Genomic DNA, 115,343 nt, shown 5'->3' with positions numbered 1-115,343 from the left:
GTGGTGCACACGTAGATGTAAATGAAGGGCCTCAGTTTCTGGTACATGGTGACAAAATATTCATCGTTTATTCTGCCAGTGGATGCTGGACGGATTTTTATGCCTTGGGCATGCTATCAGCATCGGTAAAAAGTAATTTGCTTGATCCAAAATCATGGACAAAATCCGAAAAGCCTGTTTTTCAACAATCGCCAAAGGAAGGAGTTTACGCTCCGGGGCATAATTCATTTTTTAAATCACCCGATGGTAAAGAAGATTGGATTTTATACCATGCCAATGATAAACCAGGGCAGGGCTGCGGTGGCTTCCGTTCGCCAAGGGCACAAAAATTTAGCTGGAATGCCGATGGAATACCCAATTTCGGTACACCCGTAAAACCTGGTGAAAGCTTAACCTCACCATCAAAAACAAAATAAAAACTAAACCAGATAAAACCGATATGAGTTTAAAAAATTATGTTCTCCTGGCTGCGCTGAGTTTGAGCGTAAGTTCAGGATTTGCACAAAAAGCCAAAAAAAACACAGAGCCCGCAAAAGTATGGCCGGTAGAAAAAGCCAATGCCTGGTATAAGGAAAACAAATGGCTAACCGGAGCAAACTATATCCCATCTAATGCCATTAATCAATTGGAAATGTGGCAGGCTGATACCTTCTCTCCCGATTTAATAGATAAAGAGCTCGGATGGGCAGAAGGGATTGGTTTTAATACGCTGCGTGTATTTTTGTTCAGTAAAGCCTGGAGCCAGGACCCTGAAGGTTTTAAAAAACGAATGGATCAGTTTTTAACCATTACCCAAAAACACGGCATTAAACCAATGTTTGTTTTCTTTGATGATTGCTGGAACAAAACTTCGGCTATCGGCAAACAGCCAGAGCCCAAAACAGGTATCCACAATTCGGGTTGGTTGCAAGATCCTGGCGACCCTGCTTTTAAAGAAGAAGCCAACTTTCCTGAACTCGAAAAATATGTAAAAGATGTGCTTGGCCATTTTGCGCATGATAAAAGAATCCTTCTTTGGGATTTGTACAATGAGCCGGGTAATAGTGGCAAACTTGATGCAACCATTCCTTTGTTAACTAAAACCATCAGTTGGGCACGTTCCGTAAATCCCGATCAGCCAATTTCTATCGGCTTGTGGAGCTGGGGTTTCGAAAAGCTTAATGAAATACAGTTGGCCAACTCTGATATTGTTACCTACCACAACTATGAAGCACCAGATTGGCACCAGCGTACGATAGATTTGTTAAAAGCCAGTGGAAGGCCATTAATCTGTACCGAATACATGGCGCGCTCACGCAATAGCCGCTTTGCCAACATTTTGCCAATGCTTAAAAATGAAAATGTTGGAGCCATTAACTGGGGCTTTGCTGCCGGTAAAACCAATACCAAATATGCCTGGGATACGCCATTGGCCGATGGTTCTGAACCAATCGAATGGTTTCATGAAATCTTCCAGCCAGATGGAACACCATACCGCCAGGATGAAGTTAACCTGATTAAAAAACTCAACAACAAATAAACCCGATTCCAGGTCGGCGTAAGCCGGCCTTTACACACAAATTTAAACCAATGAATAAAAAAGTATCCATCCTTTTCTCGCTGCTAGGGCTTTCGCTTACACTTTCCGCTCAGCAACAAGATAAATCATGGTCTATGGTCAAAGGCAAAATCTCTTCACCATGGGCGCAGGATGTAAATCCGAAAAATGTTCTTCCTGAGTATCCACGCCCTCAGCTCGAGCGCACTGGCAACTGGAAAAACCTAAACGGACTCTGGGATTATGCCATTTCTGAAAAATCGCAGAAACCAGCCATCAACCAGGGCAAAATTTTGGTTCCCTTTGCCGTAGAATCTTCACTCTCTGGAGTTGGTAAAACAGTAGGTAAAGACAGTTTGCTTTGGTATAAAACCAGCTTTACAGTACCATCTAACATGAAAGGCAAGGAAATTTTGCTTCATTTTGGCGCGGTAGACTGGAGAAGTACGGTAACCATAAATGGTAAAGAAGTGGGTAAACACGAGGGTGGTTTTGATCCTTTTAGTTTCAATATTACGCCGTTTTTAAATAAAAGCGGCAATCAAACGCTTACTGTCGAAGTTTGGGACCCTACAGATGATGGCCCGCAGCCAAGAGGTAAACAGGTTAAAAAGCCCGAAGGGATCTGGTACACGCCTGTTACAGGCATTTGGCAAACCGTGTGGATTGAGGCCGTAAATAAAGCGCACATCGATCACATTAGAATTACACCCGATATTGATCAGCAGTCGGTAGCCGTTACGCCTGTTTTAAGTGGCGCAGTTACAGGTGATCAGGTTAAAGTTTCTGCCTGGGATGGGACTACAAAAGTTGCAGAGCAAACCGGTAATGGAACAGATGCAATAAGTTTAAAAATTGCCAATCCTAAACTTTGGAACCCGAAAAGCCCATTCTTATACGACCTTAAGGTTGAGCTGATTGCTAAGAATAAAAAAGTGGATGAAGTTAAAAGTTACTTCGCCATGCGCAAAACCTCGATGGGTAAAGATGAAAAAGGCATTCAGCGGATGTTGTTAAACAATGAATTTGTTTTTCAATACGGCCCTTTGGATCAGGGATGGTGGCCCGATGGGCTTTATACCGCACCAACAGATGCTGCATTAAAATTTGATGTGGATAAAACCAAAAAAATGGGTTTCAACATGATCAGAAAGCACATTAAGGTAGAGCCTGCACGTTGGTATTACTATTGCGATAAAGCAGGGATGCTGGTTTGGCAGGATATGCCGAGTGGCGACCTAGGTAACGGTTGGGAAAACCGCCCTGGTGTTTTAGACCACGGATCGGACCAGAATAGAAGCGCAGCCTCTGAGGGGTATTATAAAAAAGAATGGAATGCCATTATTGATGCCCTTTACAATGTACCTTCTATTGTAGTTTGGACTCCTTTTAACGAAGCATGGGGTCAGTTCAAAACGGTAGAAATTGCAAAATGGACAAAAGAGAAAGATCCTTCAAGGTTGGTAAATACAGCCAGTGGAGGTAACTTCCATCCGGTAGGCGATATTATCGATTTACACAACTATCCACATCCGGCAATGCCTAGTCCAGATTATTTCGGAAAAGATTACGCACTTGTACTGGGTGAATTTGGAGGCCTGGGCCTACCAATTGATGGCCATGTGTGGCAACAAAAAAACAACTGGGGTTACCAGAGCTTTAAAAACAAAACCGATCTTTTTAATAAATATGCGGAGTTTACCAAACGTTTGGAACAATTAATTCCATTGGGGCTTTCGGCAGGTGTTTATACTCAAACTACCGATGTGGAAGTAGAAACAAATGGCTTGATGACTTATGACAGGAAAGACATCAAATTTTCAGAAACACAAATGAAAGCTTTGCACGATAAACTGTATCAGATCAGCGTACCTGTGAAAAAATAATTTCTCATCAAACTTTAAAAAAAGCCGGACTGGTGCAAACCATCCAGCTTTTTTTATTGAAATGGTTTAACTTCCTTTTGTATTCAGCAAATGGAAGTTAATCTTTCCAATCGATTACCTTTAATTCATCTCCAATGGAGATAATACCCGGGTTTTGGTGCAACAGGTTCTGCCCGAACATTATTTTTTTATTTATGGTGCGGTAGCCCGCCAATGTTCTAAGTGGTTCCTGCCCTTTCTCGCCTGTTTGCTGATCGATAGTAATAAGCACGCACCTTGCGCATGGTTTTACTGCAGAAAATAAAGTATCTCCAATATAAAATGTTTTAAAAGTATCTTCAATGTGCGGCCCACCACCGGTAAATACTAAATTTGGACGGAAACGGTCCATAAGAATAGGATCATCAAGTTTTTCATTCAAGCCATCGAGCGATGATTGTCCGATAAGCAGGCATGGATACCCATCTGCAAAGCTTACCACCTGGTTATCAGAAGCATATTTCGGGTCTACCAGTCGCTTTGCTCCCTGTGGCATTTTGACCAGCTTCACTTCGAATTTCAAGAAATCAGAAAACCATTTGCTTACAGCTTTGCTTACTTCGAGCCCTGTTGAGGCATCATCCCAGATAACCACCGAAATCTGTTCACCCATATCTTCATCCAAGGCAAAAGAAATCTCTTTTTCACTTAAAGTTTTATGCGATACAATTAACTTGTCATCAGTGATGTTTACTTTTAGCAGAGCCAGTTCAAAATGCTTGCGTTGGGTAATAAACATGCCTTCTTCATCAACCAGCATCCACCTTCTGTCGTATTGCAGGCCTTTGTCTTCCAGCTGTGCTTTTTTTAGGCTTATGCCTCCTAGTGATTTAATGGGATAAATGTTGATTTCGGAAAGCACAAAATGATTCATGCTTTAAATATAAAAAACACATGCCGAATTATCTGTCAAATGTTTGTGCTAACATTTTTAAAAAAAAGTTTAAGCGTAATTTTTTGTACAACGATATAATCCTTAAGCTATTTATGCGCCCGTTTAAGAAACAAGACCGTAGGCTTCGTTATTTCGGGCAGCGTGCACCGTAGCCGAAAAATCCCATGGTAATCGATCTATCTTTCATGCTAATGCTCGTTTCAAAAGAGCGCTTAATCGTAAATCGTTTAGAACGTTACGCTCACATAGTAGTGCCGACTAACGGCTTTACAAAATTTCTATACCCTTCTGTTCAAACGCTTCAAAAATCTGTTCATTTACCATACTTCGGGTTAAATCAGCTTTCGAAATATCCTTACACCAAAAATAAATATTAATGGTGCTATTCAGCTTACTTACCGGACTGATCATAATAATTGGTTCTTTGCTTATAAACACATTATTGTTTGCAGTAATGATCTCCCTAATTAAACCAACAACTTCTGTAGAGTTAAAAGGTTTAGCAATTAAAAGTGAAATATCTACACGCATCTGGTTGTTGCTCAGCGTCCAGTTGATGATGTTATTCGATAATATAGAGCCGTTGGGGATAATAATTTCTGCACCTTCATCGCTCAGGAGTGTACTTGCGCGTACACCGATTTCTTTTACCCTACCTTTTTTATTGCTCAATTCAACAATATCGCCGATACGTATCGTCTTATCAAAAATGAGGATAATGCCCGAAACGAAATTGCTCACAATGTTTTGCAAGCCTAATCCAATTCCCACACCCAGTGCACCAAGAATAACCGTTATTTTATCAATCGGTAAGCCCGATGCAGCAACCGCAATCATAAATCCGCCAATCAGCAATACCAAACGCGTAACCAATAGTTTTGAACGTTCACCTTTATTGTCATCAAAACTATCATCTCCGGTATCACCGAAAAAGTAGGCAATATATTTTTGCAAGAAGTTGGCAATCCAGATAATGCCCAGAAAAAGAACAATGCCGCCGAAGGTAAAAGAGAAACTTCCGATGACTCTTTTCTCCGTCAGGATTTCCATTACCGATTCGTAAAGTCCGTTAAAAATATTAAGGTTGGTAGTAAAAATTACAAACCAGATTATGGTGGCACCAATTCCTGTTAGTCTTTTAAGCCCGTTAATTACAGGCTGCCAGTCGAAGTGTTCCGGAAACCCTTTTCTAATCCTGCTGCTCTTCATTTGCAGTAAGAAAGCCTCTACCAATACTTTCGCCAGTATGGTGAGTGAAATGGCATTCAACAGCGAGCTTACGCCGGTAGAATAGAAAATTTGTGTAAGTGTAAAACGGCCGAAAAGGTTACAAAAGATAGCGATTATGGCAAAAGCGGTATAAATAAAGCCAGTGGTCAGAATCATTTTATACCTTTTGGTTTTCTCATCAAGCATTTTCCACACGTTTAAGCCATAAATAACTGAACTAATGGTTAAAAAAAGCAATAACCAGCGTTGGTATCTCGGTGGCATACCCAGTAAGCGCAGAAAAACCGGGGCAAGGAGCAATACCACAAATATGCACCAATAATAAAATAGCTTTGCGTCTAATTTTTTACGGAAAAATACCGTGAGCAATATGGCCAATATCACCTGTACCGCTTCTATGTAAAGCGCAGGGGCCCGCAGATCGAAAATGGGGGCCAGTGCAAAAAGCATAATAAAGGTAATGAGGTAGGGCTGCGGACTGATTAACGAAAAACCATCAAGGGTTTCTAAACGGCCGCGCTGTTTTACGCTTCTGAAATTAAAAAATACCCAAAAGAAAAATACCGCGCAGGTAAATAGCAGCAACGCTCTACTGCTCCTGGTGTATACAAAATAATAACCCGAAATTTCCTGTTCACCCTTAATAAACCTCCGGAAACCCATGCTTTTATTGGCCGGTCGGTTTACCGATTCCCAAAGGTAACGTCGTTCTTTGCCAAAAGCTTTTATACTCACAGCATCAAGCTGGTTATCGGTAAGGTACATCAACTCCTTAATGTTAATCAGGTTCGAAGATGTTCTGGCCTGTAAATTATTTATTGTTAAGGTGGTGGTTTTAAGTAAACTGTCCATCACAACACGTTTCTTCTTTAGCTCCGCAAACTGATCTTTAAACATGATGCGCATGGCAGGTTGCGTAAATACTTTAATCAGTACAGTATCCTTTCGCAGGTTAAGAATTTCAGTTTTAAGTGCCCGCAATTCCTTTTCATATTCATCAAGGTCTGCCAAGCAGTCTTTATTATTGCTTCTCAGCTCTTTTAGCAAGGTTTCGTCCATCTGCAAATTCTGCAGGTTCATTGTGCGATCGCTTTGCGTCAGTCTGCTTTTCAGCAAGGCAAGTGCAGCTTCATCCTGCGTTAAATGCGCTTCTATTGGTCTTAATTTTTTAAAGGAAGAAACCGTTACAGGTACTTTATTTACCACCTCGAAAACTTTTTCCAAATGGGCAAGGTAATCGCCTTTGGTAAGAGTAGCAGAATCTGAAAGGAGAGATACATCCTGACTCTTATCTACAGGTTTACCTTTTTGTGCAAATGTTTCGCCCGTAAAAAATAAGATGAAAAGTATAGGCAAAAAGTTTCGGATAGCTATGGAGAAAGAATTTCTTGTTATCATTGGGTTTTAAAAGTATTGAATATCTTTTTTTGCAGGAATGTAGGGTCAAAAATAACGATTTGAATTGATTTTATAGATAATGCCACTGGCTATAACAACGAATTGAATAATTGATAAAGTATTTAACAAACTAATGTTCATTTGAACAGAAATCGTATAATTTTAATCAACATTTATCGCCTTTGGTGGTTTAATCCTTATTGCCATTCAAAATTAGAAGATCGCTCATGAAAAAACAGACAAAAATTATCGTTGCCTTTATAGCCGTTATATTTTTACTTGCAGTGGTGTTTGTTTATAAATTACATTGGTTTGGTGCGGGCATGAAACCACAGCTGGCAGCAGCAACCAGTAATCCCGATAGTGCCGTACAGGCTGCTGCCGATACTCAAAAAGTAATTCTTCAGGCAAAAAATAGCGATGCAAAACCAATAGCAGATGTCGAATTTCCACAGCAGGGAAACACTGTTGAAGATTTTGTAACCGAACCGTACCAAATTGCGATGGATGCGAAAGGGCTACTCGATAACGATAACCTGGAAGATGTGGTTTTGGTGCTTCAGAACAAAACAGACAGTACCGATTTGCGTCCTACCCTAGTTTTGTTTAAGCAGCCCGCGGGCGGTTACCGTTTATATGCTGCTTCCTGGCAGGCCATTGGTGCCGAATACATCAACGGCGATTATCAGCAATATGATAGTGAAGACATCAAAATAGATGAACAAAGAAATTTAATCATTTCAACCTTTGGTAGTGGCCCCGTAGGCAACCGAGAAACCAGGTACCGCTTTATTGATAATGAGCTGGTATTTACCTATATGGAAACCTATAATGTAGGTGCCGGCCAACAAACAAGAGTAGAATATGATATACTAAACAGGAAGATAACCACTGAAGATATCAATACGATGAAAGAAAATATGCCCTCTGAATTGAGTTATGGCACAATGCGCAAACACAAACCCTACCTGTTTAAAGAAATAGACCCAATGACGGTTTTTACGGAGTAGCAGTCAATACGCTCAAACTGCACCCTTTTATAATCAAATTAATACATAGCTAACTTAAAGGCAAAACTGCGTTAATATTAAGCTAACGAAGGCAGACTAATTTTGCCTGCAAGATGAGGGATGTATATTTAAGCAAAAGTGATGAAGATTTAATGTCTTTATTAATGAATGAAGACCGCCTTGCACTCGAAATACTTTTTCACCGATATTATGCTCCCTTATGTAAGTTTAGTTCCATTTATGTTAAAGATTACAATAAGGCAGAAGAATTAATCGCCGATCTTTTTATGCGATTATGGGATAAACGGAACCATCTCGAGGTAAAGTCGGTTAAAAATTATCTGTTTACATCTGCCAAAAACCTGTCTTTTAATGCAATTCAGCGGGCAAAGCTAACGTTGCTAAGCTTAAACGATCATCAAAATACACTTGAGTATCCCGATAGCCATTTAAATCCGCAAGAATTGTTAACCAGTAGAGAATCCTATACCGAAATTATAGCCCTGATAGATCTTTTACCATCTAGGCAGCGTGAAGTACTTTTAATGAGCCGAATAGATCTGCTTGGAAAAGATACCATTGCCGATCTTTTAGGCATTTCAGTACGAACGGTAGAAACCTTGCTTTACCAGGCACTGAGAAATTTCCGTTCATATACCACCAACCGGCCCACCATTTAATCGCTCTATTCCATACTAAAGGTATATCCCGCCACTTAACATTTTGTTAATGGTAACTTAATATTTTTCGCTACGTATAATATCCGTTTATGCTGTCTTACCGGTAGAACAGCGATTAAATGAACGAACGTTACTATAAATTAATAGAAGATTACAGCAAAAAAACCATCCGTAGTGAAGATTTAACGGATTTACTAATATGGGTTGACAGCAGTTTGCAAAATCAGCAAATTTTTAGAGATACCCTACAGGCATTCGAAACCGCCGATTACTACTTAAATAAACCTGTAAACCAGCAAAAAAGCTGGTCGGCCATTCAGCAGCATATCGAAAAAACAAAAGAGGTTAATTTACCCCTTGCCAAAAAAATCAAACTGCTCAATTACCTTAAAATAGCAGCCGCTATAATTATTGTAGCCCTATTGCCTATCGTATATTTCAATAATTTCCATCCTGCAAAAAGCGCCGTTACCTATAATGAAATCTACAATCCAAGCGGCCAGAAAAGGCTGGTAACCATGCCCGATGGGTCGAATATTTACCTTAACGGCGACAGTAAAATCCGCTATGCTCAAAATTTTAATACCGGCAAAAGAATTGTTTATCTTGAGGGAGAAGCTTTTTTCGATGTTCAGCATCGCAGCAAGCAGCCTTTTATTGTATACACCGGAAAAGTAAGCACCACGGTTTTAGGCACATCCTTCAACATTAATGCCTATCAATCATTAAAAAATATCACCATTACCGTGCATAGTGGTAAGGTAGGCGTAGTAGTGAAGCGTAAAAATACAACAGCCCCGGCTCATTTTCTTTTACCAAATGAGCAGCTTACCGTGAATAAATTTACCGGAATGGCATCAAAACAAAATGTTAACGCCATCGACTTCGACAGTTGGAGAGAATATAAACTCTTTTTTTACGACAAACCCCTGAGTGAGATTGCTGAGGTAATTGGCCGCGAGTACGACCTTGATATTTCAATCAAGACAGAAGCCTTAAAAGAAATTAAGCTTACTGCAAAATTTGATAAATGCTCGGCAAAACAGATTATGGAAACCATAGCTAAACTGACCGGCTCAAAATACAAAATCTATGAAAACAAAGTAATCATTTATGAACAATAAACGATAAGATAGATATGAAGTAAAACTACTAAAAACGAAAAATGGCCCGAAATGCTGGACACATTCCGAGCCCTAAAAACTGTTTAAACTCATTTGACAAAGCAAAACTTAGTAAAGATATGAAAATTAATAACCGGTGGATGAAAAACATCCATCAGTATTCCTTAAAAGTTATGGCGTTAATGGCCATAATCATAACAACCCTGCTCGCTTTCCAGCAAGATGCAAATGCACAAAGTGAAAAGAAAATTTTATTCGAAGCCAACGGGGTAACCCTCAAAAAAGCTTTCGAAACTTTAGAAAAGCTCAGCGGGAACAATATCGCCTATAATAACAACCAGCTTGATGACCAAAGAAAGGTTTATGTATCCCGCGGACTCAGGCCCGTAAACGAAATACTGGATCTGCTTTTAAAAGGACTGCCATTTACTTATAAAGCAAATGGTACTGGCAATATCCTCATCATTGCAAAAAGCACATCAACAGGTAGACTAAAAGGAACCGTTTTGGATGAGAATAACCAGCCCATTCCAGCAGCAACCATTAAAATTGTAGAGCTGAACATTGTTGGGCAAACCAATAACAATGGCGAGTATAATTTTAACCTTGCACAGGGAACTTACACCGTTGAAGCCAGGTTTATTTCTTACCAGGTTGCAAAACGCCAACAGGTTAAAGTAAGCAATGCCGCTACAACAAGTGTTAATTTTAAACTCGTAGCAGCAGATAATTCGCTCGATGATGTAGTGGTAACAGCCCTGGGCATTAAAAGGCAGGAAAAAGCCCTTGGTTATGCGGTAACAAAGATTGATAGCAACCAGTTAACAGATGCGGTTTCTACCAACTGGACGGATGCACTTTCGGGTAAGGTAGCCGGGCTTAACCTGGTGAGATCAAACAGCGGACCAGCAGGTTCCAATAAAATTATCTTGCGCGGCGAAAATAACCTGACAGGCGATAACGAAGCACTGATTGTACTGGATGGAGTAGTAATTAACAACAGCGGCGGCAGAAGAACCGCAAATGGATCCGACGGTGTGTACGGAACAGGAAGCGACAACATGCCTGCCGATTACGGGAGTACCATCAACGACATCAACCCTGAAGATATTGAAAGTGTAACCGTGTTAAAAGGTCCTGGTGCAGCGGCGTTGTATGGGCAGCGAGGCGCAAACGGAGCTGTAATTGTAACCACTAAATCGGGAAATGCCAAACATAAAAAAGTAAATATAAGGTTCACTTCCAACGGATCATTCGAAGAGGTTAACCGCTGGCCAGATCTGCAATATGAGTATGGGCAGGGGTTAGATGGTGCATCTTATTATTCTTACGGCGCAAGTGCCGATGGGGCAAGTACCAGCGGAACCAGTTCTGCTTACGGACCCCGTTTTGACGGACAAATGTTCTTTCAATACGATCCGGTTACACAAGCCGCAGGTAAAACCCGAACACCATGGGTACCGTACAAAAATGAGATCAGGGATTTCTTCAGTACAGGCGAAAACTTAACCAACTCGTTGAGTTTGGATGGCAGGTATAAAAATACAACCGCCCGTTTTTCCGTAACCAATCAGAACAATACCTGGATCATCCCTAAAACAGGCGTAGAGCGCACCACAATTACCTTATCGACCAATACCGATGTTACAAAGAAGCTTAAAATAACAACAAAGGTTAATTACGGTAACAGGTACAGCGATAACCTGCCGGGCGCGGGTTATGGTAACCAATCGTTAATGTATTGGTTCATTTTTTGGCAGCCAAACGCCAGTCTGGATATGATCAGGAATTATTGGGCAATTGGAAAAGAAAACTTATCCATCAAGTACCCCTTCAGTTCTTTTCCCGAAAACCCTTATGCTGTGGTAAACGAATTTATCAATAAAACAGGCCGTAACAATGTAACTGCAAATATCCAGGCCAGCTATCAGTTTAATAAAGAATTAAGCCTTTTGCTGCGGTCGAGCATCGATTATTCAGAAGAACGCCGTGCGCAGGAACGCCCATATGATGCAGGAAGCCGTTTGCCACAAGGCTCAGTCCGTAAACAGCACATCAATGCACAAGAAACCAATATCGATTTCCTGTTAAGGTATGATAAAAAGATCAGTAAAAATTTCAGTATCAATGCCACATTGGGCGGAAGTGAATTAAGGAATAAATACAATAAATCCGATCTGCGGGCCGATGGTTTGGCAATTCCAAATGTGTACGAGCTAGAGAATAATTTATACCCGTTAATTTCCATTCCAGATACCAGTAGGTACCGCATCAACAGTTTTTACGGGGTTTTATCTACCAACTATAAAAATTATTTCTATGTAGAACTTACCGGACGTAAAGATTGGAGTAGCGTACTGGCAACCGCCACCAGAAAAGACAACGTGGGCTTTTTCTATCCCGCAATCAGTTCCAGTTTCGTATTGTCTGAGTTTTTTAAACTTCCAAAAGTAATCAGCTTTGCCAAACTCCGGGCTTCAGTTTCTCAGGTAGGCAGCGGTGGTACAACTCCTTATCGCACAGCATATACTTATTCATTGGCTGCAAACGGTACCTATCCCGATAGCTCATTGGTAAACCCTACCATTTTACCTAACGAAAACTTAAAACCACTCAAAACAACCACTTATGAGGTGGGTACAGAGATTAGCTTGTTTAAAGGAAGATTAGGACTTGATGTTGCCGTTTATGCCGGAAATACCAAAAACCAGATTTTAACGCGGATAGTAGACCGTTCTTCTGGTTATAACCAGGCACTGATTAATGCAGGGCAAGTAAACAATACAGGTGTCGAAATTGCACTGAACGGAACACCGGTTACTACCAAAGGTGGCTTTAAATGGACGGTTAATGCAACATTTGCATCCAACTCAAACGTAATTAAAGCATTAACGGATAGTTCCATCATCTTAAGAACAGGGCCCGTTGCAGGTGGCCAGATTGTGGCCAAGGTTGGCGGTAGTATGGGCGATTTATACGGCAGGGGCTATGTACGCGATCCGCAGGGAAATGTGGTTTACGATGCCACAACAGGTTTTGCAAAAATTACCAATGATGTGGTTTACCTGGGCAATACCATGGCAAAATACAAATTTAGCATCGGCAGTACTTTTGCCTATAAAAACCTGAGTTTAAACGTTCTTTTTGATGCACAGGTTGGCGCGGTTGCACATTCTTTATTGAACTACAAAATGGTAGAACAGGGCAAGCTTACCAGTACCTTGCCAGGCAGGTACAACGGCATTGTTGGCGAAGGCGTTGTGCAGCTGGCTGATGGATCTTATGTGAAAAATACCACTGTTGCCTATGATATAGATGAGTATTACCGCTCGCATATGGGCGCTGATAATGCAGAAGGAAGTACTTTTAGTACCGATTTTATCAAATTCAGAGAAGCCGCTTTAAATTATAAGTTCAATCCGCGTTTTGTTAAAAAACTAGGTCTATCGTCGGTAACCTTCGGGCTTTACGGCCGTAACCTGTTTATCTGGTCGCCCTGGCCAATGTTCGATCCCGAATTTGGTACACTCAGCGGTTCTGATATTGTTACCGGGTTTGAAATCGGTCAATTTCCTTCAACCAGAACCTATGGTTTCAATTTATCAATAGGCATATAATCTTTTAAAAAATGAAAAAGAACCTATATAAAACTATCGGCATTTTAATGCTGTCAGTTACAACGCTTTCATCATGCGATAAAAACTTTGAAGAGATCAATATCGATCCGATCAATATCCTCAATACAACACCAGATAAGTTACTGGCCCCCGCCCTGGTAAATACGCTTACAGCAGGGATGACCCGTAACCGCAACTTTAACAACGAACTGATGCAGGTTACCGTCAGTATCAGTGATGGCGATGGAACAGTTTTTAGATACGAATACAGAAGTACCTTTTCTGATTACCTGTGGAACGCCTGGTATGTACAGCTAACCAATTTTAAAGATATCTATAAACTTGCAGGCCAGCCAGCCATGGCCAATAAATCTTACCAGGGCATTTCCTTGGTCTGCCAATCGTGGGTTTATTCCATGTTATCTGATACCTATGGTGATATTCCTTATTTCAATTCCAACCAGGGCAGCACGGGTATTTTAGAAGCACATTTTGATAAACAGAAAGATATTTATCTGGATATATTTAAGCAGCTCGAAGAGGCCAATACACTCCTTAGTGCCGGCACGGCAATTACCCCCTCAAGCGATCCGGTATTTAAAGGCGACATCGCCAAATGGCGTAAGTTCTGCAATTCATTATACCTTAGGTTATTGTTAAGGGTGTCGGGCAAATCTGATATCTCTGCCCAGGTTATCGCAAAGATCAAAGAAATTGTAGATACCAATCCTACCGGTTATCCTACCATGAAAAATAACAGTGAGTCGGCTACTTTAAAGTGGACAGGTTTAACCGGAACTGATCCTTTTGTTAACCCATATGTAAATGGCGTAAGGGTGCAGGATTTCAGGGCACCGGCCATCGGGAGCTTTTTTATCGAACATTTAAGAGATTGGGCCGATCCCAGAATCGATGCCAATGCGCCCAATGGCGATGGAGGGGTAAACAGGCTGGGCATTGCCCAGGGATCGCAAGGTTATTCCGGCGTGCCAAGTGGTTATGCAATAGGTGCCGGCGTGGTAAAACAAGCTTATTTTTATTCTTACGATCAAGCGTTGGGAAGCAGTACTTACGGAGCCAAATCCCTGCAACAATCGGCCAAAACAGGTATCTTGATGAACTATGCAGAATTGCAGTTTATTTTGGCCGAAGCTGCGGTAAAAGGCTGGATTAATGGATCAGCAGCGAGTTATTACAATGCAGGGATTGCCAATGCCATTAATTACTGGGTTCCCGCATTTTCAACCACAACAACAGCCGCAGCTTTTACCAATTATGTTACAGCAGCCGATATAGATTGGGATAATACACAATCTACTGAAGGTAAAATGGAACAAATCCACCTGCAGAAGTATTTTTCGTTATTCCTTGTCGATATGCAGCAATGGTTCGAGTACCGCCGCACCGGTCATCCTGTTTTGCCAAAAGGTGCCGGTTTAAGAAATGGTGGCGTAATGCCGGCACGTATGACCTACCCGGTATATGTACAATCTGCAAACCCAACAAGTTATCAGCTCGCTGTGGCAGCACAGGGACCAGATGCAATCAATACAAACGTATGGTGGCAAAAACCCTAAATGTTCACCATTAAAATTATAAAAATGAAAAAGATAATATATTATAGCATAATTTTCCTTTGCATGTCTCTGGTGTGGATCGGGTGTAAAAAATCGAATTATCCGGGCGGAGTAATAGGCGATTATGTGCCTTTATATGATTTAAGAAATTTATATAAAGGTACCGATGTTACCCTTACTGATGAGAATATGTTCGGCTCAGGCAGCATAACCGGAGTGGTAATTTCAGATCATTCTGGTAATAACCTGCCCGCAGGTTTGCTTATCATTCAGGATAGACGCCGTTTGGGTTTAATCCGAGGTATCTCTATTCCAATCGGACCAGAAGCCGCCAAATATGTGCCGGGAGATTCAGTAGGCATAAAAGTAGCCGGAGCGGTGTTGAAAAGAGTAGATGGGATTTTGCAAATTACAGGCGTTTCGCCGAGTGCAGTTACCAAACTTGCATCTAAAGTGGCTATTCCGCCTAACCGCGTAGGAAGCAGTTTTATTTTAGCCAAGCCAAATGATTATGAAAGCACCTTGGTAGCCATTGTAAAAGCAGGCTTTGAGCCCGCACTTAGTTCAGATGCGACCTATGGCGGCGATAAAATAATAAACGATGGTTTCGATAATTTTACCTTGCATACCGAGAAAAATGCAACTTTCGCATCCAACGGAGGGCTTAACTTTAATGGCAATTATTACGGTATTATCTTTAACACGGTAGGTACAAATGGACAGTTGAAACCGCACCAGAGAATGCGTACCATTAAAGATGCAGTAGCTTTAAGTTCTGTACCTGATATTGCCTCGGCTATCATTACTGGTTATATGGCCGATGCAGAAGGAGGCGATGGAAACTATGAATACATGCAGTTTATGGCCACCAGGGATATCGATTTTGCCGTAACCCCATTTTCTGTCGTGGTAACCAATAATGCGGGTGCCTCTACGCCAACAGGGGTTTTTCCCATCAAAGGTTGGGCAACAGGTGCCGATGCATTAATTACTCCGGCCGGACTGGTAGCAAGAACTTACAAATTCAATTTAACCTCAGGCAAGGTTTTTAAAGGTGAGTTCTTTTATGTGGGAGGTTCCGCTAAAATGATTAATGGTTCAAAATCCAAATCCATAGCCTCATCAAAATGGATCAGATCAAAGGATTATACCGTTGCGATTCCTGCAGGTGCCCCGGCAGGAAACGGAGATGGTTTTGGTTTGTACACAACAGGATTATTTGCCAATAGTGGCAATGCTTCAGGTTTTGCCATTTTCGAGGGCACGACGATTGATGTAAACAGTGCACCAATTGATGTAATTTTTATCGGCAGTGGCGGAAGTTTGTACAATGCCCCTTCAGTTGGCTATAAGATTGCCAATACCGATTTTTATGATAAGATCAATCCGATCACGCTTGCACCGCAGCCCTATTACCGAAGCGGAGAAAATACCCTGAGCTTTAATTACCAGTTACCTGCCGATCAAGGTTTCTGGAACAAGCTAGGCGGAGTATACAATCCTGCTTTAGGAAAGTGGATGAAAGCAAGGAGCCAGTCGAATATTGATTTAAACACCTCATCAACCATAGAAGATATTGAAGGTACCTCTTTAATTAAAATTTTGAATGGCGTAACAGGAGAATATGTCCGTACCGATACCATTCCCTCAACAAGATTAAAGTAGGATCATCAAAAGAACCTTTAATCAGGTTAAACCCAAAACAAAGTTTTTGCTTTGTTCTGGGTTTTTTATTTAAATCTGTTATCAATGGCATTTAATCAGTATCGCCCAGTACTTCGTCTATAATCCCATGTTCTTTTGCTTCGGCCCCGTTCATCCAATAGTCCCTGTCTGATGCGCGATGTACCCAATCATAACTCTGGCCGCTGTGTTTCGCGATAATGGAATAAAGATCCTGCCTTACCTTCACCACCTGCTTTGCGGTAATCTCAATATCTGCCGAAACACCCTGCACCCCGCCCGAAGGTTGATGGATCATTACACGGGAATGTTGTAATGCAGCACGTTTTCCCGCCTTCCCTGCACAAAGCAATACCGCACTCATAGAAAAAGCCATACCAATACAAATGGTGCCCACATCGGGTGTAATCAATTGCATGGTGTCATAAATGCCCATGCCCGAATATACATCACCTCCAGGCGAGTTGATGTAAAGTTGAATGTCTTTTTTAGCATCCACTGATTGCAGAAAAAGTAATTGTGCCTGTATGATGTTGGCCATCCGATCTGCGACAGGCTCACCAAGAAATATAATCCGGTCCATCATAAGTCGCGAAAAAACATCCATTTGTGCCACGTTCAACTGCCGTTCTTCAGTGATATAGGGCGTCATGTTTTTGGGTAGGTTTATCGGTCGGTTGAGGTACCTATCCACGTATTGACTGCCTATACGCTGATGTTTAACTGCGTATTTTCTAAATTCGTTGCGGTTGATATTCATGATTAAAGCTTTTTAAATAGATTGGCAATGCGCCGTATAAGGTCCTGATATTCTGGTTCCGCGTTTAATTTTTCTTGTGCGGCAATAATTTCAGCCTTGATTTTTTTACGGCTATACTGTTTAATCAGTCCATAAGTATAATCCTGTTGGGCTACATCTTTTGCCAAGCTTGTATTTAATAACATATCCGCTTGAAACAAAAAAGTTTCTTCAGGAGCCATGCAACCTAAAAGATAATCATCTATTTTTTTGATATTATTCAATGAAGTCCGCATAGTTTAATAAGTTTTGTTTAACACTTTCCCTAACTTTCTCCAGACATTTGTATTTTGCCACTGTTGCCGAATGCACACCCGAGTAGCCAAATCGGCCAGCAAGTTTGGCTACTGGTAAATTATCGAAATAGAAAGCCTGTAGTAGATCCATACAACGTCTCCCCGCAGTTTCCAAATAATGCAGTATTTTATGGCTCGCATGCTGTACATCAGTGTCGGCCTGTATATCAAAATCGTTTAAGGGTTGGCTTAGCATCGATTTTTTATAATGTTGCAGCCAGAGTTTTTTGGCAATCCCCAACAAATACGCTTGCTCATTCACAATGGTTTCGGCGTTTGCAGATATGATTTTTTCATAATAAATGACCAATGTATCCTGGAAAATGTCCTGCGCTTCATCTAGGGTACCGCCCATTTTCGCCACGTAACGGGCTACAGACGAAAATGCCTTCTTGTAAAGCGCGATAAAAAATGCTTCACGCATTTCAACCGTTAAAAATGTCTTGTTGCTCTCTGCCATCATGCTGTTTATTGCTAGGTGTAGAATATTCACCAAATATCACCCGCGAAATCGATTTTTTTTAACTATAATTCGGAGGCAAAGCTGGACAGGCATCAAAAGAAGTCAGCTAGTGGGTAATAGAACAACTACACTAACGCCGGAAAAGGAAACGCAAGAGGGCTTTTAAGCCCAAACCTTACTCTTTACTCAAATAAATACTTAAAATACCGTAAGCGGCAGTTTTGTTATCCCCATAAGCCAACAGATTTTTATCAGTAATCCTTGAGGTAATCCGCATGTGTTTATCAGTCTGTTCCTCTATCCTCCAGTCGGCTTGTTTAACGGCTACGTCGGGGTTGCTGAATGAGAGAATCCTTGTATCCGCATTCCGTTTAAGGGTATAGTCCGAAACAATTACATTCATATTGATATCAGTTGAAATTTTCACCTGTTTGTTGTCAAATGTCCAGTATGTTTTTATTGCATCTGCAATAAGATGGCTAACTTCAACGCCCGATGAATTGTACAGTTGAAGATCATATCCGCCGGTCGTCCATTTTCCGCTCAAAGTTTCACTAGTGCTGTTATCTGCGTCTTTTTTGCAGCCCAATATACTGATTACCACAAACAAAAGAAATACTATACGTTTCATAGTTGATAGTTAGAGAGTTAAAGTTAATAAATGGAGATGATTAAACAAATGGGTTGTTAAAAAAAAGGCGCTTCCATTTTACCGGAAACACCTTTTAACTAACTAAACCAACTTAATGCCTAATTGTATCCAGGATTTTGCTTCAATTTCGAATTGGAATTCAGGATATCCCTTCCCAAAGGAAAGATTTCTGTATGGTTATCTGCATCAGGTTTTTTATCCCACCAGGATCCCTTGGTAAAAACGCCCCAGCGGATGAGGTCAGTTCTGCGCCGGTTTTCACCGATAAATTCCCTTCCCCATTCATCTAACATTTCCTGATCCGTAAGTTGTTCGCCACCAGGCGTGTATAAGCTTGGCGAACCGGCAGGATAGTTCCGTTGCCTTACCTGGTTTAAGTAACCTGCTGCGCCTGCTTTATCTCCAGTCCGGTAACGGCATTCTGCCAGGGTATAGTATACCTCGGTTAGGCGTATTTCTGCATAAGCAGAAGTAATGCGGTTAGGATCCGGAGTAGGGTAGAACGGATATTTTACCAAAAAAACCCCGGAGTTGTGATCTGCATGGTTCATATTTGATTCTTTATCTGCAATTTTGGTACCTGGTTTTGCATTTAAAAAAAAGCCAACCTGATCCCGGATAAACAGGGCATATGGACCTTTATTTCCCCTTACAGTATCTACTTTCGGATTGCCGTTAACTGTTGCTGTATAAGGGAGGTAACCGTATAAAAACATCCCTTCACGTTTACTGTCGCCAAGGTTCCTGTATTTTTTCAATCGCAGGTCATCAGGGTATTTCTGGAATTTTACAAAAGGTTTTCCTAAAGCATGCGCATATTCCACACTATCTACATCTCGCCCGGGTTGCAGCGCATAGCGGGGGTTGGATTGACCCAGATCGGTAAAACCGCAATAAAGCGGCGCTGCGTCATAAGTCATACCCCAAAAAAACATCCCGCCATCATATTGCCAGTGTGTTCTGGTAAGCGTGCCCGGAAATCCGTAAATCACCTCCGAATTTAATGTTTTATTGGTATAATCGAAAGGTGCATCCCACCGCGTATCCAAGGTATATGCACCATATTTGCCGGTAATAATATCGCGGCAAACTGTTTCACAGTCGCTGTATCTATCCGTGCCGATATATACTTTGGCATTCAGGTAAAGGCGCGAAAGTAAGGTAGCGGCGGCTGCTTTGGTCCACCTGCCTATACCATTTGCACCGAGTTGTTCCCTAGTAGGCAGAAAAGGAATTGCGGCTTTCAGTTCCGATTCGATGTAATTAAAGGTTTCTTGTGGCGAAGCCTGCACACCGCCTTGAGTAGTATTTTTTACATCGGTGACAATTTCAATATTCCGGTAAAAATCAAATGCACGGAGATAAAACCATGCCCTTAACGTTCGTAGTTCTGCCTTAAAATCATTCAGCTCTTCAACCGTTACGTTAAGTTTGGTAGGGTCGGCAATGCCTTCCATATCCTGTAGCGAGTTGGTGGAGAGTACGATGCCCTGATAAAAATTTCTCCACGCGCCGTTGGTAAAACCGTCTTGCGAGGTCCAGGTGTGGTAATGCATTCTTTGGTAATATCCACCGTCCTGCCAGTCGCCCTGGCGGTTATAGGTGCCGATTTCATCGGTAGAGTTTTCACCGACCGCATAAACATCATTCCCTTGAATGCTCCAGTATGCATGCTCAAACGGGCGCAGAAAATCCCTGATCACATCATCCCTTCGGGTAAGAAAATTTGCAGCATCAACCTTGTCATAAACCTGTTCGTCCAGTTTAGTACATCCCGCAACTACCATAAAACATGATAAAATGCCGGTGATAAATAATTTATAGTTTTTCATTTTTCCAGTTTTAAAATGTTACCTGTAAGCCAAAAATCAGCTGAAGTGTAGATGGATAATAGTTAAGGGAAGTGTTTACACCCGGTGTTAGTCCGTTTACCTGGACAAGATCAGGATCACCGCCTGTAAAGCTGGTAAAAGTATGCAGGTTCCTGCCGGTAGCATAAATTCTTAAAGAATTAAGGTATTTCGTTTTAATCGGCTGCCTGTAACCAAGCGATACATTATCGATTTTTAAGAAAGAGCCGTTTTCAAGAAAATAATCAGATGCAATTGAGGTTGTTGCGTTACTTTTTAACAGCGAATATTTGCTGCTGCTGTCATAAGCAGATTTTAACACATTGGCATCACTCTGGCTTGATGGCGTGCCGATATAAAATGCTGAGGTATTGAATATTTTGTATCCAAAGGTACCTCTGAGAAAAATACTAAGGTCGAAACGTTTATAATGGAAGGTGTTGCCCATTGAGGCAATAAATTTTGGTAATCCGTTGCCTACAAACTGCTTATCGTCATTGGAAGCGAGATTGGCCTGAACAGTGGATCCATCTTTTCTATACACCAACAATGCTCCGGCATCGTTGACCCCGGCAGCGCGGAGCATATAAAATTCGCCGATACTGTGGCCTTCCTGTATCCGTTGGATATTACCTGGAGAACCTGGTGCAGGGAGTCCGGCAACATCCTGAAAAGTACCGCCCTGGTAAATCTGGTTCGAAAAAGAAATGAATTTATTGCGGTTATAAGAAAAAGCAACACTAACATTGTAACCAAAATCATCCTTTTTAATCACCTCACCGCTCAGGGCAAGCTCAATACCATAGTTTTTCATTGTGCCTACATTGGCAAAAGTTATGCTCTGCGGATTTGGCGGTACAGGAACGTTATAATCGCCCAAAAGATCCTTATTGGTTCTGATGTAGTAATCCAATGAACCGCTGATCCGGTTTTTTAAGATTGAAAAATCCAGACCAACATTAAAATTTACCGATTTTTCCCAGCTTAAATCAGGGTTAACATTCGAAGAAGGGCCGTATACCTGGTAATATTGCCCGTTGTAAGGAAAATATCCGGCACCACCATATAACAAAAGAGATTTGTAGTTGTCAAAATCCTGATTTCCTGTAACACCATAATCCGCCCTGATTTTTAATTCATCAATCCAGGGAAGTTTGCCTTTGATAAAGGCTTCTTCGGATAAGCGCCACGCGGCAGAGGCTGCCGGGAAGTTTCCCCATTTATTGTTCGTTCCAAATTTAGATGATCCTTCTCGGCGCAAACTGGCTGTAAGGATGTAACGGCTGTTGAAATCGTAATTTACCCTGCCAAAAAAAGAAATTAATGTAGATCCGTTTTGTGTAGAGCCCACTGCCGATTGGCCCTGACCTGCAGCACCGCCATTATATAAGCCCGAACCCAGGTTGTTCCATTCATAGGTGTCAAATGGGAAATCGTAGTTCTGCGCAGAAAACTGCTTGTAATTGTAAAGCGAATAAGAATAACCTCCAAGTACCTTGAAATGATTTTTCCCGAAATCTAAATTATAATTTCCCGTCCATTCAATATTTTTCTGGTCGTTTTCCTGCTGTTCCTGCCTGGCAAAATTTGTTTGAGTAATCTTGTTGGCCTGTACCACCGATGACAGGGTAGAAGGAGTAAAATTCAAATTCTTGAGCGAGCGGCTGATTTCTGAAACCGTAACAGTGGTACTCAGGTTAGGAAGAATATTCATTCTTAACGATCCATTTACATCCAGTTCCTTTATCTCTGCTTCCGATTTGATCATATTGGCATTTTCAACCGGGTTATTGGAGAAAAAACCAGTGTTAATGTAATTGTATTTGCCAGCATTGTTAAAAATGGGATAAGTAGGATTAAGCGTAAGCGCATTGTTGAAATTTCCCTGATCGGCATTATTTGTTTTCATCATCCTTGGGGCCACACTAAGTGAGGCCACAAACATGTTGTTATCAGTGGTATGGTTTATTGTCAATCTGCCACCATATTCCCGTTTGTGTGCACGCAGGTCAATACCATCAGCTTCACGGTAATCGGCAGAAGCAAAATAATTTGTTTTGGCCGAACCACCCGAAAACTGAACGGTATGTTTTTGCGCAAAAGCAGGCGAATTGGTCACCTCATCAAGCCAATTGGTTTTTGCTTTATAATCCTGTCCTTGTTTGTTGGCCACGCGGTTTGCAATAAACTCATCAGCACTCAGGTTTTCCAAACGGTTGTTAAGGTAGTCGAAACTCGCATAACCATCGTAAAACATTCTCGATTGTGCACCCCCTCTTTTAGTAGTGATGATAATTACGCCGTTACTTCCCCTTGTACCATAAATTGCAGAAGCGGCACCGCCTTTTAAAACATCAATGCTTTCAATGTCGTTCTGGTTAATGTTATCAATGTTGCCACCAGGTACCCCATTGATCACATAAAGTGGACCTAACCCTGCATTACGTGAAGAAACGCCCCGCAGTTGAATGCTCGGGCTCGAATTGGGATCGGCGCCAGCCGTGTTGGTAATGTTTAAGCCAGGTACTTTGCCCTGTAGCGACATTAGCGGGTTATTTGAGGCTACTGCAAGCAGATCTTTTGAAGATATGTGGGTAATGGCACTGGAAACTTCCCGCTTATCGAGCGTGCCATATCCAACGCTCACCACCACCACTTCATCAAGGGTATTGGTTGCTGGACTTAAAGTTACGTTTAGCGTATTTTCTGCCGGAACCGGTAAGGTTTTGGCGGTATATCCAATAAAAGAGAAAGTAATGGTTTTTGCACCAGCAGGAACGGTGATGGTATATAGTCCCTTTGCATTTGTGGTTGCGGTTGATGATTTAGCATTATCAGTGATGTTCACCCCAGGGAGTGTAGAATTGTCGGTAATATCAGTTACCAACCCGGAGATGGTTCTGGTTTGTGCATTTGCTGAAAATGCGAGTACACACATAACTGAGCATACGCCAAGCAACAGTAAAAATTTCCTGTACATGTAATCAAATTTAATTCGGTTATTGTTAGTTTAGTTTTTCAAAAAGCGTGAACCCCGTTTGGCAAGCCCGGTTTGCCGATATTAGGCTAACTTCGATGAATTCGTTTTTATGGCTTACAAGGCCGCGATTCAGACTGGCAGGAGTTAACCTTACTGTTAAGGAGGTTTTTTCTTTCTCATAATAGGTCGATATTCCCGCCTGCAACGGTCTGAAATTTAAAAGCTAAATGGATTTAATGATGAAGCTCTTAAATAGCGCCTGGCCTTTGGGAATTTGATTAATTTGGTTAAATGCTTGTTCTGCTCATAACCGGACTGCGCCGGCAGATCAGAAGAACGAAATTATCAATTGCCTTGTATTGATGTATAGCCACAAGAGGGCCGCTATGAAATGTATAAGAAAAAAAGCGTGTTTAAATTGTTAAGTATTTGAAAAATAATGTTTTGTGATATATTATGTCTGGGAAAATATAAACTTAAATCCGCATACAGATGCAAAAATAGCATGATAAGAAAAGGATAAATCCCATATTCTGATGCTGTTTCGGTTTAAAATGGCCAATCCTGTTTTGCCTTGATAAAGAGCTTGCCTGGTACACTATAGTTGAAGCAACCTCAAATGATAATTCATTTTTTTAAACCTGAGATTATAAATTGTTATAATTTTGAGAAAAGCATTCCTTTAAAATGAAATTTTTAATAGTCAAGATATCCCTTTTAATTTTTTGTTTCAACGCCTATCCTTCCGCCAAGAAAGATAGTGTGCTGGCTAAATTAAAAATGGAAATATCAAAAAAGAAGCAATACGACCAGCACAAAATTTTAAGGATTCAAAAACTCAGGTCTGAGATCACCAGCAGGCCCAACACCATATTCGATACCTATTTGAAACTCTTTGAAGAATATGAATACAATAAGTTCGATTCTGCCTATTTCTATGGAAAGAAAATGCTTGATCTCAGTTATAAAGAGCATGACGTAATAAAGCAGAATGAAAGCAAAGTTAAACTGGCCTCTTTGCTGCTACATGCAGGTATGTTTAAAGAAACTTTTGATTACCTCAAGGAAATAAATCCGATACTGCTTGATAGGCAATATAAATACGAATATTATGCATTAAAATCCGGTGCTTATTCCAATCTGGCCATCTACAATAGTGATGAAAATTTTACCAAAACCTATAACGCTAAAGCCGTAAGCTACCTGGATTCTGCCATTGTGTTTTGCGAGCCAAAATCTTTCGATTTGCTTTTTACCTTAGGCAACAGGCAGGTAGTAGCTGGAGAAACAAACGGCCCGCCAAAGTATTTTCTCGAACTTTTAAAACATTATAAACTGACCGAACATAACCGTGCAAGGTTATTAACAGGATTGGCAGCTTTTTACCAGCAGGATGATCAGAATGACCAAAGAATCTGGTTGCTTGCCGAATCAGCAATCAGCGATATCAGGTCTTCCACAAAAGAAACGCTAGCAACATTACTCCTGGCTGAGGATCTGTTTAAACACGGCGATGTTGATAATGCTTATCTTTTTATCCAGCAATCAAGAGATGATGCCGGATTTTACGGAAACCGCCTGCGTAAACTTAAAATCGAATCTGTGCTGCCTGATATTGCGGCCCAGGTCAATATCGCCACCCAGCGGGAAAAGAATAAATTCCTGACCTATTTCCTTTCCATCTCGCTTGTCACTGCGGTGATTTCGCTCGTTTCATTTATGATATTTATCCAGTTTAGAAAACTTAAGATCCAGGATGAGGTAATTAAAGCAAAAAATATAGAATTAAACCAGGTTAATGATCAGCTTTTAATTACCAATGATAAATTGAGGGAGTTTGCCACGGTGAATGAAAAGTACATCGGCTATTTTTTCGCTGTAATTTCGGGATACATTTTAAAGTTGGACCGGCTAAAAAAAAATGTGGAACGCAAAATTCTTGCAAAACGGTTTGGGGAAATTCTGCCCGGCTTAAAAGACATTGATATTAAACAGGAGCGCGCAATCCTTTTCAATACGTTTGATCGGGTATTTATGAGTATCTTCCCTAATTTTGTAACCGTTTTCAACTCCCTGTTAAAGCAGGAAGATCAGATATGGCCTAAAGCACCTGAACTGCTAAATACTGACCTCCGGATCTTCGCCCTGATCAGGCTTGGAATTATTGATAATCAAGCCATTGCAACCATTTTGGAATATTCGGTTAATACCATTTATGTTTACAAAATGCGTATAAAGGCCAAAGCACTCGTTCCCGGCGATGAATTTGATAAAATTATTATGATGGTAAAAGCAGTGTAACCGGGCAATCTAAATTATAGTTATATCGTTCAAGACTTTCAATAGCTATACTGCAATAACAAACTATACACTTTTACTACCTGCGCACTATTATTGTTCAATATTAAGGATGGTTTTCGCTGCGGCAATCATATCCGCATTTCCTGTGTTTTTATCCGGATTGTCCGAGAGTTTAACCACGTGCATCCATTTGCCGTTTTCCTGCCTGGTTTGGGTCATTTTAATCACAATGTTCATCGCTTCCAACCCTACATCGTTGCTCAGGTTGGTGCCAATACCGAAAGAAAAGCCGATTTTCCCACGGCAATGATCAGTAATTCGGGCAACTTTTTCGTAATCAAGTCCATCAGAAAAAATGATGATTTTCGTTAACGGATCAATGCCTAGCTGGTTATAGTGCGCAATTATTTTATCTGCAAATTCAATGGGTTTGCCGCTGTCCTGGCGCACCCCATCAAAAAGTTTCGAAAACATTTTATCAAACTGTGAGAGAAAAACATCCGTTGTATAAGTATCTGACAGTGCTATACCCAAATCGCCACGGAAAACATCCACCCAGTGTTGTAAAGAAGTGGCATTTGCCTGCGGAAAACCATATACAGCCGCATGGTACATAAACCATTCGTGGGCATGGGTGCCTATAGGTTTGGTTTGGTGGAGCATGGCAAAATGGACATTGCTTGTGCCTACAAAGGTTTTTCTCCCTTCGCGGTTGAAAGTATCAATTACCAGTTTCTGTACATGGTAACTGTGGCGGCGGCGTGTGCCAAACTCGGCAATATTTACCCCAAGGGATTGAAACCGTTTTGCCTTTACCACCGTTTGGTCAATCAGCATCTCATCTGATATCCGCTTTCCGTCTGTCATTTCATAATAAAGTTCGCAGATCAAGGCCATAATCGGTACTTCCCAAAGGATGCTGCGGTACCAATGCCCCTCAATATGGAGATCAATGTCTGTTCCATTCTGTACGATATTCACCTCATTTGGATCGTAACGATAGCCCGCCAAAAAATCCAGGTAAAGCGGATCAAGGTAAGGGCAGTTTATCTTAAGAAAATTCTTCTCTTCATTGGTGAGCCGCAGTTTCGCCATTTCACTTATCCTTTCCTGCAGAGCACTGCCAAAACCCTCGGGAAAACGGTGTTTTCCACGGTTGATAAAACTATAGCGGGCCATTGCCGATGGAAAAAGACGTACCACCGCCTGCTGCATGGTAAACTTATAAAAATCATTGTCCAATATGGATGGGGCTGACTGAAGAAGATGCGTAATCATTTTTGTAGTAATTGGCTATGTTTAACAGGTCTTATTCTTTTAAGTTTGAAGCTATTGTATAGCTGGCTACATTCAGGTAGACGCCCCAATCTATATTTTCATTCTAAATAGCAGATGTTTCAGATATAAATAATCGTTGCTATAATTGTACAAGATATAAATTTGGATCTAAAAGATGACTGAGTAAGTTTTAGTTATTATTTTTAAATCTGCGATATACTTAAAAAAGTACCGAAAGCGACAGGACCCTTGAAACTTACACTTAGTTAGATGACGAGATAAAGTTTTACTTGTTGTTTGCAGGATTCAGCATACCTGAAAATCGATTAGAATGCGGTAATTCCTGTAGCTGCAACCGGGCCTGCAAAAAGCTTGTCTGCCAATTTTCATTGCTCGAACCTATGCACGACGCGGGCATGAACAACGCCGGCAAAGTGCTGTATTTCAATGTAGGCAAGATCACGTCGTTCAGCACAACGCAGGTATCGCTATCTTTGTAAGAAGCTAGCAAGCGTTATGCCGAATACACTTGCCCTTAGAATTGCAACTGTAATTTTCATATTTTTATCTTTTCCATGACGTCTGGTTTAATTTTTTTTTATTTGAATGATGACCATGTATTTTAAGCCATCACAAAGGACGTCGGTATGAATAAATAATTAGCTAACAATTCACGGCTGTACTTAGACTGTTCACGGACACCAAATGATACGGTAGAATAAAACTGAATTTTTATATGATTATGGGCTGGATAGATGTAGGTATCAAAGTTGCCTATTAGTTGATAGTCAAAAAGTTTTAAGTTGTTTTGAATATGTTTTTTCTTTAACATTTGCCTATCTGTATTTGGCAGTTTCAAAATAGGGTAAGTGGTCAACCTCCTGTAAAAGGTATTTTTAAGGTGAATGCAACTGAACTGATTGCTAAGCGAACGGCATTCCATTCCGCAATATAGATTGCCTGATTACATTTTAATTCGAAACTTCAGAATGTCTTCAGATTTGATCAATAATTTTGCTACATAGAACCGATCGATCTGAAGTGGCTATTGTAGCTAAAGAGAAGCTAATATGCTGTGTAACCTTCATAGTGTGCATGAATGCCACACATTCACTATTCGGTCTTAAAATGGTTTGGTAACAAATAGACCAGTATCCGTATCGTTAACGTTTTACAATACTTAGGTTATGCATTTAAAAGTTTATTTTTAAGATTATGAAATTACTTTTTGTTGCCCTTTTGGGCCTATTTATTATTCCTGTATCGTGGATGGGAGATTTTAACGAAGCGCAAAAACAAGCTAAGGCTACGCATAAACAGATCCTGATTAATTTTTCAGGCTCGGACTGGTGTGGTCCTTGTATCCGCCTGCGCAAGGAGCTACTAGAATCAGAAAGCTTTGAACAGTATGCCGCTACAAATCTTTTACTTGTGAGGGCAGATTTCCCCAGACAGAAAAAAAACCAGCTTGCAAAAGAGCAGATTAAGCTTAACGAGTCATTAGCAGAGGTATACAATAAGGATGGGAAATTTCCGTATACAATCCTTGTTGATGAAAATGGGAAGGTACTTAAAACCTGGGATGGTTTTCCTGAGGAAAGCGCTGTTGCTTTTGTTTCTGAACTCGACAAACTAAAAAAATAACCTTTAAAGGATGGCTAAGCCTGTTTCTGTAAACCGAATATTGAAGCTCATGGGAAACCGGTTTGAGTTTACTGTAATCGCTGTGAACGAGCAGGAGGGAAATGCTGCGATTGATGCAGGTATTGAAGAAGTAAAGCGCATAGAACACCTGCTCACAACTTTCAGTAATCTTAGCCAAACCAGCCTTATAAACGAAAATGCCGGTTTGCGACCTGTACATGTTGATGATGAGGTGATTTGCCTTATTGAGCGTTCTATCAGGATATCAGAAATTACTGATGGTGCCTTCGATATAACTTATGGGTCGATAGATAAACGGCTCTGGAACTTTGATCCGAAAATGACAAGCTTGCCTGATGAGCAAACTGCATTGGCATCTGTTGGACTTATTGATTATCGGAATGTAATAGTAGATAAAGAACGCTCAACCGTGCTACTCAAAAATAAGGGCATGCGGATTGGCTTCGGTGGAATAGGAAAGGGCTATGCAGCCGATAAGGCGAAATCGGTTCTACAACAATTGGGGATTAAAAGTGGAATAGTAAATGCTGCCGGTGATCTGGTTACCTGGGGTACTCAAATTGGCGGCCGTCCATGGACAGTTGGTATTGCCGATCCCGGACAAACGGACAGACCTTTTTCTTCCTTAAAAATCAGTCAAATGGCGATTGCAACTTCAGGCAGTTATGAAAAATATGTAACCATTGGCGGGAAGCGCTATTCGCATACCATCGACCCGAAAACTGGTCTTCCGGTAAGTGGTGTTAAAAGTGTTAGCATCATTTGTCCGAGTGCAGAGCTGGCTGATGCACTTGCTACACCAATTTTGGTGATGGGCGTAAAAATTGGGATAGAGCTCATTAACCAGATCAAACAAGTGTCCTGTATCGTTATCGATGATTATGATCAGGTTTTTACCTCAAATAATATTAATGTGATAATATGAAAATTTACAGAACAATTTTCCTTTCGATGGTTACTGCTGTATCAATAATCAGCATGTTCAGTGCCTGTAGTAGCGTAAAACCTTATCAGAAAAACAGGATCAATGATGCCGATATGATCCTTTCAGCACGAAAGTCACAGAAATTTGAACAGAGTTTTCAGCTTTACAGGGAAGGTGCATCGGGTGCCAACGGTGGTAAGAGCGGTGGAGGTTGCGGCTGTAATTGATAATATTAAAAAATGAGAAAAATATATCTCCATGTGCTTTTTATGTATTTCGGCATATTGAGCACGTATGCACAAACCAGACCAGAAACTGCAAAAATAGACAGTAGCAAATACCAGTCGCGGAAACTGAAAATTGATGAAATCAACCTGGTTTCAGCCTATTATAATCAGAATGGTAATAATTCCGCAGTAACAGGCGGTATCGGTACTGAGAAGCTGAGCGATTTTGCCAACACTATTGATCTCCAGATGTCCGGGTTTAATAAAAGAGGTAAAAAAAATACTTTCCTTTTTGAACTTGGTGTTGATCATTACACTTCTGCCTCTTCAGATAAGATTGATCCGAGTACTATTTCATCTGCTTCTTCAGCTGATACCCGTATTTATCCGTCATTAAACTGGATCCATTCAAATGAAAAAACGGGAAATTCTTTTGGCTTTACAGGATCATATTCAACTGAGTTCGATTACCAATCAATGGGAGCTGCTTTTAATTTAACCCGCTTATCTAAAGATAAAAATACCCAGTTTGATTTCAAGCTTCAGGCCTTTTTTGATAAATGGACGGTAATTTTGCCCGTAGAGCTTCGGACGGGAAATACTGATAGGGGCTACGAACAGTATGATAAAGCTCCAAGGAATTCTTTCAGTGCGTCCTTCTCGCTGTCTCAGGTCATTAGCCAGAAATTTCAGGCGGCGCTAATTTTGGAGCCATCATATCAAAAAGGATTACTTGCTACCAAATACCAGCGAGATTATTTTAAAGATGGTTCCTTACGTTCGGAGACATTACCAGATAAGCGTTATAAGTTTCCCATCGGGTTGCGTATGAACTATTTCCTGGATGATCATTTCGTAATCCGTACTTTTTATCGCTACTATATAGATAATTGGGGTATCAGGGCCCACACAGCTGAGCTTGAAATTCCAGTCAAGATCAATTCTTTTTTTTCAATAAGTCCTTTCTACCGGTATAATAATCAGATGGGAACCAAATACTTTGCGCCCTTTGGTGAGCATTCGCCAGCAGAACAATATTTTACCAGCGATTATGACCTGTCTACATTGACTAGTGATTTTTACGGTGCAGGGATTCGGTTTTCTCCACCCAAAGGCGTTTTCGGCTGGCAGCGATTGAACATGCTGGAATTGAGATATGGTCACTACTCACGTTCAACTAGCCTGGTTTCTAACATTGTTTCATTGAACCTTAAGTTTAAGTAGGCTTTTATCTAAACTGTCCTTTTTCTAGTAGTGAAATTGTACTGAGTTGAATCTTATTAAGCGTTTCCTGAAGTTCCAGGGCTTTGTTCTTCTCATTGAGCAAAGCCTTCAACCGACCAACTTCCTCTGTCAGCTTGTTTTTTTCATGCAATTCAATCTTTGAGAAAATCTTACCGGTTTCATAGTAGCTGAAAAAATTGTAGTTCAGGATTTCACTGATACGCACCAGAGTGAGTATGTCGATAGTCGCGGTATTCAACAACTCTTGTGCTTTTGTTTTACTGACCTTAAGATCAACAGCAATATCTGAAACGGAAATATCTTTCTGTTTCATCTCCTTCCAAATCATTAACCCTATATGGACACTCATCTTTTTATTAAAGGTTTTAAGCATTGAAATTACCTAAATCATTAATAAAATCGCTGTGTTTCTGTTAATGATATTTGGTCTAAATATGCATATTAGGGATTGAAAAGAATTTTTTAATTTATGTGATGATAATAATTTTTGAAGGACTGATCAAGGAATTGCAGGGAGAAAAGCTCCACTTCCAAGGCAGCTGTTCGACATGCCCTAATTTGGAATATAAGGTTAGCGCAATAATTATTATTATTATTTAAGTCTTTAAGATCGAGTTTCTCATGGTTCTCAGTATCTCTTCGAAATAATCCCCAGACGTTGCAGGGACATATTTTTAGCATTCTTTTTGATGATCCTTTCAGCACTATGCAATAGCGATTTGCCGTCTTCTGCTTCGCTTAAATTTTTCGAGCGTTTACGATTAGCTCTTTATTTATATTAAGTTTACTTATTCTGATAAAAGGTTTTCCGGGATGTAGTTAACCGGCATCAAATCTTATTGGATTTGAATCACCATTTTTATGCCCAATCTCTGACTCCAATTGGTAATTGGGTTGATGTCCCAGTACATCCTCAATACAACTTTCGGGATTACTCTTGCCCCTTAATCATGTGTGAAACTCTTACATGGTTATTCGATTCTGCTCACAGAACTGCCGAATTTGCGTACAAAAGTGACATTATCGACCCATCTCCTATGTATTAAAAACAATTTCTATAAGATTTGTCTTTTATAAATGAAATTAGCTTGAGTAAGGTAAGGAATTAGTTATATAATGGTCATGATTTCCTTATCCAGAAAATCGGAAACTCTCAAATTGTACACTTGGGTGAACCCACTTATGGCGAGGTAAATGTTTTTTCTGCCAAAATCCATCTTGTAAATTTTTAGTAAAAACGATGGGATTCAAGACTATAGCCTTTGAAAGTGGGTTTTGTGATGTTGACCAAGTTAGTAGACTTCAATTAATAGATTTGGAGAGGCGAAACTAGTACTGCCTTATGCAAAACACACCAAAACCCAGCTGACCCCCGGTTCTGAGGCTTCCCAGGAAAACTCTTAGCATAGTAAACCCCTGACTGGTAGGCGCCAATCAAAGTTTGTTTCATGTGATCAGCATGGACAAGTCGCCCTGACTTACCTGGGCGTACTTCCGCCTGGAGCTTCGCTTAAAATGTCGGCCTTGGTTGGCAAGCTTTCATTTCGTTGTATGCAGGTTGCAATTTATTTGCTATGTTTTTCGTGCTTATACCATGCAGCTAGCCCGAGCTTTTTGATATGGCGAGTTTACCTTGTGGCTTTACCTGCCATTCCTTTTTATGTACTACCTAATTGGCGTGAATTTGGTGTGAACATTTCCGAGGTGAATTTTTTAACACTGGTAAACATGGATGCAAGGAATAAAAGCCTGGTAATAAAAACGCTTAGGTACGAATGACTATCGAATAAGTAAACAAATTGCCTTTTTTATAAAAAAATACACCGATAGTCAGTTATATGGATTAATGCTACCGTTCAGCTCCTGACGAACCTATAAATTATGACGTAAATCTGAAACACTTGTTTCAGATTTGAGTACCTTTGTAACGTCATGGCCAGAAATGTAGAATTTAATGAAGCAGCAGCGATCCAGAAAGCAATGGAAGTATTCTGGAAGAAAGGCTATAATGCCACATCGCTGCGCGACCTTACCGATGCCATGCAGATTAATAGCAGCAGCCTGTATAACACGATCGGAGACAAACAGCAACTATTTCTCCGTTGTGTTCAGCATTATACTGATATAAGGAAACAGGATTGGGACAAGCGCTTATCAAGTAAAAGATCGGCATTGTCCGTGTTAGTAGATTACATCCACGAGGCAGTTAATATCATTATTAACGGTGAAGACAGCTGCATGGCGGTTAAAAGTGCGTTTGAGGTAGCCACGAATGACGAACGCGTAAAGCAGATATTGGTAGCTGATGACCAGCGTTCCTACCAGTTTTTACATGATCTCATCAAAAAAGCGATGGATAAAGGCGAGATCTGCAATGATGAAGATCCGGCTCTACTGGCAGATTATTTCAACAGCACCTGGACAGGCTGGTATGAATCCTACATCCTGCATAAGGACCCGGTCAAGATCAAACGCATGGCTGAATACTTTATTAAACAATTAACTAAATAAATTTTTTTTAAACAATTCTGAAACATTTGTTTCAGAATATCAAGTAACATGAACATGGAATTGAAAAATCTCAAGGGAAAAAGAGCACTGGTTACCGGTGGAACAAAAGGTATTGGTAAAGCTATTGCCGACGGGTTAGCACAAGCAGGTGCTACTGTGATCGTGAGTGCCAGGACAAAGCCTGAGGCTACACCTCATCATTTTATTGCGGCAGACCTGACCGATGCTGACCAGGTAGCAGGGCTTGCCCAGGAAATAGCCAATACTTTTGGCGGAATAGATATTTTGATCAATAACGTAGGCGGGCTTACCACACCGGGCGGTGGTCATAGCGCATTAACCGATGCACACTGGCAACAGGAGTTGAATTTGAACCTGATCTCTGCTATCCGGCTTGACAGAATACTACTGCCGCAAATGATCGAACAAAAAAGCGGGGTGATCATTCATATTTCTTCAGTTGCGGGTAAACAGGCATTATGGAATTTGAACATGGCATATGCAGTGTCCAAGGCGGCGCTGAACAGCTATAGTAAAGCCCTGGCCACCGAACTGGCTGACAAAGGGGTCCGTGTACTTACCGTAGCTCCAGGCGCCACTAAAACGGAACCAATGATCAAGTTCTTGAATGACTACGCAATTTCAGCTGGTATTACGCCAGAAGAAGGAATGAAACAACTGATGGCACAGACCGGCGGTATTCCGATGGGTCGCATGGCCGAGCCTGAAGAGGTGGCTCAGCTTGTGCACTTTTTGGTGTCACCATCTGCTGCTTACCTCACAGGTACTATATACGCTATTGATGGCGGTTCTTTACCTGTGGTGGCTTAACATCCCATATGCCTCATCTTTAATATCTATAAAATATTAAACGTTACATAAAAAGGTCCGGTCATGTTGACCGGATCTTTTTATTATTTATGCTGGTTGGTCTATGCCCCAAAGGATACTGATATATCCGCTACAATTAAGTTCACATGCTACGATTAAATTTCCAGCTGAAGCGATCATGTTACAAAAGTCTAAATCATCTTAAGCGGTACCGGATGGACGGTTTCGAAATTAATTTTACCCGGAATTACATTGCTATAAAGTACAGATAGTTTAAAGAGCAATAAATATCAACGTCAAATTGTGTTATATAACCTCGTTTTGTGTGTTCGCCGATCCCCACTTTTGTTGCGAATCCGGAAGTACCAGCGTTGTTGAATGAACATTGAAAATAAGTATATGATAGACCCAATTTATTATAAGGACTCCAGCAGCCTGGCTAAGCTGATCCGTAACGGTATGAGCAAAGTATTTGTTATAACCATCTTTATGTGGGGTATGGAGAGGGATGTGTTTAAACAAGCACTTATCCGAGCTAACAGCATTAAAAAAAACAACCCTTAAATAAAAGTAAAGAGATTCTAGTATAAGTTCAGCGTACCTATCCTTGTACCGAATTTACACAACTTCTCTCACCAACGATTCTGACCGAGTGTTTTATTTTTTAAACTACTTATCCAGTGGAGCAGCATTATGATTTCCCGTTTTAACTTTGCCGGTTCACCATTATGTGTTCATAGACGGTACCCAAATAGGCATTATCCTGGCCTTTGTGGATTGAGGAGCTTCCTATAAAATGGATAGAGCTGCTCGGCAAGTATTATATGATCTTCTACGCTGGGATGACCACTGCAACCGTGCGGTTCCATTTCCGGAAAGAAAAACATACTGATGTGATCTGATTTAGGATATATGGAATCGATACGCTGCTTTATCCGTAAAAGTGAAGCTTCAAGTAACTTCCGCTGTGCACCTTTGACCATCGGGCTGCTTAAAAGGGCGATTTTTGCAGAAGGATACCGGGATTTAATGCATTTTATAAACTCTACATATTTAACTACGAAGGTATCTGCAACAAATGGCTTTCTTGGAGCCTTCCCATCTCCTGTGCTGAGGTCGTTGGTACCTAAAGCAATACTTACAATTTTTGGTGAATATTTTTTGAAATCCCATTTTAATTCTGTGTCGTTTTTAAAGTCTATCTTCTCATAAACCTGGGGCATTGATGGCCCTTCGCTGTTCCAGGTTCTGTATATGCCTATCCCGCTGACACTGCTCATGATATAGTTGACCGCCAGTCTTCTGGAAACCCGTGGTCCATAAGCCATATAGGCATTGTGCTGATCTTGATATTCTCCGCTTCCGCAGGGATATTCGGATGGGTCTGAAGCCGCACCACAGGTAATGCTATTCCCTATAAATTCGATGATAGGTGCCTTGCCGGCACTTACTGCCGAAATCTTTTCCGCTATAATCTTTTCAATGATGATAGGGCCGGTGTGCGCTTCAGTGGCTTTATATATCCAGACTATATGTTCCCCAGGTCCACCCGTTCTGATGACAATCGGAACTTTTGAATTTCCGTTTATACGGATACGTTTTTGATATTTTCCGTCTATTTCGTACTGAATGTAATTGTGTTCCCATTCCTCTTTCAAAGATGCATATATGGTACAGCTTTCACCTCTGAACTTATAACCGAAATGCACAGCAGAACTGATCATTTCCAGCTTTTTGCTACCGTTAATGAGTGATCTCCCTATCGGTTTAAGCTGAGCTGCCAGCAATGTGTCAATATTGGCGTGCCCCTTTTTAACCAGAAAAATGGATACAATTAAGAAAATAAGCATTTTAAGTTTCATACCGTTTTCAGTTTCTGCAATTATATACAAAAGTGAAAGTGATAATTGCATTCCGATAAAAAACTATCACCAAATGGAGGAAAAGTATGCGTAATATAGCTTAAAAAGAAATGATTATTGGTCAATCCCACACTATCTTTAAGCTGTCAACAACGAAATTTATTTAATGCCCAGATGGCGGTTTTTAGTTATGAGAAAAATTTATGCTTTTTTAGGTACATCGTTATTTTTATCGGTCTTATCCTTATCCGCCTTCTCGCAGGATCTCCATTACCAAAAATCAGAGAACGGAATAATTGTACAGCCAAAGGTTAATGGTCTGAATATTGGGAAAAGAATAAAAATTGAGGTCATATCCGATAAGATAATCCATACAGTAATATCGCCTGAAAATGAATTTTCAGCAGAGCCCAGCCTGATGGTTATTCCTGTTAAGTCCAATCCAGGCTGGACAGTCAGTGAAACTCCCACTTTTGTTGAAGTCAAAACCCGGTCGCTTTTAGTGAAAGTTGATATTACCTCCGGTCAGATCCAATATCAGGACCTTAACGGTAAAAATATACTCGAAGAAAAGCGGCAAACAAGCAGGGTGTTTAAGCCTGTTTCCAATGATGGAGAACAGAGTTACGAAATAGAACAGGTTTTTAATTCGCCGGATGATGAGGCTATTTACGGTTTAGGACAGCATCAGGATGATATGATGAACTATAAAGGTCAACAGGTTCTGTTACTTCAGAACAATACCGATGTAGCCATTCCCTTTTTGTTGAGCAATAAAAATTATGGCATTCTTTGGGATAATTATTCCATTACCAAAGTGGGGGATGTTAGAACTTATCAGCCCTTATCAAGCTTGTGTTTATTTTCCAAAGAAGGATCTCGTGGTTGGTTGACAGCAACTTATGCTGATAAGAAAACCGGAACGAAATCTTTTGAAAGGCCTGAGTCAGATATCGATTATTCCTTTTTAAGTGATTTGAAAAAATTTCCAGATAGTTTTAAGATGTCGGATGGAACTGTAAAATGGGAAGGCAAAATTTCATCTGGATATAGTGGCCTGCAACATTTTAATATTAAATATGCAGGATATATCAAAATTTGGATAAATGGTGAACTGCTTGTTGATAAATGGAGACAGGCCTGGAACCCTGGGTCGGCAGTTGTAGAAACCGAAATGCAGAAGGATAAAAAGTATGATGTTAAAATTGAATGGATTCCGGATGGTACAGAATCTTATCTTTCCATTAAATGCTTAACCCCGATACCGGAAGAAGATCAAAATCAATATGCCTTTTTATCCGAGTCGGGTAATGAAATTAATTATTATTTTATATCGGGCAGAAATGCGGATGAGGTCATCAGCGGTTATAGAACCCTGACGGGTAAAGCGGTCTTAATGCCAAAATGGGCGATGGGTTTTTGGCAGAGCAGGGAAAGATATAAATCCCAGGAGGAACTTTTGGGTGTTGTCAAAGAATTTAGGGACCGCAAAATCCCTATTGACAACATTGTGCTGGATTGGCAGTATTGGAAACCGGATAGTTGGGGTACCCATGAGTTTGATAAAAGCCGCTTTCCAGATCCTGAAAAAATGATTAAAGCCCTGCACGACACCTACCACACCCGCTTAATGATATCAGTCTGGCCAAAATTTTATACCGGCAATTCAAATTATGATCTGATGAACAAAAATGGGTATCTATATAAACGGAATATTGCCGATGGAAGAAAGGATTGGTTAGGCTATCAATCTACTTTTTACGATGCTTTTAACCCGGGAGCCCGTGAAATGTTCTGGAGTCTGATGAATAAAACATTGTACACAAAGGGCATCGATGCCTGGTGGATGGATGCCACCGAACCCGATATCCATTCTAATCTGCCGATCTGGGAGCGGAAACAGAACATGACACCCACTTATCTTGGGTCGGCTGCAAAATACTTCAATGCCTTTCCACTGCAGAATTCAAAAGGAGTTTATGAAGGTCAGCGGAAAGCAAATCCGGATGATAGGGTCTTTATTTTAACCAGGTCAGCTTATGGCGGTTTGCAAAGGTATGCGGCCGCAACATGGAGCGGTGATATTGCCTCCCGTTGGGAAGATATGAAGTCGCAGATTTCTGCCGGAATTAATTTTTCCTTATCTGGTCTCCCTTATTGGACTATGGATATTGGAGGCTTCTCAGTGGAACGCAGGTATGAAAATCCCAATCCGGCCGATCTGGCGGAATGGCGTGAGCTGAACACCAGATGGTACCAGTTCGGAGTATTCGTTCCCTTGTTTAGAGGGCATGGACAGTTCCCCTTCCGAGAGGTATATAATATTGCTCCAGCCGACCATCCTGCTTATAAAAGTATTTTATATTACAATAAACTGCGTTACCGGTTAATGCCCTACATCTATTCCCTTGCCGGGCAAACCTATCAAAAAGATTATACCATTATGAGAGGCTTGGTTATGGACTACGGTGTAGATCCGAAAATAAAAAACATCTCCGACCAGTTCATGTTTGGCCCTTCATTGCTTGTAAACCCTGTTTATAAATATGGCGCCACGGAAAGGAAAGTTTATTTGCCGGAAGGGACCGGGTGGTACGATTTATACACAGGAAATTATCTTAAAGGCGGTCAGACCATTACCGCTAAAGCTCCATACGGTCAAATACCAGTTTATGTAAAAGAAGGTGCCATTATTCCATATGGCCCCGAAATTCAGTACACCTCGGAAAAACCTGCCGATCCGGTCCAGGTATATCTTTATGCCGGTAGGGATGGAGCATTTACGCTTTACGAAGATGAGGGCACAAATTATAACTATGAGAAGGGTGCATTCTCCACCATAGACTTTCAGTATACCGAAAGTACTAAAACCCTTATGGTTAGAGACCGGAAAGGAGCCTTCAAAGGGATGCTGGAAGACAGGACCTTTAAGATCATTTTTATAACGGCTAAAAAGGCAAAGACCTTAAATCTTAATCAGGCTCCGGATAAAACAGTAAGTTATACCGGGAAAAAAATCGTGATTAAACTGTAGTTGTTTAATGATGGCATTTGTCCAGGTTTATGAAATCGGAATGGCAAACTATATTTCAAAATAATACGCGCTATCGTTTTCAACAGTTTAGCGGCAGTTTCTTCAACGCCTGTATTTTATCAAACTTCTCATGGTTCTTTTGAAACATTGACAGCAGTTAATGTTATCCGTATGTTTTGTTAACATGCTACCTGTTGCGGCTTACAAAGATGGTTAATTATTTTACCAGCCATGGTAAAAAAGTATAATATTAAGTTTAGGCAGTTATTTAATAAAAAATGTTGATTATGATGGTTTTAATTCTCTTTTATTTATCCAACAGTTCTTTTAAGATTATCTTATGTTAAAATAATATTATAAATGTAGTCTGCCATGATGTTAAATTTGAATTAGTAAACAAATAACTAAATATAAACATTATGAGTAAAACCTTACGAGCAGCTATGCTGTTTGTTGTGTTTCTGGCACCGCTGTTTCCGGCGCTAGCCCAGAGTACAGCAAATAGACAGATTACAGGAACTGTTTCAGATGAAAAAGGTGTAACCTTGCCAGGAGCAGGGGTATCTATCAAAAATTCTCAAACTGCTGTTTCCACGAATTCTGACGGAAAATATGTGATTACCGTGCCAATAGGTTCAGCAACCACACTGGTCTTTTCTTTTATTGGCCTTGCGAGGCAGGAAATTACAGTAGGAGAAAGGAATGTGATAAATGTTGTTCTGAAACCTGCATCAACAGATCTTTCCGACGTGGTTGTGATAGGGTATGGTAACCAGAAAAGGGGAGATGTGAACGGCGCGATTTCGTCTGTTAAGGCCGCGGATATTGAAAATGTACCCCAGGTGAGTATCGATCAGATGCTCCAGGGCAAGGCTTCAGGACTTACCATTACACAAAATTCCGGTGCGCCCGGGAGTTCAACCTCTGTACGGGTACGTGGGGTAACCTCTTTGAGCCTGTCCAATGAGCCTTTGTATGTAGTTGATGGTGTTCCCATATCAGGAGATGCAACCAATCAATCAACCAGTGGCAGAACGGTCGGTCTATCGGCCAACAACGGCGAATCGGCAGTAAGCCCGCTTTCTGCGATCAACCCAAGCGATATCGAATCGATCGATGTTTTAAAAGATGCATCTGCAACTGCAATTTATGGTAGCCGAGCATCCAATGGTGTGATTATTATTACCACAAAGCGCGGTAAAAATGGCTCAGCAAGGGTTACATATGATGGATACGGCGCCATTTCACAGCAAGGAAAGTTCCTCGATGTAATGAACCTTCAGCAATATGCTGTCTTACAGAACGCGTTGGCAGATGTTACCGGTGTACAGAGGAGAGCGGAATTTGCCGACCCTGCCCTTTTAGGTAAAGGAACAGATTGGCAAGATGAGATCTTCAGAAACGCGGTAATGCAAAATCACCAGTTGGGTATTTCCGGAGGAAAAGACGGTGTGGATTATTATTTTTCCGGAGGATATCTAAAACAGGACGGTACAATTTTAGGAAGTAATTATAAAAGGTATACTTTTCGCTCAAACATCAACAGTCAGGTCAAAACATGGTTAAAAGTCGGCATGTCCCTATCGGGAAGCCGCTCAAATGAAAATCAGGGCCTGTCAAATAATACTGGCGTTGTTTATAACGCTTTGTTAAGTGCCCCGGATCAGGCTGTCAGAAACCCTGATGGTTCTTTTGCAGGTCCTATCCCCAATTCAAACCAACAGGGAGGGCAGATTAATCCTGTTGCCCAATCTTTGGATATTACCAATGTTTTAAGCAGGAGCAATCTTAATGGAGCGCTTTATGGTGACATTAAATTTTTCAAAGACCTGACACTTAGATCTGAAGTGAACGGCGATTTTAATTATTCTGCAGCAAGGGTATTCGTCCCAACTTATCAATATGGTATTTATGGAAATGCAACCGCCAGATTGCAGGAATATAATTCGAACACTACTTATTGGGGATGGAAAGAGTATCTCACTTATGCACATACCTTCAATAAGAAGCATAACTTAACAGCATTGTTAGGCTATGAGGTCAACCAATCTTCCTGGGGCGGAACTGATGCCTCAATCCAGAAGTTTTTGAGCAATGATCTCCAGACGCTGGGCTTAGGGGACCTCAAGACTGCCATCATTGGGGAATATAAAGATAGCCAGGCGCTTGAGTCTTTTTTTGCCAGGGGTATCTATACTTATGATAATAAGTACAGCATTACCGCGACCGTCCGTTCAGATAAGTCCTCCAAATTTGTTCAGGGCAAGCAAACAGGTTATTTCCCTGCCTTTGCGGTTTCCTGGCGCCTTTCGGATGAACCATTCATGGCCGGCATAAAAGATGTCGCTGACAACATTAAATTTAGGATAGGTTATGGGGAGGTAGGTAATCAGAATCTTCCAAACTACCAATATGGATCAGCATTGAATCCTGTGGTTACCGGTTTAGGTACCGGCTTTGCCATAGATAAAGTTGCCAACCCGAACCTTACCTGGGAAAGCGCTGTGCAGACAAATATTGGTGTCGATTTTAGCCTGATCAAAGGAAGAATTGATGCCTCGTTCGATTACTTCAACAAAACATCCAAAGACTTTCTTTTTCAAAAGCCACTTCCGGCATATCTTGTTGGGCAAACAGCCGCTTATTCAGGTACCGGTGTGATCAGTCCACCATATATCAACGGAGGTAAAGTAAGTAATAAAGGTTTTGATTTTACTTTAAACAGTAAAAACTTAACTGGCAAATTCAAATGGAATACGACAGTAATATTCTCGAAATATAAAAATGAGGTTTTATCTTTAGCAGACGGTGTGCCGTTTATCGACGGGAAAATCAACGTAAGTTTCCTTCAGATGACCGTTACCAGAACAAAGGTAGGCGGATCGATTGGTGAGTTTTATGGTTATAGAGTGAAGGATATTTTCCGTACCGATGGACAGTTAAGGGCTGCTCCGGTTCAGTTCGGCCGGCCTATTGCCAATAACAGTGCTGGCACCTGGCTAGGGGATATTCAGTTCGAGGATCTAAATGGTGATGGTAAAATTGATGAGTCAGATCAAACTTCATTGGGAAACCCCAACCCAAAATTCACATATGGGATTACAAATAATTTCTCTTATAAATCTTTTGACCTTTCGATCTTTTTAAATGGTTCTTATGGAGCCAAAATTTTAAATGCATTAAACTATCAGTTATCAGGGTTGTCCGGCCTTTATCAAAATCAATTGGCCTCTGCAATAGATTTCTGGAGCCCGACCAATACGGGCTCAAATATTCCATCACCCAGAGGTGGGGATAACCCGAACTTGAAAAATTCAGACCGTTTTATAGAATCTGGTTCTTTCCTGCGTGTTCAAAATGTAAACCTGGCCTACAGCCTGCCATTAGAGTTGATCCGTAAAGCCAAGCTAAACAGGTTAAAGGTATTTGCAAGCGTACAGAACCTATATGTGTTTACAAAATATAAAGGTTTGGATCCTGAGGTTGGTAACCAGAATTATAATGTGTTTCTGACCAATGTAGATAGTGGCAGATACCCTATTCCACGCACATTTACTTTTGGAATCAACGCAGAATTTTAATTATAAGAAAGAAATATGAAAACATATATAAAATATCAGCTTACAATAGCTGTACTAATTATGGGTACGGTGAGCGGTTGTAAAAAGGAATTTTTCGACCGTCCCCCTCAAAGCTCCATTACACTGGATAATTTTTATAAAACTGCAGAGCAGGTAAGTTCAAGTACCAATGTACTTTACAGCGCAGCCTGGTTTGGCTGGGTGACCAAAGGAGGATGGGCCATTACAGAAATGGCCGGTGGAAACGGACGCTCATATTCTTCAGATGTAGCAAATTTTGGAAATTTTTCCGTGACTGATGGGAACACAGAACTTGCAAATGCTTACAATTCTTTATGGATTGTGGTTGCGCAATCTAATGCAATCATTAATAACCTGCCGGAAAAGGTTCCTGCATCTGTAGACAGGAAGGTAGTTAACCAGGCTTTGGGAGAAGCCCATCTTTTTAGAGCACTGGCTTATTTTCATTTGGTTAGGCTGCTGGGGAATGTACCAATCATAGAAAATACATTGGATTATGTTGAAAATTTCCAGGTTAATACCAATCCGGTACCGGATGTTTATAAATTTATCCTGAATGATCTTAAGTTTGCCGAAGCAAACCTTATTCCACAGATCCGAAGTGGCAATTCTATAGCGCAAGGCCGAGTTTCCAGTGGATCGGCATCCGCACTGCTTGCCAAGGTTTATCTTTACATGCAAGACTATACCAATGCACGCCTTGAGGCAGAAAAGGTGATCAACAGCGGGGAGTTCAAACTTTATGGCATTGATGTTCCTGGAAAAGAATTTAAAGACCTGTTCCTTACAGCTAACAATAACAACGAAGAATCTGTGATCGCACTGCAATGGGCGGGTGCAGGAGGTTATGGCAAAGGGAATCCATTACAGGCTTCCTGGGCAGCCAATACCTCAATTACCGGGACGGGTGACGGATATGGCGTTTTAGGGGTTACTTTTGATGCGCTGTATAGCTTTCAGCAGGATGACAAACGCTTCAAACCGACTATAATGGTTACAGGAGCTGTCTATCCAGAGATTAACCAGGCCACAGGAGGGTATACCCAGGCAGCCAATCAAGGTCAGGGAACAAGTGCTTTTGTTAAAAAATATGTGGTAGGTACGCCGGCAGACAATGGAGGTATCGGCTCAGCCCAGTCTTCGGCAAACAATACGTATATGATGCGCTACGCCGAGGTGTACCTGATTTTGGCCGAGGCCATAATGGGAACTTCAAAAAACAGCACAGATGCACAAGCGCTGGCGGCTATCAACAAAATAAGAAACCGTGCAGGTCTTGGTAATTTAACACAGATCCGACGGGGCTATTTTACTGCAAACAACACACCCGGCAAACCTGCTAACGCACCAGCCCAATATTACCGAGATGACATTTTGGAAGAACGCAGGCGCGAGCTGATGTTCGAATTTGACTATTGGTTTGATCTGGCCCGTTTAGATGGCTATAATGTTTCCAGCCATCCAAACGCGATTACAATCATCAATCAACAGGATCGTGGAGCTGGCGATAACAGCGTACCTTCCAATAGCTATGGAAATGGATATTATTCAATGACAAACAGCAAATTCCTGTTTCCATACCCGGCAACCGAGGTTGCATCAAACCCTAAATTATTACAGCCACCGGTACCTTATGTTTTTAAATAAAATAAACATGAAAAAGATAAATAAACAAACAAAATTTACTGTGTTCTTCGTGTTCGTTGCCATGGTATTGGGTTTTGCTTCCTGTAAGAAAACCGACGAGGGTGCCGGCGGCGCACCAAAAATTACAAGGGTAAGGCTGATCAGCAAAACCGATACCCTTAAAAACGTTGTGCACAGGATCAATCTGGATTCCAATTCCATCTATGACGAGACCAGGCAGGTAAAATTTGACTCTACGATCGTTGCCGGAAGGTTGAATAACCAATACGCTATCATCGGAGAGAATCTACTGACAACCCTTTCGGTTTCTTTTAATGGACTACAGGTTAACTACAATCCAGCATTATTGACAGATAACAGCATTATTGTTTCTATACCTGCCATAACACCTTATGGGGGCGGTCAAAGTAATAAACTGATCGTAACAACCAAGTTTGGCTCCGCAAGTTTTGATTTCCCCATTCTGCAGCCCCCGCCGACAATTACAACCTTCAGTCCGGTTGCTGCAGGTGCAGGAGAAACGGTGACCATAACCGGAACGGTATTCGAGGGAGTGACCAAAGTTACTTTTGATTCCATTCCTGCCCAGATTGTCGGAACACCGACCAAGACCCAGATTCAGGTGAAAGTACCGGCAGGAGTTGTCCAGTCACGTATTTTAGTCACTACCCCTGGAGGAACCACCCGTTCTGCCGGTTCATTTGGATTTAAAGCCCTGCTTTATGATGATCTTTTCGCAACAGGATGGGGCTCTTATTTGGGTTACAACAGTACGATAAACCTGGCGAGTACCACCCGTGTTAAGCGGGGCACCTCTGCTATTGCTACAACCTTTACGGATGCCTATGGCGCATTACAGATCGGGTACAATGGATCGACGATCGATGTTGCAAAATCTGGTCTGACTGCCATAAAGTTCTCCATATACGGCGGAACTGGAATAGTGGCCGGAAGCAGGGTTCAATTGGTTATCAATGGTAATTACGGCAATGCGGTGGCCATAACGTTGGTGCCCGGTGTTTACACCGATTTTACCATTCAGTTAAAAGATGTGGGCAATCCCTCGGTTATTACCGAATTTGTACTGCAAAGTTTAGGCAATGCAGTGCCGAGTACAATCTATGTCGATGACATAGGGTTTATTTAGTGAGTTAGAAATTTATTGCCCTGGTCTTAAGCAGATCAGGGCTTTTTTAACAAAAATGGTGAAAAAAATATACCTGCTGATTGCATCCATGTTTTTTATCGGTATGGCAACCGCGCAACAGTCTTTCGTTAAGCAAAAAGGGCATCAGTTTCTGATCGGCGAAAAACCATACTATTATATCGGTACCAATTATTGGTATGGTGGACTGCTTGCTTTGGAAAAAGATCCGGCAAGGGGTAAACTGAGACTGATCAAAGAACTTGATTTCTTAAAGTCAAAAGGTATAAATAACCTCCGTGTATTGGTCAGCTCAGAGGGGGAAGGGAAAATAAATGGCGTGGTTCGGGTCAAGCCTGCCTTACAGACTCAGCATAACGTTTTTGATACCGCGCTTATGAAAGGGCTGGATTTTTTATTAATGGAAATGGGGAGGCGGAAGATGTATGCCGTTTTATATCTGAGCAATAATTGGGAGTGGAGTGGTGGCTTTATGCAATATTTAAACTGGAACGGAAAAATTGATAATGACACCTTAAAAAGAAAATTGACCTGGGACGAACAGCGTGATTATACCAGTAAATTCTACTCATGTGATGCCTGCAAGGCCGATTATCAAAAGCAGGTTTATTTTGTCCTTCAACATAAAAATGCCTATACCGGCAAAAAATATATAAATGAACCCGCCATTATGGCCTGGGAACTGGCTAATGAACCCCGTCCGATGCGGCTTGAAGCGATCGGAGCTTATAAAGCCTGGATCACCAATTCTGCATCTTATATTAAATCCATGGATAAAAATCATTTGGTTACAATAGGCACAGAAGGTTTTATGGGTACAGAAGAGAACCTGGATTTATTTAAAGAAATCCATGCAGGTGTAAATATCGATTACTTAACAATCCACATTTGGCCAAAAAATTGGGGATGGTTTAAAGAAGCGCCAACAAAGGAGAGCTTGCAGGGAGTTATCCACAAAACCTCGGACTACGTTAATGTACATGAAGTGGTTGCAATTCAATTAAATAAACCTTTGGTAATTGAAGAGTTCGGTCTGCCCAGAGATGGTCATGCCTTTGATCCTTCAGCTGCCACAGGCCTGCGCGATGAATATTTTGGAAATATTTTCTCGATATGGGCAAAAAGCCGGGCTAAGGGCGGTGCAATTTCCGGCTGTAATTTTTGGTCTTTCGCAGGTCTATCAAAACCCATCGACGGACAGTTGTTCTGGAAAGATGGCGATGATTTTTCCGGAGACCCTCCTCAGGAAGAACAGGGATTGAATTCAGTTTTCAATTCTGATTTCTCGACCTGGAAAATTATAGGGAAATACTTAAAAAAATAGTCCGCTGTTCTTATTGAGCAAAAACATTTAGTTTATAAGATTAAAATGAAAAATTATTTTTTTGTCGTTGCGATCATCGCATCATTCATAGACTTAAAGGCGCAAAAAGTAGAATCAAACCAAAAAAAGGTTGAGGCTATTTTAGCTAAAATGACGCTCGAGGAGAAAGTTGGTCAGATGACCCAGATTACCCTAGGGGTGATCGGTACGCAGACAGACGGAGAGCTCAATACAGAAGCCTTAAAAAATGCTGTAATAAAGCATAAAGTCGGTTCAATCTTAAATGTAACCAACCATGCGCTAACCGTAGGTCAGTGGAGTCAGCTGCTCACAGAAATTGCAGATGAAGCTAAAAATACAAGATTACAGATACCAATATTATATGGTTTAGATGGAATCCATGGCCAGACCTATACATTGGAATCAACACTTTTTCCCCAAAATATTGGAATGGCGGCCACAAGGAATTTAGATCTTGCCAGAGCCGTAACCAAAGTGGCCGCAAAAGAATTAAGGGCAAGCGGTGTCAGGTGGAATTTCGCAACGGTTCTGGATTGTGGCAGACAGCCCCTATGGTCACGTTTTCCGGAAACCTACGGTGAAGATGTTTATATCGGCAAAACAATGGGCGCTGCGGTAGTTAAGGCTTACGAAGAAGACGGATTGAACAGCACAACAGCCGTGGCAAGTTGCATGAAGCACTTTTTAGGTTATTCAGCCTCAAGAAACGGTAAAGACAGAACACCGATTTATCTGCCGGAAATAGAACTGAGAGAGTATTATCTCCCCCAGTTCAGAGAAGCAGTAAAAGCCGGTGCATCATCGGTAATGATAAATTCAAGTATTATAAATGGAATGCCGGTTCATGCAAGTAAATATCTGCTTACCGATATCTTAAGAAAAGAACTTGGGTTTAATGGGGTTGCTGTAAGTGACTGGGAAGATATAAAACGTGTCTATGCATGGCATCATGTTGCAAGTACACCAAGGCAGGCAGTTGCGATGTGCGTAAATGCCGGGGTAGATATGAGCATGGTACCAAGTGATTTTACCTTTTATGATCTGTTGATCGAAGCGGTTCAAAAGAACGAAGTTCCGATGGTCCGTATTGATGAAGCTGTTAAAAGAATTCTGATACTCAAGATGAATTTGGGCCTGTTTGATCATCCATATCCTGAAGAAGGTGCAAAGGCGAATTTTGGAAGACCGGAATATCAGACGCTTGCTCTGGATGCTGCCCATGAAGCCATGACTTTATTGAAAAATCAAGATGATGTTCTGCCCTTATTAAAAAGTAAAAGATATTTGGTTGCCGGTCCGGGCGCTCAAAGTATCAGTGCATTAAATGGTTGCTGGAGTTATACCTGGCAGGGAAAAGAGGAGCAGTGGTATCCTAAGGACAGTAAAACCATTTTGCAGACCATAAAAGAAAAAGTCGGCGAAAAAAATGTTTTGACCACAACAGTTAAAGGTTTCGAAAGCACCGAAAATTTTGATGCAGATGCGCTGACCAGGTCCGCTAAGAATGCCGATGCTATAATTTTATGTCTGGGCGAAAATGCTTACGCGGAGAGCCCCGGGAATATAGCTGACTTAGCCTTGGATGAAAATCAGCAGGCGCTAGCCAGGGCCGCAATAGCAACTGAGAAACCGGTTATTCTTGTTTTGACAGAAGGTAGACCAAGGTTCATTACCAATCTTGAGCCTAAAATCAGTGGGATTTTAATGGCTTATTGGAGTGGTAGAAAGGCTGCAGAAGCGGTTGCTGATGTGCTTTTTGGTGATTACAACCCAAACGGTAAACTTCCCTTTAGCTATCCAAGAAGCAGTGGAGAAATTGTTTTATATGACAGAAAGCCGGCGGAGGACATTCGAGAGGTCTTTAATGATGATGTGCATACCGGCTATAATCCCTTATTCGCATTTGGTACGGGTTTAAGTTATACCAGCTTTAGCTATACCGATCTGAAGTTGAGCACTAAAAAATTAAGCGGCGATAACAGCTTGCAGGTATCTGTTTTAGTGAGCAATACAGGTAAAGTGGATGGTAAACAGACTATAGAGTTGTACACAAGAGATATGTACGCCAGTATCAGTCCTGATATGAAAAGATTAAGGGCCTTCCAGAAAATAAACTTGAAAGCCGGAGAAAGTAAAACAGTGCACTTCTCGATAAATAAGAACGATCTGGCCTTTGTAAATACAGCCTTAAAAACAGTCACCGAAGCCGGCGCTTTTAAAGTAATGATCGGTAATCTGAGTGATGAATTTCAATACAAAAAGCTATGAAAAAGTATGTCTGTTCTTCGTTGATCATTTTTCTTTTCAGTATCTGGCATGTTTCCGCGCAGAAGAATTTAATTAGCAATGGTGGCTTTGAAGATGGCTTAAATAGCTGGGGGGCTGGTAATGCCAAAGTTTCTACAGTAATCAGAAAATCTGGCGAAGCCAGTCTGGCATTGGTTGCTTATGTAAAGGGAAAATGGGAAGGGATTGACCAAAAAGTAAAACTGCCCAAAAACTCCAAAGCTATTTTAGTGTCCGGTTTTTATAAAATGGATGATGTAGAGCAGGGCGCAAATGCCTGGAATACAGCTGTAATCATTTTAGAATTTACAGATGGTGATAAAACGTTGGGTGAAGGAATCCCGTTGGTAGAAAAAACAGGAACAGAAGGGTGGTCTGCTTTTAAGAAAAACTTGCGGGTGCCGGATCTGGCAACAGGTTTTAGGATCATGATCGCACTGAGCGAGGCTTCGGGAACTTTTTTTGTCGATGACCTGAATGTAAAGTCGATTTCGGTTGAAGATCTTGAGAAAGAGACCCCAGTTTCAAAAGCAAATTAATCATGGGACTAAAAAAGATATTGTCAGCAATTACGGCGTGCTCCCTTGTACTGTTCGCGTGTAAGAAAAATGCAGAGATCGTTGAGCATCAAATTCCGGCCGTAACATCTATCCTACCGATTGGTACTGTGCCAAATGTTGCGAAAGTTAAAACCTGGTTGGTAGATAAAAATGCGACAGATGAAACAGCGTCCCTGTTTTATAACCTGAAGCAAAGCGCAAAAACCAATGTGCTTTTTGGGCATCAGGATGATACCAAAAGGGGGGTGACAAATGCAGCAACACAATGGGCAAATGAACAGCAGTTTTCTGGTGTTCCCACAACGCAGAGCGATGTAAAAACGCTTACCGGTTCCTATCCCGCGGTCTATGGATATGATTTTCTCCATATGACAAATTTTTCTGCCGGCAATTGGTTCGATTATGAAAAATCTATTGCGCGGACCTTGACTATCGAGGCCTATAACCGGGGCGGGATAAATACCTATAGCTGGCACTACGCCAACCCGGTTTCAAAAGGTAGCTTTTACTGGGCTGACTCTCCTGTTAGTGCAGTTGATCAGGTTTTGCCCGGTGGAACAGCCAACGAACCCTTTAAAGCTTCTTTGAAAATCGTTGCTGATTATGCTAAAACACTGATCGGTGCAGATGGTAAATTAGTTCCAATCATCTTTCGTCCTTTCCATGAAATGGATGGCAGCTGGTTCTGGTGGGGAAGTGGCCATTGTACACCTGCACAGTATATTGCCATATACCAATACACAGTTAAATATCTCCGGGATGATCTGGGCGTAAGGAATTTCCTTTACGCATGGTCACCGGATCGGAATTTTAATTCCCAATCGCAGTATCTTAGTTACTACCCGGGAGATGACTATGTAGATTTAATCGGTACTGATAATTATGAAGATATGAAAGCTAACGTTTCTCCAGCAATTGCTGCTTCCAAATTTAAAATCGTTTCTGATTATGCAAAAGCACATAATAAACTGGCTGCATTAACCGAGACCGGCCTCCAGAATTTAACCAGAAGCGATTGGTTTACCCAGCAGCTGCTAAAATCTTTAAAGAATCAAAATCTCGAATTTGCTTACGCCCTGCTTTGGGCCAATACCAAGGATGCCTATTGGACACCCTATGCAGGCCATCCTGCTGCTAGCGATTTTATGAATTTTAAAAATGACGGCTTTGTGCTTTTTGGAGACAGAATGCCTTCAGTATATCAGATTAAATAGTCTTTATGAAAAAAGTTTTTTTATTAGTGATGGCCGGCTGTATGTTTGGTACCGGCTTTGCCCAAAAAATCAACTGGGCTAACCGCAATGGCGCATTGAAAGTCGTCGGCGGAAAGATTTTAAATGCCAATAATGCCGAGCCTCATCTCCGTGGTGTAAGTTTATCCTGGAGTGTCTGGGGAGGAAGGAAATACTACAATGCAAATGTTGTAAACTGGCTTCAATCTGATTTTAATATCAGCCTGTTGCGGGCTTCTATGGCGGTTCAGCCAGATAGCGGTTATCTGCAAAATCCTGTTGAGCAAACAGAAATGATCACCAGAACCATTGATGCCGCGGTGAATAGAGGTTTGTATGTTCTTATTGATTGGCATGATCATCATGCAAATGAACATGTAGAACAATCAAAACAGTTCTTTGCCAAAATGGCCAAAAAATATGCCGGTAAACCAAATATTATTTATGAAATATTTAACGAACCCGAGAAAATAGAATGGCAGACGGTTAAAGATTATGCTGTAGAAGTGATTAAGGAAATCAGGAAGTATGATTCCCAAAATATAATTATCGTGGGAAGTCCGCACTGGGACCAGGATGTTGATGTCGTTGCAAAAGATCCAATTAAAGGTTTCAGCAACATTGCGTACTCTTTTCATTTTTATGCCTCAGATCCTAACCATCAGGAGCTTTTAATGAAACGGGCCGATCAGGCAATTGCTGCGGGCCTGCCCATTTTAGTAACCGAATGGGGGGTTGGTGAGGCCAGCGGAGATGGGAAATTCGATGTGGAAAAAACTGAAAAGTGGTTTGCATGGCTGGAAAAAAATAAACTGAGCTGGGCAAATTGGAACCTTACTGATAAAAAGGAAACAACAGCACTGCTAAAACCCGGAGCATCCCCCTCAGGAAGATGGAAACTAAATATGCTTACGCCGGCAGGCCTTTATATCAGAACCCAGATTAAAAAATTAAATAAATAAACTCAGTTTATGAAGCTCAGATTTCTCTTGTTAATTACAGTTTTTACATGTTCATTGGCTTTCGGTCAAGGAAATAATTACGTTCAGAATTATAGTAAATTCGACGGCCTGGTATTAACACCGCCCATGGGCTGGAACAGCTGGAACAGGTTTGCCTGTAATGTAGATGAAAAGTTGATTAAGGAAACCGCAGATGCCATGATCAGTTCCGGAATGAAAAAAGTCGGCTATACCTACATCAATATCGATGATTGCTGGCATGGGGAACGGGATAGTTTGGGCTTTATTCATCCAGATATGAAAAGGTTTCCATCCGGGATGAAAGCCCTGGCAGATTACATTCATTCAAAGGGATTAAAGTTGGGCCTGTATTCTGATGCCGGTTCGCAAACCTGTGGTGGCAGGCCGGGAAGCAGGGGTTATGAATTTCAAGATGCACTGACTTATGCAGGTTGGGGTATCGATTATTTAAAATATGATTGGTGCAACACCGAAGGGCTAAAAGCTGAGGGGGCTTACAAAACCATCACTGCCGCTCTGCGTAAGGCCGGCAGGCCAATGGTACTCAGTATCTGCGAATGGGGAACAGATAAACCCTGGGTTTGGGGGCCGGCAGTTGGGCATCTGTGGCGTACCAGCGGAGATATTTTTAATTGTTTTGATTGCGTTGAAGATCATGGTACATGGAAGTCATGGGGGGTGATGCAGATTTTGGATAAACAGGATGGCCTGCGTCAATACGCTGGTCCCGGACATTGGAATGATCCCGATATGCTGGAGATCGGAAATGGAAAACTTACGCCGGGAGAAGACAGGGCGCATTTTTCCATGTGGGCAATGTTAGCTGCGCCATTGATTTCCGGAAATGATCTCAGGGACATGAACCAGGAAACCCTCGATGTGTTAACAAACAGAAATATCATTGCAATCAACCAGGATGTTTTGGGTATTCAGGGTTTTAGGTATTCAAAAATAAATGGATTTGAAATCTGGTTTAAGCCTTTAAACAATGGAAATTGGGCGGTATCGTTTTTAAACCGATCACCAGAAGCTAAAAAAATAGACTTTGACTGGCAGGCTGAAAAAGTTAAAGATGAGATTTTTCAGAAAGAACTGAACGCAAATACTATTGTATACAACATTAAAAATGCCTGGACGGGAAAAGCTTTGGGAACAACCAGAAAAAGTTTGAAAACAGAAGTTCCCTCCCATGATATTCTGACATTGATTTTGGAAAAGTAAGTTTATCCTGATCTGGTTTCCAGGTGGGTGGAACTTCGCCGATCGGGAGAAATAGAAATCTATATTTCCCGGTCGTTTAAATTTTTTACAAAAGCAGCTTACACCATCTCTGCTTTCCATCCGGTACAACTGAACGTAATTTTTTTCAGCTGTCAATGGGCCGGTCTCCCCGAGATATTTGAAATTTATCCCATTTTGGTTTGTTTGGGATGATCGAGCACTACCAAACTAAATAAATACCCTCGTTCCGGAGAAATTTTCCCGAAACTCTTTAGGTGTGCAATGTTTCTTTTTCTTGAACAGTCTGTTGAAGTTGGAAATGTTATTGAAACCGCACTTATAGGAAATTTCAGAAACGGAATGTGTGGTCTCAATAAGCATCCGGGTAGCGTGGCCCAAACGGATTTCATTCAAGCTATCTATAAACGTGTTTCCCGTACGTTTTTTAATAAACCTACTAAAGGAAACTTCTGTCATGCTCACCAGTTTTGATAAATCTTTTAAGGTGATCGGCTTGTTGAAATTTGCATTCATAAATTCAAAAGCCTTATCAATCCTTCTACTATTGTAATTTAAAACCTGGTCGTTGTTAAACGTCGCGTCAGATAAGACCCGCAGGCTTTTCGATGAGGAGAGATCGTGGAGAATACTCATTAATTCCAAAACAGAATCAAATCCCTGTAACTGATTAATATCCAATATCCGCTTATAAACCTTTTCAATGGTTTCTCTCGGAAATAGGATTCCCCTAACTGAGCGCTCGAACATTTTTCGGATGAAACTCAGTTGGTTTCTGCGCAACATTTTATCATCGAAAAGATCTTTGTGCCATTGTATGGTAACTTCCGTAATTTCTTCACTTTTGCAGTTATGGGTGGTCCAGACGTGAGATAAATTAGGTCCGACCAGCACCAGTTCCATATCGGTAATTTCTTCAATATTATCACCGACAATTCGTTTTGCGCCCGCAGCATTTAAAATCAGATTGAGTTCAAACTCTTCGTGGAAATGAAGCGGGAAATCGAAGTCCTGTTTTACCCTCGAAAAAATGGTGAAACAGTCATTTTGAGTAAGCGGGGTGATCTCTTTAATGATGTTATTCATAACTTAATGGTTCAAAAAAAAATATCTTTAAGATAAAAGAACATTAATGCAATGTAACGAAAATATATTTGTTTAATAATATTATGAGGGGCTAATAGCATTTAAATTATGGTTATTGTATAGTATTTGGTTAAAATAGTATTATCTTAAGTTCAATTCATGGGCTATTTTAGGGTATTGTTAAATGAGCCAGAATACTGACCAATGCCTTCTGAAATGATAAAAATTAAACTTCTGTTTTTTACGCTTTTTTCCCTTTTGTTCATTCCTGTTTTTGGTCAGTTAACCGATACTAAGGCATCGATAAAAACCAAGAATCTGTATAGAAATCTGCTCAGGTTATCCGGTAAAAAAGTTTTGTTTGGACATCAGGATGATCTGGCTTATGGAGTGGGCTGGAAAAATCAAAACGGAAGAAGTGATATCATGGAATTAACCGGAGAATATCCGGCTGTTTTTGGTTGGGATGTTTCTGGTTTAGAAACCGGCCATGCGCAGAATATAGATGGCGTTCCGTTCGAGAAAATGAAGCAGTATATTAAAAAGGCTTACAGTTTAGGTATGGTAAATACATTGAGCTGGCACATGGATAATCCGGTAAACGGAAAAAATTCCTGGGACACCAGTTCAATAGCAGTTAAATCTATTCTTCCCAGGGGTTCAGCACACTTGCTGTATAAAGGCTGGCTGGATAAGTTTTCTGTATTTGTCAGATCATTAAAAGGTACTGATGGAAAAGCGATACCGATATTGTTCAGGCCTTTTCATGAAAACGGTGGAGGTTGGTTCTGGTGGGGTGCAAAATCTTGCACTGCTCAGGAATACAAAGATTTATGGCGGTTCACTTTCACATATTTAAGAGATAAAAAACAGTTGCACAATTTGATTTATGTTTTTAACCCGTGTGATTTTAAAACTGAAGAAGAATACCTAGAGCGTTACCCCGGAGATAGCTTTGTGGATGTTTTAAGTTTTGACTCTTACCAGTATAGCGGACCGGGAAAAGGGGAATCGTTTGCACAGGATATTGCTCATAGCTTATCTATTCAGAATAAAATTGCCAAAAGGAGCAGAAAATTAAGTGCGATTGCAGAAACTGGGTTTGTTGAAATTCCCGATGCCAACTGGTGGACCAATGTTTTTGCAAAGGCAATCCGGGAAAATAAGCCTTCGTATGTCCTGTTCTGGCGCAATGCCGGCTATCGTGAAAAAGAAAAGGACAACCATTATTATGCACCATATCCCGGACAGGTTTCGGCTTCGGACTTTCTGGAATTTATCAGGAACAATGAGATCCTGCTGCAAAAGGGCTTAAAAAAGTATGCTGTCTATAATTAATAAAGCATGAAAAAACCGGTATCCTTCTTATTTTCTATATTTATTGCCATGCTTTCTGTCGTATACGGACAAAAATCTGTTGTCGAGGATAATATGGCTGATGCCAAAGCCACCGCCGAAACAAAAGCATTATTTTATAATCTCAAAAATCTTTCTGGAAAGGGAGCGCTTTTCGGTCAGCAAGATGCTTTGATGTATGGTGTTGGGTGGAAGGGTGAATATGACATGAGCGATGTCAAGCTTATAACCGGTTCTCATCCTGCAATGTTCGGATGGGATCTGGAATCCATTGCGAAGGACGGTACGGAAGAAAATCAAATTCAAAATGCCGAAAAACTTAAAGGCTATTGTTTGCAGGCTTTTAAAATGGGAGGTGTAAACACACTGAGCTGGCATGTTCAGAATTTTGTTACCGGGAAGAATTTTTATGATACCACCAAATGTGTTTCCCTTATTCTCCCCGGGGGCGAAAAACACAGGGAGTTTACCAGATCTTTAGATAAAGTTGCTTTACTGATTAAATCTTTGAAAACAGAGAAAGGAGTTGCCGTCCCGGTTATTTTCCGGCCGTTTCATGAAAATACAGGTAACTGGTTTTGGTGGGGGAAACCCTTCTGTACTGCTCAGGAATATAAAACGCTATGGCAGTTTACCGTTCAGTACCTTCGGGATAAAAAGCAGGTGCACAATATTATTTACGCATATTCTCCAGATAGAATTTCAGGGAATTTTGCAAATTATATGGAACGTTATCCAGGCGACGGCTTTGTAGATGTACTTGGTTTTGATGACTATTACGATTTTAAAGATCTGCATGATGAGCAGTCAATTGATCTGGCCGTAAAATCGATCGGACAGATCTGCGCCTATGCAATCTCTAAAAATAAAGTCGCGGCGCTTACAGAAACCGGTCAGGAGAAACTTGTTCAACCCAAATGGTTTACAACTGTGTTCAATAAAATCATGAACGACGCCGAAGCCTCAAAAATTTCATATCTGATGGTCTGGCGGAATGCTCATACCGGTCATTTTTATTCGCCATACCCCGGTCAGCAAAGTGAAGATGATTTCAAAGATTTCTATAACGACCCCAAAACAATTTTTTTAAAGGATCTCGGCAATATCTATAGTTTGAAACAATTGGGCTTATTACCTAACTAAATAACTTACAGTACAATAAACCAAATATGAAGTTACAATTATTAGACGTTTTAATCATCATCCTATACCTTGCCACAATGATTTTCATTGGCTTTTGGTACCGGAAAAAGGCCAAGCAGAACAAGGAAAGTTATATGATGGGTGGCAAATCCCTGCCTTGGTATAAGCTGGGCTTAAGTGACGCCTCAGACATGTTCGACATAAGTGGAACCATGTGGATGGTTGCTTTATGCTTCGTTTATGGCTTGAAAAGCATCTGGATCCCCTGGCTCTGGCCAGTATTCAACCAGGTATTTATGATGATGTTCCTGAGTAAATGGTTGCGCCGAAGTAATGCCAATACAGGGGCAGAATGGTTGCAGACCAGGTTTGGTGCAGTTGGAAAAGGAGTAAAAGGCTCTCACGTGGTAGTAATTGCATTTGCATTGATCAGTTGCTTCGGGTTTTTGGCCTACGGTTTCATCGGCCTTGGCAAATTTATGGAGATATTCATCCCTTGGGATTATGTAAAAGCTTATGTACCTTTTGATGTTCCCGCCAAATACGTTCCTCATTTCTATGGAATAGTATTTACATTGTTCGCCATGTTTTATTCCATTTTAGGGGGTATGCACAGTATTGTGCTTGGCGATATGATCAAATATGCCTTTATGACGATCGGTTGTGTGGCGATCGCGGTTATCGCGATGAACCACCTTCAAGGGCATACGTTAAATGTTCCAAAAGGCTGGGATGACCCGTTCTTCAGCTGGAAGCTGGATCTGGACTGGAGTAAAATTGCAGCAGATGCCAATAAGAAAATTGCGGATGACGGCTTCAGTTTATTCGGTATCTTTTTTGGAATGATGCTGCTGAAAGGTGTTTTGGTTCACTGGCAGGACCAGCGCCAAATTACGATATGCAAAAGGTACTCAGTACCAGAAGCCCGAAAGATGCCAGTAAAATGACAGGCTTTGTAAGCATCATCTTATTGCCGATCCGTTATTCAATGGTTATCGGCTTAACCGTTTTGGCGCTATTGTATTACAATCAGATTTATTTGAAAGGGCCGGACGGTGTTACTGATTTTGAAAGGATCCTACCCGCTACCATTAACAATTTTCTTCCCGTTGGAATCTTGGGAATTGTACTCACAGGTTTGTTGGGTGCATTTATGGGAACATTTAGCGGTACACTCAATGCAGCACAGGCTTACATTGTAAACGATATTTATTTAAAATACATTAACCCTTCTGCCGGTACCAAAAAGGTCATCAACATGAATTATATTGTTGGTGTCGTGGTGGTTGCTATAGGGGTAATCCTTGGTTTTTTCGCCAATAACGTAAACGACATCCTGCAATGGATTGTCGGTGGCCTTTATGGTGGTTACGTAGCCGCAAACTGTCTAAAATGGTACTGGTGGCGCTTTAATGCCAACGGTTTTTTCTGGGGAATGGCCGTGGGTATTGCAGCTGCATTGGTTATGCCTTACGTAACCCATGGTCTGCCCCTTTATTGGTGGCCACTGTTATTTGTACTTTCTATGATCGGTTGTATTGTGGGTACTTATGCCGCGCCTCCAACTGAAGAGGTTACATTGAAATCGTTTTATAGCACGGTAAGGCCATGGGGGTTTTGGAAACCAATCCACGCCCTTGTCCTTGCAGATAATCCAACTTTTCAGGCGAATAAAAGATTTAAGTTGGACATGTTCAATGTTGTGCTCGGAATTATCGCTCAACTTTGCCTGACCATCTTGCCGATGTATTTCATACTCAGTATGCACACACCACTTTTGATTACGGTTGCTGTTTTAGCGGCCATAGTATTTATCCTGAAAAGAACATGGTGGAATAAATTAGAAGATTAGAAAAGATAATAAATAGTTTTATGATAGATTTTGAAAAAAGAAGACAGCAATTAGAAGAAGCTCACCGTAATTTGGTTGCCTTAGAAAATAAAAAAGCAGGATTGGGAAATGGGGTTTTCGACAGATATGAAAACCCGGTTTTAACCGCTGCACATGCGCCGTTAAACTGGAAGTATGATTTCAATCCTCAAACAAATCCATATCTGTTAGAGCGGATCGGTATCAACGCAGCCTTCAACGCTGGCGCGATAAAGTTTGAAGGTAAATATATTTTAATTGTCAGGGTGGAGGGAACGGACCGTAAGTCGTTTTTTGCCGTGGCGGAAAGCGACAACGGGATAGATAACTTTAATTTTTGGGAGGAACCTATAGTGCTTCCCGAGACAAGCGAGCCTGATACCAATGTTTATGATATGCGTATTGTAGCCCACCAGGACGGCTGGATGTACGGTCTGTTCTGTACCGAACGTAAAGATCCAAGTGCGCCTGCACACGATCAATCAATGGCGGTTGCCCAGTGTGGAATTGTACGCACAAAAGACTTAAAAACCTGGGAACGCCTGGCTGATTTAAAAACCCCATCGCCACAGCAACGGAATGTAGTTCTCCATCCAGAGTTCGTTGATGGTAAATATGCTTTCTATACCCGTCCACAGGATGGTTTTATTGAAAGTGGAACCGGTGGTGGAATTGGGTTCGGGTTGAGTGGGTCCATAGAAAATGCAGTGATTGAAAAGGAGTCAATCGTTGATAATAAAAACTACCATACGGTTTACGAGGCGAAAAACGGAATGGGCCCGGAGCCGATCAAAACCGCTCATGGATGGCTTTTTCTGGCCCATGGGGTGAGAAATACCGCTGCAGGTTTACGCTATGTGTTATACATGTTTATGACCGATCTGAATGATCTAACCAAAGTGATATACAAACCTGCCGGATACCTTTTGGCTCCAGAAGGAGAAGAACGTACCGGAGATGTTTCAAACGTGGTTTTTAGCAATGGGTGGATTTTGGACAAAGACGGTAAGATGTTTATTTATTACGCCTCATCCGATACAAGGATGCACGTCGCAACAACTACACTTGATATACTGCTGGATTACGTAATGAATACACCAGCAGATGAATTGCGCTCAGCTGCCACTGTCAATAGGATTTTGGGCAACATTCAAAAAAATAAAGTTGCTTCTGAAATTTAGCGATAAGGTGAGATCGGATTTAATAAAGTATAAAGAAGAACTAAGTCTGGAACTGACTAATATTCTGAGCTATTGGAAGAACTTTACTATCGATGAAGTAAACGGAGGCTTTGCCGGTAAGATCGATAATGACAACAATATCGACGGTTCCGCTCCAAAAGGGAGTGTTTTAAATGCGAGGATTCTGTGGTCATTTTCTGCTGCTTATAATCTAAAGGCAGATCCTGGATATATGGAGATGGCAGATAGGGCCTTTCGATATATAAATGACAATTTTATCGATAAAGAATTCGGGGGTGTTTATTGGTTGCTCAATGCTGAAGGAACACCAATTGACACAAAAAAGCAGGTTTATGCTCTCGCATTTAACATTTATGCATTTAGCGAGTATCATAGTGCAAGCAATAATTTATCTGCGAAACATAAAGCCATCGAGTTATACAATGACCTGATCAAACATAGTTATGATACTGATAAAGGTGGATATTTCGAGGCCTTTGACCGGGAATGGAATCCTCTGGAGGATCTGAGGCTGAGCGAGAAGGACGCGAACGAAAAGAAGACGATGAATACTCATCTCCATATTCTGGAGGCTTTTACAGCGCTTTACCGGATCTGGCCGGATGAACACTTAAAAAGTAAAATTATTGAACTTGTTCAATACTTTACAACGCGGATAATCAATAAGGAAACCTGGAGCCTGATTTTGTTTTTTGATGAGAACTGGGAAGCCAAATCAGATATTGTTTCTTATGGACACGATATAGAAGCAGCCTGGTTATTGCTGGAAGCCGCAGAAGCAGTTCATGATGAAGGCATAATTGATCTTGTAAAATCAACTTCAGTTAAATTGGCTGAAGCTGCCAGGAACGGCCTTGATGCAGATGGAAGTCTATGGTACGAATACGAACCTTCCAAAAATCATATTGTTAGGGAAAAACACTGGTGGGTACAGGCTGAGGCCATGGTAGGTTTTTTTAATGCATGGCAGGTATCAACTGATGAGCGCTTCCTTGAGATCAGTCTGAAAAACTGGGAGTTCGTGAAGCGTAAAATTATCAATTATCCAAAAGGAGAGTGGTTCTGGGGAATTGGTGAACAGAATGAAGTAATGCCGGGCGAGGATAAAGTTGGTGTCTGGAAGTGCCCCTATCATAACAGCAGGGCCTGTATAGAAATCATCAGGAGGATCGGTCAGTCAGTTCCGCCAAAAGCTTCTTCCCGATAAAGCAACATTCTTTAGGTATGATAAGCTGAGAATAGTGGTGAAGTGGTCTGGGGAAGTTGTTGGGGGGAACCTGTGCTACAATCTACAGAAAAAACTGTGTAAGAACTTTATTCCTGAGATCTTCTCAGGATAATTAAGTGATATGTGTATAGCCTTGGAGCTAATACGCCCTGTCTTTTTCCATTAAAAAAATATGTCTACCTTATCAGAGAATCAAAAACGGTAACCTATGAGAACCAACAATTACATTTTTGTTTTCGTTTTTTTAATGATGGGGTGTTATCAGGATTTGAAAGCACAGCGTTCAGGTAAAAACTGGATAAGGCCGAAAAGTGCAAAAAGTGAAGCCATGTGGGGCATCCGTAATGGCATTGTATTCAGTATATGGCCTGCAGGGGTAGAAAACGACAGAGATAATACGGGTGGGCCCCGTGGGTTGATCAGGGTGGGCTATGAAAATAAAGGTACGGTCTATCTAATCAACTTTTTGGCAATAGAGCCGGTAGTGGGAGGTACAATTGAATACAGCGAGATTTCACCCTCACTGATTGATAATCAATGGGGCAAGTTGATGTGGGCCGGTGAAAGCAAAACCGATACAGCTTACTTTGGGGGAGCGAAAACGCGAGGTGCTATCCTGCACCCCGATAGCCGGCATCCTGAGGTTGAAGAATTGTCTGTATATATATTTATGGAACGATTTAACAATGGTGCGCATCCGTATTTCAGGCTTTTCATACGGAGCGATAATCCCGAAGAACTTGGTATAGAAGTTTTCAATCATAGTAGCAGTGCGCCAATGGAGCGTTGCGTCGTAACCGCCACTATGGGAAACTATTCACGCCTGCGTAATCTGCATTTAATTGACAAGGTGATAAAGTCAACTGAGCTTTACAAAGGGTATGAGGGAATTGGTTTCACTGAAAAGGAAAGTTATCCACTTTCGAAGTTGTGGAAGGCTAGCAATGGCGATGTTCTGGTGGTTGCTGAATCTGACGAAGATGTTAACAGCCTTAACGCTTGGCCACAGGAAAAGAATTACCTTGACAGAGCCGGTTGGCGTTACCGGCCAAATATCAAACTAAGCCAGTATTGGCGTAAAGCGGCATCGGACTATGATTCTTCGCTCATGTTGCGTGTAAACGGGAGGGCAAAATATTGGAGTGGAGGAAGTATTAACAAGGAGGATTATATCGATATACCCGGCGGACCCTCATTTGAAAATTTTGAGTTAAGGGAGCGGTACCATTTTGCCGAGAAAGTCTATTTCGGCATTACAAAAAAGAGTGCAAGGCAATTTCTTTAGTCTGATTTTTAACTCATTATAGCATCGATTAAGGATCTTTTTTGTTGGAAAACTTCCCTTAGACTTCTGCAATGAGAAGAAGGCTTGGGCATCTGAGGAATACAATGTTTGACAAGTACAGTAAACTTCACTGGTTTCCACTGGCGTCGTATAAACGAATAGACCGATAAGATTTAGAAATCACATCTGAATTGATGCCGTCGTTGGTAGGGATCAACTTATTGTGGGCTTAAGCTAAGCCTTTAAGTCAGTCACGTATTGTATGGCCTTTATGGTTTTTGGTTGGCCACTCATAACCAATCGCAAGTGGCAGAATAGAGCAAATGGAGCTTCTCGCTACCGTCTTTGTTTTAAGGGTAGGAAGAATTACTGACACTAATTCATATCTTATTGATGTTCATGGTGTAAACGCAATTTTATTCTGGAGAATATTGGACTATAACTTCAAACTGCTTTGTTCACATAAGGCTATCATCCCAGAGTATAATCATTTGACAAAAGCTAAGTCGTGGTATTCAAAAAATCAAGTCTGTTTAGCCGGAAATATGCCTCGGGCAGAAATCATTTGATGCACATTGATGTCTATATTATAAATGTTCAAAATATCTTCATTCTTACTAAAGAAAGTTGAATTCGCGATGTTCTGTAGAGTAGAAAGCGGGTTCTTTCAATTCATGGATGTAGTAGCTCCACCAATTGTGACTGTAATTTTAAGGTTATTTGTAGCATACAATGCTCAATACCCTGACGGGGGTATACGATCTATCCGGTTTTTACACTTAAGATACACACATTTGGTAGGCCGGTATATCATGATCACGTGTGAAAAGGATGGAAAGCGTGTAATGATACGGCTTAAGGAAGCAGAATATTTACTTGAAATATAGATTCCACAGAGCGAATTGTCTTGAGAGCCTTTTATAACGGGGTTGAAAGTTTTGAGATTTAAATTCTTGAATTTTCGGTGAGTGAACGCTGTCAGCTGGAAAAAATTCATCACGTACAGCTTAGGCAATGTGCTGATCCGATGTCACCAGTATTTGTACGTGTTTTTATTAAATATTGTGAGTGTAAATAAATTGTACTTATTTTAGTTGAATAATAGCATATACTTGTCGTCCCTAATATTTTTTTTGATTTACTGTGTCCGTTGATAAAACCCCTTATCCTTGGTCTGGAAGGAATTATAAAATAATCAAGTGGTTGGAAGCTTCCAACAATAAGTTTATTTATGTTATTATATCCATTTTCCTGGTAGCACTGGTTCATCTGCTGCTGATTTTTTTCAGGTCAGGGTTACCAATAGCAATTCTATATGGCCCATTGGCATATGCTGCTTACCTCAGCTTACAACGCAAGCCAATACTTACTGCCTGTTTTATATTGAACATCGTTTTATTTGTGTTGATGAGTATAGTCTACACATATCTAAAGATTTCATGGGGAATGCAACATTTAAAAAGAGAATATCTTGATTACTACTATGTATCCTATTTTTTAATGATGATTATTTCGACAGCTGCACATAGTATTTTGCCACTGATCACGCTGATAAAAAAGGAAAAGATTGCCAGAGATGAAATGTTTTTGTTGAACTTTTCTTATTTCAGCATTTTTATTTCCATACTGAGTATCTTTATTTTAACCCGTCAGTTTATATTTCCAGGAATATTGAACGGATTCGATGTTAACATGCTCATCAATCTATTGCTGTTCGTTGTTTGGGTTATGACCGGTAATTTTATCCGGATGTACATCAGGGATGAAGGTTTACATTTGAACTTGTATGATATCGTGTCACCTGTTAAAATTGTGGGTGAAGACTTGGTCCGACAAAATATGCACTTCCAAAATGTTGAAGCTGTGCTATCAGATCCCGATATTTTTTGCGATCCGGAGTTTTCAGTTTCAGTACTTGCCAATAAAACAGGAATTCCACGATTTCAGCTGACCAATGCGTTGAAGGTTTTTTATGATAATAATTTTTATCAAGTATTGGCTGAGCGGCGTATTCAGCATGCAAAAGCAATACTTGAGTCAGATGTCGATTTTAAAATTGAAGTACTCAGCCAGGAATGTGGATTTAAGTCAAAGAGCGCTTTCAACAGATACTTTAAGGAGATAGTAGGAGTAACACCAAAGGAATATAAAGGTATTTTAAGACAAAATGTGCTGTTAGCTCTCCAATGAAATCATGAACATCCTTTTATTGTTTATATTTTCCCTTGCAGCTACCGCAATAATACTGATCTCCAGAATTGCTGGGAAGCAAAGTTTTCTTAAGGTGCTGAAGGTTTACCAGATCTATACTATCTGTCATGTCTGCTACACGGCGGTAGCCATAAATTTTTATTCTGAAATCCGCTTTGTGGATGCAGGTGCCCCATTTGCTCTTGGCTAACGGCCCGCTTTTGTATTACGGGACTCTTACTTCGGTAAGGGAACTGGACAGCCCTCTGCGCAGCCGTATCCCTTTGCATTTTTTACCCATACCGTTTTTTTGGATCGCATTTGCTGTCCTGCTGTCGAGGCCTGATCTAAGAGAGTTCTTCAAGTGGAAGTATTATACCGTCCTTGGGATAGGACAGGCGCTCTCACTTCTTGGGTATGGAGCCTGGACGGTTTATGCAACAGGCTCAAAAAATCTGGTAGCTCAGCTTGGCGACAAAACCAAACTGATTAATGTCGCATCAATTCTTATACTGTTTATGGCTTCTTTTGGTGTGGCGGTCATGTTCTCAAGGGTGTTCCCCCATAAATCCATGCCCCCTACCATCGGTCTTTACATCATTTATGGGTTCTTGCTTTGTGCGCAACTATCTGTTGCCAAATATCTTTACAGACGAACCAAAGCAGTTTCCATACTTAAAAGCGGTTCAACTCATGAAATTATAACACATAAGCCTGAACCGGCATATGAAAAATCGGGTATTCCAACAGCGTTATTGGCTCAATACAATCTGCGTTTGCAAAAAATGATTTCCGAAAATCAAATCCACCTTGATAGTTCAATCTCAATTGATAAAGTAGCAAACTTACTGGGGATTTCCGCCCACTATACAAGCCAACTTTTCAGCAGGATCCATAATGAAAGTTTTATCAATTTCATTAACAGGTTGCGGATTGATCATGCATGTTCTTTACTTACCAATAGTAAAGATAAAACCATTGATGAGATTATTTTCATGTGTGGTTTTGGTTCGAAAGCTACATTTAACCGGGTTTTTAAAAATTTGAAAGGATCTACCCCTTCTCAATTTCGGGATCGGTCAAATGCAACAAAACTTTAAGCTTCCTGAACTGGTATTTAAGGTACATATTTTGAAAATTTAGTGCATCCCAACGATTTGATACGTGTTTTGCGCCATCTCAGTGCATCTTTGCGGCCACTTATAGGCGAGATAAGATAAATATTTGTTGGAAATGTAGCCATTAAAGTTAACGGCAATCTGGATGTTCTCTGAAAAATTGGTGATTTCAGACCTCCATTGTTGTTCGTTCGGATAAACGAAATATTAATTATATGAATACACAGTTACCAATGAGAACATTTTTTCCAGTGAATCCAGTAGATAAAGACCAAAAAGAACAACTTATAAAAAAGATCAAATCAGTTCGAAAGTATAAAGGGTTCACCCAAAGTCAAATGTCTGATCATCTTAAAATAAGCCAGAATGCTTACAGTAAAATTGAGTTAGGTGTTACTAAGCTATCGATGAAACACCTCTCTCAAATTGCTGAAATCTTTGGCTTGGACACTGTTAAACTCCTGACGCTTGACACTAAAGAACTTGGTTCACATCTGATAAACACAGATTATTTTCCGGAAAAAAAAATGTGATTCATTTGGTTTATTCTTTTTGCATGACGTTTTCGTGTTTTGATAGGTTAAATAGTTGCCGGTCATTTTTTATCGTAAGCATGATGAGGTGCATCATGACGGAGGTGGTCTGGCATTTTACAAGTCTTAAGGGATTTGTAGTAGCAACCATTAAAATTTAATACCCGGGTTTAATTGTTAAAGTAACCTTTTTAGCTTTGCGGTTATTTAGAAAATACCAAGGGCAATAACTTCAGTATTGCAAGATAAGACAGATTTTATCTGTAAAAGTTTCTGAAGAAAAAATGACCACATTCGGAATAGCGATTGGAAGTTGGCGCAGCTGGCATTGACAGTAATGGTATCCGAGATTGGGTGGATAATTTCCATTGATTTTGATTCAACAAATATTTAATATATGCCTACAAAGGTGATTACACTACACCAGGATTTAAGAGACCACAAAGTTTTTGACGCAATAAGGGAAGGTGACATCGTGATGGACGCAGAAGGAATTAGGGATGAGGTAACCGCGGTCGATAAACATATGCGCAGTAGGGAGATGCATTATTATATCAGCCGTAGAAAGTATAAAACCTTACTTTTCATTCTACCGTTATGACAATATAGTTGTTGATTATCTAAAGTATTCATTATTTAAAAATTTCATTCATGACTCATATTGTATGGAAGTTTGGGATATATGAAATATCCCTATAAAAAACCATAATAATGATATTCGGTAGTGTTCTGAAGGGAAGAAGGCAATGATGGAATGAGGAAATATGAGATAATGGTATTGCACCACTTTCTGCGCAGAGACGTTTACGGAGTCAGGGGAGTGATTGTCTTTGATCTACTGATTTTCCATATTTTCTAAGAAAGCTTTATTTTTGTTTTTAAATTAAAGCCATGATTTTCAGAGAGGCAAAATTAGAAGATATTAAAGAGATCCAAGTTGTAAGAAACTCGGTCAAAGAAAATCCGCTATCTGACCCGAATCTGGTCACTGATCAGGATTGTGAAGAGTTTATGTTTGTAAGAGGTAGAGGTTGGGTATGTGAAATTGAGGATGCCATTGTTGGATTCGCCATTGCTGATTTGGTTGAAAATAACATTTGGGCACTGTTCGTGCATCCCGATCATGAGAAAAAAGGTATCGGAAGAAAGCTGCATAACATGATGCTCGACTGGTATTTTTCAAAACGGGATCAAGTGTGGCTTGGTACAGCGCCGGGAACAAGAGCTGAAATTTTCTATGAAAAATCTGGATGGTTTAGAGCGGGTATCTACGGTAAGGAATTAAAGTTTGAAATGACTGCTGAGCAATGGAGAGTAAAGAGGCATTAAAAAAACAATTAGAATAACATGATCATCTATATACGGGATATAGGAAATATCCTCATAAAAATCTGCAATGGTATTCGGTAGTTTCCGAAAGTGAAGAATGCAATGATGAGATAAGGAAATATTGGCGAACGGTATTGCTCCGCTTTCTGCATAAAGACGTTCACGGAGGCAGGGGAGTGATTGTCTTTGGGCTATTCATTTTCTTCATCATACACTCAGATGATATTTAATATTATTAATTTAGTCGTTTAAGTTTCTATCTTATGAGTATCGACAAAGTCTTTCCACTTTTTGAAAATATCAGGACGCTTAATCACCGATACTCAACGCCATATTGTCAGAAGTGTAAACAGTGCGATGATCACTGTTTACTTTCAGATCGGTAAAATGATTGTTGAAGATGAGCAAGACGGCAGGCAGCGTGCAGGCTATGCAAAGGAAACAATTTTAAGGTTGAGTACAGCTTTAAAACGAGAATTTGGTAAAGGCTATTCTGTGTCCTACGTTGAATATATGCGGAGCTTTTATCTTAATTATCAAGAGCGAATTTCCCAATCAGTGATTGGGAAATCTCACTTACACCAGAGTACATATCCCAGTTGTATTTAGCTGTTTAATAATGTTCCTCCATATTATTTTTTTCAGATATCAGAGATAAGTCTATTAAAATGATTTTCCAAATGATTTCTCATCGCATTACGGAAAAGTTCTGGAGATCCGTTTTCTAGAATATCAACCAAACCCTTGTGCGATACAAATTTGTGAAGCTGTCCCTGTTTTTTCAGCAGACCACTGTTGTGCACAAAATCAAATATGGGTAACAACATGCTCTGAAATTTTCTCAAAGTCTCGTTTCCCGTGATGTCGTAAAGTTTTCCATGGAAGGCGATTTCATGTTCGATATTAAATAGGTGATCTTGTGAGGCCTCCGGTTCATTGTTTACGATGTTGCGGAGTTCTTCAAGATCTTCACTTGTAATGCGCTGAAACAAAAAATCAGCCATCCCAATTTCTAGCACTAATCTGATTTCAAAAATTTCCTTTAGTGTTCCCTGGTCTAAAATATGTGGATTCATACTTTTAGAAAGAATACCAAATAAATCAGGACTGGTAATTACTGCACCTTTCTTCTTTTTTGATTCAATCAGACCCATCATGCGTAATCTCAGCATCGCCTCCCGCACTACGGTTCTGCTAACCCCTAAGGCAGTGCAAAGTTCCAGTTCAGTAGGAATGCTGTCGCCAACTTTTAACTTGCGCTCCTGCAAAAGTTGAACAAGCTTATCTTCGACGCGATCTACCAATGAGCTAGTATCCAATTGTTTAAAATTACTGATGGGTTCCATTATTATGTATTATCTATTATAGGCAATTATACCTTTATATGCTCTTAAAACAAATATAATAACTAAGCACTTAATTTTCTCGTTTAAATTATCTGTTAAATATTTGCAAATAAATAAATAAAATCTTTACTTAGTATTATTATGTATAACATAATACAAATTTATAACCAAATTATGAAAGAAATTTACTTCAAAGTCACTAAGTATTGTTTGCTCTTTGTGCTGATAATGGCAAACACTTCTACATTTGCGCAACAAACCATTACCGGCAAGGTTACCGATGCAACCGGACAAGGAATTCCAAGCACCACCGTTTTAGTTAAGGGCACAAAAAACGGAACGTCAACCAATCCGTCTGGAACTTACAGCATAAAGATTAATAAAGGCGAAGTTCTACTCTTTAGCTTAATCGGTTATCTGTCTCAGGAAATAACGATTCAAGATCAGACAACTGTTAACGTTAAACTCTTAGAAGACAGTAAAGGATTGGATGAGGTGGTTGTGGTGGGGTATGGCACACAAAACAGGCGAAGTGTAACTAGCTCCATCTCCAAGCTTGATAAAGAAGTATTGGCAAATACACCCAGATCTAATGCGGCATCTGCATTACAGGGTACAGTACCCGGTTTACAGGTAGTTACCGCATCAGGCCAGCCAGGGGCGGCACCATCTATACTGCTCCGCGGTGGAGCTTCAATAAATAGTCCTGGTGCACCCCTGGTGATAGTTGATGGGGTGATCAGGTCATTAAGCGATATCTCTTCTGAAAATATAGAATCGATTGAAACCTTAAAAGATGCCTCGGCAACTGCTATTTATGGCGCAAGAGCAAACAACGGAGTGATATTGGTAACGACCAAAACCGGTAAAGCGGGCAGTGCGCAGATTTCTTACAAATTTACCGGTGGATACAATCAGGAACGTAAAGGGTACCAGTATATGGGAGCAGGCGACTATATTTATTATACCCGTTTGGGCTATTTAAATGCAGGAAGAACTTTAGCACAGGTAAATGGGGCACGGGGTTTAGGGCTTTCTACCAATGCTGCAGATCTGGCCAGTTTCGATATTAAAACCTACATTCCAGGTACAACTGTTTTGCCTAGTGGCTGGCAATTGGTTAACGATCCTTACGGTGGTCAGATCATGTATAAAGATCATGGCGGGGAAATTGAAGACCTTGTTTTCCAGAATACTTATACCAAAGATCATTATGTAAGTGCCAGTGGAGGAAACGACAAGGGGAAATATTTTGCTGCCTTTGATGCTTACAATGAAAATGGCGTAATTGTAGGTTCAAAGTATAAAAGATATACCGGAGATATCAACGGATCGTACAAAATTAAGCCGAATGTAGAAATTAGCTCGGGTGTAACATTATCCACTTCTTCTCAATTGGGAACAATCGGTGGCGAGGTAAATACCCTTTACAGAAGTTTAGCCATCTGGCCAACTTTTAATCCGTGGATTGATGAGGCAAAAACAGTGGCCAATCCAGGTAACAGTACCAGTGACGGCAACCCTTTATACTGGTTGGGCCGACTCGATAGATCAAATGAAATAAACAGGATTGTAGCCAATGCTGCTGTAAAATGGGACATTATCCCCGGACTTTATTTTAAGGCTACAGGAAACGCTTATCTATATGAAACATTGGATCAGTCTTTTCAAAAATCAACGCAAACTTATGCGCAGATTTTTGCCAATTCTGGTAGCAGTACCACCAGAAGCTCTTCAAGCGCATTTGGTAGGGATTTCCAAACTCAATTTAATGGAATTTTAAACTACACCAAAAGTTTTGGTAAGCACAATTTAAATTTGATGGGGGGTGCCGAGTATTTCGACGTTAAATCCTATGCGTCTCAGATATTGGGTCAGAATGCACCAACAGATGATATTCCTACAGCAAATGCTTCGACCACATTCGCTGCTGGTTCTAATTTTACAACCCGTACGGAATATAAAATTTTGTCGGCTTTCAGTCGGTTTGCTTATGATTTCGATCAGAAATATCTTTTTACAGCCGTTTTTAGATTGGATGGCGCATCTAGTTTAGCCAGCGAAAATAGAAATGGAATTTTTCCTGGTGTTTCAGCCGGATGGAATGTTCACCGCGAAGAATTTTTCAAAAACTCAAAAGTCAGCCAAATTATTTCCAGTTTAAAACCAAGGGTTAGTTATGGCCAGAATGGAAATATCGCTGGTTTAGGCCGGTATGAAACTCAGGGTGTTTACAGCTTACAGGGAAATTATAACGGTAGTGCTGGTTTCTTAAATACAGGGATCATAAACAAGGATTTAAGATGGGAAAAAAGCAAAACCACAGATTTAGGCTTGGACATGGGGTTATTAAAAGACCGCATCACTGTTATTTTTGATTATTACGACCGTAAAACAAGCGATCTCTTGACCAATCTTGATCTGCCAAGTTATACAGGTTTTTCAAGTTTTAGAACCAATTTGGGCACATTTCAAAATAAGGGTGTCGAAATAGGTGTTGATGCAAAGATTATTGATAACGGTGGTTTCAAATTCAATGTTGGGGCCAATGCTTCATTTGTAAAAAACAAAATTCTGAAATTACCTTTCAACGGAAATGAGAATAACAGACAAGGAGGCTTGCAGATTTATGATCCCGCATATGGTAAGGTGATCTGGGTTGGAGGTTTGCAGGAAGGGCAGCCTTTGGGCAACATGTATGGTTATAAACAGGTATCTATTTTTAAAGATGCTGCCGAAGTTGCGGCAGTGGCAGGCAATAGAACAGACGCCATTGCAGGTATCACGGGACCGAATTTACCAGCAGGGGCAAATGGAAGAATTACCCCTGGAGATGTAAACTGGGAGGATGTAAACGAAGATAACATCATAGATACAAGGGATCAGGTTTATTTGGGCAATATTTATCCGAAATGGACAGGTGGCTTTAATCTTAATGCAAGTTACAAAGGCTTTGGTTTTTACAACAGATGGGATTTTGCCTTGGGGCATACCATTTACAATGATTTAGTTGCCCGTACATTAGGTAACTATCAGGGTACTTTTAATTATATCGATCTACAGGCGCAGGCATGGTCGCCAACCAATACCGATACCGATATTCCTAAAGTTTACTATGCCGATCAGGTTGCAGGCTCTAAGCAAAATTACACCCGCGCCAATAATGGCAATGTGGTATTAAATGGAAACAATTCACGTCTCTATGAAAAGGGTGACTACCTGTGTTTAAGAGAGATCACACTTTCTTACAATCTCCCCAAAGAACTGTTGCAGCAATCGAAATTTTTGAATAATGCACGGATTTACGTAACAGGAAGCAATTTATTATATATCACAAAATTCTCTGGTCCATCACCCGAGCCGCCAGTTTCAGGAACTACCATTACGGGGATTTATTCTGGAACCTACCCAACTCCACGTACATTCATTATGGGAATCCAGGTAGGTTTTTAACAACAAAATGATTAAAGATGAAAACGATATTTAGAAATATAGTAGTAATGTTAGGCCTTTTTGGTGTAATTTTTACCGGATGTAAAAATGAGCTGGACTTGAATCCGGTGAGTAGTCTGAGCGATGCCAGTTATTGGCAGACTGCAGATCAATTTGATGCTTTTGTGAATGGAGTATATACCCGTCTCAGAAGTCATAATTCCAGCTTTCAGTATTTGGGGGAGTTACGGTCAGATATTTTTGGTACCGATCCCGGCTCTACGGCTAGTTTTACCGGCGAGGCAACCCAGGGTTTGGAGCGGATGTGGTTACAAACCCTCGATGCCGATAATTCGGGTGTAAGCGGTTTCGGTGGCTTCTACACCAACATTAATCAGATCAATTTGCTGATTCAAAAATTAAGTGAAAGCAACATTTTACCAGATGTCAAAAAGAAAAATTATCTTGGTATGGCATACGGTTTACGGGCGTTTTATTATTTCCAGATGTATAGAACCTGGGGCAAAACCATTATCCAAACCGAGCCAACCACTGCCGTTGATGTTTCAAATCTTGCTAAAGCGGCTTCGAGTGAAGCTGATGTAATGGCATTGATTAAAGCCGATATTGATCTTTCTAACTTAAATTTTGGAACAAGTTATGCCTTTGATGCTAAAAATAAGAAAGGATTTTGGTCTAAGGCGGCAACTCAGATGTTAAAAGCAGAAGTTTATTTGTGGAACGCACACAGGAATGGCGGTATTGCGGATGCCACAACTGCTAAAACAGCTTTAACCGACATCCAGACAAATGTTACCTTGGCATTATTGCCCAATTTTGCTGATGTCTTCTCAACCACAAATAAAGACAATAATGAAATTATTTTTTCGTCGAAAAATAAATTAGACGAGGCAAACTTGGGCTTTATTAGTAATTACGTACCTCAAACAGGCTTAGTTGTTAATTTTTACGATTCAGTCGGCAACCGTAAATTCGATGTGGCAACCGATAACTACGGCGGGTTGTTAAGAGCACCTACGAAAATTGCCACCTATCGCAAATTTAATAACCTTGATATCAGAAAGAACTTAACCATTCAAGCTGCCTATACAAAAAATTCTGCTGGTGCTTATTTAATCGCAGGAGCTTTCTTAAAGAAATATCAGGGAGAGCAAAATGCAGGTAACAGGGTTTACACCAATGATTTCATTATATACAGATATGCAGACTTGCTGCTTTTATTGGCTGAGGCAAAGGTAATATTAGGCGAGAGTCCGGGGACAGAAATTAACCTGGTTAGGGCAAGGGCTTATGGAGCAAGCTACAATCTGGCCACTTTAGGCTTTCCAAATCAGGCTGTTGATGCAAATCCCAATGAAGCAATTTTAAAAGAGCGTTTTTTAGAATTCATAGGGGAAGGGAAACGATGGTATGATTTACGGCGCATGGGCGATAGTTATGTTTATGAATATACCACTATTAATGCTGCAACCGCTTATAAGCTTTTATGGCCTTTGGATAGAAGTACTTTAACCAATAACAGGGCATTGGGACAAAATCCGGGTTATCCAGCTTTTTAAACTAAAAGATCATCATAAATTGTAATTCCATTCAATTTGGCAGATTGAGCTTGTCGAAACGCTTTCATACTTTGATCGGTACTTCGGCAAGCTCAGGATGACATTCTATTAGGATTTGTACCGTCCTCAATTACTACTATGTTAAATTATCCAGATACAGAATATGTTAAATACTAAATTACAGGGGCTTATTGCCGCACCATTTACACCGTTTAATCAAGATGGTGCCTTAAACCTTGAGCTGATTCCAGAATATTACTCCTTTCTAAAGCAGAACGGTGTTATTGGGGCTTTTATCTGTGGCTCAACCGGCGAGGGCGTTTCACTTACCCGTGAAGAAAAAATGGAAGTTGCCGAAGCCTGGGCAGAAGCATGCAAAAACGATAACGATTTTAAAGTGATGACCTTGCTTGGCGGTACCTGCCTGGCTGATTGTAAGGAGCTGGCGAAACATGCAGCGAAAATTGGTTTATATGGCGTTTCTTTTACAGCACCGTCTTATTTTAAACCCTCAAATGTTTCAGTTTTAGCAGAAATGTGTGCCGAAATTGCAGCTGTAGTACCCGAAATGCCATTTTATTACTATCATATTCCAGTTTTAACGGGTACTCACCTCAATATGATCGATCTACTGGAAGCTGTTGATGGTAATGTACCAAATTTTGCCGGAGTGAAATACACGCATGAAGATTTTATGGATTTTCTTTCCTGCATGAGTTTCAAAAACAATAAATACGACATGCTTTGGGGGCGGGATGAAAATATGCTTTCGGCGCTGGTTTTAGGTTCTAAAGGTGCTGTTGGCAGCACATTTAACTACCTTACGCCATTGTATAAAAAGTTGATTGAAGCCTTTGAAGACAATGATTTGAAAACAGCAACGGCATTGCAGCAAAAATCAATTGATTTTATCCGTTTATTAGGTAAATACGGGGGCATTGCATCTGGTAAAGCTTATATGAAACTGGTCGGGTTAGATTGTGGTGAGTTTAGGCTTCCTGTTAAAAATATGGAAAAAGCTGCCTTTATGCACTTTAAAACTGATGTGGAGAAGCTGGATTTCCAGGTTTATAAAGCTATCGGTTCTTTAACCCCGAATGAACACGGATAAAAAAGGATTTTTATCCGTGTGTATCATTATATCCGTGGTAAAACGATGTTTATCCGGGCAGAGTAACTTGATGAATTGAAAGCACAAGTAATGGTTACCTTTATTTGTGCTCAAATTAATATTAATGAAAAACTTTATCTTATACCTTACTTTTTTGCTTACATCTATTATATCTTCAGAATTACTGGCTCAGAACCAGTTTGTTAAAAATATCGACTGGAATATCGCAGGCACCATACCACCGGCGCCAGGAGAAGTAGTAGCCAAAGGCTTGGCTGGTGCAATTTCTGGCAGTGATCATAACATTTTACTTGTTGCCGGTGGTACGAATTTTCCATATGAAATGCCTTGGAACGGTGGTAAAAAGAAATATTACGACGATGTTTTTCTATACCGGAAAACCAAGAGCGGTTTGCTCTTAGTATCTGCGGAACATGCGTTAAAATTACCTTTTAAACTTGCTTATAGTGCTGTTTGCAGCACAACTTACGGAATTGTGGCTGCTGGAGGCGAGAACGAAAACGGGCTGAATAAAAAGGTTTTAATCTTAAATATGAGGGGAGATGAACTGCAAGTTGATTTTCTTCCTGATTTGCCAAGCGGCGTAACCAATGCATCTTTAACTGTATTGGGTGATGTTATTTATCTGGCAGGGGGCGAATTGGCAAATGGGGCCTCGGACCAGTTTTTAAAATTGGATTTACAAAAACAGCAGGAGGGATGGAAAAAAATGATCAATCTGCCTCACGCTGTTTCACATACCATATTGTTAAATCCTGAAAATACGCATGAAATTTTCCTGGTGGGTGGTAGAAAAAGCAATTATGGTGATAAGAGTACGATTTATAGAAATGTTTATGCGTTTGACCTGGAAAGCGAAACTTGGGCAGCAAAAGCATCTTTGCCCTATACATTGTCAGCTGCTTCAGGAATTACAATTGCAAAGGATCTTTTTGTTTTTAGTGGCGATTTGGGCGAAACCTTTCATCGGGCAGAAAAATTGATCGCAGCAATGGAAAAAGAGCAAGACCCTGTTAAGAAAGAGCGGTTAAATCAACAGAAAATAAAAGTCCAGTTCAATCACCCAGGCTTCAGCAGGTCTGTATTGAAATACAATTATGAGAAAAACACTTGGTCAACCCTAAAAGCTTCGATGCCTTATGGTACAGTTACCACTCATGCGGTTTTATTTGACGATGAGATCATTATTGTTGGTGGAGAGATTAAAGCAGGGGTAAGAACACCAAATATTTTAATTGGACAAAAAAAATAAATAGATGAGAGAAAATAGATATGCATGGGTAGTTGTTGGCCTGCTTTGGTTTGTGGCGCTGTTGAACTATATGGACCGCCAAATGCTTTCGACTATGAAACCGGCCATGCAGATGGATATTGCAGAGCTGAAATCGGCCACGAACTTCGGTTACTTAATGGCTATTTTTTTATGGATATACGGTCTAATGAGCCCTGTATCTGGCATTATTGCCGATAAGATAAACAGAAAATGGCTAATTGTTGGCAGTTTGCTTGTATGGTCACTGGTAACGTTTTTAATGGGCTATGCCACTACTTTTAGTCAAATTTACTGGTTAAGGGCGTTAATGGGCGTGAGTGAGGCATTGTACATTCCTGCCGGATTATCGCTTATTGCCGATTACCATAGTTCGAAAACCAGATCAATTGCAATCGGTATCCACATGACCGGGCTTTACATGGGCCAGGCTTTAGGCGGTTTTGGCGCAACCATTGCTTCCAAATTCTCCTGGCAGGCTACCTTTCATTCTTTTGGTTTTGTAGGCATTATTTATGCGGTTATACTGGTATTCTTTTTAAAAGAGAAAAAACAATTAGTTGTGCCAGAAAGTGAAAATATCCTGCTTAAGCCATCTTTATTTAAAGGATTGGCACTGTTGTTCAGCAATATATCTTTCTGGATAATCCTAATTTATTTTGCCATTCCGAGTTTACCTGGCTGGGCAACAAAAAACTGGCTTCCCACATTATTCGCCGATAATTTAGGTATCGATATGGCAAAGGCAGGGCCTATTTCGACCATTACAATTGCAGCCTCTTCATTTTTAGGAGTTATTTTTGGTGGTATTTTATCCGATAAATGGGTACAAAAAAATATTAAAGGCCGTATTTATACCAGCGCCATAGGTTTGGCCTTAACCATTCCATCACTGCTGCTTATCGGTTTTGGGCATTCGTTATTCAATATAATTGGCGCTGCTTTTTGCTTCGGGTTTGGTTACGGGATGTTCGATGCCAATAATATGCCCATACTCTGCCAGTTTGTTTCTTCAAAATACAGGGCCACGGCATATGGTGTGATGAATATGACGGGTGTTTTTGCAGGGGCCTTTATTACCGACTTATTAGGTAAATCAACTGATTCAGGGAGCTTGGGTAAAGATTTTGCCATGTTATCCATTATCGTCTTTATCGCACTAATGATTCAACTTTATTTCCTGCGTCCCAAATTCAATGATTTTGAAGATGCTTAACACAACAGAAAAAATGAAAAATATTAAAAGAAAAGCTGGCTTAAGTTTATTGCTCATGCTTGCCTCATTTACATTAAAAGCGCTTCCATTAAAAGGAATAACTATTACCGCATCATCTCCGGTTGTCCCGGTTTTAAAAGGATTGGAATCGAACCCGCTTTTGAGCGTACGGATTTATATCCCGGCAGGGGAAAAAGAAATTTCTTTCAAAACGATCACCGCCAATCTTAACCCGGTTGCACTTCGATCGATAGAAAAAATTGATGTGTATTTTACAGATCAGGAACCACTTTTTGCAGCTAAAAACAAACTGACTACAGTTAACCCCTCAACGGGGAGTTTAAGTTTTGATCTCAATCTAAAACTTAAGCCTGGTATGCATTACATCTGGTTTAGTGCTAAACTAAAAGAAGAGGCAGATATCGATTCAAAAATTGAATTTCATGCCAGTCAGATTCTCTCTGATAATGCAAAAAAATATGTAATTAAAGAAGAAGGGCAAGGTTTTGTTAAAAGACTGGGCGTTGCTGTAAAAAAAGCTGGAGAAAACGGGATCAACACTTTCAGGATACCGGGAATAGCAATCACTGATAAAGGTTCGCTGATTACGGTTTATGATATCCGTTATAGAAACTCGGGCGATTTGCCGGGAAATATCGATGTGGGCATGAGCAGAAGTACAGATGGAGGCAAAAGCTGGCAACCCATGAAAGTGATTATGGATATGGGACAGCCGAATGAAAATAATGGTGTTGGCGATCCGGCGGTGCTTTTTGATCCTGTTAGCAAAAAAATCTGGGTAGCTGCATTATGGAGTAAAGGAAACCGTTCTATTGCAGGCTCCAAACCAGGGCTATCGGAAGATGTAACCGGCCAATTGGTTATGGTGAGCAGCGATGATGATGGATTGACCTGGTCGGTACCAAGAAGTATTACTAAAGGTACGAAAGATCCTGAATGGAACCTGTTTTTTAACGGACCGGGCAGTGGTATAGCCATGGCTGATGGGAAACTGGTTTTTGCCGCTCAATACTGGGATGAAAACGCAATGCCATATTCCACGCTGGTATACAGTCCGGACCATGGTTTAACTTGGAAAACAGAAGACGGGCCGAAACCAAATACCACAGAAAGCCAGATCATCGAAACCACGCCGGGGGTTTTAATGGTGAACATGCGCGATAACCGCGGAAGTTTTAGAAGCGTGGCAACTACTGATAACCTGGGGAAAACCTGGACAGAGCACCATACCTCTTACAACGCGCTTCCAGATCCGATTTGTATGGCCAGTTTTATTAAGGCGAATGTGCTGTTAAAAGGCAAACCAACTGAAGTGGTATTTTTCGGAAATAATAACACGCAGGCCAACCGGTATAACCTGACTGTTAAAGCAAGTTTAGATCTAGGGGAAACCTGGAACAGCAAAAATGAAATTTTGGTGGATGATAGAAAGTTTTTTGGTTATTCTTCACTGACTAAAATTGATGACAATACCATTGGCTTCTTTTATGAGGGCTGGAAAGATTTATATTTTGTGCGTATTCCAGTAAAAGAAATTATAAAATAAACCTACATGAAAGCTTTTTTAGGGATAGTTTCAATGCTGTTTTTTCTGATCAGCACCAATGGCTACGCGCAAAAAATAAAAGTGGCCTGTATCGGAAACTCAGTTACCGCAGGTTATCTACTGGCCAATCCCAAACAAGAATCTTACCCCGCACAATTGCAGCAGCTATTGGGCAATAACTATCTGGTGGGCAATTTTGGGCATAGTGGAGCAACGCTTTTAAAAAAAGGTCACAATCCTTACTATAAAACCAAGGAATTTGATGAGGCATTAAAATTTCGTGCTGATGTAGCCATAGTTCACCTTGGTTTAAATGATACCGATCCACGGAACTGGCCAAATTATAAAGACGAATTTCAAGCAGATTATCAATGGCTCATTGAGCAATTAAAACAAGGTAACCCAAAGCTTAAAATTTATATCTGCAAGCTCAGTCCAATTTTTAGTGGGCATCCAAGGTTTAAATCAGGTACAAGGGACTGGTATTGGCAGGTCCAGAAGAAGATTGAACAAATTGCAGGGATAAATCAATTTGAACTTTTAGACCTCAACGCGGCTTTGAGTAACCGCCCCGATCTATTTGCTGATGATCTGCATCCTGATATTACAGGGGCAGGAATAATAGCCAAAACTGTTTACAGCCATATCATAGGTGATTTTGGCGGTTTTAAACTGGATGCAATTTTTTCCGATCATATGGTTTTGCAACGCGATCAGCCAATTCCTGTTTACGGTACGGGCAATGCCGGCGAAAAGGTAACAGTTGAACTTAATCACATCATTAAACATGTCATTACCAATAAAAATGGCAGCTGGAAAGTGTTTTTTCCGCCCACGAAATTTGGCGGGCCGTATACAATGAGGGTAATCTCCAAACAGCATGATATCTTCATTAATGATGTAATGATCGGAGATTTATGGCTATGCTCAGGTCAGTCTAATATGGCCTTCCCCTTGAAATCTTCGGCCACTGCACAGGCTACTTTGAGCCATTTAAATAAAAATCCCAGCATCAGGTTGTTAAAGTATAATTTATTGGCCGAAACCGATAACATCAGCTGGGATGAAAAAACATTGGGCCAAATTAACGCACTCCATTATTTTTCTGGTAGCTGGGCAAAAGCAGATGTAGATCAGGTAGGTAATTTTTCAGCGGTTGCTTATTATTTCGGAGAAAAACTTTCTGCAGTTTCACAAGTTCCCATAGGATTGATTCAAATGGCCGTTGGTGGTTCAACAATGGAATCGTGGATCGACCGCAAAACTCTGGAGCATGATGACCTGTTGGTTGATTTATTGGCTAACTGGCGGAAATCTGATTTTATGCAGGATTGGGTGCGGAGCAGGGCAGATTTAAATCTTAAGAATGCCATAAACACAAAACAGCGGCATCCTTATGAACCGGCCTATAATTACGAAGCCGGGATTTCAAATTTAGTCGGCTTCCCGATAAAAGGTGTAATCTGGTATCAGGGAGAAAGCAATGCGCACAATGTTGAACTTTTTACTCATGAATTTCCGTTGTTGGTAAAAAGCTGGCGAAAAAAATGGCAGCGCAATTTTCCTTTTTATTATGTTCAGCTTTCTGCTATTGATCGTCCTTCATGGCCTTATTTCAGAGATGCCCAGCGAAAACTGCAGGCAGTTATCCCCAATTCGGGGATGGCGGTAAGTTCTGATCTGGGCGATTCGGTTAATGTACATCCAGCACATAAAAAAGAGATTGGCGAACGCCTGGCCTTGCTTGCCCTTAAAAATACCTATCATCACAATGTTCTTTCCAGCGGCCCTGTAGCTATAAAAGCAGTAAAGATGCGAAATACCATAGTGATAACCTTTAATCAAGCCAAAAAGCTTATGACGGCTAATGATGAAATACTAAAAGGTTTCGAAGTAGAGGATGATCACGGAAATCACCTCAAAGTGAAATCTGCTTTTTTTAATAACAAAGTGCATCTAACGGTCCCAAAGGAATTAAAAGTTATCCGGGTATTATACGCCTGGCAACCCTTTACGAGAGCCAATTTAATCAACGAAGCAAAATTGCCGGCTTCCACATTTTCCATTCCCATAAATTAAACCCATATGAGCTATACCAATGAAGAACTGAAATCACTCGCATCGTTTTATAAAAGCCAATTGTTAAACAATACGGTTCCGTTTTGGTTCCCCAGATCGGTTGATCAGGAATATGGCGGATATTTGTTAATGCGTGATCATGACGGAACCCTGATTGATGATGATAAGGCCGTATGGATCCAGGGCCGTGCTGCCTGGTTATTGTCTACACTTTTTAATACCATTGAACCCAAACAGGAGTGGCTTGACGGGGCAAAATCGGGAATCGACTTTTTAAACCGGTTTTGTTTCGATGCCGACGGACAAATGTTTTTTCATGTTACCCGCAATGGCCAACCGATCCGTAAAAGGCGTTATTACTTTTCGGAAACGTTCGCTGTAATTGCCAATGCGGCCTATGCAAAAGCAAGTGGAGATAAAGCTGCGGCCGAAAAGGCCAGGCATCTTTTTGGAAAATGCATTGAATATTCCACTACGCCAGGATTGCTGCCTGCAAAGTTCACCGATACACGTCCATCAAAAGGTATCGGTGTTCCAATGATTATGATGAATACTGCACAGCAATTGAGAGAAACCATTGGCGATCCACGTTGCGATGAATGGATTTTGACCTGGATTGACGAGATCAAAAATGATTTTGTCAAAGATGATATTCAGTGCGTGATGGAGCAAGTGGCTCCAGATGGTTCTATAATTGATCATATTGATGGAAGAACGTTAAATCCTGGCCATGCCATTGAAGGTGCCTGGTTTATCCTGCATGAAGCAAAATACCGGAACAACGATCCGGAATTGATTAAACTCGGATGTAAGATACTCGATTATATGTGGGAGCGGGGCTGGGATAAGGAATATGGAGGAATTCTATATTTCAAAGATGTGTACAACAAACCTGTTCAGGAATATTGGCAGGATATGAAATTCTGGTGGCCACAAAACGAAACCATCATTGCAACATTACTGGCTTATACATTAACCGGAAATGAAAAATACGCACGCTGGCACAAAATGGTCCACGATTATGCTTACGATAAATTTCATGATCAGCAAAGTGGTGAATGGTTTGGATACCTGCACCGGGATGGTACAGTAGCACAAACGGCAAAGGGTAATTTATTTAAAGGTCCTTTCCACTTACCGAGGCAGGAATGGTACTGTACGCAGTTGTTGAAAAGCTTAGGTTATTAATTGGTGACTTCGATAAATTATCAATTAACGATTTCAGTTTTGCCCTACTTAAAATAATGAGTTAAAAAAATATGTCCGGATTAAAATTTTTAAATTAATGAAAACCTTTAAATTGAATTTATTAGTAATTGCCATCCTTTGCAATGTCTCATTTTGCTCATTTGCACAAAAACAGCCGCCTACTGCTAAAAGACCTAATATTATTATCATTGTTTCTGATGATCATGCTTACCAGGCGATAAGTGCTTATGGAAGTAAACTTATGCAAACGCCAAATATCGATCGGATTGCCAAAGAAGGCGTAAGGTTTAATAAGGCCTATGTTACAAATTCAATATGCGGTCCGAGCAGAGCAGTAATCCTGACAGGTAAATACAGCCATAAAAATGGTTTTAAAGATAATGAAAGCTCTGTATTCAATGGCGATCAGGATTCGTTCATAAAACAGCTTCAAAGTGGGGGCTACCAAACTGCCTGGATAGGCAAGTGGCATCTTGAAAGCAAACCTCAGGGATTTAATTTCTGGCAGATCCTACCCGAACAGGGACAATACTACAATCCGGATTTTAATATGATGGATGGCACAAAAAGACGCGTTAACGGTTATGTGTCGAATGTGATAGAAGACGTTACCGAACAATGGTTGGATAAAAGAGATGTAAGCAAACCATTTTGTTTGGTAATTGGTCACAAAGCGACCCACAGGGTCTGGCTTCCTGATACTGCCGATCTGGGTAGCTATGACAAAGTTAATTTTCCTTTGCCAGCTAATTTTTATGATACCTTTAAAGGGCGGGAAGCGGCTAAAATTCAGGACATGTCAATAGAGAAGACTATGACCATGGGATATGATCTTAAAATGTTTGGAAGTGACGGAGCGGAAGCGGCAGACGGAAATTTTAAAAGAATGGATGCGACGCAAAAAGCAGCTATTGATGCCTATTACAAACCCATCCAAAATGATCTCAATGCTCAAAAACTAACAGGTAAAGCTTTAACAGAATGGAAGTTTCAGAGGTATATGCGCGATTATTTAAGTACTGCTAAATCTCTCGACCGAAATATAGGCAGAACACTTGATTACCTGGAGAAAAACAAATTGAAAGACAATACGATAGTTATTTATTTATCAGATCAAGGTTTTTACCTCGGAGAGCATGGGTGGTTCGACAAGAGATGGATTTACGAAGAATCCTTCCGTACGCCAATGGTAATGAGATATCCTGGTGTAGTTAAACCAGGTTCCATATCTGAAAATTTTGTAATGAATCTTGATATTGCACCTACCGTACTTGATATTGCAAAAATCAATATCCCAAGGGATATACAGGGTGAATCAATGTTGCCCGCACTAAAAGACCGTACCAGGCGAAGAAAAGTTTTATATTATCACTATTATGAAAATGGAGAACATTCAGTTTCCCCCCATTTTGGCATACGTACCGAAAGATATAAACTAATCCGTTTTTATAAACGTGTTAACGGATGGGAACTTTATGATTTAAAAAGTGATCCGCATGAAATTCAAAATAAATATGGTGCAAAGGGATTCGAAAAGATTACCGCCAACTTAAAAAAGCAGCTTAATACTCAGATTGCCAAATATGAAGATTTGGATGCAAAGGAAACCTTAAAAAAACAATAACTTTTGGCAGATCTAAAAAAAACAATTACAGATCAAAGCTGAATCGTAGTTCAGGTTGAGAGGAAAGGAAAGATGTTTCCTCTCAATAGCCAGATGCTGTTTCTCATGTTTTAAACGAACAGGTTTGCGCTAAAACCTTGCATTATATCCCTTGACCCTTTACGAACTACACTATCCTTAAATAAGGCTAGGCTTTTGGAATCATCACTGTTCCAATAAACGTTTCCATCGATTATGACGTATTTGGATAGATACAATGGGTTTATTTTTTCATGTATAACATAATAATTTTACATCTAGTGGCTACTGTCTTATTTCTTTATACAATGATAAGTCTATAGGCCTTAAGTTAACACATGTAATAAATCCCACAGGGGTGCTCCCCGTTTATAGAAATAAAGCATTAAAAATTGATGGTTTAGTCACACACCTTAAAAAGAATATAAAACACTTAAATGGCTATATATCAATCCATGACGGATCTGGAATTATTGGATTTACTTGGTAAAAGTGATGAAAACGCCTTTAGGGAAATTTATTATCGATATTGGAAAGTTGTGTTTACAAATGCCAAAAAAAAGCTCGATGATTTTCAGGATGCAGAGGATTTGGTAAACGAACTTTTTGTTTCAATCTGGAAACGCCGGACTCATATGCCCGAAATCCAGTCTTTAACGAATTACTTTAAGGGGGCTGTAAGAAACCAGGTCTTAAAATACTGGGGGATGAAATATAAAGCTGAATCTTATATTTTGGAACAGCAAAACAAATTTTATGTACAGGAAAGCGTTCTTCAAAACGATTTGGAATATAAAGAGTTGGAGCTGGAGGTCAATAAAGCCATATCATCATTGCCAGAAAAATGCAGATTGGTTTTTGAACTCAGCAGGGTAGAAGGATTATCTCAACAGCAGATCGCAGCTAAGCTTGGTATATCTTTAAAAACTGTAGAAGCACATATAAGCAAGGCACTAAAGATCCTCAAAATTAAACTTGGTAAATACTTTTTGATTTTTTTTTTGTAAGCCGCTAAGGGTAAGCAAACAAAAACAGTACTATGTATATAGCAACCAAATATGGAAAACAATATACAAAGAAAAAAGTACATGCAACTGGCAGCTAAATGGCTGGATGGCAGATGTACTGATGCTGAAGAGATAGAACTATTTAACTATTATGAACAATATGGTGAGGATAATTTCCAGTTGCTGCCAACCCATAATGGTGATGAAGCATTTTACAGGGATATTCTTCTTGATAAAATTAATAAAAAAATAAAGAGGAAGCCTGTCTTTTCAATGCATTTGATAAAATGGGCGAGTGCTGCTGCAATCATACTTGTTATTGGCACATTATTAATCAACAGATACAAAACGCATTCGGTACAGCATGTTAAATTGGTTGCTCAAAATTTTAAACATAAGACACTCATACAGAATGAAGCCGTTCTTATTCAAAATGATGGAAAGATAATCAAGCTCGGAGAAGCAGGAAAGCTGCATTTGCCCAGCGATTTAAATATACATCATGATAGCAGTGGAACACTTGTTTATAGGATAGCCAAACAAGCTGAAGCAACCGATCCGAAATTAATAAACGAAATACGTACGCCGGCAGGCCAAACCTTAATTGTTTACCTTTCAGATGGAACCAAGGTACATCTAAATGCTGCTTCTTCACTTAAATTTCCTGGTACGTTCACTTCAGCAAGTAGAAAGGTTTTCCTATCTGGAGAGGCCTATTTTGAAGTAACTAAAAATAAAACCAAGCCTTTCATAGTTTCAACTGCAAATCAGGAAGTTGAAGTTTTGGGTACGCACTTTAATGTTAATGCTTATGATAATGAAGCCGATAGCAGAACCACATTAATTGAGGGGAGTGTGAAAATTCATCCTAAACACTTTGCTAAATCAAGTATACTTATTCCGGGGCAACAAGCTGTACTTGGAAAACAGATTTTAAGTGTTACTGATGTTGATCCCAACGGGGTGCTTGCCTGGCGTGGAGGATACTTTCTTTTTAATAATGAAGATCTTGAAAGTATTATGAGAAAACTCGAAAGGGTTTATGGTATCGAGGTGATTTATAAAACCAAAAAGAATCCAGAATTAACATTTGCAGGCAGAATTTCCCAGCAAAGGAGTTTAACAAGCATTTTGAAAATTCTATCAGAAACTGGCGATGTAAGCTTTAGTGTTTCAGGAAGGAAGGTAGTTGTTTTAAAATAATTAGGAATTCCAGCTAGGATTATGTCCTAAACAAAGTTAACCAGCCAGCTAAATCAAACAATAAACTAATCCTCAACTATCCAAATGTATAAATTTTACAAGATACTCATGCGTGGTGAATACTTCTGCGCACCAAAATTTTTCCGGGTAATTAAACTGATTGCCACAACACTCTTTATTGGGATAATCCCGGTGAGTGCTACAAGCTTCGCACAAAAAATTACCCTTAATGTTAAAAATGCACCACTAGAAAAAATATTTTCCCAGATACAGAGCCAAACGGGGTATGACTTTTTTTATAATTCAAACCTCATCCGAAAAGCGAAGCCGGTAAGCCTTGATATAAGCAATAGTGACTTATTAACTGCACTGGATAAGTGTTTTACCAATCAGCCATTTACATACTCGGTTACTGAAAGAGCGGTAATCATTAAAGAAAAGCCTTTGCTCGGAGAGCTGCAACAAGACAAAGTAATTGACCTTGTAGGGAAAATCATTGACGATACAGGTCAGGGAATACCGGGAGCTTCAATAAAAGTATTAGGAACAGCTAAAGGGACAATGAGTGATGCCGATGGCATGTTCCGGATTGCAGGTGTGGAGAAAGGGCAGGTGCTGGTAATAAGCAGTATCGGATTTGAATCCAAAGAGATCAAAGTTTCGGATTCGAAGGAAATCGTTGTAAAACTTTTAAGCGCATCAAGTGCGTTAAACGATGTCGTAGTTGTTGGCTACGGCACACAGAAGAAAGTAAATTTAACCGGTGCAGTATCCGTGATCAAAAGTCAGGACTTGGAAAACCGCCCGGTTATAAACGCTACGCAGAGATTGGCAGGCCTTGTTCCAGGATTGAATGTTAATGCCACAGGAAATGCAAAACCCGGCCAGAGTTATGGATTGAACATCAGGGGTGTCGGAAATTTAAGCGGCACAGACAATCCCTTTGTATTGGTTGATGGTACACCGATGCCTTTGGATAGGGTGAACCCAGACGATATTGAATCTATTTCTGTACTAAAGGATGCATCTGCGTCAGCGATATACGGTGCAAGAGCTGCCTATGGGGTGATTTTGGTAACAACAAAAAAAGGTGTGGAAGGGAAAACCAATGTTAGTTATTCCAATAGTATTGGTTTAACCTCACCTATCCAGTTGCCGGATGTTGTAGATGCCTATAATTTTGCACAGTATTTTAATGCTGCTACATTTAATGCAACAGGTACAAAACAATATTCAGAAGAAAAACTGTCTCAGCTTCAACAATACATACAGAATCCTTCAGGGTTTCCGGTTTTGCCCGAAGCAAATGATAATTACCTGAGCAATTGGGAAAACACAGCTAACGGCGTGGCCAATACCAACTGGCTTGATTTTAACTATAAACCTTTTGCCCTCAGACAGACCCATAACCTAAATGTAAGTGGTGGTTCCAAAGATATCCAATATTATATTTCAGGAGGTTATAACAACGAAGACGGCTCATTGCGATATGCTGAGATCAATTTTCAGCGTTACAACTTCAACACTTCAATCAGCGCACATATCACCAAATGGATGAAAGCGTCGGTAAACTCCAAGTTTTCTCAAAGCCGTTATTCAAGTCCGTTTTCCGGAGCATTTGAAAACCTCTTTTTTCACAATATGTTAAGGATGCGTCCGAATGTTTCACCATATGATCTAAGCGGAAATTTCAATGAAATATCAGGGGTTCCGTATCTCCGGTCCGGATCAGAAAATATAAACAGGGAGAACGCAATCAGTATATCTCCCAGCCTCAGAATTACACCTTTAAAAAACTGGAATATAAATGTTGATTTCAATATCCTGCGGACAAATACCGACGATGCAGCATTGTTGATACCGGGAATCGTTTATGGAATTGATGGTACGCCAAAATTTGTGAACAGATCTGAATACGGCATAGTGCTTACAGGCGGTTATTCACGTGGAAGCGCAACAAATACTTATATATCTCCAAATATTTATACCGCCTACGAAATCAAACTGGATAGCGGGCACCAGTTTAATTTTTTGGGTGGCTATCAGCAGGAATTGAACCAGTTCGAATCGCTGTCTTCAGGTGCTCAGGATCTGATCAGTTTTGCTACACCAGGATTGATACTGACTACATCTCCTGCGGTATCAGGTGAGGCAAGGAATGAGTGGGCAACTAAAGGATTTTTTGGTAGGATAAATTACAATTACAAAAATAAGTATTTGTTGGAAGCCAATGCAAGGTACGACGGCTCATCCAGGTTTGCACCAGGCAAAAGGTGGGGTTTCTTCCCATCGGTATCATTAGGTTATAACATTGCCGAAGAAGAGTTTATAAAAAATGGAAGTAAATTCATCAACGTATTAAAACTGCGAGGCTCATATGGAACGCTCGGCAACCAGGCTGGTGCACCGATATATTCTTACGCTCAAACGATGAGAACATCTGTGCCCGGAGCCAGTGGTGCAGGGCCACAATGGTATTTTCAGAATGGTCGGGAAGCGAATATTTTTGCTCCCGCACCATACAACCCGGCATTGACCTGGGAAAAGGTACTAAGTGGAAATCTAGGTCTGGATTTTGAGCTGCTAAGCAATAGGTTAACCGGAAGCTTGGATATTTATCAAAGAAATACCAAAAACATGCTTGGGCCTTCATTTGATATTGCAGATATGTTTGGAGGGGTCGTACCATCCAGCAACAATGCTGATCTGCGTACCCGCGGATGGGAACTCAGCTTAAACTGGAAAGGTAAAATAGGTCAGGAAATTGCATATAGGTTGGGTGGAACACTTTCAGATTATAAATCTGTGGTGACCCGGTATCAAAACCCTACGTTCAACAATCCTGCTGGTTCTTTTTATGAGGGTAAGGATATTGGAGAAATTTGGGGATACAGGAGTGATGGGCTGATACAGAATGCTGCTGAAGCCGCTGAATATAATAAATTGAACAGAAGCTTCATTTCCCCGCTAGACTGGAAGCCTGGAGATGTAAGGTATCTTGATCTCAATAATGATGGGAAAATAAGCAATGGGAGTAATAAGCTCGGTGATATGGGCGATTTGACCGTGATAGGAAATACAAATCCGCGTTACACTTATTCCCTTAATGGCAGCATGAGCTGGAAAGGATTAACACTTTCGGTTCTTTTACAGGGCATAGGTAAAAAGAATTATGCTCCGGGAATAGGAGATGTGTATTTCTGGGGGGCAGGAGCTTTGGCACAGGTAACCGTATTTGAACAGCACCTTGATTTTTGGACGCCTCAAAATGCCGGTGCCTATTACCCTAACCCATATGCAGCCCCTGCTGGCTCACAGAACTCGTTTTCAAACAAAACACAACAGGTAACCGATCGGTATCTTCAAAGCGCCTCTTATTTGAGGTTAAAAAATGCAACCCTCAATTATTCGCTGCCTAAGCAATGGGTAAACAAAATAAAATTAAGCAAGGTAAATCTTTTTGTATCCGGTGAAAATCTTTTTGTCATTACAAACCTGGCAAAAATGTTCGATCCCGAAGGACTCACTGGTTCAGTTGGTACAGGGAAGGCTTATCCGTTGAGTAAAGTATATGCATTCGGCCTTAACGTATCACTATAACTTAAGTAAAATGAAACAAGATAATAAACTAAAATACCTATCCGTTATCTGGATACTATTGGCATTGGTTTCGTGTAAAAAGGATTTCCTCGAACGCAAACCTTTGGATGCATTAAGCACAGCCAATCCTTTGGCTACCCCTAATGAATTGAGGCTTTACCTTAACCAGTTCTACAATGCCTTTCCGGTACATCCGGTAAATGTTGGTGGCACAGGTATTGCTTTTGACGACGCCGGTACTGATAACATGATATTCTCATCGGTAAATACGAGGCTGACAGGACAGCTTGCGCTGAGCAATGCCTCAAGTTTAAGTGCTTATACTACTATAAGAAGCCTAAACTATTTTTTGGCCAATTATAAGAATGCTAAAGGAGATCAGAACTTAATTAACCAATACGTTGGAGAAGCCAGGTTTTTCAGAGCCTTGAATTATTTTAATCTTGTAAAGGGTTATGGTGATGTAACATGGGTAAACCAGGTATTGCCGGAAGATCCCGAAGTGATGAAAGTTGCCAGAGATCCCAGGACTTTGGTTATTGACTCTGTTCTGAAAGACCTCGATGTGGCCATTGGCCTATTGCCGGCCGCTTCTTCAAGCGCAAGCATGCGCGTGCATAAAGATGTTGCATTGGCATATAAATCCAGGATTGCCTTGTATGAAGGTACCTGGCAAAAGTATCATCAACAAAAAGCCGATCCATTTTTTACAAACGGAATATCGGATGATAAAATCCGCAATTATTTAAGCCAGGCCAGAGACGCAGCTTTAATAGTGATCAGTAGCGGGCGATGGTCTATTTATAATACGGGCAAACCACTTCAGGATTACTCGGATCTTTTTATATCACCTGATCTTTCAAATAATAAAGAGGTAATGCTCTGGCGAAAATATAATGCAGGTGACAATATAGGACATAGCGTTTCAAAATATATTTCCTCAGATGGTGGGGATCTGGGGCTCACGCTTTCTTTAGTGGATGATTATCTCACCATCAACGGAACACCATTTACGGGTGCTGAGCGTTTAAATGCTCAACGCAAATATGCCCAGGAACTTTTACCAACCCTCCGTGATCCACGTTTATCACAAACTGCAGGGGTGCCCGGGCAGCCCATGAAACCTGTGAATGTTCTGGTTCCCAGCTTTCCACCAATAGACCAGACTGGTTTCAATAAAAATACCACTGGTTATCCAATGCATAAATTTTTAGAATATGGTAATTCGTCAGCAACTACGGATGACTTTAAAAGTATGGCACCTGGCATTGCCATCCGTTATGCTGAAGTATTATTAAATTATGCCGAGGCTATTGCTGAACTGGGAGGAGATCAATCACAGATTGTAAATGCACTAAAGCCTTTGCGGGATAGGGCTGGGATGCCGCAGGTAGATGTTATAAAAGAATTTAATACAGCCGCTGATTATCCTTTTAAAAACTTATCTCCTGCTGTTCAGGCAGTACGGAGAGAAAGGCGTGTTGAGCTTGCATGTGAAGGTTTCCGAACTGATGACATTTTAAGATGGGCAGCGGCAGATCTTATTCTCGTAAACAAAAGACAGCTGGGAACACTTTTTACAGGGAGCGATTTAGCCGAACAAAATGCACCCTCTGGTTTTTATAAAGGGGCTATTTATTATGATACTGCTCCGCAGGGAAAATCAGTTAACTTATTTCTTACCGGAAATCCGGGCGACCAAATCAGGTACATTGATCCGCATAAAAATGTGCTGCCAACCGGTTACCGGTTTAACCTACAGAGAGATTATCTTTTGCCCATTCAACAAAGAATGCTGCAATTAACAGATGGAAAGTGGAAACAAAACCCAGGCTGGTAATTATTAAAAAATAAATCAAATGAAGAAAAAGATAAATCCTATTATAACATTCGTTATTGTAATCTCACTGTTGAGCTGCAAAAAGCAAAACATACCATTAACGCCAGTGCAAAGTGATACATTTTCTGCAACCATCGAAGATAAACTGGTAATATTCCCGGCAACAAAAAATACTGCATCAATAAATATTATTGCAGGTACCAATGGTTGGTCACTCACCCAAAATACGGGCAACTCGTGGCTTGTTGCTGATAAAAATTTCGGTGCAGGCGATTATAAACTTCGTGTAACCCTTAATGCCAATGCAACCGGTGCCCAGCGTACAACCGTGCTCAGGCTGGTTTCAACCAATAGTAATCTGCCTGCAGTTTTATTAAATATTACTCAAGATAAATGATAAGTTACACTTAACCTAAGCAAGCGGTAAACAACAGATATCTACGATCTGTGTTCTGCTGGAGTAATATGATCTTGTTGTTGATAAAGGATTAAGGGCTTATTAAATTCAAGCACCTAATAGCATATCCGCCAGATTGCTCATTAAATCAAATGAGGTTATAAATACAGCTATTGCTGTTTTTACAACCTTAATGTGATCCTTTGGAAAAATTAGAGCCGCATCTTCAAATAAATTATGCTTAAAGCGTAATGATAAATTCCTAACCAAAATAAATATAAACCATTATGAAAAGAAAAATTGAAAAAACTTTAAAATCGATCAGGTTTTTAGCTATCTGTGCTGCAATATCTGCATGTAGCAAAGATGAAATGAAATCTGCTAATGCGCAAACATTTAATAAACCTGAAGCAGGCGAAAATTTGAGTATTGCTTCTGCCCAGTTTGTAGCAACTCCCGGTTATCAGTTAGTTTGGTCGGATGAATTTAATTCTACGGGATCTTTTGATGCTGATAAATGGGAATACGCTCCCCGCGGAACAGTTGCCTGGAATAAGTACCTCACCTCATCTACCAGTTATGTGTCTCAGGATGGCAGTAACATGCAGTTTAGGATGGATAATGCTACGATTGCAGGAGACCCGGTGCCTTATCATTCAGGAGGGGTCCGCTCTTTAGGTAAATTTAGTATTGCTTATGGAAAAATTGAGGTAAGGGCTAAGTTTACCCAAGGGCAGGGATCATGGCCGGCTATATGGATGATGCCCGAACCCGCAACAGCGCATTCGGGGAGTTGGCCTGCCTGTGGCGAAATAGACATTATGGAGCATGTAAACAACGAAGCAAATATTCATCACACCATACACAACAGCGTGGTTACAAATGCAAATGGTTCAAGTACCGCAACAAAAGCAGCCCCATATAACACGACTGAATTTAATACTTATGCAATCGAATGGGATCCATCAGCTATTAAGTTTTATGTAAACGGTACCCTTCAATATACCTACAGTAAGTCAACCTCGGGAGGGTGGCAGCAGTATCCTTTTGATGTTCCATTTTATGTAATCCTGAATCAGGCAGGTGGGGCAGGATGGCCGGGCGCCATTACCAATTCAAATCTTCCTTTCAGTATGCAGGTAGATTATGTGAGGGTTTATAAACTTTCGCTCTTGGGCAATGGAGGGTTTGAAGGTACATCTATCGCTCCCTGGACAAGTTGGGGAGGTACGGTTTCGGTTGTAACGGGTAATGCGAGAACAGGCTCAAAATCTTTAAAAGAAACTGGTGCAGAAAGTTCTTTGGAACAGGTAATCACGGGATTGACGCCTAATACCACTTATAAATTCGCAGGTTATGCAAAAGTTTCTGCTGCCGGGGAAAGTGTTTCAATTGGTGTAAAAAATTATGGAGGTTCTGCCATTGCAATTCCGATCAGTACAACTTCTTATTCCCTTGGATCAGTAAGTTTTACAACTGGCGCCAGCAACACGAGTGCAACGCTGTATTTCTATAAACCCGCAACAGGTACCGTATATGGTGATGATTTCTATTTAGAAAAACAGTAAAATCTATCAGGAGACTACATTAACAGTTTTACTTTCTGATCATTTATCATTTTTAACCGGTAAAGTTCTTGCAGTAGAAAATGACAAACGCAGTAAATACAATTAATTAAGGTGGTCTCCTGTTAACTTTACCCATAACATCTATTAGGGTTAAAAGCGATCTTCCAATGTAGGTATATTGGAATAAAAACCGGTTGCGTTATTTTTACGGAAACAGTCTGACAGGGTGGATGTAAAGATGAATTCTCTTCGCATGGCCTAAACCCGATCCGTTATTAGCGATAGACATGGAAGGTGCTGGATTCAGGAGATAGAATGGATTTTATTAATGGCACTCAAATTGGCAGGTAAATTTAGACGGTCACATGTTGCTTCACAAAGAGTAGATAGATCGGTCGATTAATTGTTGGCAACGTCTTTACCGGGGTTTCTTCGAGCGCGTTGTGAAGCAGCTTAGCCGGCATATGATGGTGCCTGTGGTCGTTTGCAGGGGTTCCATGACCCGGATGTGGCCGGACAGAGGGTAGATCCTTAGTTTTTTTAGGTTATTCTACGCATTGATACAATTTATCAATTGCGAATAAATTGATGCCTGACGACCCAATGACGGCGGTGATAAACTTTCTTTTTGGTCGAAAGTGATGACAAAAGTTTCATACCTCCAATTATTTTCCTCCACCAACATCCGGTAACTGAGGTACATCTTCTTCCTTATCTTTTTTGAACTGAAGTTTGCCAAATTTATATGAGAGACTTAAACCAAACGATTGAACAGGGACAAGTCTCAAGTTCGTTTGTTCGAAGTTGGGACCAAAGCTTGTCTGTCTTTGTGTTAAATAACGGTTAAAAGGATTGGCTGCGGTGAGGCCGATACTTCCGTTTTTATTCCAGAATTGCTTTCTTATCGCTAAACTATAATTAAATACCGATGGTCTGGCACTCCTGAAGTTCCGCTGCTGAGAATTGTAGTTCCCAAAAACTTCAGCAAGTAAATTTCCACCAAATTGGTAGCTGGCATTCAAATTTGCTCTATAGGCAAAAGCGCTTACGCTTGCCAGTCCGGGCGAAATGTTACTTCTGTTGCCGGCTTGAAGATTGGTCCGCAAGTTAAGCTTTTCAGTCACCGGCACTGAGGCGAAAAGGCTTGCGCCAATACTGGTTTGAGAACCAAGATTCATCCTCTGCGTCAAGGCTACCGCAGAATAATCGACGCCGTTGATGGAAATTACATCATAAAACGTGGTCAACTGTTGCATGTCGTCGGTGTTGCGGCGATAATATCCTGCAAAATAAATATTAGCACCTTTCTCGAAAGTTTTGCTGTAACCTAATTCTAAGTTATTGCCAATTTCAGGCTTCAAAAGCGGGTTCCCGGTACTGATATTGTGCGGGTCGCTTATATTGTAAAATGGATTCAAATCACCATAATCCGGTCTTTCTATCCGGTAATTATAGGAAAATTTGACCGATTGGGTCTCATCAAGCTTATGCTGTAAGGTAAATGAAGGTGCAAATGTGTTATAAGCGGCGATTGCAGCTCCTGAGAAATCGGCTACTTTTCCTGTTCTTTCATATCTCAGGCCTGCTTTTCCGGTAATGAAATCTTTAAAAAGTGAAAACGATGCCGAAAGATAAGCGGTATACACATTTCGTTTGTAGTTAAAGCCATAGGTTTGGTTTGTATTATTGATGTAAGCTCCATTTGTAAGCAGCGTGTCGGTCAGTACATTATTGTTTAGGTTGTCAATCAATATTTTTGAACCACCCTCAATGGTCAATTTCTTGGTTACAGGAAGCGTGTAATTCATCGAAATTTCTGTTTCGTTCTCCTTTCCGGGATTGCTGCTATTCAATCCTGTATTTGGAAAACCTCCGCCTTGATAAGTTGAAATCTGTGAAGCTTTTACCAGATTATTGCCAAAACTTGCATTGTATAGAAAGTCCATTTCATGGCCCTCTTTTTTGAAAGTCTTTTTGTAAGCCAGGCTCACATCGGTGGAGTTGGCACTAAAATTACTGGTTGAATTTCTCAAACTCCTCAAATCAGAAATGTTGTTTCCCGATGTCGCCAGCAGGTATTGCTGAATCTGGTTAGTTGTTCCATTCGTATTATTGTTGAAATGATTGTATCCTAAAGTGGCTGTAAGCTCATCTTTTGGAGTAATATTCCAGTTTAAATTTAAGCCTGTTTGGTAACTACCCCTTTTCTGCGAACTACTGCCGTCCTGAAAGAAATTTTTAATGGTGTCCCTGGTTGTATTGTAGGATGTTCTTCTGGAAGAACTTTTAGCAACAGTGTTAAACTGCTGGTTGCCACTAAAGAAGATACCAACTCCAAAATTTCCTTTTTTAACATTCAAGTTTGCTGAACCATTCTGAAGTCTGGAACCAATAGAATAATTCACAGTACCGTTTATTCCTTGAAGTTTATTGTCTTTTAAAACAATATTGATTATGCCACCTGTACCGGTGGCATCGTATTTTGCGCCCGGACTGGTAATGACCTCCACGCTTTTAATCTGGCTAGCAGGGATAGACTGTAATGCATCGGCCAGGCTTGCACCAAATATACTTGATGGCTTGCCGTTAATTAAAAACCGGACACTTCCGCTACCTTGCAATTCTACATTTCCATCAGTATCTACACTCACCATAGGAACTTTTTTCAAAACATCTAACGCAATGCCATTCTGCGCTGTAAGGTCGTTTGCTGTATTGTATACTGTTTTATCTATTCTGTTCTCAATAATTGGTGTCTTAGCCATTACGGTAACCGATTGCAGTTGGTCTATCGTTGAGGCTAATAAAATAGTTCCCAAGGAAATGGTGGAGGATGTTGGGCTCACAGTTACAGGAAAGTTCTGAGCCTTATAGCCAAGGAAATCAACAGAAACGTTATAAGTGCCACCTGGGAGCCCTGAGACAGTAAAGTTTCCTTTAGCATCAGAACTTATTCCATTGACTATGGTTTTTGTACCTGTTTTAAACACTGTAATTGTCGCAAAATCGATAGCTTCTTTTGTAGTCGCATCTAATACCGTTCCGGTTACCTTTGCCTTTCCTGTATTGCTTTGGCCAGATGAAGAGGTATGAATAGATAAAAATAATAGTAAAAATAAAAGATATCGCATGTCTAGTATTAAAAAGATCGTGGCAAGTATCAGCTTAGATTCTGTTGAAAATCTGAAGAAGGTATTCAGTATCGAATTTAATTTGAACTGTACCGGACTATTTACAAACCAATGTCCCCATTTCCTTTGATTTTATTGAAATCATTAACAAAAAATATGTTTCCATTTGCAATGTGGTTAACTTTGCGGCATGAAAATCACACATATTCGTAATATCTTAAACATTTTGAGTTTGATGTTTCTGCCCTTTTTGGTTCAAGGAAGTGCTTATTGGATGGAAATCAAAGGGAATAAAAAAATAAATGAAAAGGTAAACATTCAACTCATTTACGGAAATATAGATGAAAATGGGGTTCGACATCGGCAAAGCGGAAAAGAGCTCAATTTGGCAGGTGAATTTAAGTTTTCTCTTATTACCCCAAATGGAAAAAAAGAAATACTTCAGCTTGTAAAAAAAGAAAATTGTTGGGAAACAGATTTTACACCATCACAACAAGGTTTATATCGCATACTTGGCCTCAATAACACACATCCGGTAGTAGATCGATCGGCTATTGGAGGAGAGAACATATTACCTGTCGATTATCTTTGCGGAGCATATTTGATAGGTGATCAAAAAGATAAATACTTAAAGCCACAACAGTTTTTGGACATTAATTTACTAAAAGAGGGAAATAAAATTTTATTTACAGCATTTAGAAATGGAGAAAGCGAAAAAGCTGGTACGAAAATTAGAATCTTCAATCCGGAAAATTGGGAGAAAGAACTAACGCTCAGTGATAAAGGCGAAGCGAGTTTTAACGTAAATCAACTCAAGGGAATGTATAATATCCGCCTCGATTGGGTAGATAAAAGATCTGGAAACTATCAAGGTACAAGCTATACTAGTATTAGGCACAGGTGTAATTACTGCTTGTTTATTGATTGATAAATGTTAAAATTTTATTAAGCTATACTTACTTAGACTAATTATAAATAATGTTTTTATCTTTGCGACTTTATTGCACAAATCTTAAAAATATCATTTGATGAAATCTTTACATTTATTGTTCACCACCTGTTTATTGCTAATATGGATATCGACTTTTGCCCAAGGTCCAGGTAAAATAGCTGGAAAGGTTACTTTGGTAGATGGCCAACCATATGCATCGGCTTCTGTTTCTTTATTAGAAACTGGAAAATCGACGCTAACTGATGAGGATGGGAATTATACTTTCAATAACGTTGCCCCAGGTAAATATACAGTTCGCTTTCAGTTGCTTGGTAATCCACAAAAGGATTTACAGATTACTGTATTACAAGGGGAGACCGCAAAACTGGATTATAAGCTTGAAAAAGAAAACGTTCAGGCACTTCAAGAGATTACTGTAGCGGGCGCTACCAACAAGTTCACGCAGAAAGAAAGCGTTTACATTGCCCGTTTGCCGTTAAAAAACCTCGAAAATCCTCAGGTTTATAATTCGGTACCAAAAGCTTTGTTTCAAGAACAAATGGCTGTAGATCTTGGGAGTATTGCCAAGAATGTACCTGGTGCTGGTATTCCTATGATTGCGAACCAAGGCAGGGTTACGTTTCGTTCACGAGGTTTTGATACCGAGCCGAACGCAAGAAATGGTGTAGCAGGTGCTGCATTTTCTTTTATCGATCCGGCAAACCTGGAGCGTATCGAAGCGATTAAGGGCCCATCTGCAACGCTGTTCGGTAACAGCATTGCCAGTAGTTATGGTGGTTTATATAATCGTGTTACCAAAAAACCATATAATGACTTTGGTGGCGAAGTGGGTTACACTACGGGTAGCTGGAACTTTAACAGGTTAACTGTTGATGTAAATACGCCGATTAATGAAGATAGAACAGCACTTTTCCGCTTAAATGGTGCCACAACTTGGGAACATAGTTTCCAGGATTTAGGTTATACGAATAGTGTAAGTGCAGCACCGAGTTTCTCCTATCAAATTACAGATCGTTTATCATTATTATTGGATGTAGAATTTGGCCAGGCCAAAGGAACTTCAGTAGTGAGGTTAAACCCATATGTTGCAGTACCAGCTGGTCAAACTAGCGTAGAACGTTCAATTGCAGATATTGGATTCCCTTACAATAAAACTTTTTTAAGTAATGATTTGACGTATAAAACGCAAATGATGAACATTTTCGGACAAATCAATTACAAGATTTCAGATGAATGGACTTCTCAAACCATTCTTTCGAGAGCACGTTCATCTATCAGTGGAGATATTACGGCATTAAACGGAAGAACTGAAACAACCATCCGCCCTAACGTAATTGTTGGTTACACCCAATTTATAGCAACAGACTTTCAACAAAATTTTATTGGTGATTTTAAAATAGCTGGACACCGCAACAGGATAGTTGTTGGGGTTGATTATTACAATAACTATAATGATTTTGACCGTGTAACGGTAAACCTGCCGGATGTTGATTTTATTAATACACCTGCAACTTACCGCGTTAGTCAGTTCAAGGTCGATTCACTAACTTCTAGAGGTACTTTGCGTAAGGAAACTAATCGGGATAATACTTATGCGGCATATGCTTCAAACGTATTTAGCATTACAGATAAGTTAAATGCGATGGTAAGTTTAAGGGTAAATCGTTATCAGTACAAAGGGGTTTATAATATTTCTACCGGATTAACCTCAGGTGGTTTAGGTGTTGGTGGTGTTCAGGCAGGGCCATACAATCAAACCAGCCTTTCTCCAAAATTTGGATTGGTATACGAAGTATTAAAAGATCGTGTTTCACTTTTTGGTAACTACATGAATGGCTTTTTTAATAAGAGTGGTATTGCAAGAGATGGAAGCGGCTTTAAAGCAGAATACGCAGATCAGTTAGAATTCGGTGTAAAAGCAGATTTATTCGACCACAAACTAGTAGGTACAATTAGTTATTACGATATCAAAGTGCAAAATATATTACGTCCTGATCCAATAGATGCCAATTACAGTGTTCAGGATGGTTCGCAATTAAGCCGAGGTTTAGAGGTGGAGTTAACTGCTAACCCGATAGCTGGCTTAAACATTGTTGCCGGTTATGCGTATAACGATAGTAAGGTAATTGATGCAAGTGATATCAGAAACAATGGACTTCGTCCAGGGCAATCAGGCCCTCCAAATACGATTAACTTCTGGGTAAGCTACCGTTTCCCTGAAGGTAAATTGAGAGGTTTGGGTGCCGGTTTTGGTGGAAACACAGGTGATAAATCTTATTACACAAACACTTATAATTCTAAATTCATTATTCCTGAATATCAAATCTTCGATGCCAGTATTTTTTATGATCACTCGAAGTTTAGAATCGGTTTTAAAGTGGACAATTTAACGAGTGAAAAAGCATGGTCGGTACGACTAACGCCACAAGCACCAGCTAGATTTACTGGGAACTTTATTCTTAAATTCTAAAATTTGTCACGTTGAGCTTGTCGAAACGCCTTATTCTTCTTGAACGAGTCTTTCGATAAGCGCAGCATGATAAACGGCTTAAATAAATAGTGCATTTAAAAAGAAAATGTTGCTCATTAAGCTTTTTTGGCCTTTTTACCTTTTCCGAGATAGATCAGTAAACCTGTTATTGGAAGCGATGCGGTAAGCAAAGCGACAATAAACATGATTAATTTTGTAGGCCAACCCAAAATACTTCCGGTATGAATCGCCTTATTTAACTTCCTTATTTGATTACCAGTGCTGAGCCCAGAAAATGGGCGTTCAACAATAAGCTTTCCATTTCTACTGTCGAAATATACTTGGCTAACCGTGTTAATTAATTTAGATTCATTTTCTTTAGAAACCAATACGGGCTTATCTTTTTTATCAGGAAAGTTGATGGTTAAATTTCCTTGATAAGGATAAATGCTATCCGTTTTTGCTACAATGCCGGCATACAAACCCTTAATTTTCTTAGTTTTTTCTACGCTTTGTTTCACTACTTCTGGCTTAGCTACTTTCCCATCAACCGCTGTTAACATCAGATTTCAAAGATATTTTGAAGGTTATAAATATGATAAGATAGCCAAAGATCTCAATGTTCCATTAGGCACTGTCAAAACATACATACATCAGGCGCGCTTAGAGCTTAAAAACTATCTAAAGATGTACAGATAGTAACTTTTTTACATATCCTTACTCAGTATTCCCATTTGTGAAACCTTGAAAAATGTAAAAAGATTTTAGATGTTATATTGTTTTTTATAAAGTTAGGTATAGATGTCAAAAAACATTTATGTGCTCGAAGATGATCAAGACATTAGGGAATTATACTGCAAATTGAAAAACATGAAGTTTTAAAATTTTCCAGTATCAACGACTTTATAATAAAAGATAAACATGATCAAGCAGATTGTTTCCTGCTAGATATTAGATTACCAAATGGGAATAGAATAGGCGTTTGTGAATGCTGAAGAAAAAATAATACAACAAACAAGATTCTTGTTATCATGATGAGTGCGCACTCGAACAGGAGAAAGGTACAACTTTCACGTAAGACACAACGATTTATCTCCAAATCCTTTGATATTATTAGTTTAATTAAACAGATTTCCGACTGGATATTCCGACCCATAATGATTCTTCGTCACTTTTGGTGAAAATTTGTGGGCTCAGTTTTTTAAGTATGATCCAATAGCAGAATCAAACCACCTTTAAGAGTTTAATCTCCTTCGAATCATAATTAACTTTTTTCGTTTCACCAAAAGTGAAGAAGAGTCACTTTTAGCGAAATCCCAGCTAGGCCCCAAATCAAAAAACGTAATCAAACTGCATGCCCAGGTTGCTATCCGCTAATTTTCCCCGAAAGATAGGCTCTCAGATAGGGGGCGGTTCGGCTTGTAGCATTTCTGCTTACCTCGGCAGGGCTCCCGGTGGCTACAATCTTTCCTCCCTGGGATCCCGCGCCCGGGCCGATATCGATGATATGATCGCTTCCTGCCACCACGTGCATATCGTGCTCCACCAGCACAACCGTATTGCCGGCATCAACCAGGCGATTAAGTTGGGCCATCAGCCGCGAAACATCGCTCGGGTGAAGGCCCGTCGTTGGCTCATCGAGGATATAAAGCGTGCTTCCGTTCTGCGCGCGCTGGAGTTCAGTGGCCAGTTTAATCCGCTGCGCCTCGCCCCCGGAGAGTTCTGTGGCAGATTGTCCAAGCCTAAGGTAGCCAAGGCCAACCTCCCTTACCGTTTCAAGCGCCCTTGAAATGCCAGGTTCTTCATCAAAGAAATCGGCGGCCTCATCCACGGTGAGCTGCAGCACATCGGCAATATTTTTATCCTTATAGACGATCTTCAGCGTATCCGCGTTGTAGCGTGTTCCCATGCAGACAGGGCAGGGGGTGTACACGCTGGGAAGGAACAGGAGCTCTACCATTACCTGTCCTTCGCCTTGGCAGTTGGCGCACCTGCCCTTGGCCACGTTAAAAGAGAACCGCCCTGCATCATAGCGCTTTTTCCTGGCCCCAGGCGTGCTGGCGAACAGCTTCCTCACCGGATCGAAAAGACCTGTATAAGTGGCCAAATTGCTCCTCGGCGTTCGGCCGATGGGTTTCTGGTCTACCACGACCAGACGGCGGATCCCCTTGAGCCCTCCGGCAATCGCGCCCTTTACCATGTCCTCAGGCTGCTGCTCCAAAAGGTCCGTTCCGCTTTCCGCTTCAGCAGCTTCTGGCTTTTGCCCAAGCGCAGCCCCCACCAGTTCAACCAAAACCTGGGAGATCAAACTACTCTTACCCGATCCCGAAATGCCCGTTACGCTGGTCATTATCCCAATCGGGATGGCAACATCTAAATCCTTTAGGTTATTCTTGTGTACCCCTTCTAGTTCCAGCCACTGTTCCGGTTTCCTTTCTGCCTGTGCATTGGCTTTAGCAGATGGTGTTTTAGGATAGAGATAACCCGCCGTGATGGACGCTTTGCAGTCCTTGATCTTTGCCGCAGGGCCGTTATAGATCACCCTGCCACCGTTTTCGCCCGCACCGGGACCAATGTCTACGATCCAGTCGGCATGGCGGATGACCTCAATCTCGTGCTCGACAACAAAGATTGAGTTGCCATCCTGTTTTAACCGGTCAAGGATATTGAGAAGCGCCCGGGTATCCGCAGGATGCAGTCCTGCCGATGGTTCGTCCAATACGTAAACAACCCCGAAAAGATTAGAGTGTACCTGAGTAGCAAGCCTAAGCCGCTGCAGCTCTCCCGGAGACAGCGTCGGCGTACTCCGTTCCAGACTGAGATAACCCAGCCCTAGATCCAGCATCACCGCTATGCGTGAATACAGGTCAGCTGCGATCCGCTGGGTAACCAGTTTTTTTTCCAGATGATGCCTATTTGAATTATCCCCCTTAGTCGATTGCCGTGCATAAGGACCGAAAAGATCTTGCAGCACCTGGAGCGGTTGTCGGCTCATCTGGGCAATATCCAATCCCTCAAATTTTACCGACAGCGCCTGTTTTTTCAACCTCTTTCCCCCGCAGACCGGGCATTCCTTTCCGGTCATAAACGAAAGCGCGCGTTTTTTCATCAACTGACTCTGACTGGTCGCAAAAGTCTGCAGTACATACCGCCGTGCGCCAATAAAGGTACCCATATAATCGAACTGTTTTTTTGACCTGATTGCCCTTTGCACTTCTTGCAGGGTATACCCTGGGTAGACTGGAACCGAAGGCGATTCTTCACTATATAAGATAAAGTCACGGTCCTTTTTAGAAAGCTGTTTCCAGGGAATGTCAACATCAATACCCATAGAGGTTAAGATATCCCGCAGGTTCTGGCCCTGCCACGCAGTGGGCCAACTGGCAACCGCGCGCTCGCGGATAGTTTTTGTTTCGTCGGGAACCATGCTCCTTTCGCTCACCTCATATACTTTACCCAGTCCATGGCAGTGCCCACAAGCACCTTCCGGTGTATTGGGCGAAAAGCCTTCTGCATAGATGATACCCTGTCCGCCCGGATAATCCCCGGCCCTGGAATAGAGCATTCGCAGCAAGTTGGAAAGGGTCGTCACGCTCCCCACTGTAGAGCGCGTCGAGGCTGCTCCGCGCTGCTGCTGCAGCGCAACCGCCGGAGGAAGTCCGGTGATGCTGTCTACCTCAGGGATCGACATCTGATTAAAAAGCCGCCTCGCATAAGGAGATACGGATTCCAGATACCTGCGCTGTGCCTCTGCGTAAAGGGTACCAAAGGCTAGCGAAGATTTTCCAGATCCAGAGACCCCGGTGAATACTACCAACTGGTCCCTTGGTATTTCCAAATCGATATTCTTTAGGTTATGTTCCCTGGCACCCCTGATAACGATGCTGGGCAATTTTTTTTGTGAAGGCATATCTTGTCAAACAAAGCAAAGGGGATGCTAGTTTTCTTTGATTTCATCTATGGCAGAAATGTAAACATAAATTTAACTGAAAGAAGATCCCCTGATGTTATCCATAGGGGATCTAGCCTTTTTATTTTTCACTTATTTAACTGCCAGCAAGGCAACCTTTTCGATTACCGGCGGCGTAGCCAGCAGTTCATCCGCATGGGCCATCAAAGCCTTGGCAATTTCTCCACCCAGATGTGCATCCCGCCCAGCTTCATCCGCAAAGGTATCGAATATACCGAAAGTAGACGGCGAGATCTGTAGCGCATACCAACGGATAGTTCCGGTTTCAGCTTCGGCCAAAGGCAGGGCACTTTTGATAAAATCTGCAACTTGTTGCTCTTTACCAGCTTTGGCCTCGAGGCGGGCCAGTAATGCTAATTTTTCCATTTCGTTTATAATTAAGTAGGATTATCGGCGGCAAAAATTCCACCGCCAAGAAAGCCACACGAATAGTGCCATGTTATAATATTAACTATCAAATAATCAGATTTTTAAGATTAAAATAATAAAGTGCCCTAAAAAAGCTGAAAGGGTTAAACCTTTAAAGAAAAGAAACATTTAATTTCATACCGGGCGCCCTAGTTCGGGTGGGATGATCCCAAAAGCGGCCCCTTGGTACCCTCCAAACCGGACATCCTTTTCTGAAAGCCTACAACCAGCTAAAAGAAAAGCAACATGATCATACTTTATTTGCCCGTGATTTCCTTCCGGTGCTGCCTGCCCCAATCTGCAAGATTATCTATGATAGTTTTTAAAGTAAGTCCATATTCAGTAAGTTGATACAAAACGGTTACCGGTTGGGTACTTAAAACAGTTCTTTTAATCAGTTTATTTATTTCAAGATCCTTAAGTTCCTTACTTAGCATCTTGTTTGAAATACCACTCACGTCATTTAAAATGTCAGAAAATCTACGTTGGTTGAAATAACAGACAGAGGAAATTATAGATATTTTCCATTTTCCACTTAATACATCCATAGCATCATGGACAGCGAGGATCTGTTTTTTATTGTGCTCATTATCCGCCGGACAACAAATATTTTCCATAATTATTTACCTAGTTACCCAAAAGTTACTGTTACTTTTAGTTACAAAGTTACAATAATATATAAAGCTATTCTAAATTTGCATCATAAATTAAATCTATTAAAAATGAATTTTACAGGAAAAAACATAGTAATTACCGGAGGGACAACAGGAATAGGATTTGCAACCGCAACTGCCTTCATTGAAGCGGGCGCAAATGTATGGATTACAGGAAGAAACATCGAAAACCTCGACAAAGCCGCCGCTTTACTCAAAAGCGATCACCTTAAGACCGTTAAATCAGATACCTCAAACCTCGCTGGCATTGAAACTTTGGCCACAGCTATAGCAGAAAGCGGTCAAAAACTAGATGTAATATTCTTAAATGCAGGAATAGCCACTTTTGCACCCATCGCCGAGGCTACCGAAGCCGATTTCGACGCACAGTTCAATACAAACGTAAAAGGACCTTATTTCACCTTACAGAAACTGCTTCCATATATAAATGACGGTGGTGCAGTAGTCTTCAATTCATCGACGGTGGCAACCGCGGCCCAAATGTACGGTAGTGTCTATTCCGCAACCAAAGGAGCGCTCAACAAGATTGCCCAAATTGCAGCAAATGAACTTGCCGGAAGAAACATCAGGGTAAACATGATCAGTCCTGGTCCCACACAGACAGAAGGTTTCGACAAGGCTGTGCCAGATGAGACCGTAAAAAAACAGTTTGCTTCAACAACAGCCCTGCAAAGAATGGGTAAACCTTCAGAAATTGCCAAAGCCGTTTTATTTCTAGCTTCTCAGGACGCAAGTTTTATTACAGGCGCTGAGCTATTGGCCGATGGTGGGTATATCGGATATGCACTGAAATAAAACCGATCTTTAAATAAATATATTCAACAAAAGCTACTCTGGGTTAATCTTAGAACGGTCAGCCTTATTTCGGAGCAAAACGGCCGCATCGACTTTAATAATAATTAGATTCTCCAGGGGTAGCTTTTGCCTGTGACTTCAATACTGAAAACACCAGTTCTCCACTTATAAATCTCAAGCCGTTTTAGCAGTTCTCTAGCCATAGAGATACGCCTCTTTGTAGTACCAATTGGAATCCGGAGTTCCACCGCAATCTCTTGATATTTGTAGCGGTGGAAATTTTCCAAACCACATCATATTTTCGAAGTGATCTGCCTACAAAACTTGTCAGACTCGGGGTTTTTGTTCCAGTTTGTCCCTAGAAAGCATTGAAAGATGCCGCTATGATTGGCGTGGGTTATTACAGTAATCCTAAATGTCTTACTATTTTGATAGTTAATAAAACATTATTTTTATTTGGTAGCGAAGTTAGCTGGCGTTTCAGATTAGCACCTCATAAATTTGAAGATCATGGGAAACACTTCCATTAAGCTGAATTAAAAGGCCGGGAATTAATTTAGTTATGAAGAGCTACCGATCCGTTCCTATCCCAGCAAATAAAAGAAAGTTCCGGTTTTCAAAAGCTTTGTTTTATGCTTGCACTGGATTGATTTTTTGAACCATTTTTTTGTACGACCAATAAAATACAATTGGATAAACGAAAAGGTTGAATATTGTATTCGTAATCAAGCCTCCAATAACCACTATCGCCAAAGGTTTTGATGCTTCTGAACCGATTCCGGTTGATAATGCTGCTGGCATTAGACCAATTGCGGCCATTAATGCGGTCATTAAAACGGGTCTGAATCGGCTTGAAATTCCATCACGAATGGCATCGGTATATGTCCACGTTTCTTGGTTTTTTAATTCTGAAATGTTTGTTTTAAATTTGGTAATCAGAATTACACCGTTTTGAACACAGATTCCAAACAGTGCAATAAAGCCAATTCCCGCCGAGATGTTAAAGTTTACACCAGCAACAAGCAAGGCTAAAATTCCACCAATCATTGCAAATGGCACATTGTTTAATACCAATAAAGCATCTCTGATATTTCCAAAAAGCACAAACAGGATGAAGAAGATTAACAACAAACTCACTGGAACGGCTTGTGATAACCTGGAAATGGCTCGTTGTTGATTTTCGAAATCTCCCGCCCATTCTAATTTGTACTCTTTTGAAAGTTTTATTTGTGCATCTACCTTTTTCTGGGCTTCTGCAATTACGCTACCCATATCTCTACCCCGAATGGAGAATTTAATAGCACCATAACGTTGATGTTTGTCTCGGTATATCATACTCGGACCAGTAATTTTTCTGATGCTTGAAATTTCGCCTAGCTGTACGTTCGACCCTGATAAAGTGGGTATGCGGAGTTTGCTGATGGAACTTTCATCATTTCTAAAATCCTCAGGATAACGAATGATGAGATCAAACTTTCTTTCGCCCTCATAAATTTGCGTTGCGGCTTTTCCACCAATGGCCATTTCAATTACGGCATTAGCATCAGCTGTGCTTACACCATAGAGTGCCATTTTTTTCTGATCGAGGTTAATTTGCAGTTCCGGCTGACCGAGATTCCTTAAAATTCCAAGATCTTCAATTCCCTCAACAGTTTTTAAAATCTTCTCAATTTTTTTTTCTTCTTGTTCAATTACTTCGAAGTTTTCGCCAAACATCTTAACTACGATAGATCCCTTGACCCCAGAAACGGCTTCTTCTACATTATCGGAGATCGGTTGAGAGAAATTGAGGCTAATTCCAGGAAAACTTTTTAGCTTTTCCTGCATGCGTTCAATTAATTGCTCTTTGCTTTGCTTACACTTCCATTCGTTGCGTGGGTAAATATCCACATGGAATTCCATATTATAAAAACCAGTTGCATCGGTTCCATCATTTGGGCGGCCAGTTTGCGACATGACTTGTTTCACTTCATCAAAACTCAAAAAGATCTTGCGCATATCGCTCGAAAGTCTTTTGGTTTCATTTAAAGATATACTGAGCGGACCCGTTGCCCTCACATAAATGGAGCCTTCATCCAAACTCGGTAAAAATTCTGTACCTAAAAATTTAAAACTGAAAGCGCCTAAGACCAATACGGTAATCGATATAAAAAAAACAAGCCTTTTTTTGCTGAAACAGATGTCGTAGAACTTCAAAGTAACTTTTGTCATCCATTCTAAAAAGACATTGTGTTTCTCTTTTACATTCTTTTTTAACAGAACACTCGCCATTGCGGGTACGAATGTAAAAGTTAATATTAATGCCCCTAACAGTGCAAAACTTAATGTCCAGGCGAGGGGCGAAAACATTTTTCCTTCTACCTTTTCGAAGGTAAAAATGGGCAACAAACCTGTGATGATAATTAGTTTGGCAAAAAGAATGCCCTTACCATTTTCCATGGAGGCCTTTTTTATGAAGCCCAGCTTATTCATCTTATTAAAACGGTCCATACCCAATTTCCTGGCTTTCATATCCAGGGTCACAAAGATTCCTTCCACCATCACGACCGCTCCATCAATGATAATTCCGAAATCTATCGCACCCATGGAAAGTAGATTTGCGGGCATTCCTTTTAATTTCAAACAAATGAATGCAAACAAAAGTGCCAGTGGAATAATGATCGACACAATTAATGTGGTACGCCAATCCGCCATAAAAAGAAATACAATCAGGGTTACAAATAAAATCCCTTCAAGCATATTTCCCATCACCGTATGAACCGAATAATTCACTAAATCTTCGCGATTGTAAAAGGCCTTAATCTTTACATCATCGGACAAAATACTGCTATTGATGACTTCGATTTTTTCTTTTAAACGGGCTATTACCTCACTAGGATTTCCACCTTTCCTCATCACTACTATACCTTCTACTACATCCGGATCCTGATCTCTGCCGACCTGACCCAACCTTGGTAGAGCCGATTCAGCAACTTCAGCAATGGTTTTGACGTAAATTGGTGTGCCATTTATATTATCGACTACGACATTTCTAATTTCATCGATGTTATTTAAAACGCCAATCCCACGTACCACATATGCCTGACCGTTTTGAACAATCACATCGCCGCCCACATTAATATTGCTTTTCGATACGGCCTCGAAAAGTTCTGTTGCCGTTACTCCATATTGAATTGATTTCTGGGGATCGACAGTAATTTGATAAGTTTTGACTTCGCCACCGAAACTAACTACATCGGCAATGCCCGAAACAGAAAGTAATTCTCTTTGAATAACCCAATCCTGCAATGTTTTTAGCTCACGAACCGATTTGTTATCACTTACTAAAGTGTAGCGAAAAACTTCTCCCGTTGGTCCGTAAGGTGGCTGCACTTCGGGTTGAATGCCTTCGGGTAAATCGGCTTCTTCAAGGTGGTTATTTATCTGGACCCGAGCTTCCGCGTAATCAACGTCATCCTCGAAACTTACTTTGACAATCGAGAGTCCGAATAGGGAAGAAGAACGAATGCTAGTTCGCTTTTCAGTGGGGTTCATGGCAATTTCCAGCGGACGGCTGACAAATTTTTCTACCTCTTCGGCACTTCTACCCGGCCATTGCGTAATGATAGTAATATTGGTATTGGTCACATCAGGAAACGCATCAATGGTTGTATTTTTAAAACTTAAATAACCAGTTAAAATGAGGATAAAAGTGGTGAAAAAGATGAAGTATTTATTTTTTAGCGCAAAGCCGATAATGCTTTTGATAAATTTATTCATGATTTAAAATCTAATGGATGAAAGGAATTTTACTGCGTTTTTAAGTTTTCAAATAAGAAAACCTGTTTAGACGCAATCACTCGATCGCCAGCCTGAACACCTTTGCTTACAAAAATCCGATCGGCCGTTTTACGGCCTATTTCTATTTCTTGAATGCGAACCTTATTATCGCTTTTCAATACAATTACGTAGTTTTTATTTTCATCAAAAATTACGGCTCTAGCATTTACCACGGGCAAATTAATTTTTGAGTTTGCAGACACTTTTACCGTTCCAAGCATACCAGGTTTTAAAAGAAAATTAGGATTTTTAATCACAACTCTAGCGTTCATCACCCTGCTGTCTTTGTCAATCAGATTATATATTTTATCTATTTTACCTTTGAAAATTTTTTCAGGATAAGATAATGTTGACAAATTTACTTCAGCGCCAGGCATGACACGGGAAATATCCGACTCATAAATACTGATCATCGCCCAAACATTGGAAAGATCTGCAACCGTAAATAGGCTCTTATCATTATCACTTCGCAGTTGCATGTTCTCGTTTACATTTTTCTCAATTACTAAACCCCTCAAAGGCGACCTTATAGAATATATTCCAGTGCTGCTGCCTCCGTTTATTTTCAATACGGAGTTAGCTCTTCGGAATTCTGCTTTTTTCGTTTGATAATCATTTTTAGCTTCTTCAAGTTCTTTGGCCGATGACAGACCACTTTCATAAAGTTGCTCCGCTTGTTTCAAAGCTCTATCAGCTGTTTTAAGTTCAGAATTTGCAGCAATCACTTCTTTATCAAATCCAGCCATTTCAGCACTATTTACAGTTGCTAAGGTTTGTCCAGCGTTTACCTGATCTCCTAAACGCACATTTACGCGGTTAACAGAGCCGCTCACCATCGGAAAAAGCTCGGATTTCCTATCTTCATTAGCAGTTATCTTAGCAGAGAAAATAATGTCGGCTTTCCCGTTCGCCTGCATCACGGTATCGATGAGGAGCCTGCTTAAAAATGAATCAGTAATCACAAATTTTTTATGGGAAGTTTCTGTTTTGTTATCGCCACAGCCGAAACCTAGCGAAGTGAAAATTAACCCTTTTATAATGTTTTTATAGATGGTTTGCATAATGCTTAATTAAAAATGTTCGTACCGGTAACGTAGTTTAGTTCCTCTCTTGAGCTCATTCTTTCGAACTGGAGTTGATTTATTTGAAGGACGTTAGCCTTATAAGATTCATATAGATCGATAAATTCGATCAGGTTGATATTTCGCTCCCTTAAGTTTTTAATTAAACCGCTGGCAATTTTATTGTAGTCGTTACTAAAAGAGGAATCGATTTCTGCCAGGAGTTTCTCATTTCTGATGGCTGTTCGATAGCTATTAAAGACCTCATTTGATAAGATTAGTTCTTGCTTTTGAAGGTTTGAAGCAGCGATATCGATTCCTACTCTGGCCTTTTTAATTTCGCCCTGGTTTCTGTCAAAAAGCGGAAGGGGAATTTTTAAACCGATACCAGTATATTTTTCAGGATAATTTCCTTTTAAATCGTACGCCAGGGAGATTTCGACATCAGGTATTGCCATTGCTTTTTGCAATTTTAAGTTGAGTTCGTTGTACTCTAAATAAGTTTTTGCCAGTGTCAAATCTGCCCGGTTTGTTCTTGCGGAATCAAGTAGATTTGCATAGGGAATTTCATCTATCGAAATATTTTTCATTTCATTTAACCGAATCGCTAGAAGTAAATTTGAGTTAGGATTCAGCCCACATAATAATCTTAAATCACGGTACTGATCTTCTAATTCATTTAAAAGATTTGCCTGTTCAGCTTTTAAACCGATCAATAAAGATTTAATCCTGGTCACATCTTTTAAGGCTATATTTCCGGCTTTCAATTGAATTTCATAAGCACTTAGCAAACCTTCGGTTGACTTAATCTGATCTTCGTAAACCTTAACTGATTGAGCGGCGAAGTAGGTTTTATAGAAGGTGTTGCGTAATTCGAATTTCAGGGTTCGCACCAAATCAAAGTATTCCAGTTCGGCCAGTTTTATACCTGTTTGTGCTAGTTTGATTTTTTTATTACGCTTGCCAGCGAGCTTAATAAGTTGTGAAATTGAACCTGCATACTGACCAAACGCATAAGAAGTTTGAAGAAATTTTTTGGTTTGGTGGTTGTAGAAAAGATTTTCGTATTCGAATTCTGGATTATCGAAAAGCTTAGCGGTAATCACCTGGGCTTTCGCCTGATTAATTTGGTAATTGCTGGCCAATAGATCGAAATTATTTTTTAAAAAAAGAATTTCAGCTTGTTTTAAATTAAGGCTCAAGGAATCGCTTTGTGCAAAACTTGATTTAGTGGTAGTGGCTAATGCAATAATTAGAAAAGCACTTATTCTTATCATACGGCAAAACTATTCCTGCCGGGTTAAACACGAATTAAATCGGAATTAAAAGCAGATTAAAATTCGGGGATTGATACGATAAATGTGTTTGGAGCTTCGATTGATGACGCTATTTCTATTTTTCCATTAAATAAACTGATTATTTTATGGGCCATATATAGCCCCATTCCTTCGCCAGAATGGCCAGCCTCGGCAGATCGGCTGTAGAAAGGTTTGAAGACTTCATCATGCGCTGACAATGGAATTCCAGGACCTTGATCTGTTATATTAATTAAAAAGTTTTCGTCTGATTTCGCTAATCTGCAGATTACTATTTGATTATTTGAAAATTTAAAAGCATTGGAGAAAATATTATCTAGTGCAATTTGTAGCAAAGTTTCGTTGGCAAAAACAAACAGATCATTTTGCCCTAAATCATTCAAAATTTCAATACCTAAATTTTTGTGTTGTTTCCAGTCTGCCTGGATTTTACGCAAAATTTGATACAAGTTGATAGAGGAAAGTTGGGAGTTGATCAATTCCATATCCATTTTTGCCATCGCCAGCAGTCCAGTTATGATGCTATCCATCTTTTCTGCGTCTTCGATAACTGAATGAATTACTTCTTTATAAGTATTTACATCACGATCTTTTGATAAGGCCAGCTCTGATGCCATCATCATCCTGGTAACTGGCGTTCTAAGCTCATGTGAGGCATTGGCAACGAAGGTTTTTTGAAGAACAAAAGCTTGTTCTAATTCATTCATTAACTGATTAAAACTCTTTGCAATGAGACTGATTTCATCTTTTGCACTGCTTTCCTCCACCCTGAATTCCATGTTTTTATGCCCAATTTGTTGCACTCCTATCATAAATTTGTTCAATGGCTTTAGCATCTCTGCTGCAATCCACCTGCTTAATAGTAATACTGCGAACGAAATTGCCACGAAAACGAAGATCATAATCTTCAATAATTTCGATAACCTGTTTTGCGAACCCTGATCAATTGCGGATGCAAGTATGACAAAATCGCCTTGGTTATCCTTATAATAAATGCCTACAACCTGCCTTTCGCCATCGCTAAATTGAAGGTGTTTTTGTTTTCTAACGTGTTCTATTGTCATTCTAGTCCAATATCGGGAAGAATCGTCAATGAAAGTCGCCTGGTCTTTATAGTCGTAAATTCTGGTTACTTCTCCACTAAGCTTTTGCAAATACTCATGGCGAACATCGGTTAAAGCTTCTATGCTAATTTCGTCAGCCTCTAGGTAAAGTTTAGCAGTTACCATACTTCTATCCGTTAAGCGCTCAAAAAAATCAGCTTTTAAAAATTCCATGAAGGTTAAGTAGACCATGCAAAGGACAAAAAGCAGCATAGATGTACTAATCAACGTAAAATAAAGCGCTATGCGGTCTTTTATTTTCATTATTTAAGGATGTAGCCCATATTAATTTTTGTATGAATGAGCTTCCGTTCAAATCCTTTTTCAATCTTTTTACGAAGAAAATTAATGTAAACATCAATAACATTGGTTCCGGTCTCGAAGTTGATATCCCAGGCCTGTTCTGCTATATACTGCCGGGGCAATAAACGATTGGGGTTTTTTAAGAACAGCTCAAGCAAAACAAATTCTTTTGCGCTTAGTTCAATGGTTTGCCCTGCTCTTGTAACCTCTTTACTACTCATATTCATTACTAAATCTTCAAAGATAAGTTCTTGTTTGTTAGTGAATACAACAGGGTTTTGCCGCCTTAAAAGCGCTGAAACTCGAGCTAGAAGTTCTTTTAAGTGAAATGGCTTAACCAGGTAATCATCAGCACCTGCATCTAAACCAGCTACTTTGTCATCAATAGTACCCATAGCTGTTAGCATTAAAATGGGCGTTTGATTATCAGTTTCACGTAGCCTTTTGCAAATCTGAATACCACTTAAACCAGGCATCATAATGTCGATAATCAGGAGATTATAAGCGTTTTCTGAAAAAACAGTAAGCGCATCGATTCCATTTGAAACGTTTTGAACCTGATAGCCATTTTCTTCCAGTGCAGATTTCAATAAACCGGCAATTTTCTGATCGTCTTCAGCAATTCCTATTTTAAGCATTTACAAAAATAGGCATCTCATCTTAAATTGAGATTAAAATTAGCCCACCCTTAACAATCTTATATTAAAAGTAAGCATATTTGTTCGCTAACTATTTTCGAAGAAAATTGAGCACTATATTTCAAATGCATGTCCGACGGTCAGTATTGATTGTCTCGTCCTGCTATAGCTTGTCATTAAAAACTGAAAAATTGCAACAAAAAGCAAAGACAAAACAAAAATCCCAACTAGAAAACCTAGGGGACGGTTAAGCGATGATCTGAAAGAGAAAATCATTTGCGAGATCAAATCCGGTATGCTCAGTCAGCGAGTAGCTGGACGCAAATATGGCTTACCTTCAAGTACCATTGCCAAATGGATGGAGAAGCATAATTTGGCTATCTTAGTCCATTCTAAAACATCTTATGAACTTTCAGCGATGGACAAAAACCAAGAGACAAAACTTCTTAAGAAAAAGATCGATGAGCTAACAAAAGCTTTGGCTGATGCCCAGCTGAGAAATGTTGGATTAGAGACTATGATTGAGACAAAACTTCTTAAGAAAAAGATCGATGAGCTAACAAAAGCTTTGGCTGATGCCCAGCTGAGAAATGTTGGATTAGAGACTATGATTGAGGTTGC

General features: G+C 40.4%; 82 protein-coding genes (2 of these 82 cut by a window edge). 59 read left to right on the top strand and 23 right to left on the bottom strand.

Annotated features, from left to right (window positions below; translation table 11 throughout):
- The 3 genes in view from ASE74_RS16120 to ASE74_RS16110 are tightly spaced (at most 50 nt apart) and all read left to right on the top strand, a layout consistent with a single transcriptional unit that may run on beyond the window.
- On the top strand, positions 1–416 hold the 3' portion of the coding sequence (locus ASE74_RS16120) for a family 43 glycosylhydrolase (protein WP_055911184.1). Its footprint begins 619 nt before the window's first position; only the last 416 of its 1,035 coding nucleotides appear in the window; its start codon lies beyond the left edge, outside the window; the stop codon is at positions 414–416.
- 23 nt (positions 417–439) lie between these two features.
- Complete coding sequence (locus tag ASE74_RS16115) at positions 440–1,519, top strand: cellulase family glycosylhydrolase (RefSeq protein ID WP_055911182.1); 1,080 nt, start codon at positions 440–442, stop codon at positions 1,517–1,519.
- Between the two features lie 50 nt (positions 1,520–1,569).
- Positions 1,570–3,423 carry a glycoside hydrolase family 2 protein gene (locus ASE74_RS16110; RefSeq protein ID WP_055911180.1) on the top strand — a complete coding sequence of 618 codons (1,854 nt, stop codon included), beginning with the start codon at positions 1,570–1,572 and terminating at the stop codon, positions 3,421–3,423.
- A 97-nt stretch (positions 3,424–3,520) separates the two neighbouring features.
- Here the strand turns inward: ASE74_RS16110 and ASE74_RS16105 are convergent, their stop codons facing one another.
- The gene (locus ASE74_RS16105) at positions 3,521–4,336 is read right to left on the bottom strand and encodes an MOSC domain-containing protein (protein WP_055911179.1); all 816 of its coding nucleotides are present in this window, start codon (positions 4,334–4,336) and stop codon (positions 3,521–3,523) included.
- A 288-nt stretch (positions 4,337–4,624) separates the two neighbouring features.
- Entirely contained in the window at positions 4,625–6,985 is a 2,361-nt protein-coding gene (locus ASE74_RS16100) for a mechanosensitive ion channel family protein (RefSeq protein ID WP_082458810.1), read from the bottom strand.
- Positions 6,986–7,212: 227 nt separating this feature from the next.
- On the opposite strand from ASE74_RS16100, the gene ASE74_RS16095 reads away from it, so the two are divergent.
- The 6 genes from ASE74_RS16095 (at position 7,213) to ASE74_RS16070 (ending at position 16,658) form a co-directional block, all read left to right on the top strand.
- Entirely contained in the window at positions 7,213–7,995 is a 783-nt protein-coding gene (locus ASE74_RS16095; RefSeq protein WP_055911178.1) for a hypothetical protein, read from the top strand.
- 113 nt (positions 7,996–8,108) lie between these two features.
- Positions 8,109–8,675, top strand: coding sequence for an RNA polymerase sigma factor (locus ASE74_RS16090; RefSeq protein ID WP_055911177.1), 567 nt, complete (start codon positions 8,109–8,111; stop codon positions 8,673–8,675).
- 119 nt (positions 8,676–8,794) lie between these two features.
- The gene (locus ASE74_RS16085; RefSeq protein ID WP_055911176.1) at positions 8,795–9,799 is read left to right on the top strand and encodes a FecR family protein; all 1,005 of its coding nucleotides are present in this window, start codon (positions 8,795–8,797) and stop codon (positions 9,797–9,799) included.
- Positions 9,800–9,918: 119 nt separating this feature from the next.
- Complete coding sequence (locus tag ASE74_RS16080; protein WP_055911175.1) at positions 9,919–13,416, top strand: SusC/RagA family TonB-linked outer membrane protein; 3,498 nt, start codon at positions 9,919–9,921, stop codon at positions 13,414–13,416.
- 11 nt (positions 13,417–13,427) lie between these two features.
- Positions 13,428–14,993: a SusD/RagB family nutrient-binding outer membrane lipoprotein gene (locus tag ASE74_RS16075; protein WP_055911174.1), complete on the top strand. Its 1,566-nt coding sequence runs from the start codon at positions 13,428–13,430 to the stop codon at positions 14,991–14,993.
- A gap of 24 nt (positions 14,994–15,017) precedes the next feature.
- On the top strand, positions 15,018–16,658 hold the full coding sequence (locus ASE74_RS16070; protein WP_055911970.1) for a DUF5689 domain-containing protein: 1,641 nt from the start codon (positions 15,018–15,020) through the stop codon (positions 16,656–16,658).
- Positions 16,659–16,749: 91 nt separating this feature from the next.
- On the opposite strand, the gene ASE74_RS16065 is transcribed toward ASE74_RS16070, so the two are convergent.
- The 6 genes from ASE74_RS16065 to ASE74_RS16040 form a co-directional block, all read right to left on the bottom strand.
- Entirely contained in the window at positions 16,750–17,436 is a 687-nt protein-coding gene (locus tag ASE74_RS16065; protein WP_055911172.1) for an ATP-dependent Clp protease proteolytic subunit, read from the bottom strand.
- Positions 17,437–17,438: 2 nt separating this feature from the next.
- Positions 17,439–17,699, bottom strand: a complete 261-nt coding sequence (locus tag ASE74_RS16060; protein ID WP_055911170.1) for a hypothetical protein — start codon at positions 17,697–17,699, stop codon at positions 17,439–17,441.
- Complete coding sequence (locus ASE74_RS16055) at positions 17,692–18,234, bottom strand: RNA polymerase sigma factor (protein ID WP_082458808.1); 543 nt, start codon at positions 18,232–18,234, stop codon at positions 17,692–17,694. Before ASE74_RS16055 ends, ASE74_RS16060 begins: the two co-directional genes overlap by 8 nt.
- Before the next feature lie 175 nt (positions 18,235–18,409).
- Positions 18,410–18,865 carry a hypothetical protein gene (locus ASE74_RS16050; protein ID WP_055911168.1) on the bottom strand — a complete coding sequence of 152 codons (456 nt, stop codon included), beginning with the start codon at positions 18,863–18,865 and terminating at the stop codon, positions 18,410–18,412.
- Between the two features lie 119 nt (positions 18,866–18,984).
- A complete protein-coding gene (locus ASE74_RS16045) occupies positions 18,985–20,718 on the bottom strand; it encodes a RagB/SusD family nutrient uptake outer membrane protein (protein WP_055911166.1) in 1,734 nt (577 codons plus the stop codon).
- Between the two features lie 10 nt (positions 20,719–20,728).
- Positions 20,729–23,716, bottom strand: coding sequence for a SusC/RagA family TonB-linked outer membrane protein (locus ASE74_RS16040; RefSeq protein WP_055911165.1), 2,988 nt, complete (start codon positions 23,714–23,716; stop codon positions 20,729–20,731).
- A 780-nt stretch (positions 23,717–24,496) separates the two neighbouring features.
- On the opposite strand from ASE74_RS16040, the gene ASE74_RS16035 reads away from it, so the two are divergent.
- The gene (locus ASE74_RS16035; protein ID WP_157255452.1) at positions 24,497–26,017 is read left to right on the top strand and encodes a DUF6377 domain-containing protein; all 1,521 of its coding nucleotides are present in this window, start codon (positions 24,497–24,499) and stop codon (positions 26,015–26,017) included.
- A 90-nt stretch (positions 26,018–26,107) separates the two neighbouring features.
- On the opposite strand, the gene pncB is transcribed toward ASE74_RS16035, so the two are convergent.
- On the bottom strand, positions 26,108–27,295 hold the full coding sequence (pncB, locus tag ASE74_RS16030; RefSeq protein WP_055911162.1) for a nicotinate phosphoribosyltransferase: 1,188 nt from the start codon (positions 27,293–27,295) through the stop codon (positions 26,108–26,110).
- A 1,215-nt stretch (positions 27,296–28,510) separates the two neighbouring features.
- Between pncB and ASE74_RS16025 the strand changes: the two genes are divergently transcribed.
- Genes ASE74_RS16025 through ASE74_RS16010 form a run of 4 tightly spaced genes read left to right on the top strand, consistent with a single transcriptional unit; the run spans position 28,511 to position 31,336 of the window.
- Positions 28,511–28,939: a thioredoxin family protein gene (locus tag ASE74_RS16025; RefSeq protein ID WP_055911160.1), complete on the top strand. Its 429-nt coding sequence runs from the start codon at positions 28,511–28,513 to the stop codon at positions 28,937–28,939.
- Between the two features lie 49 nt (positions 28,940–28,988).
- Positions 28,989–29,885, top strand: a complete 897-nt coding sequence (locus ASE74_RS16020; RefSeq protein ID WP_235526125.1) for an FAD:protein FMN transferase — start codon at positions 28,989–28,991, stop codon at positions 29,883–29,885.
- Entirely contained in the window at positions 29,882–30,112 is a 231-nt protein-coding gene (locus ASE74_RS16015; protein ID WP_055911156.1) for a DUF4266 domain-containing protein, read from the top strand. Before ASE74_RS16020 ends, ASE74_RS16015 begins: the two co-directional genes overlap by 4 nt.
- Positions 30,113–30,124: 12 nt before the next feature.
- On the top strand, positions 30,125–31,336 hold the full coding sequence (locus ASE74_RS16010; RefSeq protein ID WP_055911154.1) for a DUF3570 domain-containing protein: 1,212 nt from the start codon (positions 30,125–30,127) through the stop codon (positions 31,334–31,336).
- Positions 31,337–31,340: 4 nt separating this feature from the next.
- Here ASE74_RS16010 and ASE74_RS16005 read toward each other — a convergent pair whose 3' ends face one another.
- Complete coding sequence (locus ASE74_RS16005; protein WP_235526124.1) at positions 31,341–31,706, bottom strand: helix-turn-helix domain-containing protein; 366 nt, start codon at positions 31,704–31,706, stop codon at positions 31,341–31,343.
- A 1,583-nt stretch (positions 31,707–33,289) separates the two neighbouring features.
- Between ASE74_RS16005 and ASE74_RS15995 the strand changes: the two genes are divergently transcribed.
- Complete coding sequence (locus tag ASE74_RS15995; RefSeq protein WP_055911148.1) at positions 33,290–33,868, top strand: TetR/AcrR family transcriptional regulator; 579 nt, start codon at positions 33,290–33,292, stop codon at positions 33,866–33,868.
- 54 nt (positions 33,869–33,922) lie between these two features.
- The gene (locus ASE74_RS15990; protein WP_235526123.1) at positions 33,923–34,699 is read left to right on the top strand and encodes an SDR family oxidoreductase; all 777 of its coding nucleotides are present in this window, start codon (positions 33,923–33,925) and stop codon (positions 34,697–34,699) included.
- A gap of 758 nt (positions 34,700–35,457) precedes the next feature.
- Here the strand turns inward: ASE74_RS15990 and ASE74_RS15980 are convergent.
- Positions 35,458–36,612 carry an SGNH/GDSL hydrolase family protein gene (locus ASE74_RS15980; protein ID WP_055911142.1) on the bottom strand — a complete coding sequence of 385 codons (1,155 nt, stop codon included), beginning with the start codon at positions 36,610–36,612 and terminating at the stop codon, positions 35,458–35,460.
- Positions 36,613–36,751: 139 nt separating this feature from the next.
- Here ASE74_RS15980 and ASE74_RS15975 point away from each other — a divergent pair, with 139 nt between their 5' ends.
- The 10 genes from ASE74_RS15975 to ASE74_RS15930 all read left to right on the top strand — a co-directional run bounded on the left by ASE74_RS15975 (position 36,752) and on the right by ASE74_RS15930 (position 53,636).
- A complete protein-coding gene (locus ASE74_RS15975) occupies positions 36,752–39,595 on the top strand; it encodes a TIM-barrel domain-containing protein (protein WP_055911140.1) in 2,844 nt (947 codons plus the stop codon).
- Positions 39,596–40,014: 419 nt separating this feature from the next.
- Positions 40,015–43,176 carry a TonB-dependent receptor gene (locus tag ASE74_RS15970; protein ID WP_055911138.1) on the top strand — a complete coding sequence of 1,054 codons (3,162 nt, stop codon included), beginning with the start codon at positions 40,015–40,017 and terminating at the stop codon, positions 43,174–43,176.
- A gap of 15 nt (positions 43,177–43,191) precedes the next feature.
- The gene (locus tag ASE74_RS15965) at positions 43,192–44,844 is read left to right on the top strand and encodes a RagB/SusD family nutrient uptake outer membrane protein (RefSeq protein WP_055911136.1); all 1,653 of its coding nucleotides are present in this window, start codon (positions 43,192–43,194) and stop codon (positions 44,842–44,844) included.
- Between the two features lie 7 nt (positions 44,845–44,851).
- Positions 44,852–45,991: an IPT/TIG domain-containing protein gene (locus tag ASE74_RS15960; protein WP_162235819.1), complete on the top strand. Its 1,140-nt coding sequence runs from the start codon at positions 44,852–44,854 to the stop codon at positions 45,989–45,991.
- 55 nt (positions 45,992–46,046) lie between these two features.
- Complete coding sequence (locus ASE74_RS15955) at positions 46,047–47,333, top strand: cellulase family glycosylhydrolase (RefSeq protein WP_055911131.1); 1,287 nt, start codon at positions 46,047–46,049, stop codon at positions 47,331–47,333.
- A 45-nt stretch (positions 47,334–47,378) separates the two neighbouring features.
- Positions 47,379–49,622: a glycoside hydrolase family 3 N-terminal domain-containing protein gene (locus tag ASE74_RS15950; protein WP_082458807.1), complete on the top strand. Its 2,244-nt coding sequence runs from the start codon at positions 47,379–47,381 to the stop codon at positions 49,620–49,622.
- Positions 49,619–50,179 (top strand): hypothetical protein, encoded by a 561-nt coding sequence (locus ASE74_RS15945; RefSeq protein ID WP_055911128.1) that lies wholly within the window; start codon positions 49,619–49,621, stop codon positions 50,177–50,179. Before ASE74_RS15950 ends, ASE74_RS15945 begins: the two co-directional genes overlap by 4 nt.
- A gap of 2 nt (positions 50,180–50,181) precedes the next feature.
- The gene (locus ASE74_RS15940) at positions 50,182–51,414 is read left to right on the top strand and encodes a glycoside hydrolase family 26 protein (RefSeq protein ID WP_055911126.1); all 1,233 of its coding nucleotides are present in this window, start codon (positions 50,182–50,184) and stop codon (positions 51,412–51,414) included.
- A 5-nt stretch (positions 51,415–51,419) separates the two neighbouring features.
- Positions 51,420–52,394 carry a glycoside hydrolase family 5 protein gene (locus tag ASE74_RS15935; RefSeq protein WP_055911124.1) on the top strand — a complete coding sequence of 325 codons (975 nt, stop codon included), beginning with the start codon at positions 51,420–51,422 and terminating at the stop codon, positions 52,392–52,394.
- Positions 52,395–52,403: 9 nt separating this feature from the next.
- Positions 52,404–53,636, top strand: coding sequence for a glycoside hydrolase family 27 protein (locus ASE74_RS15930; protein WP_082458806.1), 1,233 nt, complete (start codon positions 52,404–52,406; stop codon positions 53,634–53,636).
- 228 nt (positions 53,637–53,864) lie between these two features.
- On the opposite strand, the gene ASE74_RS15925 is transcribed toward ASE74_RS15930, so the two are convergent.
- On the bottom strand, positions 53,865–54,740 hold the full coding sequence (locus tag ASE74_RS15925) for an AraC family transcriptional regulator (protein ID WP_055911121.1): 876 nt from the start codon (positions 54,738–54,740) through the stop codon (positions 53,865–53,867).
- A gap of 216 nt (positions 54,741–54,956) precedes the next feature.
- On the opposite strand from ASE74_RS15925, the gene ASE74_RS15920 reads away from it, so the two are divergent.
- The 13 genes from ASE74_RS15920 to ASE74_RS25500 all read left to right on the top strand — a co-directional run bounded on the left by ASE74_RS15920 (position 54,957) and on the right by ASE74_RS25500 (position 68,603).
- Positions 54,957–56,078, top strand: a complete 1,122-nt coding sequence (locus ASE74_RS15920) for a glycoside hydrolase family 26 protein (RefSeq protein ID WP_055911966.1) — start codon at positions 54,957–54,959, stop codon at positions 56,076–56,078.
- Between the two features lie 6 nt (positions 56,079–56,084).
- Positions 56,085–57,239 carry a glycoside hydrolase family 26 protein gene (locus ASE74_RS15915; RefSeq protein WP_055911118.1) on the top strand — a complete coding sequence of 385 codons (1,155 nt, stop codon included), beginning with the start codon at positions 56,085–56,087 and terminating at the stop codon, positions 57,237–57,239.
- 26 nt (positions 57,240–57,265) lie between these two features.
- The gene (locus tag ASE74_RS25195) at positions 57,266–58,186 is read left to right on the top strand and encodes a hypothetical protein (RefSeq protein WP_235526122.1); all 921 of its coding nucleotides are present in this window, start codon (positions 57,266–57,268) and stop codon (positions 58,184–58,186) included.
- Positions 58,138–59,091 carry a hypothetical protein gene (locus tag ASE74_RS25190; RefSeq protein WP_235526120.1) on the top strand — a complete coding sequence of 318 codons (954 nt, stop codon included), beginning with the start codon at positions 58,138–58,140 and terminating at the stop codon, positions 59,089–59,091. The genes ASE74_RS25195 and ASE74_RS25190 overlap by 49 nt, the downstream gene beginning before the upstream one ends.
- Before the next feature lie 20 nt (positions 59,092–59,111).
- Positions 59,112–60,290 (top strand): glycosidase, encoded by a 1,179-nt coding sequence (locus tag ASE74_RS15905; protein ID WP_055911116.1) that lies wholly within the window; start codon positions 59,112–59,114, stop codon positions 60,288–60,290.
- The gene (locus tag ASE74_RS15900) at positions 60,274–61,518 is read left to right on the top strand and encodes an AGE family epimerase/isomerase (RefSeq protein ID WP_235526118.1); all 1,245 of its coding nucleotides are present in this window, start codon (positions 60,274–60,276) and stop codon (positions 61,516–61,518) included. Before ASE74_RS15905 ends, ASE74_RS15900 begins: the two co-directional genes overlap by 17 nt.
- A 229-nt stretch (positions 61,519–61,747) precedes the next feature.
- Positions 61,748–62,824, top strand: a complete 1,077-nt coding sequence (locus ASE74_RS15895; RefSeq protein ID WP_055911114.1) for a hypothetical protein — start codon at positions 61,748–61,750, stop codon at positions 62,822–62,824.
- A 1,143-nt stretch (positions 62,825–63,967) separates the two neighbouring features.
- Positions 63,968–65,014: an AraC family transcriptional regulator gene (locus ASE74_RS15885; RefSeq protein ID WP_055911110.1), complete on the top strand. Its 1,047-nt coding sequence runs from the start codon at positions 63,968–63,970 to the stop codon at positions 65,012–65,014.
- Between the two features lie 182 nt (positions 65,015–65,196).
- The gene (locus ASE74_RS15880; RefSeq protein ID WP_055911108.1) at positions 65,197–66,114 is read left to right on the top strand and encodes a helix-turn-helix domain-containing protein; all 918 of its coding nucleotides are present in this window, start codon (positions 65,197–65,199) and stop codon (positions 66,112–66,114) included.
- 233 nt (positions 66,115–66,347) lie between these two features.
- Positions 66,348–66,665 carry a helix-turn-helix domain-containing protein gene (locus ASE74_RS15875; RefSeq protein WP_055911106.1) on the top strand — a complete coding sequence of 106 codons (318 nt, stop codon included), beginning with the start codon at positions 66,348–66,350 and terminating at the stop codon, positions 66,663–66,665.
- 397 nt (positions 66,666–67,062) lie between these two features.
- Complete coding sequence (locus tag ASE74_RS15870) at positions 67,063–67,266, top strand: hypothetical protein (RefSeq protein WP_055911104.1); 204 nt, start codon at positions 67,063–67,065, stop codon at positions 67,264–67,266.
- A gap of 290 nt (positions 67,267–67,556) precedes the next feature.
- Positions 67,557–67,994, top strand: a complete 438-nt coding sequence (locus ASE74_RS15865; protein ID WP_055911102.1) for a GNAT family N-acetyltransferase — start codon at positions 67,557–67,559, stop codon at positions 67,992–67,994.
- A gap of 291 nt (positions 67,995–68,285) precedes the next feature.
- Complete coding sequence (locus ASE74_RS25500; protein WP_082458805.1) at positions 68,286–68,603, top strand: DUF1016 N-terminal domain-containing protein; 318 nt, start codon at positions 68,286–68,288, stop codon at positions 68,601–68,603.
- 32 nt (positions 68,604–68,635) lie between these two features.
- Here the strand turns inward: ASE74_RS25500 and ASE74_RS15855 are convergent, their stop codons facing one another.
- Positions 68,636–69,340 (bottom strand): FadR/GntR family transcriptional regulator, encoded by a 705-nt coding sequence (locus tag ASE74_RS15855; RefSeq protein ID WP_055911098.1) that lies wholly within the window; start codon positions 69,338–69,340, stop codon positions 68,636–68,638.
- Positions 69,341–69,514: 174 nt separating this feature from the next.
- Here ASE74_RS15855 and ASE74_RS15850 point away from each other — a divergent pair, with 174 nt between their 5' ends.
- The 15 genes from ASE74_RS15850 to ASE74_RS15780 all read left to right on the top strand — a co-directional run bounded on the left by ASE74_RS15850 (position 69,515) and on the right by ASE74_RS15780 (position 94,082).
- Complete coding sequence (locus tag ASE74_RS15850) at positions 69,515–72,793, top strand: TonB-dependent receptor (protein WP_055911962.1); 3,279 nt, start codon at positions 69,515–69,517, stop codon at positions 72,791–72,793.
- A gap of 17 nt (positions 72,794–72,810) precedes the next feature.
- Positions 72,811–74,352, top strand: a complete 1,542-nt coding sequence (gene nanU / locus ASE74_RS15845; RefSeq protein WP_055911095.1) for a SusD family outer membrane lipoprotein NanU — start codon at positions 72,811–72,813, stop codon at positions 74,350–74,352.
- 163 nt (positions 74,353–74,515) lie between these two features.
- Entirely contained in the window at positions 74,516–75,463 is a 948-nt protein-coding gene (locus tag ASE74_RS15840) for a dihydrodipicolinate synthase family protein (RefSeq protein ID WP_055911093.1), read from the top strand.
- Between the two features lie 124 nt (positions 75,464–75,587).
- Positions 75,588–76,736 (top strand): kelch repeat-containing protein, encoded by a 1,149-nt coding sequence (locus ASE74_RS15835; protein ID WP_055911091.1) that lies wholly within the window; start codon positions 75,588–75,590, stop codon positions 76,734–76,736.
- A 4-nt stretch (positions 76,737–76,740) separates the two neighbouring features.
- Positions 76,741–77,970, top strand: a complete 1,230-nt coding sequence (locus ASE74_RS15830; protein ID WP_055911088.1) for an MFS transporter — start codon at positions 76,741–76,743, stop codon at positions 77,968–77,970.
- A gap of 13 nt (positions 77,971–77,983) precedes the next feature.
- Positions 77,984–79,537 (top strand): sialidase family protein, encoded by a 1,554-nt coding sequence (locus tag ASE74_RS15825; protein ID WP_157255450.1) that lies wholly within the window; start codon positions 77,984–77,986, stop codon positions 79,535–79,537.
- A gap of 6 nt (positions 79,538–79,543) precedes the next feature.
- Positions 79,544–81,616: a GDSL-type esterase/lipase family protein gene (locus tag ASE74_RS15820; protein ID WP_055911086.1), complete on the top strand. Its 2,073-nt coding sequence runs from the start codon at positions 79,544–79,546 to the stop codon at positions 81,614–81,616.
- 6 nt (positions 81,617–81,622) lie between these two features.
- On the top strand, positions 81,623–82,804 hold the full coding sequence (locus ASE74_RS15815) for an AGE family epimerase/isomerase (RefSeq protein ID WP_055911083.1): 1,182 nt from the start codon (positions 81,623–81,625) through the stop codon (positions 82,802–82,804).
- A gap of 97 nt (positions 82,805–82,901) precedes the next feature.
- Entirely contained in the window at positions 82,902–84,449 is a 1,548-nt protein-coding gene (locus ASE74_RS15810) for a sulfatase (protein WP_055911081.1), read from the top strand.
- 455 nt (positions 84,450–84,904) lie between these two features.
- Positions 84,905–85,474, top strand: a complete 570-nt coding sequence (locus tag ASE74_RS15805) for an RNA polymerase sigma-70 factor (RefSeq protein WP_082458804.1) — start codon at positions 84,905–84,907, stop codon at positions 85,472–85,474.
- A gap of 51 nt (positions 85,475–85,525) precedes the next feature.
- Positions 85,526–86,677: a FecR family protein gene (locus ASE74_RS15800; protein ID WP_055911078.1), complete on the top strand. Its 1,152-nt coding sequence runs from the start codon at positions 85,526–85,528 to the stop codon at positions 86,675–86,677.
- An 84-nt stretch (positions 86,678–86,761) separates the two neighbouring features.
- The gene (locus tag ASE74_RS15795) at positions 86,762–90,277 is read left to right on the top strand and encodes a TonB-dependent receptor (protein WP_082458803.1); all 3,516 of its coding nucleotides are present in this window, start codon (positions 86,762–86,764) and stop codon (positions 90,275–90,277) included.
- A 10-nt stretch (positions 90,278–90,287) separates the two neighbouring features.
- The gene (locus ASE74_RS15790) at positions 90,288–92,117 is read left to right on the top strand and encodes a RagB/SusD family nutrient uptake outer membrane protein (RefSeq protein WP_055911074.1); all 1,830 of its coding nucleotides are present in this window, start codon (positions 90,288–90,290) and stop codon (positions 92,115–92,117) included.
- Positions 92,118–92,136: 19 nt separating this feature from the next.
- Positions 92,137–92,514: a BACON domain-containing protein gene (locus ASE74_RS15785; protein ID WP_055911072.1), complete on the top strand. Its 378-nt coding sequence runs from the start codon at positions 92,137–92,139 to the stop codon at positions 92,512–92,514.
- A 287-nt stretch (positions 92,515–92,801) separates the two neighbouring features.
- The gene (locus ASE74_RS15780; RefSeq protein ID WP_055911071.1) at positions 92,802–94,082 is read left to right on the top strand and encodes a family 16 glycosylhydrolase; all 1,281 of its coding nucleotides are present in this window, start codon (positions 92,802–92,804) and stop codon (positions 94,080–94,082) included.
- A gap of 665 nt (positions 94,083–94,747) precedes the next feature.
- On the opposite strand, the gene ASE74_RS15775 is transcribed toward ASE74_RS15780, so the two are convergent.
- Positions 94,748–97,213, bottom strand: a complete 2,466-nt coding sequence (locus ASE74_RS15775; protein WP_055911069.1) for an outer membrane beta-barrel family protein — start codon at positions 97,211–97,213, stop codon at positions 94,748–94,750.
- Positions 97,214–97,403: 190 nt separating this feature from the next.
- Here ASE74_RS15775 and ASE74_RS15770 point away from each other — a divergent pair, with 190 nt between their 5' ends.
- Positions 97,404–98,141, top strand: a complete 738-nt coding sequence (locus tag ASE74_RS15770; RefSeq protein ID WP_055911068.1) for a hypothetical protein — start codon at positions 97,404–97,406, stop codon at positions 98,139–98,141.
- A gap of 100 nt (positions 98,142–98,241) precedes the next feature.
- Positions 98,242–100,635 carry a TonB-dependent receptor gene (locus ASE74_RS15765; RefSeq protein WP_055911065.1) on the top strand — a complete coding sequence of 798 codons (2,394 nt, stop codon included), beginning with the start codon at positions 98,242–98,244 and terminating at the stop codon, positions 100,633–100,635.
- A gap of 116 nt (positions 100,636–100,751) precedes the next feature.
- On the opposite strand, the gene ASE74_RS25185 is transcribed toward ASE74_RS15765, so the two are convergent.
- Positions 100,752–101,198, bottom strand: coding sequence for a PepSY-associated TM helix domain-containing protein (locus ASE74_RS25185; protein WP_055911063.1), 447 nt, complete (start codon positions 101,196–101,198; stop codon positions 100,752–100,754).
- Here ASE74_RS25185 and ASE74_RS25495 point away from each other — a divergent pair.
- Entirely contained in the window at positions 101,083–101,334 is a 252-nt protein-coding gene (locus ASE74_RS25495; protein WP_082458802.1) for a sigma factor-like helix-turn-helix DNA-binding protein, read from the top strand. The genes ASE74_RS25185 and ASE74_RS25495 overlap by 116 nt on opposite strands.
- A gap of 667 nt (positions 101,335–102,001) precedes the next feature.
- On the opposite strand, the gene uvrA is transcribed toward ASE74_RS25495, so the two are convergent.
- The 3 genes from uvrA to ASE74_RS15745 all read right to left on the bottom strand — a co-directional run bounded on the left by uvrA (position 102,002) and on the right by ASE74_RS15745 (position 105,630).
- On the bottom strand, positions 102,002–104,545 hold the full coding sequence (gene uvrA / locus ASE74_RS15755; RefSeq protein WP_055911061.1) for an excinuclease ABC subunit UvrA: 2,544 nt from the start codon (positions 104,543–104,545) through the stop codon (positions 102,002–102,004).
- Positions 104,546–104,677: 132 nt separating this feature from the next.
- Positions 104,678–104,971, bottom strand: a complete 294-nt coding sequence (locus ASE74_RS15750; protein ID WP_055911059.1) for a putative quinol monooxygenase — start codon at positions 104,969–104,971, stop codon at positions 104,678–104,680.
- Between the two features lie 299 nt (positions 104,972–105,270).
- Positions 105,271–105,630, bottom strand: coding sequence for a helix-turn-helix domain-containing protein (locus tag ASE74_RS15745; protein WP_055911057.1), 360 nt, complete (start codon positions 105,628–105,630; stop codon positions 105,271–105,273).
- Between the two features lie 105 nt (positions 105,631–105,735).
- Here ASE74_RS15745 and ASE74_RS15740 point away from each other — a divergent pair, with 105 nt between their 5' ends.
- A complete protein-coding gene (locus ASE74_RS15740) occupies positions 105,736–106,482 on the top strand; it encodes an SDR family oxidoreductase (RefSeq protein WP_055911055.1) in 747 nt (248 codons plus the stop codon).
- 630 nt (positions 106,483–107,112) lie between these two features.
- Here the strand turns inward: ASE74_RS15740 and ASE74_RS15735 are convergent.
- The 5 genes from ASE74_RS15735 to ASE74_RS15715 form a co-directional block, all read right to left on the bottom strand.
- Positions 107,113–110,241: an efflux RND transporter permease subunit gene (locus tag ASE74_RS15735; protein WP_055911053.1), complete on the bottom strand. Its 3,129-nt coding sequence runs from the start codon at positions 110,239–110,241 to the stop codon at positions 107,113–107,115.
- A gap of 29 nt (positions 110,242–110,270) precedes the next feature.
- On the bottom strand, positions 110,271–111,263 hold the full coding sequence (locus tag ASE74_RS15730) for an efflux RND transporter periplasmic adaptor subunit (RefSeq protein WP_235526116.1): 993 nt from the start codon (positions 111,261–111,263) through the stop codon (positions 110,271–110,273).
- Between the two features lie 104 nt (positions 111,264–111,367).
- Positions 111,368–112,639 carry a TolC family protein gene (locus tag ASE74_RS15725; protein WP_055911049.1) on the bottom strand — a complete coding sequence of 424 codons (1,272 nt, stop codon included), beginning with the start codon at positions 112,637–112,639 and terminating at the stop codon, positions 111,368–111,370.
- A gap of 56 nt (positions 112,640–112,695) precedes the next feature.
- Positions 112,696–114,045: a HAMP domain-containing sensor histidine kinase gene (locus ASE74_RS15720; protein WP_055911047.1), complete on the bottom strand. Its 1,350-nt coding sequence runs from the start codon at positions 114,043–114,045 to the stop codon at positions 112,696–112,698.
- The gene (locus ASE74_RS15715) at positions 114,045–114,722 is read right to left on the bottom strand and encodes a response regulator transcription factor (protein ID WP_055911045.1); all 678 of its coding nucleotides are present in this window, start codon (positions 114,720–114,722) and stop codon (positions 114,045–114,047) included. The genes ASE74_RS15720 and ASE74_RS15715 overlap by 1 nt, the downstream gene beginning before the upstream one ends.
- A gap of 295 nt (positions 114,723–115,017) precedes the next feature.
- Here ASE74_RS15715 and ASE74_RS15710 point away from each other — a divergent pair, with 295 nt between their 5' ends.
- Positions 115,018–115,343, top strand: partial view of a hypothetical protein gene (locus ASE74_RS15710; RefSeq protein ID WP_055911043.1) — the 5' portion only. Its footprint extends 55 nt past the window's final position; only the first 326 of its 381 coding nucleotides appear in the window; its start codon is at positions 115,018–115,020; the stop codon falls past the right edge of the window.

This window comes from Pedobacter sp. Leaf216, from assembly GCF_001421515.1.
In the GTDB taxonomy this organism is placed as follows: Bacteria; Bacteroidota; Bacteroidia; order Sphingobacteriales; family Sphingobacteriaceae; genus Pedobacter.
This window is presented reverse-complemented; position numbering and strand designations above follow the sequence as displayed.

What these genes read in the sequence shown, in the direction of transcription:
- ASE74_RS16040 (WP_055911165.1), bottom strand. Translation starts at nt 23,716, where the DNA reads ATGTACAGGAAATTTTTACTGTTGCTTGGCGTATGCTCAGTTATGTGT.
- uvrA (WP_055911061.1), bottom strand. Translation starts at nt 104,545, where the DNA reads ATGCCTTCACAAAAAAAATTGCCCAGCATCGTTATCAGGGGTGCCAGG.
- ASE74_RS16035 (WP_157255452.1), top strand. Translation starts at nt 24,497, where the DNA reads ATGGAAATATCAAAAAAGAAGCAATACGACCAGCACAAAATTTTAAGG.
- ASE74_RS15930 (WP_082458806.1), top strand. Translation starts at nt 52,404, where the DNA reads ATGAAGCTCAGATTTCTCTTGTTAATTACAGTTTTTACATGTTCATTG.
- ASE74_RS15765 (WP_055911065.1), top strand. Translation starts at nt 98,242, where the DNA reads ATGAAATCTTTACATTTATTGTTCACCACCTGTTTATTGCTAATATGG.
- ASE74_RS15940 (WP_055911126.1), top strand. Translation starts at nt 50,182, where the DNA reads ATGGGACTAAAAAAGATATTGTCAGCAATTACGGCGTGCTCCCTTGTA.
- ASE74_RS16095 (WP_055911178.1), top strand. Translation starts at nt 7,213, where the DNA reads ATGAAAAAACAGACAAAAATTATCGTTGCCTTTATAGCCGTTATATTT.
- ASE74_RS15820 (WP_055911086.1), top strand. Translation starts at nt 79,544, where the DNA reads ATGAAAGCTTTTTTAGGGATAGTTTCAATGCTGTTTTTTCTGATCAGC.
- ASE74_RS15780 (WP_055911071.1), top strand. Translation starts at nt 92,802, where the DNA reads ATGAAAAGAAAAATTGAAAAAACTTTAAAATCGATCAGGTTTTTAGCT.
- ASE74_RS16080 (WP_055911175.1), top strand. Translation starts at nt 9,919, where the DNA reads ATGAAAATTAATAACCGGTGGATGAAAAACATCCATCAGTATTCCTTA.
- ASE74_RS15750 (WP_055911059.1), bottom strand. Translation starts at nt 104,971, where the DNA reads ATGGAAAAATTAGCATTACTGGCCCGCCTCGAGGCCAAAGCTGGTAAA.
- ASE74_RS15775 (WP_055911069.1), bottom strand. Translation starts at nt 97,213, where the DNA reads ATGCGATATCTTTTATTTTTACTATTATTTTTATCTATTCATACCTCT.
- ASE74_RS15855 (WP_055911098.1), bottom strand. Translation starts at nt 69,340, where the DNA reads ATGGAACCCATCAGTAATTTTAAACAATTGGATACTAGCTCATTGGTA.
- ASE74_RS15980 (WP_055911142.1), bottom strand. Translation starts at nt 36,612, where the DNA reads ATGCAATTATCACTTTCACTTTTGTATATAATTGCAGAAACTGAAAAC.
- ASE74_RS15970 (WP_055911138.1), top strand. Translation starts at nt 40,015, where the DNA reads ATGAGTAAAACCTTACGAGCAGCTATGCTGTTTGTTGTGTTTCTGGCA.
- ASE74_RS15790 (WP_055911074.1), top strand. Translation starts at nt 90,288, where the DNA reads ATGAAACAAGATAATAAACTAAAATACCTATCCGTTATCTGGATACTA.
- ASE74_RS15835 (WP_055911091.1), top strand. Translation starts at nt 75,588, where the DNA reads ATGAAAAACTTTATCTTATACCTTACTTTTTTGCTTACATCTATTATA.
- ASE74_RS15955 (WP_055911131.1), top strand. Translation starts at nt 46,047, where the DNA reads ATGGTGAAAAAAATATACCTGCTGATTGCATCCATGTTTTTTATCGGT.
- ASE74_RS15925 (WP_055911121.1), bottom strand. Translation starts at nt 54,740, where the DNA reads ATGAATAACATCATTAAAGAGATCACCCCGCTTACTCAAAATGACTGT.
- ASE74_RS16020 (WP_235526125.1), top strand. Translation starts at nt 28,989, where the DNA reads ATGGGAAACCGGTTTGAGTTTACTGTAATCGCTGTGAACGAGCAGGAG.
- ASE74_RS15950 (WP_082458807.1), top strand. Translation starts at nt 47,379, where the DNA reads ATGAAAAATTATTTTTTTGTCGTTGCGATCATCGCATCATTCATAGAC.
- ASE74_RS16010 (WP_055911154.1), top strand. Translation starts at nt 30,125, where the DNA reads ATGAGAAAAATATATCTCCATGTGCTTTTTATGTATTTCGGCATATTG.
- ASE74_RS15915 (WP_055911118.1), top strand. Translation starts at nt 56,085, where the DNA reads ATGAAAAAACCGGTATCCTTCTTATTTTCTATATTTATTGCCATGCTT.
- ASE74_RS15740 (WP_055911055.1), top strand. Translation starts at nt 105,736, where the DNA reads ATGAATTTTACAGGAAAAAACATAGTAATTACCGGAGGGACAACAGGA.
- ASE74_RS16005 (WP_235526124.1), bottom strand. Translation starts at nt 31,706, where the DNA reads ATGAGTGTCCATATAGGGTTAATGATTTGGAAGGAGATGAAACAGAAA.
- ASE74_RS15720 (WP_055911047.1), bottom strand. Translation starts at nt 114,045, where the DNA reads ATGAAAATAAAAGACCGCATAGCGCTTTATTTTACGTTGATTAGTACA.
- ASE74_RS16025 (WP_055911160.1), top strand. Translation starts at nt 28,511, where the DNA reads ATGAAATTACTTTTTGTTGCCCTTTTGGGCCTATTTATTATTCCTGTA.
- ASE74_RS15735 (WP_055911053.1), bottom strand. Translation starts at nt 110,241, where the DNA reads ATGAATAAATTTATCAAAAGCATTATCGGCTTTGCGCTAAAAAATAAA.
- ASE74_RS15745 (WP_055911057.1), bottom strand. Translation starts at nt 105,630, where the DNA reads ATGGAAAATATTTGTTGTCCGGCGGATAATGAGCACAATAAAAAACAG.
- ASE74_RS16050 (WP_055911168.1), bottom strand. Translation starts at nt 18,865, where the DNA reads ATGAAACGTATAGTATTTCTTTTGTTTGTGGTAATCAGTATATTGGGC.
- ASE74_RS15905 (WP_055911116.1), top strand. Translation starts at nt 59,112, where the DNA reads ATGATAGATTTTGAAAAAAGAAGACAGCAATTAGAAGAAGCTCACCGT.
- ASE74_RS15995 (WP_055911148.1), top strand. Translation starts at nt 33,290, where the DNA reads ATGGCCAGAAATGTAGAATTTAATGAAGCAGCAGCGATCCAGAAAGCA.
- ASE74_RS15975 (WP_055911140.1), top strand. Translation starts at nt 36,752, where the DNA reads ATGAGAAAAATTTATGCTTTTTTAGGTACATCGTTATTTTTATCGGTC.
- ASE74_RS15815 (WP_055911083.1), top strand. Translation starts at nt 81,623, where the DNA reads ATGAGCTATACCAATGAAGAACTGAAATCACTCGCATCGTTTTATAAA.
- ASE74_RS16055 (WP_082458808.1), bottom strand. Translation starts at nt 18,234, where the DNA reads ATGATGGCAGAGAGCAACAAGACATTTTTAACGGTTGAAATGCGTGAA.
- ASE74_RS15865 (WP_055911102.1), top strand. Translation starts at nt 67,557, where the DNA reads ATGATTTTCAGAGAGGCAAAATTAGAAGATATTAAAGAGATCCAAGTT.
- ASE74_RS16105 (WP_055911179.1), bottom strand. Translation starts at nt 4,336, where the DNA reads ATGAATCATTTTGTGCTTTCCGAAATCAACATTTATCCCATTAAATCA.
- ASE74_RS16100 (WP_082458810.1), bottom strand. Translation starts at nt 6,985, where the DNA reads ATGATAACAAGAAATTCTTTCTCCATAGCTATCCGAAACTTTTTGCCT.
- ASE74_RS25185 (WP_055911063.1), bottom strand. Translation starts at nt 101,198, where the DNA reads ATGTTAACAGCGGTTGATGGGAAAGTAGCTAAGCCAGAAGTAGTGAAA.
- ASE74_RS15870 (WP_055911104.1), top strand. Translation starts at nt 67,063, where the DNA reads ATGCCTACAAAGGTGATTACACTACACCAGGATTTAAGAGACCACAAA.
- ASE74_RS15920 (WP_055911966.1), top strand. Translation starts at nt 54,957, where the DNA reads ATGATAAAAATTAAACTTCTGTTTTTTACGCTTTTTTCCCTTTTGTTC.
- ASE74_RS15715 (WP_055911045.1), bottom strand. Translation starts at nt 114,722, where the DNA reads ATGCTTAAAATAGGAATTGCTGAAGACGATCAGAAAATTGCCGGTTTA.
- ASE74_RS16070 (WP_055911970.1), top strand. Translation starts at nt 15,018, where the DNA reads ATGAAAAAGATAATATATTATAGCATAATTTTCCTTTGCATGTCTCTG.
- ASE74_RS16065 (WP_055911172.1), bottom strand. Translation starts at nt 17,436, where the DNA reads ATGAATATCAACCGCAACGAATTTAGAAAATACGCAGTTAAACATCAG.
- ASE74_RS15785 (WP_055911072.1), top strand. Translation starts at nt 92,137, where the DNA reads ATGAAGAAAAAGATAAATCCTATTATAACATTCGTTATTGTAATCTCA.
- ASE74_RS16015 (WP_055911156.1), top strand. Translation starts at nt 29,882, where the DNA reads ATGAAAATTTACAGAACAATTTTCCTTTCGATGGTTACTGCTGTATCA.
- ASE74_RS15840 (WP_055911093.1), top strand. Translation starts at nt 74,516, where the DNA reads ATGTTAAATACTAAATTACAGGGGCTTATTGCCGCACCATTTACACCG.
- ASE74_RS15830 (WP_055911088.1), top strand. Translation starts at nt 76,741, where the DNA reads ATGAGAGAAAATAGATATGCATGGGTAGTTGTTGGCCTGCTTTGGTTT.
- ASE74_RS15795 (WP_082458803.1), top strand. Translation starts at nt 86,762, where the DNA reads ATGTATAAATTTTACAAGATACTCATGCGTGGTGAATACTTCTGCGCA.
- ASE74_RS15945 (WP_055911128.1), top strand. Translation starts at nt 49,619, where the DNA reads ATGAAAAAGTATGTCTGTTCTTCGTTGATCATTTTTCTTTTCAGTATC.
- ASE74_RS15770 (WP_055911068.1), top strand. Translation starts at nt 97,404, where the DNA reads ATGAAAATCACACATATTCGTAATATCTTAAACATTTTGAGTTTGATG.
- ASE74_RS15880 (WP_055911108.1), top strand. Translation starts at nt 65,197, where the DNA reads ATGCAGGTGCCCCATTTGCTCTTGGCTAACGGCCCGCTTTTGTATTAC.
- ASE74_RS15965 (WP_055911136.1), top strand. Translation starts at nt 43,192, where the DNA reads ATGAAAACATATATAAAATATCAGCTTACAATAGCTGTACTAATTATG.
- ASE74_RS16115 (WP_055911182.1), top strand. Translation starts at nt 440, where the DNA reads ATGAGTTTAAAAAATTATGTTCTCCTGGCTGCGCTGAGTTTGAGCGTA.
- ASE74_RS15875 (WP_055911106.1), top strand. Translation starts at nt 66,348, where the DNA reads ATGAATACACAGTTACCAATGAGAACATTTTTTCCAGTGAATCCAGTA.
- ASE74_RS15725 (WP_055911049.1), bottom strand. Translation starts at nt 112,639, where the DNA reads ATGATAAGAATAAGTGCTTTTCTAATTATTGCATTAGCCACTACCACT.
- ASE74_RS15960 (WP_162235819.1), top strand. Translation starts at nt 44,852, where the DNA reads ATGAAAAAGATAAATAAACAAACAAAATTTACTGTGTTCTTCGTGTTC.
- ASE74_RS15810 (WP_055911081.1), top strand. Translation starts at nt 82,902, where the DNA reads ATGAAAACCTTTAAATTGAATTTATTAGTAATTGCCATCCTTTGCAAT.
- pncB (WP_055911162.1), bottom strand. Translation starts at nt 27,295, where the DNA reads ATGATTACGCATCTTCTTCAGTCAGCCCCATCCATATTGGACAATGAT.
- ASE74_RS25190 (WP_235526120.1), top strand. Translation starts at nt 58,138, where the DNA reads ATGCAAAAGGTACTCAGTACCAGAAGCCCGAAAGATGCCAGTAAAATG.
- ASE74_RS15825 (WP_157255450.1), top strand. Translation starts at nt 77,984, where the DNA reads ATGAAAAATATTAAAAGAAAAGCTGGCTTAAGTTTATTGCTCATGCTT.
- ASE74_RS15990 (WP_235526123.1), top strand. Translation starts at nt 33,923, where the DNA reads ATGGAATTGAAAAATCTCAAGGGAAAAAGAGCACTGGTTACCGGTGGA.
- ASE74_RS25195 (WP_235526122.1), top strand. Translation starts at nt 57,266, where the DNA reads ATGAAGTTACAATTATTAGACGTTTTAATCATCATCCTATACCTTGCC.
- ASE74_RS15800 (WP_055911078.1), top strand. Translation starts at nt 85,526, where the DNA reads ATGGAAAACAATATACAAAGAAAAAAGTACATGCAACTGGCAGCTAAA.
- ASE74_RS16085 (WP_055911176.1), top strand. Translation starts at nt 8,795, where the DNA reads ATGAACGAACGTTACTATAAATTAATAGAAGATTACAGCAAAAAAACC.
- ASE74_RS16110 (WP_055911180.1), top strand. Translation starts at nt 1,570, where the DNA reads ATGAATAAAAAAGTATCCATCCTTTTCTCGCTGCTAGGGCTTTCGCTT.
- ASE74_RS16090 (WP_055911177.1), top strand. Translation starts at nt 8,109, where the DNA reads ATGAGGGATGTATATTTAAGCAAAAGTGATGAAGATTTAATGTCTTTA.
- ASE74_RS25495 (WP_082458802.1), top strand. Translation starts at nt 101,083, where the DNA reads ATGCTATCCGTTTTTGCTACAATGCCGGCATACAAACCCTTAATTTTC.
- ASE74_RS15805 (WP_082458804.1), top strand. Translation starts at nt 84,905, where the DNA reads ATGGCTATATATCAATCCATGACGGATCTGGAATTATTGGATTTACTT.
- ASE74_RS15850 (WP_055911962.1), top strand. Translation starts at nt 69,515, where the DNA reads ATGAAAGAAATTTACTTCAAAGTCACTAAGTATTGTTTGCTCTTTGTG.
- ASE74_RS16045 (WP_055911166.1), bottom strand. Translation starts at nt 20,718, where the DNA reads ATGAAAAACTATAAATTATTTATCACCGGCATTTTATCATGTTTTATG.
- ASE74_RS15935 (WP_055911124.1), top strand. Translation starts at nt 51,420, where the DNA reads ATGAAAAAAGTTTTTTTATTAGTGATGGCCGGCTGTATGTTTGGTACC.
- ASE74_RS15895 (WP_055911114.1), top strand. Translation starts at nt 61,748, where the DNA reads ATGAGAACCAACAATTACATTTTTGTTTTCGTTTTTTTAATGATGGGG.
- nanU (WP_055911095.1), top strand. Translation starts at nt 72,811, where the DNA reads ATGAAAACGATATTTAGAAATATAGTAGTAATGTTAGGCCTTTTTGGT.
- ASE74_RS16075 (WP_055911174.1), top strand. Translation starts at nt 13,428, where the DNA reads ATGAAAAAGAACCTATATAAAACTATCGGCATTTTAATGCTGTCAGTT.